The organism is Bacillus siamensis (genome assembly GCF_051628075.1).
In the GTDB taxonomy this organism is placed as follows: Bacteria; Bacillota; Bacilli; order Bacillales; family Bacillaceae; genus Bacillus; species Bacillus siamensis.
The window spans coordinates 1-115,343 of record NZ_CP155579.1 but is presented as its reverse complement, the minus strand read 5'-3'; the positions used below and the strand labels follow the sequence as shown (position 1 = coordinate 115,343).

The window sequence follows — 115,343 nt, the reverse complement described above, 5'->3', positions numbered from 1 at the left end:
GTATTGTCCTCCTGCATGTAGTAGTTGGCAAGCTTCGCCAAATCAAACCAGACAGAAATCGCATTCGCCGTATTAAAATCATCATCCATCGCTTCTTCAAATGCAGCGCGGTGCTCTTCGATTTTAGCGAGCCATTCATCATCATTGTCAGTCAGATTCGTGCTGCTAATCAAACGATGGTTTAAATTGCTGTAGGCCGTCTTCAGGCGGTTAAACGCGTTTTTTGTTTTCTCAAGCAGCTCTTCCGAATAGTTGATCGGGTGGCGGTAATGAACGGACAGCATGAAAAATCTCAAAAGCTGCGGGTCATACTGCTTAATGATATCGTGCACCAAAACAAAGTTGCCGAGCGATTTTGACATTTTTTCATTATCTATATTGATGTAACCGTTGTGAAGCCAGTATTTTGCGAATGTCTTGCCTGTTAATGCTTCAGATTGGGCGATTTCGTTCTCATGGTGCGGGAATGTCAGGTCCTGACCGCCGGCATGAATATCGATTTCGTCACCCAAATATTTTTTCACCATTGCCGAGCATTCAATGTGCCAGCCCGGGCGGCCTTTTCCCCAAGGGCTATCCCATGAAATTTCTCCGTCTTTGGCGGCTTTCCAAAGAGCAAAGTCCAGCGCATCCTCTTTCTTCTCACCGACACGGATACGGGCGCCCGATCTGAGTTCATCAATTGATTGCTGTGAAAGCTTGCCGTAGCCTTCGAAGGCTCTTGTTTTGAAATAGACGTCGCCTTCCGATTCATAAGCGTAGCCTTTTTTAATCAGCTCGCTGACAAATTCAATAATGGCGTCCATGTTCTCCATAACCCGAGGGTGAAGGTCCGCTTTCCGGCATCCGAGGGCGCCCACATCTTCAAAATAAGCTTTAATAAACCGCTCAGAAACGGTCGGAACGTCCTCGCCGAGCTCATTAGCCGCCTTAATCAATTTGTCATCAACATCTGTAAAATTCGATACGTATTGAACATCGTATCCCTTATACTCCAAATAGTTGCGTACGGTATCATACACAATCGCAGGACGGGCGTTTCCGATATGAATATAGTTGTATACAGTCGGTCCGCACACGTACATTTTTACTTTTCCTTCCTCAAGAGGAACGAATGTTTCCTTTTTCCGTGTCAATGTATTATAAAGTGTAATGGTCATTTTTGGTTGATCCTTTCTTTTTTATCTTCCAGTTCAGCCTGCAGCTCAAAAATCTGCTGCTCCAATGCTCTTAACCGGTCAGCAACCGGATCGGGCAAGTCTTGGTGATTGAGATCGCGTTTGATCTTTCTTCCGTTCTGAATGACGACTTTTCCAGGTATGCCGACAACGGTTGAAAAGTCGGGAACATCACGCAGCACAACGGAGCCGGCCCCTACTTTAGAGCCTTGCCCGACTGTTATAGAGCCGAGCACCTTCGCCCCCGTTGCAATTAAAGCATCATCTTTAATGGTCGGATGCCGCTTTCCCTTTTCTTTTCCCGTTCCCCCGAGAGTGACACCTTGGAATACCGTCACGTTATTGCCGATTTCACATGTTTCCCCTATGACGACTCCCATACCGTGATCAATGAAAAACCTTCTCCCGATGGTCGCGCCGGGATGGATTTCAATTCCGGTAAAGAAACGGGCTATCTGTGATATCAGGCGCGCAAGGAAGAAAAATCTCCGTTTATATAAAGCATGTGCAATCCGATGCGCCCATATAGCATGTAAACCAGAATAAGTTAAAACAACTTCAAAATAGCTTCTTGCTGCCGGATCTTGATCGAACACTGTATCTATGTCTTCTTTTAGCATTTTAAAAAACACATGCTTCCCCCCATTCTCTCCCCGCTCCAGTCTGTTTTTCCGCCTATAAAAAAAGCGCCTCTGCATGTAAACATGACAGAGACGCTTTTACCGCGCGGTTCCACTCTGTTTGAAAAACAAAACGCTGTTTTCCCAACTTTAAAGCCGGTAACGGCGGCGGCCGCCTTTAAATACTGATTTCCGCAGAAATGTTCTTCAAAGGTCTTAAGGGCGCACTTCTAAAACATAACGCATGAATCTCTCTCAGCCGATGAAGATTCTTTCTGTAATGGTCATTGTTTTATACTCTTCCCTGTCAACAATCGTATATTTAAATGCTTTTCAGGCGTTTTACGGCTGTTTCTCTGCCGATCAGCTCAATAGCCTGCGGAAGCTCCGGACCGTGCGTCTGGCCGGTAACCGCTACACGAATCGGCATGAACAGCTTTTTGCCTTTATGGCCTGTTTCTTTCTGAACGGCTTTAATTGAGGCTTTGATCTGCTCTGGCGTGAATTCTTCAAGCTCTTCAAGCTTCGCAGCAAATGCGCTGAGCACTTCAGGCACCTGTTCTTCTGCCAGAACGGCTTTTGCCTCTTGATTATACTCGATCTCATCCTTAAAGAACAAATCAGTGAGCTCGACAATTTCAGCACCGTAGCTCAATTGCTCATGGTAAAGAGAGATTAACTTACGCACCCATTCCTGCTCTTCAGCAGAAAGCTCAGTGCCGACTTTTCCTGCTTTTTGCAGGTGAGGCAGGGTCAGTTCAACAACTTGATCAAGATCCAGCGCTTTGACGTATTGGTTGTTGACCCATTTCAGTTTATGCATATCAAACAGAGCCGGTGACTTAGATAAACGATTCACATCAAAAATTTCAATAAATTGTTCTCTTGTGAAGAGCTCTTCTTCACCGACAGGAGACCAACCGAGAAGTCCGATAAAGTTAAACAGCGCTTCAGGCAGGTAACCCAGCTCATCATACTGCTCAATAAACTGAATAATTGATTCATCACGTTTACTTAATTTTTTGCGGCTTTCGTTCACGATAAGCGTCATATGTCCGAATTCAGGAATATCCCAGCCGAACGCCTGGAAGATCATGATTTGTTTCGGTGTATTTGAAATATGGTCCTCACCGCGGAGCACGTGCGTCATTTTCATTAGGTAATCGTCAATTGCGACAGCAAAGTTATACGTCGGTGTACCGTCTTTTTTAACGATGACGAAGTCGCCGATACCGTCTGATTCAAAAGAAATCTCGCCTTTTACGATATCGTTAAAAGTGATGATTTTTCCTTCCGGCACGCGGAAACGGATGCTCGGCTGTCTTCCTTCGGCTAAAAACTGCTCCTGCTCTTCCTGAGTCAGGTTTCTGTGTTTGCCTGAATAGCGCGGCATTTCCCCGCGGGCGATCTGCTCTTCACGTTCTTTCTCAAGTTCTTCTTCCGTACAGAAACATTTATAAGCAAGCCCTTTCTCAAGAAGCGCTTCATAATACTCTTTGTAAATGTCATTTCGTTCAGACTGGCGGTACGGGCCGTATTCTCCGCCGACATCCACACTTTCATCCCAGTCTATGCCGAGCCATTTCAGATAGTTAAGCTGGCTTTGCTCCCCGCCTTCGATATTTCGCTTTTTGTCCGTATCCTCAATCCGGATAATAAACTTTCCGCCTTGGCTGCGGGCAAATAAATAGTTAAAAAGCGCCGTTCTGGCGTTACCGATATGCAAATGTCCGGTCGGACTCGGTGCATAGCGGACGCGTACTTCATTTCCCATGTTCAAATACTTCCTTTCATCTCATCTGTAGCCTCTAGCCGAATATATGTATCTATTCTACCACCAAATAGACCGGGCATCAAAATAATGATCAGGCTTTTTGGATCAGAACGGTCGCCTGAGCGGCAATTCCTTCGGCTCTTCCGGTAAACCCGAGCTTTTCTGTCGTTGTCGCTTTTACATTTACTTGAGAGACGTCTGCCTCAAGGCCTTCCGCTATTCGTTTTCTCATCGCATCAATATGCGGCGCCATTTTCGGCTTTTGCGCAATAATCGTGCAGTCTATATTTCCGAGTACGTACCCTTTTTCTTTGACAATGTTCCAGACATGCTGAAGCAGCTTAAAAGAATCCGCATCCTTGAATTCCGGATCAGTATCCGGGAAATGCTTGCCGATATCTCCTTCACCCACCGCTCCGAGGCACGCATCTGCAACCGTGTGCAGCAATACATCCGCATCGGAATGCCCGAGCAGCCCTTTTTCATAAGGAATTTCAATTCCGCCGATGATGAGAGGACGGCCTTCCGTTAGTTGATGCACGTCAAATCCTTGTCCGATTCTAAACATTATGATTCCCACTTTCCGCTTTCATGATTGCTTCCGCTGATATCAGATCATCCGGCGTTGTCAGCTTAATATTGGTATAGCTGCCTTCAACGATACTCACCTGATAGCCATCAAGACGCTCGACGAGACTGGCGTCATCCGTACCTAAGAAGCCTTTGTTTTCCGCTTCCCTATGCGCCTTTTTCAATAAAGAAAGACGAAAAGCCTGCGGCGTTTGAACGGCCCACAAGCTTGAACGGTCAAAGGTCTCCGCAACCCGGGAGCCTTCCGCCCGTTTTATCGTGTCTTTCACAGGAACAGCCAGGACAGCCGCTCCCGTCTCTTCTGCTGTTTCAACGAGTTTATCGATATGCTGATGCGTGACAAACGGTCGCGCCCCGTCATGAACAAGGACGACGGACTCCTCATCAATCACTTTCAGTCCTTCGTATACACTATGCTGACGCTCCGCTCCGCCGGTGACAAGCTCAATTTCCGCTTTAACCGGAAACTGGGCAAGCAGCTGACGAAAATCTTCCCGTTCACTCTCGTTTATCACCAGGATTATTTTCTGACAAGGTGCGTGGCTTTCAAAAACCCGCAGTGTGTGTATAATAACAGGCGCACCCTTTAAGCCGATGAACAGCTTATTTTTCCCGGCCTTCATCCGTTTCCCTTGTCCGGCAGCCGGAATGACTACGACATACTCCATCATTAACTCCCTCTTAAAGAGCCTTCTCAAGCAGCTTAGGCTTGGCAAAAATCATTCGCCCCGCCGCTGTCTGCAGCACGCTGGTTACGAGCACATCAATATGTTTCCCTATATAATTGCGGCCTTCTTCCACAACGATCATTGTTCCGTCATCCAAGTAAGCCACACCTTGATTATGCTCTTTCCCGTCCTTAATCACCTGCACATTCATTTCTTCACCCGGGAGCACAACCGGCTTCACCGCGTTTGCAAGGTCATTAATATTCAGTACCGCAACCTTCTGAAGCTCACATACTTTATTTAAATTAAAATCATTCGTCACAACGACACCGGATGTCAGCTTCGCAAGTTTGACAAGCTTGCTGTCAACCTCTTGAATGTCTTCGAAGTCGCCTTCATAAATTTCAACCGTAATATCCAGTTCCTTTTGAATGCGATTCAAAATATCCAGTCCGCGGCGTCCTCTGTTGCGTTTTAAAACATCTGAAGAATCAGCAATATGCTGTAATTCCTCAAGCACAAATTGAGGAATGACAATGACGCCTTCTAAAAAGCCCGTCTGACAAATATCTGCAATTCTCCCATCAATAATAACACTTGTATCCAAGATTTTCAGCCTTTTCTCCTGCTCCTCTTGCTCCTCATCCGCACTTCCCTTTTTCTTCTGCATTCTTGCAGAAATGGAGAACAGACCGATCAGTTCATCCTTTTTCTTAAATCCGACCTGGAAGCCCAGATAACCGAGAAAGAAAGCCAAAAAGACCGGGATGATGGTGCTGAATATACGGTACGGAATATTGTCCAGCGGAATCACGTTTACAATGAGATATGCGATGATAAGTCCAAAAACCAATCCGAGACTTCCGAATAACAGATCCGGCACCGGAGCTCTCAGCAAAGAATCTTCAATCCATTTCACCCAATTAATCACATATTCTGTCGTCCATATACTGATGAGAAAAAAGATAATAGCACCAATTGCAGCAGACGTATATGCGTTTGTTATTAAAGGTATGTCCTGTATATTTGACAGTACAAACAATTCAGGTATTAAAAAGATACCGACAACGCCGCCCACAATAATGAAGAACGCCTGAACTATTCGTTTTAACATACCTCCACCTCCTTTTAAGTAACATTTTTCAGCAGGCTGTCAAAGCCTACAAATATCAGAATAAACAAAAACTAACAATAATATACCCGGATTCTGACAGGTTTAAGCGATACTTAAAGCTGTCTATCTATATAGTGTTTTTCTTGAAGACGTTTTAAACCTTTTTTGATTTTTTGGGCGCGCACCTCGCCGATGCCTTCTACATCATCCAGCTCTTCAACAGTGGCTTCCGTTATGCTTGGCAAAAATCCGAACGCCTCAACCACATTTTCAACAATCGGCATCGGCAGACGCGGAATTTTATTCAGCAGCCTGTACCCTCTCGGCAGCACATAATCATCAAGGTTGGTAGAAGCGGGATATCCAAGCAGCTTAAACAGAATGGAATCATCAAGCAGATCGTAGCTGGACATATCCTGAAGCTCTTTTAACAGCACGAACGGATCTTTGATTTTTTCTTTCACATAGTCTTTGATGAAAAGAGCCGCTTCTTCTTCCATATCCGTAATCAGTTCAATCACCTGCAGACGGATTAAGTGGCCTTCCGTTCCGAGTTCTTTAATATACATGTTGATTTCATTTTTTATACGGAGCACCATTTCATAGCGGTGCATAACGGACAGCACGTCACTGAATGTCACGAGCTCCTCAAACTCTAAAGCGTTTAAAGCCGTAATCGTTTTGTCTAAAATAGTTTTATACTTCTCAAGCGTTTGAATCGCCTGGTTTGCTTTTGTTAAAATAAATCCTATGTCCTTCAGTGTGTATTTCATGCTGTCCTGGTATAACGTAATGACATTTCTGCGTTCAGAAATGGCGATGACGAGACAGCCGGTCTGCTTCGCCACCCGTTCCGCCGTACGGTGCCTCATCCCCGTTTCTGAAGAAGAAATGGTCGCTTCCGGCATAAGCTGTGTATTCGCATAAAGAATTTTCTGGCCGGAATCGCTTAAAATAATGGCACCGTCCATTTTGGCCAGCTCGTATAGGTGAGCGGGCGCAAATGATGTATTAATATGAAAACCGCCATCCACGACTTGCTTTACCTTATCATTGTATCCGACAACAATCAGGCCGCCTGTATTTGCCCGAAGTACATTCTCTATCCCGGCTCTGAGCGGCGTGCCCGGTGCAACGAACTGCAGAATTGCAGACAGGTCAAGCTCTTGTTTCGCCCCTTTTTTCTCTTTTTCCATCTATTATGATCCTCCTAATGAAGTACGAAGCGCTTCTGCAACATTTGCTACTCCGACAACCTCAATCCCTTTTGGTATTGTCCATCCGCCTGCATTCGCCTCAGGTATGACCATACGCTTGAAGCCGAGTTTCGCCGCTTCTTTTACGCGCTGTTCGATTCTTGACACCCTGCGGACTTCTCCTGTCAGACCCACTTCACCGATAAAGCAATCTGCAGGATTCGGCGGTGTATCTCTGAAGCTTGAAGCAATACTGACGGCTACTGCCAAATCAATCGCCGGTTCATCCAGTTTGACCCCGCCGGCGACTTTTAAGTACGCATCTTGATTCTGAAGCAATAGCCCCACCCGCTTCTCAAGCACAGCCATGATTAACGACACCCTGTTGTGGTCAATCCCTGTGGCCATGCGGCGCGGGTTTCCAAAGCTGGTCGGTGATATGAGCGCCTGAATTTCAACCAGGATCGGTCTCGTTCCTTCCATTGACGCAACGATACTCGAACCCGAAGCCCCGGCAGAACGCTCCTCCAAGAAAATTTCCGAAGGGTTCAGCACTTCTGTAAGCCCCTCTTCCCGCATTTCAAAGATGCCCATTTCATTTGTTGAGCCGAAACGGTTTTTTACAGCCCGCAAAATACGGAATGTATGGTGCCGCTCTCCTTCAAAGTATAGAACGGTATCGACCATATGCTCAAGCAATCTTGGCCCAGCGATCGAGCCTTCTTTTGTGACGTGTCCGACGATAAAAATCGGAATGCCGTTTGTTTTCGCGATTTTCATCAATTCAGCCGTACACTCTCTTACTTGTGATACACTGCCGGGAGCTGAGGTAATGTCACTTTGGTAAACGGTCTGAATGGAGTCTACAACAACAAATGCGGGTTTCATCTCTTGTATAGCAGACGAAATATACTCCATATCGGTTTCAGATAAAACATGTAACAATTGGCTGTTGATTCCAAGCCTGTCGGCGCGCAGCTTCGTTTGCTTCACGGATTCTTCCCCGGAAATGTAAAGCACGCTGCCGGCCGTGTCTGCTAATTGTGCGGATACTTGAAGAAGGAGCGTTGATTTCCCGATGCCGGGGTCGCCGCCGATTAATACTAACGAGCCCTTCACAACGCCGCCGCCAAGCACTCTGTTAAATTCTTCGAGCTTGGTGTGAACACGGGGTTCTTCTGATGTTTCAATTGATGTAATGGGTGATGGTTTCTGGACGGTTTGAACGGAGTGGGAGAAAGCCGCCCGCCGATTCGCCGGCGCTTTTTTGACGGTTTCTTCCACCATTGTATTCCAAGCCCCGCAGCCCGGGCATTTCCCCATCCATTTTGCGGATTCATAACCGCATGAGTGGCAGATGAATTTTGTTTTTGATTTAGCCATATATGCTGTAAGACCTCTTCCTTATCGAATATTTCTCTATATAACAAAGTGAGGCATACACTTGCTTACGTATGCCTCATGTTTGTCACTATATTAGTTCGTTTTAGCAGTTGTTTTTACGACAAATTCGCCGTCTTCAACATCAAGAACGATGTGCTGGCCTTTATCAATATTGCCTCTGAGAAGCTCTTCTGATAACCGGTCCTCCACATGCTTTTGAATCGCTCTTCTTAACGGACGTGCGCCGTATTCCAAGTCGACGCCCTCGTCTGCTACTTTTGCTTTTGCAGCATCCGTCAGCTCTATAGAGAGATCTTGTTCTTTCAGACGTTTTGTTAACTGGTCAGACATAAGCGACACGATGTCTGTAAGATGTTTTTTCTCAAGGGAGTGGAAGACGATAATTTCGTCAATCCGGTTGATAAATTCAGGTCTGAAGGCACGCTTCAGCTCTCCCATGACTTTGTCTTTCATGTCTTTATGGTTTTGTGATTCATCCTGCACATTGAAGCCCACATATTTGTTGCGTTTCAGCTCGCTCGCTCCGACGTTTGACGTCATAATCAGAATCGTGTTGCGGAAATCAACAGTGCGTCCTTTTGAATCAGTCAAGCGTCCGTCTTCAAGCACTTGCAGGAGAATGTTAAACACATCAGGATGCGCTTTTTCAATTTCATCAAGCAGTACGACAGAGTAAGGTTTTCTTCTCACTTTTTCCGTCAGCTGGCCGCCTTCATCATAGCCGACATATCCCGGAGGAGAACCGACAAGACGTGAAGTCGAATGTTTCTCCATATATTCGGACATATCCACTCTGATCATCGCTTCTTCATCACCGAAAATAGATTCCGCCAGCGCTCTTGCCAGCTCTGTCTTCCCTACGCCTGTAGGGCCTAAGAAGATGAATGAACCGATCGGACGTTTCGGATCCTTCAAACCGGCTCTTGCACGTCTGACAGCCTTCGCAACGGCTACAACGGCTTCATCCTGGCCAATGACGCGGGAGTGCAGAATGCTTTCCATATTGAGAAGCTTATCTGTTTCCGTTTGCGCAATTTTAGATACAGGCACCCCGGTCCAGCTGGATACCACCATTGCGATATCCTCTACAGAAACTTCGGAGTTCTCCTGGCCTTGTTTTTCTTTCCACGTTTTTTTCGTATCTTCCACCTGTTCTCTCAAGCGCTGCTCCGTATCACGAAGAGAAGCCGCTTTTTCAAACTCCTGGCTTTGAACGGCAGCGTCTTTTTCCTTGCGAACTTCATCGAGTTTCTGCTCAAGCTCTTTTAAGTTCGGAGGCGTTGTGAAGGAACGGAGACGCACTTTTGAACCGGCTTCGTCAATTAAATCGATCGCTTTATCCGGAAGGAAGCGGTCAGAAATATAACGATCAGACAATTTAACCGCCGCTTCGATCGCTTCATCGGTAATGGATACGCGGTGATGCGCTTCATAGCGGTCACGGAGCCCTTTTAAGATCTGAATGCTTTCATCGACTGACGGCTCATCCACCTGAATCGGCTGGAAGCGGCGCTCCAGAGCTGCGTCTTTTTCGATATATTTGCGGTATTCATCAAGCGTTGTCGCACCGATGCACTGAAGCTCTCCGCGAGCGAGTGAAGGTTTTAAAATATTCGACGCGTCAATCGCACCTTCTGCTCCTCCAGCTCCGATCAGTGTGTGCAATTCGTCAATGAATAAAATGATATTGCCGGCCTGACGTATTTCATCCATTACTTTTTTCAAACGGTCTTCAAATTCTCCGCGGTATTTCGTGCCTGCTACAACCGTTCCCATGTCTAATGTCATTACGCGTTTATCACGTAAGATTTCCGGCACTTCATTGTTGATGATCTGCTGTGCGAGACCTTCAGCAATCGCAGTTTTACCTACACCCGGTTCTCCAATCAGAACGGGATTATTCTTTGTTCTGCGGCTTAATACTTCAATAACGCGCTGAATTTCTTTGCTTCGGCCGATAACCGGATCAAGGCTGTCTTCCCTCGCAATCGCGGTTAAATCACGCGCCAGACTGTCAAGCGTCGGCGTGTTTGCGCTGCTATTTGTCCCTGCTCCGGATGTCCCTGTTTCATTGCTTCCGAGAAGCTGCAGAACCTGCTGTCTCGCCTTATTGAGACTGACACCCAGATTATTCAGAACTCTCGCGGCGACTCCCTCACCTTCACGAATCAGCCCAAGAAGTATGTGCTCTGTTCCTACATAAGAATGACCCAGCTTTCTGGCTTCATCCATTGATAGTTCTATTACCTTTTTGGCTCGAGGCGTGTAATGAGGGACAGAGGTGGTGCTTTCCTGTCCTCGGCCAATCAAACTTTCCACTTCTTTCTGCATTTTATCTGAATTGAGGCCAAGCGCTTCTAAAGCTTTAAATGCTATCCCTTCACCTTCACGGACTAACCCCAATAATATATGTTCAGTTCCGATATTTGTATGGCCTAAGCGCAGTGCTTCTTCCTGTGCCAGTGCCAATACCTTTTGAGCCCGCTCTGTAAATCTTCCAAACATCATATCGAATCATCCTCCTGTCTATTTGCACTCATTTCTAAATGCAGCCTTTCCCTGATAAGAGCCGCTCTTCTCGCGTCTCTTTCGTTCGGCCGTAATGCGCCGCCCGAATATTGCTGGAGAAAACCGGGCTGTGTCAAAATCATCAGTTCATTAAGTATATTGCTTGATAGCCCTTTAATGATCCCCAGGTCTATCCCCAGCCGAACGTCAGAAAGGCATTTCGCCGTTTCCTTCGATTCAATCATTCGGCAGTTGGATAAAACTCCGTAAGATCTGAATACCCGGTCCTCTAATTCAATTTTCGAGGTTTGATAAAGCGCTTCTCGGGCTGAGCGTTCCTGCTCAATCAGCTGGGCAGCCACACTGTTCAAATCATCGACGATATCCTGTTCTGATTTTCCAAGTGTGATTTGATTTGAAATTTGAAAGATATTTCCTAATGCTTCGCTGCCTTCCCCGTAAATTCCTCTAACAACTAAACCTAATTGGTTAATTGCCGGTATAATTCGATTCATTTGCCTAGTTAGCACAAGACCCGGCAAATGCATCATGACCGAAGCCCTTAGTCCCGTCCCTACATTTGTAGGACAGCTTGTTAAGTATCCTCTCTTCTCTCCAAAAGCGTAATCCACTTTCTCCTCAATCCAGTCATCAACCTGGTTTGCCGCTTTTATGGCGTTGAGAAGCTGGAAGCCGGGGAAGAGACATTGAATTCTGATATGATCTTCTTCATTTAACATAATGCTGACTTCTTCATTTTCAGAAAGCAGACAGCCGCCAAACGGTGATTCCGTTAAATTCGGGCTGATCAGATGCTTTTCCATCAGCACCCGTTTTTCCAAAGGCTGAGCTTCACTCATTCTGATTAAATGAAATTGACCGATATCAGGCAGTTCTTTCCCTGAAAAATGATCTTCGAATTGCTGAATAATGGATGAGGCTTCTTCATTCGTATACCGGGCAGGAAACTTTATATTTTCAAAGTTTCTGGCCAACCGTATACGGCTGCTGAGTACAATGTCACTTTCAGGTCCCTTTTGCTTCATCCAATTGCTTAATGCGTCCTGAATAAAATGCTTGAGCGACATTACCCTTGTTCCTCCTCACTGTCTGTGCCTTTTAATTTCTGCTCTAACGACCGGATCTGATCCCTGACCTGCGCCGCCTTTTCAAACTCTTCCTGATGTATTAAAGATTCAAGTTCCTTTTTTAACATTTCCATTTGCCGTCTTACATGCAGGTTTCCGCCTATACGTTTCGGAATTTTCCCGGCATGCACCGTATTCCCGCTGTGGACTTTTCGCAAGATCGGCGTAATTTGGCTGTGAAATGTATCGTAACACTCCGCACAGCCGAACCGCCCTGTTTTTCTCAGCTGTTGAAACGTCATGCCGCATTTCTTACAGGCCGTGCCTTGCTCTGAATAGCCGAACATTTGAGAACCCGTGTTTTGAAATGAAGACTCCATATTCAGCAGCCCTGATAATAAATTATGAATCGAGAACCCTTGGTTTCCACTTATACCGTATGAATCACTATTTTCTTTTGCACATTGTTCGCAAATATGAACTTCTTGCTTTTCTCCATTAACAACTTTCGTAAAGTGAAAAGTGGCCGGTCTCTCATTGCACTCTTGACAAATCAATCTTTTCACCCGCTTACTTTAGTTTTAAAGATGTGAGCATCGCCTTCATCATTCTGGCTCTTAGTTCATCCCGTTCAGGCAAATCAATATATAGAACTGAACGATCCATTACACTCACCATCATTTTAGCTTCTCTTTCCGAAATAACCCCGTCCTCTAACAGTCTGAGAATAATGTCATCAGAGGCTGCCTGGGACAAGTGGGTATGAATCTGCGAAATAATATTATTGATGAGGACGACTTCGTTATTCATTTTAACTTTGATAATACGAATATAACCGCCGCCTCCCCGTTTACTTTCAACAATATATCCTCTTTCGCTTGTGAATCTGGTGTTGATGACATAATTTATTTGGGAAGGAACACACTGAAATTTATCAGCAATTTCACTGCGTTTGATCTCTAAAATTTCTTTGCCATTTTGATCTAATACTTGTTTTAAGTACTGTTCAATGATGTCAGAAATATTATGTCCCACTCAACCCCCTCCTTTATTGACTTTGACTATATTTGACTTTAATCTTACTATAAGGTGTTTCGCAAAATTTTTCAACTGTATCGCTCTATCTCTATTATTTCCACTTTGCACAAGCATAAAACCTGCTTTTACAAAAAGGTATATCGTTACTTTTCTCATATTATATAACGTATGCAGAAAAACACAAAAAAGACAGCTCATCATGAGCTGCCTTTACCGTATGATCGCTTGGCGGCATCCTACTCTCACAGGGGGAAACCCCCGACTACCATCGGCGCTGAAGAGCTTAACTTCCGTGTTCGGCATGGGAACGGGTGTGACCTCTTCGCTATCGCCACCAAACCATTGAGAGTGTTCTCTCAAAACTAGATAACAGTAAGCATACATTCAAAAATGGTTAAGTCCTCGATCGATTAGTATCTGTCAGCTCCATGTGTCGCCACACTTCCACCTCAGACCTATCAACCTGATCATCTTTCAGGGATCTTACTTCCTTGCGGAATGGGAAATCTCATCTTGAGGGGGGCTTCATGCTTAGATGCTTTCAGCACTTATCCCGTCCGCACATAGCTACCCAGCGATGCCCTTGGCAGAACAACTGGTACACCAGCGGTGCGTCCATCCCGGTCCTCTCGTACTAAGGACAGCTCCTCTCAAATTTCCTGCGCCCGCGACGGATAGGGACCGAACTGTCTCACGACGTTCTGAACCCAGCTCGCGTACCGCTTTAATGGGCGAACAGCCCAACCCTTGGGACCGACTACAGCCCCAGGATGCGATGAGCCGACATCGAGGTGCCAAACCTCCCCGTCGATGTGGACTCTTGGGGGAGATAAGCCTGTTATCCCCGGGGTAGCTTTTATCCGTTGAGCGATGGCCCTTCCATGCGGAACCACCGGATCACTAAGCCCGACTTTCGTCCCTGCTCGACTTGTAGGTCTCGCAGTCAAGCTCCCTTGTGCCTTTACACTCTGCGAATGATTTCCAACCATTCTGAGGGAACCTTTGGGCGCCTCCGTTACCTTTTAGGAGGCGACCGCCCCAGTCAAACTGCCCACCTGACACTGTCTCCCCGCCCGATAAGGGCGGCGGGTTAGAAGGTCAATACAGCCAGGGTAGTATCCCACCGATGCCTCCACCGAAGCTGGCGCTCCAGTTTCCAAGGCTCCTACCTATCCTGTACAAGCTGTACCAACATTCAATATCAGGCTGCAGTAAAGCTCCACGGGGTCTTTCCGTCCTGTCGCGGGTAACCTGCATCTTCACAGGTACTATAATTTCACCGAGTCTCTCGTTGAGACAGTGCCCAGATCGTTGCGCCTTTCGTGCGGGTCGGAACTTACCCGACAAGGAATTTCGCTACCTTAGGACCGTTATAGTTACGGCCGCCGTTTACTGGGGCTTCAATTCGCACCTTCGCTTACGCTAAGCGCTCCTCTTAACCTTCCAGCACCGGGCAGGCGTCAGCCCCTATACTTCGCCTTACGGCTTCGCAGAGACCTGTGTTTTTGCTAAACAGTCGCCTGGGCCTATTCACTGCGGCTCTCTCGGGCTTGCACCCTAACAGAGCACCCCTTCTCCCGAAGTTACGGGGTCATTTTGCCGAGTTCCTTAACGAGAGTTCTCTCGATCACCTTAGGATTCTCTCCTCGCCTACCTGTGTCGGTTTGCGGTACGGGCACCTCTCACCTCGCTAGAGGCTTTTCTTGGCAGTGTGGAATCAGGAACTTCGCTACTATAATTCGCTCGCCATCACAGCTCAGCCTTCACGGGAAACGGATTTGCCTATTTCCCAGCCTAACTGCTTGGACGCGGATATCCAATACCGCGCTTACCCTATCCTCCTGCGTCCCCCCATTGCTCAAATGGTGAGGAGGTGGTACAGGAATATCAACCTGTTATCCATCGCCTACGCCTTTCGGCCTCGGCTTAGGTCCCGACTAACCCTGAGCGGACGAGCCTTCCTCAGGAAACCTTAGGCATTCGGTGGACGGGATTCTCACCCGTCTTTCGCTACTCATACCGGCATTCTCACTTCTAAGCGCTCCACAAGTCCTTCCGGTCTTGCTTCACAGCCCTTAGAACGCTCTCCTACCACTGTTCGAAGAACAGTCCGCAGCTTCGGTGATACGTTTAGCCCCGGTACATTTTCGGCGCAGAGTCACTCGACCAGTGAGCTATTACGCACTCTTTAAATGGTGGCTGCTTCTAAGCCAACATCCTGGTTGTCTAAGCAACTCCACATCCTTTTCCACTTAACGTATACTTTGGGACCTTAGCTGGCGGTCTGGGCTGTTTCCCTTTCGACTACGGATCTTATCACTCGCAGTCTGACTCCCAAGGATAAGTCATCGGCATTCGGAGTTTGACTGAATTCGGTAACCCGGTAGGGGCCCCTAGTCCAATCAGTGCTCTACCTCCGAGACTCTTACCTTGAGGCTAGCCCTAAAGCTATTTCGGAGAGAACCAGCTATCTCCAGGTTCGATTGGCATTTCACCCCTACCCACACCTCATCCCCGCACTTTTCAACGTGCGTGGGTTCGGGCCTCCATTCAGTGTTACCTGAACTTCACCCTGGACATGGGTAGATCACCTGGTTTCGGGTCTACGACCACGTACTCATGCGCCCTATTCAGACTCGCTTTCGCTGCGGCTCCGCATCTTCTGCTTAACCTTGCACGGGATCGTAACTCGCCGGTTCATTCTACAAAAGGCACGCCATCACCCGTTAACGGGCTCTGACTACTTGTAGGCACACGGTTTCAGGATCTATTTCACTCCCCTTCCGGGGTGCTTTTCACCTTTCCCTCACGGTACTGGTTCACTATCGGTCACTAGGGAGTATTTAGCCTTGGGAGATGGTCCTCCCGGATTCCGACGGAATTTCACGTGTTCCGCCGTACTCAGGATCCACTCTGGAGAGAACGAAGTTTTGACTACAGGGCTGTTACCTCCTATGGCGGGCCTTTCCAGACCTCTTCATCTACCTCGTTCCTTTGTAACTCCGTACAGAGTGTCCTACAACCCCAAGAGGCAAGCCTCTTGGTTTGGGCTGGTCCCGTTTCGCTCGCCGCTACTCAGGGAATCGCATTTGCTTTCTCTTCCTCCGGGTACTTAGATGTTTCAGTTCCCCGGGTCTGCCTTCTCATATCCTATGTATTCAGATATGGATACCACTCCATTACGAGTGGTGGGTTTCCCCATTCGGAAATCTCCGGATCAAAGCTTGCTTACAGCTCCCCGAAGCATATCGGTGTTCGTCCCGTCCTTCATCGGCTCCTAGTGCCAAGGCATCCACCGTGCGCCCTTTCTAACTTAACCGTTAAAAAGAATCACTACGTGATATCTTGCATTACAATTGAATGTGAATTACTTCTGTTATCTAGTTTTCAAAGAACATTATCTCGAAGAATCGAATGATCCTTCAAAACTAAACAAGACAGGGAACGTTCTGTTTATAAGACCCAAGGTCTTATATTCCGTTAAAATCCTTAGAAAGGAGGTGATCCAGCCGCACCTTCCGATACGGCTACCTTGTTACGACTTCACCCCAATCATCTGTCCCACCTTCGGCGGCTGGCTCCATAAAGGTTACCTCACCGACTTCGGGTGTTACAAACTCTCGTGGTGTGACGGGCGGTGTGTACAAGGCCCGGGAACGTATTCACCGCGGCATGCTGATCCGCGATTACTAGCGATTCCAGCTTCACGCAGTCGAGTTGCAGACTGCGATCCGAACTGAGAACAGATTTGTGGGATTGGCTTAACCTCGCGGTTTCGCTGCCCTTTGTTCTGTCCATTGTAGCACGTGTGTAGCCCAGGTCATAAGGGGCATGATGATTTGACGTCATCCCCACCTTCCTCCGGTTTGTCACCGGCAGTCACCTTAGAGTGCCCAACTGAATGCTGGCAACTAAGATCAAGGGTTGCGCTCGTTGCGGGACTTAACCCAACATCTCACGACACGAGCTGACGACAACCATGCACCACCTGTCACTCTGCCCCCGAAGGGGACGTCCTATCTCTAGGATTGTCAGAGGATGTCAAGACCTGGTAAGGTTCTTCGCGTTGCTTCGAATTAAACCACATGCTCCACCGCTTGTGCGGGCCCCCGTCAATTCCTTTGAGTTTCAGTCTTGCGACCGTACTCCCCAGGCGGAGTGCTTAATGCGTTAGCTGCAGCACTAAGGGGCGGAAACCCCCTAACACTTAGCACTCATCGTTTACGGCGTGGACTACCAGGGTATCTAATCCTGTTCGCTCCCCACGCTTTCGCTCCTCAGCGTCAGTTACAGACCAGAGAGTCGCCTTCGCCACTGGTGTTCCTCCACATCTCTACGCATTTCACCGCTACACGTGGAATTCCACTCTCCTCTTCTGCACTCAAGTTCCCCAGTTTCCAATGACCCTCCCCGGTTGAGCCGGGGGCTTTCACATCAGACTTAAGAAACCGCCTGCGAGCCCTTTACGCCCAATAATTCCGGACAACGCTTGCCACCTACGTATTACCGCGGCTGCTGGCACGTAGTTAGCCGTGGCTTTCTGGTTAGGTACCGTCAAGGTGCCGCCCTATTTGAACGGCACTTGTTCTTCCCTAACAACAGAGCTTTACGATCCGAAAACCTTCATCACTCACGCGGCGTTGCTCCGTCAGACTTTCGTCCATTGCGGAAGATTCCCTACTGCTGCCTCCCGTAGGAGTCTGGGCCGTGTCTCAGTCCCAGTGTGGCCGATCACCCTCTCAGGTCGGCTACGCATCGTCGCCTTGGTGAGCCGTTACCTCACCAACTAGCTAATGCGCCGCGGGTCCATCTGTAAGTGGTAGCCGAAGCCACCTTTCATGTTTGAACCATGCGGTTCAAACAAGCATCCGGTATTAGCCCCGGTTTCCCGGAGTTATCCCAGTCTTACAGGCAGGTTACCCACGTGTTACTCACCCGTCCGCCGCTAACATCAGGGAGCAAGCTCCCATCTGTCCGCTCGACTTGCATGTATTAGGCACGCCGCCAGCGTTCGTCCTGAGCCAGGATCAAACTCTCCGATAAAGTAGTTTGACTGACTACGCACATCGCTGTGCGATTTATTTAAAACTTTGAATTAACAGGTACGTTTTGTCTTGTTTAGTTTTCAAAGATCATTTTGTTCACTTTCTCAAGCAACTTTTTAATTATATAATAAGTTTCTTTTAAAGTCAACACGTTTTTCAAAAAATAAATGGTGGAGCCTAGCGGGATCGAACCGCTGACCTCCTGCGTGCAAAGCAGGCGCTCTCCCAGCTGAGCTAAGGCCCCAAAGTGGTCGGGAAGACAGGATTCGAACCTGCGACCCCATGGTCCCAAACCATGTGCTCTACCAAGCTGAGCTACTTCCCGATTTTTTAAAAATATGGCGCGCCCGAGAGGAGTCGAACCCCTAACCTTTTGATCCGTAGTCAAACGCTCTATCCAATTGAGCTACGGGCGCATAATAATGAATGCCGAGGGCCGGACTTGAACCGGCACGGTAGTCACCTACCGCAGGATTTTAAGTCCTGTGTGTCTGCCAATTCCACCACCCCGGCGTGGATGGTATAGTTGGAGCGGAAGACGGGATTCGAACCCGCGACCCCCACCTTGGCAAGGTGGTGTTCTACCACTGAACTACTTCCGCATACAGGATAACTATCCTGTATAATGCGGGTGAAGGGACTTGAACCCCCACGTCATAAGACACTAGATCCTAAGTCTAGCGCGTCTGCCAATTCCGCCACACCCGCGTAACATGGTGAGCCATGAAGGACTCGAACCTTCGACCCTCTGATTAAAAGTCAGATGCTCTACCAACTGAGCTAATGGCTCTCTTTAAAGACTTGTGTTATTATCTTGTCCAAAAATGGTGCCGGCCAGAGGACTTGAACCCCCAACCTACTGATTACAAGTCAGTTGCTCTACCAATTGAGCTAGGCCGGCATATGGTGGAGGATGACGGGCTCGAACCGCCGACCCTCTGCTTGTAAGGCAGATGCTCTCCCAGCTGAGCTAATCCTCCGTATATTACACTTACGTGTAATGGCTTGGCGGCGTCCTACTCTCACAGGGGGAAACCCCCGACTACCATCGGCGCTGAAGAGCTTAACTTCCGTGTTCGGCATGGGAACGGGTGTGACCTCTTCGCTATCGCCACCAAACCATTGAGAGTGTTCTCTCAAAACTAGATAACAGTAAGCATACATTCAAAAATGGTTAAGTCCTCGATCGATTAGTATCTGTCAGCTCCATGTGTCGCCACACTTCCACCTCAGACCTATCAACCTGATCATCTTTCAGGGATCTTACTTCCTTGCGGAATGGGAAATCTCATCTTGAGGGGGGCTTCATGCTTAGATGCTTTCAGCACTTATCCCGTCCGCACATAGCTACCCAGCGATGCCCTTGGCAGAACAACTGGTACACCAGCGGTGCGTCCATCCCGGTCCTCTCGTACTAAGGACAGCTCCTCTCAAATTTCCTGCGCCCGCGACGGATAGGGACCGAACTGTCTCACGACGTTCTGAACCCAGCTCGCGTACCGCTTTAATGGGCGAACAGCCCAACCCTTGGGACCGACTACAGCCCCAGGATGCGATGAGCCGACATCGAGGTGCCAAACCTCCCCGTCGATGTGGACTCTTGGGGGAGATAAGCCTGTTATCCCCGGGGTAGCTTTTATCCGTTGAGCGATGGCCCTTCCATGCGGAACCACCGGATCACTAAGCCCGACTTTCGTCCCTGCTCGACTTGTAGGTCTCGCAGTCAAGCTCCCTTGTGCCTTTACACTCTGCGAATGATTTCCAACCATTCTGAGGGAACCTTTGGGCGCCTCCGTTACCTTTTAGGAGGCGACCGCCCCAGTCAAACTGCCCACCTGACACTGTCTCCCCGCCCGATAAGGGCGGCGGGTTAGAAGGTCAATACAGCCAGGGTAGTATCCCACCGATGCCTCCACCGAAGCTGGCGCTCCAGTTTCCAAGGCTCCTACCTATCCTGTACAAGCTGTACCAACATTCAATATCAGGCTGCAGTAAAGCTCCACGGGGTCTTTCCGTCCTGTCGCGGGTAACCTGCATCTTCACAGGTACTATAATTTCACCGAGTCTCTCGTTGAGACAGTGCCCAGATCGTTGCGCCTTTCGTGCGGGTCGGAACTTACCCGACAAGGAATTTCGCTACCTTAGGACCGTTATAGTTACGGCCGCCGTTTACTGGGGCTTCAATTCGCACCTTCGCTTACGCTAAGCGCTCCTCTTAACCTTCCAGCACCGGGCAGGCGTCAGCCCCTATACTTCGCCTTACGGCTTCGCAGAGACCTGTGTTTTTGCTAAACAGTCGCCTGGGCCTATTCACTGCGGCTCTCTCGGGCTTGCACCCTAACAGAGCACCCCTTCTCCCGAAGTTACGGGGTCATTTTGCCGAGTTCCTTAACGAGAGTTCTCTCGATCACCTTAGGATTCTCTCCTCGCCTACCTGTGTCGGTTTGCGGTACGGGCACCTCTCACCTCGCTAGAGGCTTTTCTTGGCAGTGTGGAATCAGGAACTTCGCTACTATAATTCGCTCGCCATCACAGCTCAGCCTTCACGGGAAACGGATTTGCCTATTTCCCAGCCTAACTGCTTGGACGCGGATATCCAATACCGCGCTTACCCTATCCTCCTGCGTCCCCCCATTGCTCAAATGGTGAGGAGGTGGTACAGGAATATCAACCTGTTATCCATCGCCTACGCCTTTCGGCCTCGGCTTAGGTCCCGACTAACCCTGAGCGGACGAGCCTTCCTCAGGAAACCTTAGGCATTCGGTGGACGGGATTCTCACCCGTCTTTCGCTACTCATACCGGCATTCTCACTTCTAAGCGCTCCACAAGTCCTTCCGGTCTTGCTTCACAGCCCTTAGAACGCTCTCCTACCACTGTTCGAAGAACAGTCCGCAGCTTCGGTGATACGTTTAGCCCCGGTACATTTTCGGCGCAGAGTCACTCGACCAGTGAGCTATTACGCACTCTTTAAATGGTGGCTGCTTCTAAGCCAACATCCTGGTTGTCTAAGCAACTCCACATCCTTTTCCACTTAACGTATACTTTGGGACCTTAGCTGGCGGTCTGGGCTGTTTCCCTTTCGACTACGGATCTTATCACTCGCAGTCTGACTCCCAAGGATAAGTCATCGGCATTCGGAGTTTGACTGAATTCGGTAACCCGGTAGGGGCCCCTAGTCCAATCAGTGCTCTACCTCCGAGACTCTTACCTTGAGGCTAGCCCTAAAGCTATTTCGGAGAGAACCAGCTATCTCCAGGTTCGATTGGCATTTCACCCCTACCCACACCTCATCCCCGCACTTTTCAACGTGCGTGGGTTCGGGCCTCCATTCAGTGTTACCTGAACTTCACCCTGGACATGGGTAGATCACCTGGTTTCGGGTCTACGACCACGTACTCATGCGCCCTATTCAGACTCGCTTTCGCTGCGGCTCCGCATCTTCTGCTTAACCTTGCACGGGATCGTAACTCGCCGGTTCATTCTACAAAAGGCACGCCATCACCCGTTAACGGGCTCTGACTACTTGTAGGCACACGGTTTCAGGATCTATTTCACTCCCCTTCCGGGGTGCTTTTCACCTTTCCCTCACGGTACTGGTTCACTATCGGTCACTAGGGAGTATTTAGCCTTGGGAGATGGTCCTCCCGGATTCCGACGGAATTTCACGTGTTCCGCCGTACTCAGGATCCACTCTGGAGAGAACGAAGTTTTGACTACAGGGCTGTTACCTCCTATGGCGGGCCTTTCCAGACCTCTTCATCTACCTCGTTCCTTTGTAACTCCGTACAGAGTGTCCTACAACCCCAAGAGGCAAGCCTCTTGGTTTGGGCTGATCCCGTTTCGCTCGCCGCTACTCAGGGAATCGCATTTGCTTTCTCTTCCTCCGGGTACTTAGATGTTTCAGTTCCCCGGGTCTGCCTTCTCATATCCTATGTATTCAGATATGGATACCACTCCATTACGAGTGGTGGGTTTCCCCATTCGGAAATCTCCGGATCAAAGCTTGCTTACAGCTCCCCGAAGCATATCGGTGTTCGTCCCGTCCTTCATCGGCTCCTAGTGCCAAGGCATCCACCGTGCGCCCTTTCTAACTTAACCGTTAAAAAGAATCACTACGTGATATCTTGCATTACAATTGAATGTGAATTACTTCTGTTATCTAGTTTTCAAAGAACATTATCTCGAAGAATCGAATGATCCTTCAAAACTAAACAAGACAGGGAACGTTCTGTTTATAAGACCCAAGGTCTTATATTCCGTTAAAATCCTTAGAAAGGAGGTGATCCAGCCGCACCTTCCGATACGGCTACCTTGTTACGACTTCACCCCAATCATCTGTCCCACCTTCGGCGGCTGGCTCCATAAAGGTTACCTCACCGACTTCGGGTGTTACAAACTCTCGTGGTGTGACGGGCGGTGTGTACAAGGCCCGGGAACGTATTCACCGCGGCATGCTGATCCGCGATTACTAGCGATTCCAGCTTCACGCAGTCGAGTTGCAGACTGCGATCCGAACTGAGAACAGATTTGTGGGATTGGCTTAACCTCGCGGTTTCGCTACCCTTTGTTCTGTCCATTGTAGCACGTGTGTAGCCCAGGTCATAAGGGGCATGATGATTTGACGTCATCCCCACCTTCCTCCGGTTTGTCACCGGCAGTCACCTTAGAGTGCCCAACTGAATGCTGGCAACTAAGATCAAGGGTTGCGCTCGTTGCGGGACTTAACCCAACATCTCACGACACGAGCTGACGACAACCATGCACCACCTGTCACTCTGCCCCCGAAGGGGACGTCCTATCTCTAGGATTGTCAGAGGATGTCAAGACCTGGTAAGGTTCTTCGCGTTGCTTCGAATTAAACCACATGCTCCACCGCTTGTGCGGGCCCCCGTCAATTCCTTTGAGTTTCAGTCTTGCGACCGTACTCCCCAGGCGGAGTGCTTAATGCGTTAGCTGCAGCACTAAGGGGCGGAAACCCCCTAACACTTAGCACTCATCGTTTACGGCGTGGACTACCAGGGTATCTAATCCTGTTCGCTCCCCACGCTTTCGCTCCTCAGCGTCAGTTACAGACCAGAGAGTCGCCTTCGCCACTGGTGTTCCTCCACATCTCTACGCATTTCACCGCTACACGTGGAATTCCACTCTCCTCTTCTGCACTCAAGTTCCCCAGTTTCCAATGACCCTCCCCGGTTGAGCCGGGGGCTTTCACATCAGACTTAAGAAACCGCCTGCGAGCCCTTTACGCCCAATAATTCCGGACAACGCTTGCCACCTACGTATTACCGCGGCTGCTGGCACGTAGTTAGCCGTGGCTTTCTGGTTAGGTACCGTCAAGGTGCCGCCCTATTTGAACGGCACTTGTTCTTCCCTAACAACAGAGCTTTACGATCCGAAAACCTTCATCACTCACGCGGCGTTGCTCCGTCAGACTTTCGTCCATTGCGGAAGATTCCCTACTGCTGCCTCCCGTAGGAGTCTGGGCCGTGTCTCAGTCCCAGTGTGGCCGATCACCCTCTCAGGTCGGCTACGCATCGTCGCCTTGGTGAGCCGTTACCTCACCAACTAGCTAATGCGCCGCGGGTCCATCTGTAAGTGGTAGCCGAAGCCACCTTTTATGTTTGAACCATGCGGTTCAAACAACTATCCGGTATTAGCCCCGGTTTCCCGGAGTTATCCCAGTCTTACAGGCAGGTTACCCACGTGTTACTCACCCGTCCGCCGCTAACATCAGGGAGCAAGCTCCCATCTGTCCGCTCGACTTGCATGTATTAGGCACGCCGCCAGCGTTCGTCCTGAGCCAGGATCAAACTCTCCGATAAATGGATCACAGACTAAGTTCACTGCACCCTGCAGTAGCGTCTGTGTGATCTGCATCGTGCAGACCTTAGTTTGACTGACTACGCACATCGCTGTGCGATTTATTTAAAACTTTGAATTAACAGGTACGTTTTGTCTTGTTTAGTTTTCAAAGATCATTTTGTCTTTCGTTCAAGCGACTTTATTATTATATCTTATCAATCTCTTGAAGTCAATAACTTTTTAAATTTCTTTTTTTCGTCAGCGCCTTGTTTAGCGGCAACGAATAATAATATACCACCTCACAAATAATAGTGCAATAGTTTTTTAAAAGAAAATCAAAAAAGCTTTATGGACGGCTTGTTTCTAAAAAAGCGCCGTACTGCGATATGCAGAAACGGCGCCTTCCCTTCTATTAGCGATGTCTCATTTGAGGGAATAATAAAACGTCTCTGATAGACGGAGCATTTGTTAACAGCATGACAAGGCGGTCGATGCCGATACCTAATCCTCCGGTCGGCGGCATGCCGTACTCAAGAGCTTCAACGAAGTCTTCATCCATCATATGCGCTTCATCGTTTCCTTCTTCTCTTTCTTTTAATTGTGCTTCAAAGCGTTCTCTTTGGTCGATAGGGTCATTCAGCTCCGTAAATGCGTTAGCGTGCTCACGGCCGACGATAAACAGCTCAAAACGGTCTGTAAAGCGCGGATCCTCAGGATTTTTCTTAGCAAGAGGCGAAATCTCTACAGGGTGGCCGTAAATAAATGTAGGCTGAATGAGTGTTTCTTCAATTTTTTGTTCGAAGAATTCATTAATGATATGGCCCACCGTCATTGAGTTTGTGATCTCGATACCATGTTCTTTTGCATGGCCGCGCGCTTCTTCAACAGTCATCTCATTCCAGAAATCTACGCCTGTAGCTTCTTTGACCGCATCTACCATATGGAGTCGTTTCCATTCAGGTTTCAGATCAATCTGCTCTTCACCGTACTGGATCGTAGTGCTTCCCAGCACTTCCTGCGCAATATGTGCAACGAGGTTTTCCGTCAGGCTCATAATGTCCTTATAATCGGCGTACGCTTCATACAGTTCGATCATCGTGAATTCAGGGTTGTGGCGTGTAGAAACACCTTCATTACGGAACACGCGTCCGATTTCGTAGACTTTTTCCAGCCCGCCGACAATCAGGCGTTTCAGATGAAGCTCAATTGCAATACGCATATAAAGAGGCATATCCAGCGCGTTATGATGCGTGATGAACGGGCGCGCAGACGCTCCTCCCGGTATGCTGTGCATTGTAGGTGTTTCGACTTCTAAGTATCCATGGTCATCTAAGTATCTTCTCATCGCTTGGATGATTTTGCTGCGTGTGATAAATGTTTGTTTGCTGTCAGGGTTTACGATCAGGTCAAGATAGCGCTGACGGTAACGCTGTTCAACATCTTTTAATCCATGATATTTATCAGGAAGAGGACGCAGTGCTTTTGTCAGCAATTCAAAAGATGTCGCTTTGACAGACAGCTCACCTACGTTTGTTTTGAAAACTTTCCCGGTGATGCCGATAACGTCTCCGAGGTCTGAGGATTTAAAGATTTCATATTGTTCTTCGCCGACACTGTCTTTTCTTACGTAAATTTGAATTTGACCCTCTAAGTCCTGCAGGTGGGCAAAGCCGGCTTTTCCTTTTCCGCGCTTTGTCATCATACGGCCTGCAATGGTAACTTCAATCGCTTTTTCTTCCAGTTCTTCTTTAGAAAGCTCTTGGTAGGCGTCAATGATCTGCTGAGATTGATGTGTTCTCTCGAAGCGTTCGCCGAAAGGATCAATGCCGTTTTCTCTCAGCTGGTTCATTTTATCGCGTCTGACTTGCAGCTGGTCGTTCAATTCCTCATGATTTTGCTCTTCTTGACTCATTGTTATCACTCCATTACAGATATTGTTTCATGAAAAAAGCAGAAAAACTGCCAGCACAAAACTAGCAGTGAGCAGCAAATAGAGGTGAGTATTATCCTACTTTTGCGTTTTGAAGCTCTTTCGTCTCAACTTCAACCGTAAATGCATCTAAAAGCTGTACAAACTCTTCTCTTGTCTCACATTGATTGATTTCATTGCGAACATTCGCATTGCCTTTTACGCCTTTCAAATACCATGCAGCGTGCTTTCTCATTTCTCTTACCGCTACCTTTTCACCTTTTAAGTCAATGAGGCGGTCAAGGTGCAGTTTGCATACTGACATTTTTTCACGGACTTTTGGTTCGTCTTTTAACTCACCGGTTTCAAGGTACTGAACCGTACGGTAAATCATCCACGGGTTGCCGAGTGCGGCACGGCCGATCATGACTCCGTCAACACCGGTTTCCTCGAGCATGCGTTTCGCGTCCTGAGGCGTTTTGACATCGCCGTTTCCGATGACAGGAATAGAGACGGATTGCTTTACTTCTTTAATGATATCCCAGTTCGCAGTGCCTTCATACATTTGCACTCTTGTGCGTCCGTGCATCGCAACAGCTTTTCCGCCGGCGCGTTCAACAGCCTGGGCGTTTTTCACGGCATAAATGTGATCTTCATCCCAGCCCATTCTCATCTTCACCGTTACGGGCTTATCAACAGCATCTACTACTGCGGATACCATTTCATAAATTTTATTCGGATCGAGAAGCCATTTTGCTCCCGCGTCGCATTTTGTAATCTTCGGCACAGGGCATCCCATGTTAATATCAATAATATCAGCCGTCGTATTTTGATCGACAAACTTAGCCGCTTCTACAAGGGTTTCTTTCTTCCCTCCGAAAATCTGCAGGCTGAGAGGTTTTTCTCTCTCCTCGATGTAGAGCATTCCCATTGTTTTCGCGTTGTTGTACAGAATGGCTTTGTCACTGACCATTTCTGCACATACGAGTCCCGCTCCGAATTCTTTAACGGTAAGACGGAATGCGGCATTACAGACTCCGGCCATCGGAGCAAGAACCACTCTGTTTTTTAATTCAATATCACCGATTTTAAACACTATTCGTCCTCCTTTCCTGCATTTTCAGGCGGAGCCAATTCCTCCGCGCTTATATTTAAAGCATCAGCAGCGTCACGAATGATCGAAGCTGACGGCAAACGGTTTCCGCGTTCAATCTCGCCGAGAATGGAAACTGAAATACCTATCGCTTTTGCAAACCCTTCTTGAGTATACCCCTTCAGCTTTCTGAATGCACGAATTCGTCTACCCCAGATTTCTGCTTCCATACGCTTACACCTTCTTGGTTTGTTTCATCGCTGATCGTGATATGATCCGCCTGCGGACAAATTTCTTTTAACGGCGCAAGGACAAATAAGCGCTCGTACATTCTCGGATGCGGAACAATCAGCCGCTCTGTTTCAATATTTTCACGATTATACAGCAAAATGTCAAGGTCTGCCGTTCGCGGCCCCCAGCGGATTTCTCTCGTTCTGCCTAATTCAGCTTCAATGCTCTGCGTCACGTCAAGAAGTTCGAAAGGAGTTAATGACGTCTTCACTTCAACGGCCATATTGAGAAACTGATCTTGATCTTCATAACCCACGGGATCTGTTTCATATATGGAGGATACCTTTGACACCGTCACGCCATCATGCCGGCTGAGCATGGCCACTGCCCGCCGCAAGTAACGTTCACGGTCGCCCATGTTGGAGCCGAGACCGATATATGCCGTGTTGTTCATGATTTCGTTCTCGTCATTTCTATGGCTACTGATTTGTAATGGCCGGGAATGGGGGGATCAGGCTTAACCACCTTTACCGTACATTGCTGCACCGGCTCAAACTTCTTAAGAACGGTGTCCGCGATCCGCTCCGCAAGCGTCTCGACCAAATTGACGGGCTCGCCCTCAACGATGCCGCGGCAGACGCTGTACAGCTCCGCATAGTTAATAGTGTAAGAAAGGTCATCCGTTTGTCCCGCTTTGCTCAAGTCCAGTTCGGCAGTCAGGTCTACTTTGAAACGCTGGCCGAGTTTGTTTTCTTCTTCGAACACACCGTGATATCCGTAAAACTCCATACCTTCTACATATACTTTATCCATAATGCGCGCCTCCCTTGTTCAACATAGCATCCATCATCTTAGTCATTCTTGCGATCCCTTTGACATCATGCACCCTCACAATGTCGCAGCCTTTCTGGACGCCAAGGCATACTGTCGCCCCCGTCCCCTCGGCACGTTCCTCAGGAGGGAGGTCAAGCACATGGCCGATGAATCTTTTTCTTGATGTCGCCAGTAGCAGCGGATAACCTAACCCGCTGAACACTTCCAGCTTGTTCATGACAGCCAGATTGTCCTCATAGTTTTTCGCAAAGCCGATCCCCGGATCCAGAATCATATTTTCATCTGAAACACCGGCATCCGCGGCAATTTTTACGCTTTCCATTAAATCTGCAAGCATATCAGGAATAAGATCGTTATAATTTCTTTCTTTGCGATTATGCATTAAGATAATCGGAACTCCGTGTTTAGCTGCTACCGGCGCCATGTCAGGGTCGCCTTTCGCCCCCCAGATATCATTGATGATAGAGGCACCCGCTTTCACCGCTTCGTCAGCCACGGACGCTTTGTACGTATCAATTGAAATCGGAACGTCCAGTTCGCTTGTGATCCGTTCTATGGCGGGGATTACACGCGACAGTTCTTCATCAGCCGACACGAGTGATGCGCCGGGCCTTGTCGATTCGCCGCCGATATCTATGATATGCGCCCCTTCTTCAGCCATCTTCGCCGCATGCAGAAGCGCTCTTTCCGTACTGTCGTATTTTCCGCCGTCAGAGAAGGAGTCTGGCGTTACATTTAAAATTCCCATAACGAGTGTCTTCTCTTTATAGGACAAAGCGCCTTTTTTTGTATGAATCAGTTTAGGCTGTTCAATCGTTTGCTGCGCCATTTTGTTCCTCCTCCTTTACATTCATTTTGTTTATTTCCTGCTGATACTGCTTACGGAGCAATTGCACCGTTTTTCCGTTCACTCCGGGCAGCGGCACTTCCTCTATTTTAGAAAACGGGATAATTTCAAGCACGGAGTTTGTCATCCACGCTTCATCCGCTTCAAGCATTGATTGAAAACAGAACCGGCCTTCGGCAACCTCTGTCCCCTGCCGTTTCAATTCATCAATGACAAACTGCCTCGTTACCCCGTCGAGAATGCCTGTATCCAAGGATGGCGTAAAGACCTTGTCTCCTTTTCGCCAAAACACATTGGAGACAATGCCTTCCGCGACATCTCCTTCTCGGGTGAGAAAAATCCCTTCAAGAATCGGATCATTGCCGATTTCTTGTTTAGCATACATATTGTTTAAATAGTGATGGGATTTTAACCGAAAAGATCCTTCAGGCGTATTTCTCCGGACAGAGAGAAGTTTGCCTTCTTTTTCAAGAGGCAAAGCTTCCGGATTAAGCCGGCTGACGAAACAAAGGACGGTCGGCTTTTCATAAGTCTGGGCGGTAAATCCTTTATCACTGACGCCTGCCGAGACGTTAAGCCGGACACGCGCGCTGCCATCCTTGATGTCATTGAGGCGCAACAGGCTTGCAAGCATATCAAGCAGCTCCTGTTTATTCACCTCATACGCAATCTGCAAATCCCGAAGCGCCCTGTTGAGCCTGGCGACATGCGCATCCGGTAAAAACGGCCGGCCGTTGTAAAGCCTGAACGTCTCAAACGCGCCGATCCCGTACAGATAACCATGGTCAAAAGGAGAAAGCGCCGCTTCTTTCTCCTCTATATATTGACCATTCAAATATATAATCACACCGTCACTTCCTTCTTGCGGTGTGTCTCAATAAAGTTTCTGAGCATCTCTTTGCCGAAGGAGGTCATGATGGATTCCGGATGGAACTGAACACCTTCAACAGGCAGCTCATTATGGCGGATTGCCATAATTTCTCCTTCTTTGGTTTGAGCGGATACCGTAAAGCAGTCCGGCAATGTGTCCGCTTTAACAATAAGCGAGTGGTACCGGGTTGCGGCCAGCGGATTTTGCAGGCCTTTAAAAATCGTCTGTCCGTCATGCATAATGTCTGACGTTTTGCCATGCATGAGCCGCTCCGCTCTGACGACGTCTCCGCCGAACACTTGTGCGATCGACTGATGTCCGAGACATACGCCGAAAATAGGAATGCTGCCGGCAAAATGTTTGATGGCCTCGAGGCTGATCCCCGCTTCATCCGGACTGCACGGCCCAGGTGAAATCATCAAGAAATCCGGCGCCAGCTCTTCTATCTCTTCAATCGTAATCTCATCATTCCGTCTGACGATCAGTTCCTCCCCCAGCTCACCCAAATACTGAACCAAGTTGTACGTAAATGAATCATAATTGTCAATCATTAAAATCATCTCTGCTCACCTCATCTAATTTTTTGTCTCTTCTTCGCTCAGCTCTAACGCCTTTTTCATGGCAAAAGCTTTTTTGAACGATTCCTTGTATTCGTGCTTCGGAACCGAGTCAATGACCACTCCTGCTCCGGACTGCATAAAAGCATGTCCGCCGGCTGCATAGATCGTCCGGATCACAATGTTAAATTGCAAATCTCCGTTGAATCCGAACCAGCCTATAGATCCAGTATAAAGCCCCCGCCTTGTCGGCTCAAGCTCTTCTATAATTTCCATCGTTCTCACTTTGGGTGCTCCGGTGATGGTGCCACCCGGGAAAACCGCATGAATAATGTCTGTCGCGTCATATCCGTCCTGCAGCTCCCCCTGTACATTTGACACGATATGCATGACGTGCGAATATTTTTCGATCGCCATAAACTCGTTAACCCGCACGGAGCCGTAGCGCGATACGCGGCCGAGATCATTGCGCTCCAGATCAACAAGCATGACGTGTTCCGCACGTTCTTTCTCGTTGTGAATTAATTCATCAGCCAGCGCCTTGTCTTCTGCATCGTCTTTTCCTCTTGAACGCGTACCCGCGATCGGTCTTGTTTCAAGCTTCTTCCCCTTTTTTGTAACCAATAGCTCCGGCGACCCGCATATCACTTGAAAACCCGGTGTCTCAAGATAAGCCATGTAAGGCGACGGGTTGACGTTTCTCAAATGTTTATACACCTCATACGGGTGAACGGATAAGGATTGGGATTGCCTGATGGACAGATTAACCTGAAACACATCGCCGCTCGCGATATATTGCTTAATTTGTTCTACGGCCTGTGAAAATCCTTCTTCAGTGAACGGAGCAACATACGATCCGTCTCCTTCCCGGTTCAGCGGAGAAAAAGGCTCGTCCCCCGTTTGACGGGAGCGCCACATATCCTCTAAACCGGACAGCTTTTCTTCCGCAAGCCCGGCTTCTTCCGCTTCGGTATGGGTAATGAGCCATAACGCCTCAGCCTCATGGTCGTAAACGGCCACATCATCAAAAATGAGAAAGTATATATCAGGTGTTTCCAAATCATCTAAAGACAGCATTTTAAAATTCTCAATGTATCGGGCGTAGTCGTAACTGATAAATCCAATCGCGCCGCCTTGAAAATCCGGGAACTCATCGTTTGTTTCCGTCCCAAGCGTCTCAAACCAATCATGAAAGGCCCGCAGCGGGTCACCCTCTTTAAACAGCGTTTCCCCTTCATGCTTGATCGTTGTGATTCCGTCTTTCCCTCTGACGGACGCAATCGGATCTAGACCGGCTATACTGAATCTTCCCCCTCTCGCGCTTTCGAGCAGAACATGCCGTTTTCTCGATTTCGAAAGGTTCTCATATTGCTGTAAAAATGCTTGCTTCGTAAAAGGTATCTTTCTTCCTGCCGGTCTGCGTTGTGCCATCTTATCAATCCTCTGCTTCGTTTTCTGTAGTTTTATTTTAAAGCAATCATACTGGTGAAAAAAGTGAATTTCTCTTCCAACCATAAAATTCGAAACGTTTTTTGGATTTTCGATGCTTCAGGCACAAAAAAACTCCCGGATACAGCCGGGAGCCGTGTGTATGTCTCTATTCAAACTGATAAAGCGGTGTGCTTAAGTAACGTTCCCCATTACTAGGGATGATCGCAAGCACTTTCTTGCCTTTCCCCAGTTTTTTCGCGATTTCCAGCGCCGCGTAAATGGCCGCTCCGGAAGAAATACCGCCGAGAATCCCTTCTTCTTTTGCCGTTTTACGGGCATATTCAAATGCATCCTCATTTTTGACGGGAATGATCTGATCATAGATGTCTGTATTCAATGTTTCAGGGACAAAACCCGCTCCGATACCCTGGATTTTATGCGGACCCGGTTTTCCGCCAGAAAGAACTGGAGAATCCGCCGGCTCTACCGCATAGATTTTGATGGATGGGTATGCTTCTTTCAGCACTTCACCCGCTCCCGTGATGGTTCCGCCCGTACCGATACCGGCCACGAATGCGTCGAGCTGGTCGTCTCCAAACTGTTCTACAATTTCTTTCCCAGTCGTTTGGCGGTGAATTTCCGGGTTTGCCGCATTGTTGAATTGCTGAGGCACAAAATAACCGTGTTCCTCTGCAAGCTCTTCCGCCTTTTTAATGGCGCCCTTCATTCCTTCTGCGCCGGGAGTCAGCACAAGCTCTGCCCCGTAAGCGCGCAGCAGATTGCGTCGCTCCATGCTCATCGTATCAGGCATAACGAGAATGGCTCTGAGGCCTTTTGCCGCTGCCACCATCGCAAGACCGATTCCTGTATTTCCGCTTGTCGGTTCAATGATTGTGTCGCCGGCTTTTAATTTGCCTTCTTTTTCAGCCGCTTCAATCATCGCTGCTCCGATACGGTCTTTTACGCTGCTGCCCGGATTCATGTATTCAAGCTTCAGATATACATCTGCGCTGTTTTCATCCGTCAGGCGATTCAATTTCACAATAGGAGTATTTCCGATTAGTTCAGTAATAGAATTTGCAATACGCACCATGTTGGACACCTCAATTTCCGACTAAATTTATTGGTATTATAAATATAAGTTATCAATTTCAAAATTTTTTGTCAATCATTTAGTTCTTTTTTCCCCGTAGAACCAAGAGACTCCCGCCTCTTTCCACAGCGTTTTGACTGTCGCCTTATCACCTAATTGATCCATCGCGATCTGGCGTCTGATTTGGCTCTTCACTTCATTATATGAGAAAGTTCTCGCTTTAAGCTTTTCTTTCAGCTGAATGACGGCGTATCCTGAAGAAACTTTAATCGGTTCAGCGGACCATTCATTTTCTTTGAGATTTTTGGCTTCTGTGATATATGCCTGCGGGATATTCTCCTGGTTTTCTGTCACAAATCCGAGGTCTCCGCCATACTGAGACGTGTATCTGTCAGTGGAACGCTCTGCGGCGACGGCTTCAAAGCTGGAACCGCCTTTCAAATCAGCAAGCACCCTGTCCGCTTCTTCTTTGCTTTTGACGACGATGTGCCGGATTCTGTAGGAATCATCGAATTGATACAGTTCTTTATTTTTATTATAAAATGATTGCATTTCCTTATCCGATATATCGATGTCCTTCGTCAGAAGTTCCTCAAGAAGAATGTTGTAGCGGATCTGGTCTTTCCATTCTTTTTCCGTAATATGATCGTCTTCATAAAATGAATTATTCACCGCTTTGATTAAAAGAAATTCACGTTCCAATTCGCTGTTTGAAACTGTGAGTTTATTCTTTTTCGCAAGCTCTTCCACTACTTGTGTATTAATCATATCTTCCAAGGTTGATTTTCCGTACTGGTCTTCCATCTTTTTCATCCAGTCCTGCCGCGTGATATGTTTATCACCGATTGTCGCGATGGATTCTTCAGATGACCCTGCAGCTTGGGATTTTGTTAACATATACGCGACTGCCACGCTGCATACTAACAGCGCCGCTACAATAATCGTCAAAAGTGTTCTCGGTTTCAAAATCTACCCCATCCCTTTTTTAAAATAGAACAACCCGCTAAAGAGCTAGCGGGTTGTTTCGTCACGAAGCTCTTCCAGTTCTTCTTTTGTAAATAAATATTTCTCATTACAAAAATGGCAAACCGCTTCGGCTTTTCCGTCTTCTTCTATCATATCTTGTATTTCTTTTTTGCCTAGTCCTAAAATGGCTGCTTCGAAACGATCTTTAGAACAAGAACAGTGAAATTTGACCGGCATATTCTCAAGTACGTCCGGTTTCTGGCCCAGTACTTCTTCTAAAATTTCTTCCGGTGTCAGGCCTTTTTGAATCAATTTTGAAATCGGTTCGATTTGAGATAATCGCTTTTCAATTGTTGAAATGGTTTCCTCATCAGTTCCCGGAAGAAGCTGAATAATGAACCCGCCGGAAGCGAGAATCGTGTTATCAGGGTTCACAAGCACTCCTACACCGACGGATGAAGGGACTTGTTCAGAAGAAACAAGGTAGTATGTGAAGTCGTCACCGAGTTCACCTGAGACAATTTCTACTTGTCCCGTAAAATAATCACGCAAGCCTAAATCTTTTACGACACTAAGTGTTCCATCCGTTCCTACCGCCCGTCTCACATCCAGTTTCCCCTGTTCATTGAGGTCAAAGTGAACGTGCGGATTTGTTACGTATGCTCTGACTTCGCCCTTTGCATTCGCATCTGCGATGATGGCACCGATCGGCCCGCCGCCTTCTATTTTGACGGTCAGCTTATCTTCACCCTTCATCATCGCTCCGAGCATCAGAGACGCCGTCATCGTCCGGCCGATTGCGGCTGATGCCGTCGGCCATGTGTCATGCCTTCTTTGCGCTTCATTTACCATATCAGTCGTTCTTGCTGCATAAGCCCGAACTTTACCGTCATATGCAATTGCTTTAATTAAATAATCCATCGTTTACCTCCTATACGTGACCCACGCGATTTCGCTCATAAATAATTTCCAGCCCTTTTAAAGTAAGAAACGGGTCAACAACATCAATACAGTCTGATTCATTTGCGATTAATGAGGCAAGACCGCCTGTCGCAATGACTTTAGGCTCTTGTTTCGCCTGCCATTTCATCCGCTTGACAATGCCTTCAACTTGTCCGACATAGCCGAAAAGGATGCCGGACTGCATGGCGCTTACCGTGTTTTTGCCGATGATATTGTCCGGTCGGGCGATTTCAATTCTCGGAAGCTTGGCCGCGCGCGAGTACAGCGCTTCTGTTGAAATCGTAATGCCGGGAGCTATCGCGCCGCCCATATATTGTTTGTTTTCATCAATGTAGCAATACGTCGTCGCCGTTCCGAAGTCAACGACAATTAAGGGGCCGCCATACTGATGAATCGCCGCAACGGCATTGACAATCCTGTCTGCTCCCACTTCTTTCGGATTGTCATATTTTATATTTAAACCGGTTTTCATCCCCGGGCCGACAACCTGCGGCTCGATGTGAAAGTATTTTGTGCACATTCTTTCTAAAGAGAACATAATCGGCGGCACCACGGATGAGATGATAATTCCTTCGATCTGTTCAAACATGAGTCCGGAATGTTCAAATAAGGAGCGGAGCAGCATGCCGAATTCGTCTTCTGTTTTGTGTCTGCTCGTTTCTACACGCCAATGATATTCTAATTCACCATCATGATATACACCAATCACGGTGTTGGTGTTCCCCACATCTATAACCAGTAACAACCTCTATCACCACTTTTGAATAGTTTCTAATCATAACTTTTTCAACATTCTACAATACCATACACGATCTGCGGCTCTTTTGTAAACAAAACGGAACCAGTAAAAAAACCGCCGGTATATGCCGGCGGTTTTCATATCGGAAAGCGAACTATTCTTTCGGTTCGTCTTTCTTTTCGTCTTCTGTTTTAGACAGAATGTTTACTTTCACATCGTCCTTTTGAAGATGGTCATCTGAGAAATTGCGCTCTGGGAGTTTTCCATGATCCACGAGATGCTTGATTTGTTCCGCATCTAATGTTTCCACATCTAGCAATGTCTGAGCAATCAATTCAAGCTTATCGCGATTTTCAGTCAGGATGGTTTTCGCACGCTCATAACATTCTTTAATGATGCGCTGAATTTCCTGATCGATTTCGTAAGCGATCTGATCACTGTAGTTTTGCTCGTTGTTGAAATCCCGGCCCAGGAATACTTGACCGCCTTGAGATTGACCGAACTGGAGCGGTCCGAGTTTTTCTGACATACCGAACTCCGTCACCATTCTTCTGGCAATGTTCGTTGCCCGCTGGAAGTCATTGTGAGCCCCGGTGCTGACTTCGCCGAAAATAATTTCCTCGGCAACGCGTCCGCCCAGAAGACCGACAATTTTGTCGAGAAGCTCAGGTTTTGTCTGGAAGTAACGGTCTTCTCTCGGAAGCATGACCGCGTATCCGCCTGCCTGCCCCCTCGGAACGATCGTTACTTTATGAACCATATCGGCTTCATCCAGCACAAGTCCGATAACGGTGTGACCGCCTTCGTGGTACGCCACGATATTGCGTTCTTTTTTCGAAATGACGCGGCTCTTCTTCGCAGGACCCGCAATAACACGGTCCGTTGCTTCATCAATGTCGCGCATATCAATTTTCTTCTTGTTTTGACGGGCAGCAACGAGTGCCGCTTCGTTAAGAAGGTTTTCTAAATCTGCGCCTGAGAAACCAGGTGTTCTTGAAGCGATTGCTTTTAAGTTCACCGTCTCATCAAGCGGTTTGTTTCTCGCATGGACCTGCAATACGGCTTCACGACCGATGACATCCGGACGGTCTACCGTAATCTGACGGTCAAAACGTCCCGGACGGAGCAATGCAGGGTCAAGAATGTCCGCACGGTTTGTCGCAGCGATAATAATGATTCCTTCATTCGCACTGAAACCGTCCATCTCAACAAGCAGCTGGTTCAGCGTCTGTTCGCGTTCATCATGCCCGCCGCCAAGACCGGCGCCGCGCTGACGTCCTACCGCGTCGATCTCATCAATGAAGATCAGGCAAGGCGCATTCTTTTTCGCATTTTCGAATAAATCACGCACACGGGAAGCACCGACACCGACAAACATTTCAACGAAGTCAGATCCGCTGATGCTGAAGAAAGGAACGCCGGCTTCACCGGCTGAGGCTCTCGCAAGCAATGTCTTACCGGTTCCCGGAGGTCCGACCAGCAGCACGCCTTTAGGAATTCTGGCGCCAAGCTCGGCGAATTTGCGGGGATCTTTCAGAAACTCAACAACCTCAACAAGCTCCTGCTTCTCCTCATCCGCGCCGGCTACATCTTTAAACTTCACGCGTTTCTTTTCTTCCGTATACAGCTTCGCTTTGCTCTTTCCGAAATTCATGACACGGCTTCCGCCGCCCTGAGCCTGGTTGAGCAGGAAGAAAAACAGAATAAAGATGATGACAAACGGAATGATCGTCGTTAAGAACGTCACCCACCCGCTTGTTTCCTGTGCGGGATCAACTTTTACGTCCGTCTTTTTAATTGCGTCAAATATCTGGTCTGCTCCTTTTCCTTCAGGAACATGTGTTAAAAAGTACTGGTCTTTGTCGTATTTTTTCAGCTGTCCTTTTACCTCATAAACACCTCTGACAGGCTGAACCGATACGCTATCAACTTTCCCTTCATCGAGATTCTTGATAAACGTACTGTACGACATATTTTCTGTTTTCGGGTTTGAAGTCTGGAAGTAACTCACAACCCCGATTACTACTAATAAAATAAGTAAATAAAAAATGGTATTACGGAAGACCCGATTCATTCCTTACCTCCTCCCACAGTAAGCACAACTATGTTCAATAGTACCATAGAAAATCATTCCAATACAACCGATAACCATCTCGGAAGCAGGCAGCCGATCAGCTTTCATAAATCGCCGGTTTCAACACTCCGATGTAAGGCAGATTGCGATAGCGTTCGGCATAATCAAGTCCGTAACCCACAACAAACGCGTCAGGAACTTCAAAGCCTACGAAGTCTGCTTTAATGTCCGCTTTTCTTCCGCTTGGTTTATCCAACAGGGTAACAATCTTAATTGATTTCGCTTTACGATATCGGAAGAGTTCTACGAGATAGCTCAAGGTTAACCCACTGTCGATAATATCTTCAATGATTAAGATGTCCCGGCCTTCTACAGATGTATCCAAATCTTTGATGATTTTGACTTCTCCGGAAGAAACCGTGGAATTTCCGTAGCTTGATACATCCATGAAGTCCATTTCCAAATATGTATCAATATGCTTTATAAGATCAGCCATAAAAGGGAGCGCTCCCTTTAACACACCGATTGCCAACGGAAACGTGTCGCTGTACTCGCTTGTTAATTGTTCTCCAAGCTGTTTTACTTTCTGCTGGATCTCATCTTCTGAAATCAGCACTTTTTCGATATCTTGTTTCATGTTAATGCTTGCCCCCTACACTTTTCATGCTGTCTATATTGTAATACAATGCGGTCACTGTTTGAAATCACAAGATTGTCAAAGATGGATTTTTTCAAGCCAGGCAGCCAGATAATTTCACCGCTTGCATCCGTTACAATCGGCCATTCGTCCCGATCACGCAGAGGCAGTTTATGATCAATAAATATATCTTTTACCTTTTTCGAGCCATTCATCCCTTTAAGTTTGATCCGGTCGCCGATTTTTCTCGTCCGGATTGTTAAAGGAAATTGCACCTTATTTCTGCTTGTTATAAAAACAGCATTCCCATTTTTGATATGAGGGTCGGCCTGATCGGCCACCTCTATCATAAAGCCGTTGGGCAGAACAGCAATCTCGCCTTCCGCTCCTTGCAGCTGCAGCTCAAAGGGAATCTTTTCACACTGCCATTGTTCAAATGTAAACAAACATGTCTGATATGATTTGACCACCTTCAGCCCTTTTGGAAAATCAAGCACTCCTGAAGCGCTTCCGTTTTCTGCCCATTCAAGAAACTGCTGGATATGGCGGGCGGAAAACGACGATGGAACGTTTTCATAAAGATAGTTTAATATTAGTTGAACTCCTCTTCTTTGTAAAGGTATCGGAAGGGCAAGCAATTGAGAGGAATTGACTTCAACTGATGTGTCAGACTTGCTTGTAATAACCTTATTCATTCGTTCTTTCGTTAATGACTGCAAGTATTGTTCGTCTTCTGTCAGTGCTTCACTCACTTTTTGAAACATTTTATGAACGTCAGGTGATTCTTGTTTTAAAAAAGGAAGCACGGCCTTTCTGAATCTGTTTCTTGTATAATCGTCTTTTGTGTTGCTCTCATCCGTTCTGTAGGACAGCCCTTCTTGACGGCAGTATTCAAGAATTTCATCTTTTGCCGTATAGAGGAAAGGTCTGATCAGCAGGCCGGATGCAAATTCGCGGACAGGCTGCATTCCCGCAAGCCCCGCCCCGAGCGTACCTTTCGCAAGCCTCATGAGCATTGTCTCAACTTGGTCGTCGCCATGATGAGCCAGCGCTAAAAACTTTGCTTGGTGTTTTGCCATCAGCTCTTTAAAAAACTGATATCTGCAATCACGCGCGGCAGCCTGCTTGTTCAGCTTATTCTTCCTTGCATATGCGGAAACATCAATCTGTACCGCTTCGCAAAGGATGTGTTCCGCCTCGCAATATGACTGCACAAACTTCATATCTTCTTCAGATTCAGATCCCCTGAACTGATGGTCGACATGCGCCGCAATGATAACGGAGGAATGCCCGAAGTGCTTATTCAGCATGCTGAGAAGCGCCATTGAATCAGGGCCCCCGGAGACTCCGGCAATAATCGTTTCTCCCTCCGCCTGAAGATGATATGTTTTGAAAAAATCTTCCACGCTTTTCACAATGTCCCCCTCACAATGAGCAGGTTTTTTAAAGATATACATATCCTATCACTTTCATTCCCTCCAAGCAAAGAAGAAGCATGAACATCGGCATCCGGCCGGCATTAGATGAGAAAAAAGACGATGTAAGCGAAATAAAGGGCGAGAACGCTGATTAGAATAAGTGTTGTTTCAAACAAACCATTGTGTTTTGCGGGCTTTTGTTTTGGTTTATACCGTGTCTGAGGAACAGTGCCCTGCCGCGGTTTTGCCTGCTGCGGCTTAGGCCTGGCGGCGGTTTTCCTTTTGCCGCCCGTGCTCTGCCCCGCCGTCAGGATGTCATGTTTCATCGCTTCAGCAGACGGATATTGCCCGTTTAAAGCAGAAAACAGAACCTTCTTATACTTATTCAAAAACGGGTGGCCTTCAATAATAGAACGAAGCTGTTCTTTCGGCTGTCCTGTCTTTTTGCACTCTTTCTTCTGAACACAGTGGATCATGATCATGGCAGCAGCAAACAGGTCATAGGATGGCTCCGCTTTTCTTGTTCCATACCCCCAATAGCCCCTGTCGTAAAACTCCGTATACTCTTTAATCGCGCGCCCCTGTTTTGTCGTTCCCCCTACATCAATGCAGCGAATGGCAGCCGGAGGTCCGGTTACAATGAGATTTTCCGGCTTGAGGTCGCCAAAGACCCATCCTTGCTGATGAAGGACAGACAGACTGGAAAGAAGCTGCACCATCAGCACCGGAATCCACTCCGCTCCCTTACTGCTGATATATTGCGGAAGAAGCGGCCCTTCTATGTACTCCATTACGTAAAAAGAGACATTTTTATTCAGCTGCGGTATAAAGGCATCATCCACATCAAAAAAAGAAGGCCCCATCGTTTGCGACCGGGCCTTTGAAAAGGATTTTAAGACATTCACTTCAGAGGTAACAGACATGCTGTCGCTGCTTATTTTCAAAGCGACATGTCCGCCTGATGCTTCTGCCAGATATACAATACCATTAGCCCCTTTGCCAAGCTGTTTGAGCAATCTGTAGGATTTGCCGTTCCACTTGCCCTGGATTTCCGTTCCCGGTGCCAGACTACATGCCAAACTCGTTAAAGCGTCGTTCATCATCTGCCAACATGCTCCTTCTTGAGCGGATTCTTTCAAACTGCTGCGCCGCTTCCCGGATAGCGGGACCCGTAGGGGTGATACCGCCGGTTGACAGCTTCGCAAAGAGAGCGGAAAGCGATTCAAGCTTCGGCGTCCAATTCAGCACAAGCTCAACTTCCTGGCTTTTCCCGGGAAATATACACATGGCAAATTCATTGTGACCGGCTCGGGAATTTAAACTGATGGAAAGATCAATCAGCGCTTCTTTCACCGTCGGCAGTTTCGGCGCCATACTCGCACTCGTATCAACCAGCACAAGCACTTGCAGATGAACCGTTTCGCCGAGTTCATCAACCACTTCCATCACTTCGCCGCGTTTTTCCGGAGAAAGTTCTTCCATTTCAACGTTTCTCCCTAAAATTTGTTTAAGCTCTTGATTGACGACACCTTGAAGTGTCTGGGTCATTGCTTTTTTTGTCACCATTTGAACCGTTTGAGACAATTGAGACGCATACACAACTTGATGGACGCCGCCTCCGGCCATGGCGATGCCTTCAACTTCCTTCATTGCCTCTTGGTCAATCGCGTTTTCTTCCATAATTCCTATAACATTCACCGTAATCCCCTGCTCCTTGGCGAAAGCCGCCATTGCAATCGGGTCTTCACCATGATTGGAGCAGCCATCTGTAATCAGCAGAACTTGATTTAAATGTCCCTTATTCACATTCATTCCTCCCGGTGATACGATTAGTCCCATCTTCGCCAGAAGGAATGTGATTTATACGAAAGGATTAAGAAATCTCCTTATTATTTTGGAAAACCGCCGGCACCGGTATGGATGCCCATTTCGGCGTATTGTGGTCAATCCGGACGACAACGACCGTCATATCGTCTTCGATTTGGCCGGCACGCGTTCTGATGACCTCTTCCATTAATATATCAGCGATTTCCTGCGGGTCTTCGGTTTTCAGCCCTTTCATTTTCCGTTTCATCCACAGGTCGTGGTTTTCTACGTGCTTCGGCCCTTCAAAAATACCGTCACTCATCATGACGAGCAGATCTCCCGCTTTCAGCTGTTCACTTACGACCTCCACATCAAATTCATTGATGATGCCGATCGGCAGATTGCTGGCCTGCACTTTCATGACTTGATCTCCCCGCTTGATAAAACTCGGCGTTGAACCGACCTTCAAGAATTTACAGCTTGCATCCTGAAGATCAATGATAGAAAGATCGAGAGTTGAGTAGATTTCATCTGTCGTCCGTAAAGACAGAATACTGTTGATCGTTTTGATCGCGATTTTTTCATCAATCCCCGATTCGAGAATTTTTTCGAGAAGTTTAATCGTTTCATTGCTCTCATAATGGGCCCTCGCCCCATTGCCCATGCCGTCGCTGATCGCGGCCGCATACTTTCTCGCCCCCAGTTCCATCATGCTGTAGCTGTCGCCGGAGACAAGTCCCCCTCCTTTTGCCGCGTGAGCCGCGCCTGTCGATACCCGGTAAGACTTGGTCGAACCGAACGCAACATGGCTGTAGCCATTCGGATGAGCCGAGTGCTGTTCGCTTTTGACAAGTATCTGCTCCTCAAGAATGTCAGACAGCATCGGAGCGATAATTTTCTCACTCTCGCCGTGCCCGCCGCTGAACGGGATTGTCATTTCAATATCAATATTGCCCTGCTCCAAGCTGTATATCTCGACATGCTGAATCTCGATTCCGAAATGCTGAAGCGCCTCTATCATTTGTTCTTCCTGAATAAAATGCTGCTCCCTTTCCCGTTTTATTTCCCGAGAAAAGTCCGCCATGACCTCAGAAACCCCCAACAGCTGCTCGGCAACAAGCCTTCTGCTGTCCTGAACTTTTCTCTTCAGGGTCAGATGGGCGTGATGATGGGCAAGTTCGTCTTCAATCAGCTCTTCCACCTGTCTGGATTTGGAACAGTGCTGCTGAAACTCCTTTTTTAATCTGCGGTTTGAGGCATACTGTTTTTCCTCTGTTTCATGCATAACTTGTTTCATTAAATCATATGTTTTATCAAAGTTTTGAACCCAGCATTTGCTTTTCTTATAACAGGATTGGCAGGAATGCTCGGTGATTTTGCTTAAAAAGAGATCCACTTCCCCTTCTTCAGTCTGCTCATCGGAAGACGTCTGATGAAAAGTAGCAAAGCTCTCCGACAAGGCATGAAACACATTGGAGAACTGATCTACTTTCTGGGCAGTGACATCTCTGATTTTTCTCGCGTACTGCTGCTGTTCCTGGCTGTGCTCAGCAGTGCCCGGTATGTATCGCGCCACCTTTTTCGTAATCGACTGGGGCGTAATTAAAAACAAGGCAACGGCGATTAAAGATTCGTAAAGGGTAGTCATTAACCCGGCAGACCCTTCTCCATATAATGAAATCAGCAGTGAGCCGATCACCAATCCGACTGCGGCGCCGGCTTTCTTGCCTTCCTTCAGCAGTCCGCCAAGAAGCCCGGAAAACGCAAGCAGACTCATTTGATAGAGATTGCCGATATTCGCAAGCCCGAGAATCAGCCCGGTCACAACACCGACAGTACAGCCGATGCTTGCTCCGCCGACAAAGGAAAAACTCAGAACCACATAACGGGCCAGTATATGCTCGGCCTGCATTCCCTGAAACGAAACGCCTGCAAGACCGGTTAAAACGGATGCGATCAAGATCATAAAACAGATGATTTCTTCTATTTTTAATGATTGTTTCACTTTTTTGATCGTGAAGATCGGCAGACTTTGCAAAAAGATCAGCGTCAAAATAAAGGCCAAGCCCGCCTCGACAACAGCCATCACATAGTCATAAGTGGTAAAAGCGCCGCTATCAAAATATACAAAACCGATTCTCGCGGCAGCCATAGAGAAAAACACCACGATCGGCAGCATCTTCACCCGGTCCTGCATGATATATGTACCGATTTTTGAAAATAGAGTAAAGACGGCCAAAGCTGTGAGAATCAGCAAAGAGTGTTTCGGCGAAATGGTTAACGCGCCTGCAAGTAATGACAGACAAGCATAGAAGGCTTTATCTCTTCTGATCAAAAGCATCGCCCCGAAAAACGGCAGCGCAAACGGAAGAACCTCAGATAATATAAAAGCCCGCCCAAGCAGAAAGCCGATCACGACATAAATGAAACCCTTATAGAAAAAAAGTGAATGCGCCTGATGAACCGCAAGCTTTGCAGCCTTTTCAAAAAACGATTGCAGTTTTTCCAGAGCTTGTCCCGCCATCGGCCCGTTCACTCTTCTTTCCGCTTTTTCCATTGCTCTCATCCCCCACCTGTTTTATTCGTTGCTTGTCATTATAAATGAAAGCACAGATAGGATTTTGTCAAAAGAAGGTAACGATTCCAAAGAACTCTTCGACGCTTTCTCCCTTGTTCCCCTTTCCTTTCTTATTTCCTCCGACATTTCTCAAAAAGTTGTCTAAATATGAAAAAATCGGCTTCTGCAACAGAAGCCGATTCGCTTGATGACCCGTACGGGATTCGAACCCGTGTTACCGCCGTGAAAGGGCGGTGTCTTAACCGCTTGACCAACGGGCCAAATATATATGGTAGCGGCGGAGGGGATCGAACCCCCGACCTCACGGGTATGAACCGTACGCTCTAGCCAGCTGAGCTACACCGCCATATAAGGTGCTTATAAGCACAAGTTATATAATACAAAGGTTTCTTCATTCCGTCAACAGAAAGTTTGAAGTTTTAATTTTCTGACTACAGGGATATATACAAAAAAAAGCACCCGCGGGATAGACGGATGCTCCAATGTATTTATAGAAAGCAGCAAGTTATCCTCTTCTTGCTCCGCGCCCTCCACGTTTTGATTCCGTGTTTCGTTTTAAAGATGATAAGCGGTCTTCGCTATCTTTAAGAAACTTGTTCATTTTCTGTTCAAAAGATTCTTTCGGACGGAAATCATTTCTAGGTCTGGCTTGCGGACGGTCTTTAGCTTTTTTAATTGATAAACCAATTTTCCCGTCTTTTTCAACGTTGATGACTTTCACTTCAACTTGATCGCCGACTTTTAAATGCTCGTTAATGTCTTTCACATAATTATCGGCTACCTCACTGATATGAACGAGACCGGTTGAGCCTCCAGGCAATTCAACAAATGCTCCGAAATTTGTAATACCTGTTATTTTCCCTTGCAACTTGCTGCCAACTTCAATCGACATAAAAAAAGTGCTCCTCCTTAGGCTTATAAAAAGATCGTTTGTTTAATTATACCTAAATAAAAATTTAAGTGTCAACAAGGCTACTTGCTCTTCTTTTCTACATTGAAGAGAATCTCACCATTTCCTGACATAAACAAGTCTCTTCTGGCAAGCTCTGTGACGTAATCCTCATCCTTTAATTTGGAAATTTCATCTTTTAAATCAGCCTGTTTCGCGTCCAATTCTTTCACTTGTTTTTCCAGCTGAGCTTTCTTTTCTTCGTTTGCGCTAAGGGAAGAGGTCTGTGACCACAGAGAACCCGCTAAGACAATAGCCGTCAACAACACAAGGGCGCCGAATACGATCAACCGTCTGAAAAGCCCTTTCCGCCTTCTTTTCATAAGCTGGGATTGCCGCTCAACCTGCTCTTTATAGTCGTTTTGAATTTCAGTTATTGTACGTTCTCTAGATAGATTCAAACCAGACGGTCCTCCTTTCATCTTTTCAAAATACGTATCATGGTCGATCTGATTGTTATGATTAGTTTCTTGCTCTTTTGTAAAAATCCTGCACTTTTTTGAAAATATCGTTTGAAAGTAAGACGCCACTTTTCAGGAAGAAGTTTCAATAATTGTTTCAACAGGAAGAACAGCGGATGCAGCAAAAACGTTACGATCTTAAAAAGACACTTCACAAAAAAGGCGCTCACCCGATAGGAGTATAAAGAAATAAACGTGATCAGCCCGATGAGCAGCTTAAAAAGCAGAACCACCGGGCGGAACAGCACATGCTGAATGAGCTTTTTTGCAAATTGATAAAGAGATACCCCAAGATGGATGGCGAATTTCAGTATTTTTATATACATTCGTTTAAACAGGCTTTGGTACGTCGCAATTCCCAGTAAGACAGCCAAGAAAATGTATATCCTGAGTTCACCTTCATTCACGTTGAGCAGTACATAGAAAAACAGCAGACCTTGTACAATCCAAAAAAGAAGGTCATGAATGAATAACAGCCATCTGGCCGTTTTGGCGCGGCTGACAAACAGCCTGTATGTATCAAGCGACGCTCCGAGCCAGGCGCCCATACCGGTCATTGCCAGCATCGTATAAAATTGAGTCGTCAGCGTCATTTAAACAACTTGCTAAAAAACCCTTTAGCTTTATCCCCTTGCTGCTCGTCTAAATATACAAGGTCAAACACCCTGCCCTTTATAGATACAATCCCTTTTTCCACATCAAGGTTTTTCATCTGCAGATTCTCGCCTCTGACGGAAAGCATTCCCATAACCGTTTCCAGCAAAAACTCTTCGTTGTCAAAACTTTCTACATGCTTGACGCCCGAAATGTCTAAATGCTTTCTCCCTTTCATCGTCACATCATGCTGTTCCGGAACAGAAGAAGAACCTTTTTGCTCATAATATGAATTCATCTATTCAGCCCCCATATCCTCGATACTTTTAGCATTATTACTGCATTGTATGAGGCGGGAGCTTTGTTTAGAACAAGCCTATTCGCCGAGTTTTTCTTCTTTGACGAGTGTATACATGCCCGCGGCTTCTTCTTTTTTGGTTGTTTCTTTCAATTCGTTTACCTTTACAGTGACAAGCTTTTGGCCGAAGCGGACCGTCAGTTCATCGCCGGCTTTTACGTCTGAGCTGGCTTTCGCCTGATTCCCGTTAACGGTGATTCTCCCCTGGTCTGCGACCTCTTTCGCCAAAGTGCGGCGCTTAATTAATCTGGATACTTTTAAAAACTTATCAAGTCTCATATTTAGAATCTCCTCTCCATTTCTTTTGCTTCATCCCACAATTTGTCCATTTCCTCAAGTGACATTGCGGTCAATTCAAGTCCCTTTGCCGCCGCTTCTTTTTCAATATAAGCAAAACGTCTGCGGAATTTATCATTTGTCATGGCGAGCGCTTCCTCAGGCTCAATTTTATAGTATCGGCCGATATTGACCAATGCAAATAAAACATCGCCGAATTCAGCTTTTAAGCTGATTTCATCTGTTGATTCGGCGGAAGCCTCCGCAGAAAATTCCTTCAGCTCTTCATTTACTTTATCCCATATATCCTGAACGTCATCCCAGTCAAAGCCGGTTTTTGCGGCTTTTTTCTGAAGCTTGGCCGCTTTTGCAAGAGAAGGCAGTGTTTTCGGTACGGCATCCAGCAATGAAGAGGATGTTGTTTGCTTTTCCGCCTTTTTGATTTCTTCCCAGTTGGCGACAACATCATGTTCATCCTGAACCTTAACATCCTTAAACACGTGCGGGTGCCGTCTGACCATCTTCGCGCTGATGTCTCTGATGACATCATCAATTGAGAAATACCCTTCGTCTTCTCCGATCTGGGCGTGAAGCATAACCTGAAGCATAACATCCCCGAGCTCTTCTATCATGTGATCCGTGTCCTCTTCGTCAATGGCCTCAAGCAATTCGTAGCATTCCTCAATCATATATTTCTTTAATGACTGGTGTGTCTGCTTTTGATCCCACGGACAGCCGTTCGGCCCGCGAAGCTCACGAATAATTCTTCGGAATGCGGAAAATTCCTGGTAAAGGAGTTCTTCTTTTTTAATCGGCGGAACATATACACTTGTTAAGTTATTTATCTCTACATTGCGGTCAAGTTCAAACAAAGGCACTTTGGTGATCTTTTCTCCCTTGCTTCCGGCTGCCGTTACGATGACCACTTCATAATCGTCAGGCAATTTCTCCATAAGCGTCAGCTTCACCTCAGAGGCTGTCATTTGGTCATAAACCTGGCAAATGATCAGGTGATGGCGGAGCTCAAGCTCATCCGGCGTCATGGTTTGCGCATCTGTAAATTGAAATCCTTCAATCGGATCAATTCGCAATGCATTAAAGGTGGCATCCAGAAAGCTTTGTCCTCCGGCGGTATGAACCGTCACCTGCTGTTCTTCCCGGCGTTCAAATAACAGCTGAACGGTTTTTTCAGCGACAAACGGATGGCCGGGTACAGCGTAGACGACATCCTCTTGCTTCGCTTTTTCAAACAGAATGTCCGTGATCTCTTCATAGACCGCTTCAAACTGATCGTGCTTTTCATAAATATCATCAAAATACCGGATATCCGCTGCAGCCTCTTGCTCTAATTCCGGAATCAAAGGGTGGTCTTTCGTTCTTATATATAGATGCTTCGCCTGAGTCAGCAGCTTATGTACGCCCACTGTCAACTGATCCATGTCACCGGCGCCGAGGCCGACGACCGTAATGTTACCTGCCATGTTTTTCTCTCCTCTTTTTCAATTTGCTTAAAGCATTGCCGAAAGGAAGGCTGCTCAGCTCTTCGTCCGTAAATATCTTCATTCTCATCATACAATAAATAAACAAAAGCCCCCCGATGACTGACGCAGACAGACTCTCACATACTGCTCCGGTTCTGCTGACGGGAACGAATAACTGCCAAAGCTTCATATACACGAGCAGAAAAGAAGCCATCAGCAGAGTGCACCAGCACAAACGGGCAATTATGCCGCCGATATTCGTCAGCCAGCCCTTCGACCAAATTCTCTGCAGATTCAGGCACGCGGCTGCGGCAAATGCCAAGACGGTCGCCAGCGCCGCTCCTGTAATACCCCAGCGCGGAACCAGCCAAACATTCAGCACCCATTTCAACGCCCCTCCCGCCAAGACGGACACAGCAGGGAAGACGGTATGGCCCGCGCCTTGCAGGATCGCGGCTGCCGTAAGCGCAATCGAAGCAAAAAAGATAGATAAGCTGAATATTTGTAAGGTCTGCGTCCCCTCACTGTTTTGGAAAAGCATGATGTTCACCGGTTCTAAAATGCAAAAAAGTCCGGCCGATGCGCCGATCCCTACCGCAAGGCAGAGCTTAACGGCAGAGGTCGCTTTCTCTTTTATAATAAACGGCTTGTTCCCATGCACCGCTTTTGAAATGGAGGGAACAAGAGATGCGGCGATACTGACGGCAAACACGGTTCCCAGCTGAAGAAGCGGCTGTCCGCGGTCATATATGCCTTTCAGCTGTTTCGCAGCATGGCTCTTTGTCCCATCTGACAGCAGTGAATATAAGTTTAAGGCGTCTACGAGCTGAATCAAAAGCATAAGTACACTGCTGATACAGATGGTGACTGAATAAAGCAGCAGCTTTTTTACAATGATACCTGTTTCGATATGTCCGATGTCCGGCTTCTTGTCTTTCCGCTTGTACCAGAATAAGGCCAATATGCAAAGAGCCGCCAAGCTTCCGGCGATTGATCCCGAGGCCGCCCCTGCACCTGCTGCATATAATGAACGGCCGCTTTTCAAAAGCCAGAAAGATAAACCGAGAAGCACCGCCACTCGAAGAAGCTGTTCGGTGATCTGGGATAAGGCGGACGGCATCATATCATGCACGCCTTGGAAATACCCCCGGAAAACTGCCGTAAACGGAAACAGGATAAAAGCGAACGCCCCTACCCGTATCAGCAGTTCAAGGCGGGCGTCACCCATAAAACCGGCCAACGGCGCCGCGCCGGCATACATGAGCACAAACAGTATAAGTCCGGCCGCCGTGACATAAAGGGCGGAAATTTTCATTATTTTTTGTTTATGATCGCTATAATCGTTCATTAATTTTGAGATGATCACCGGAAATCCGGATGTTGAGAGCATGACCGCGATGCCTAAAAACGGATACACCTGCTGATAAATGTAAAATCCGACGTCACCGACAATATTCTGAAAAGGAACTCTGTACACGGCGCTTAATATCTTTGTCACGATGCCCGCAACAACAAGCACAAAAGCACCTTTCCATGCCGATTGCCGTTTGGCGCCAACTGAATCGTTCATCCAAAAGCTCCTTCCAGCCGCTAGAAAATTACGTCTATAAAACGAGCTTATTATATCACAATCCTAACGGCCGAACCGATAGTGAACACATATGAAAAAGAACAGCACTTGTTTAAGAGCTGTTCTTTCCCCGTTTCTTATTTCAATAATGGTAATAAGACCTACTGTTCCATTTGTCTCGCCAAAAAGCTGGCTGCCGTTTCTACCGCTTTGTGTTCTACCTCTCCAAGTGCCTGTTCTTTAGAAAAAATGACCACGGCACCGATAGGATCGCCATTCGCCACGATAGGAGCGATTGTATAGGAGCTCATGTCTTCATCAATGTCATTAACAAGCTGTGCGGATTTTACGTCATTTTCCAGCAGCGAGCTGCGCTGGTCCATCGTTTTTTCGAGCAAATCGCTGATGGATTTGTTCAGAAATTCTTTTTTGGAGCTGCCCGAAACGGCAATATACACGTCACGGTCGCAAATCAAAACGGAATGGCCGAGACTGTCATACAATGCATCCGCATATTCTTTCGCAAAATCGCCAAGCTCACTGATAGGAGAATATTTTTTCAATATAACTTCTCCGTCGCGGTCAACGAATATTTCAAGCGGGTCTCCTTCCCTGATTCGCAGTGTTCTCCGAATTTCCTTAGGGATGACGACCCGTCCTAGATCATCAATACGACGTACAATACCTGTAGCTTTCATCTCTCTGGTGCCTCTCTTTCATGTGATGATATTTAAGGGAAAGTACTACTTTATGTAGCTTCCGCCACTCGCTTGAAATTAGTATCCGTCACATCAAATGTAATATACACCAGAGAGTAACAATTTTTATGAGGACGCGATTGTCTCTTTCTTCACATCTTGAAGGCCTTTCAGCATGCCGAGTACGGTCTCCAGCCACTCTTCGGTTTTGCGGCCTTTCGTCTGCACTGAGATTTTCAGTTTTTTCCCTTCCATTCCCAGTCCGATCTGCCGGCCGTATTTATTGCCGAGTTCAAACAATTTCTGGCCGTCAATCTGGGCGCTGGCCTCTTCCGAAATAGTGAATCTGACCGCGTCCTTATCCTGCTTGATGAGTTCGACGCGTTCATATTTGCCGTACACCTTCATCTCAGCAACTGTAAACAGCCATTCAACCTCTTTAGGATAACTGCCGAACCTGTCGATGATTTCATCTTGAAGCTCATTTTTCTCCTCAATTGTAGCGATTGATCTGAAGCGTTTATACATGTCGATTTTTTGCTTGCCGTCTTGTATATAGTTTTCAGGAATATAAGCGTCCAGCTCGATATCGATTTCTGTCTCAAACTGTTCGCTTTTCGGCGTATCGCCTTTACGCTCTTCAATGGCTTCTTTGAGCATTTGCGAATACAGATCAAAACCGACTGAGTCGATGAAACCGTGCTGCTGGGCGCCGAGAAGGTTCCCCGCTCCCCTGATCGTCAAGTCACGCATGGCAATTTTAAACCCTGATCCCAGCTCGGTAAATTCTTTAATCGCCTGCAGCCGTTTTTCCGCCACCTCAGTAAGCACTTTGTCTCTGCGGTACGTAAAATACGCGTAAGCGACACGGTTGGAGCGGCCGACCCGTCCTCGCAGCTGATACAGCTGAGACAGCCCCATTTTGTCTCCGTCAAACACAATCAAGGTATTGACGTTCGGTATATCTACGCCTGTCTCAATAATGGTCGTGCTGACGAGGACATCTGATTCCCCTTCCAGAAAATTAAGCATGACGCTTTCCAATTCATTTTCGGTCATTTTTCCGTGGGCGTATGCCACTTTCGCATCGGGAACAAGCATGGAAATTTCGTCAGCCTTCCGCTCGATATCATCCACGCGGTTGTACAAGAAATATACCTGTCCTCCGCGCGCCAGTTCTCTTTCGATGGCTTCTCGTACAAGCGCGCCGTTGTATTCCACGACATATGTCTGGACAGGGAAACGGTTTTCCGGCGGCGTTTCAATAACAGATAAGTCCCGCACACCGAGCATGGACATATGAAGCGTACGCGGAATCGGCGTCGCCGTCAGAGTCAGCACATCGACATTGGCTTTGATCTGTTTGATTTTTTCCTTATGCGTAACGCCGAAGCGCTGCTCCTCGTCGATGATGAGCAAGCCGAGATCTTTATAGACGACATCTTTAGATAAGAGCCTGTGGGTTCCGATCACGATATCTACTGTTCCGTTTTTCAGACCTTTGAGCGTTTCATTAGATTCTTTTCTCGTTCTGAATCGGCTGAGAAGACCGATGTTAATCGGATAGTCTTGGAAACGCTCCGTAATGGTTTCATAATGCTGCTGTGCGAGTATGGTCGTCGGTACAAGGAGCGCGACCTGTTTTCCGTCGGCGATCGCTTTAAAGGCCGCACGGATGGCCACCTCCGTCTTCCCGTAACCGACATCACCGCAAAGCAAACGGTCCATCGGGCGTTCTCTTTCCATGTCCTTTTTAATTTCCTGAATGGATCGGAGCTGATCATCTGTTTCCTGATAAGGGAAAGAAGACTCGAACTGACGCTGCATTTCATGATCCGGCGAGAACGCATAGCCTTTGCTTGCTTCGCGTTCCGCATAAAGCTTAATCAGATCATCGGCAATATCCTGAACGGAGTTTTCAACTTTTTTCTTCACCCGTTTCCATTCGCTGCCGCCCAGCTTATAAAGCTTCGGTTCCTTTCCTTCAGAGCCGACGTACTTCTGCACCTGGTCGATTTGTTCTACCGGGACGTACAGCTTATCACTGCCCTGGTAATGAATGTTGAGGTAATCTTTATGAATGCCTTTGATTTCAAGTGTTTCGATCCCCAAATACTTACCGATCCCGTGGTTGACGTGGACGACATAGTCACCGACTTGAAGCTCAGAGTAGCTTTTGATCCGTTCGGCATTTGTCAGCTTCTGCTTTCTCGGCTTCTTCTTGATTCGGTTTTTGAACAGCTCTTCCTCCGTAATGACGGCCAGCTTCATCAGCGGCAGTTCAAAACCGGATTGCAGCTCGCCTTCCATGACATAGACCTGTCCTTGTACAAGCGCTTTGGAGCTGTCCGTTTTGGCGGCTTCAATTTCGTAATCAGCCAGCACGGACGCCAATCTGTCGGTTCTGTCCTTATTTGCGCCTAAAAAGACGACGGTGAAGTTTGATTTCTTAAAGCGCTCCATTTCACCGGCGAGCACATTCATCTGCCCGTGAAAACTCTGCATCTGCCGGCTTGTCACATTCACGATATTTTGAGGGCTTGTATGCTGAACATGACGCAAAAATAATGAAAAGTAAATGGCAGGACGCCGCTTCACGGCCATAATCTCCTGAAAGCTGAAGGATAAATTGATGTCATGCAGAATTTTTCCTTCTTCCAGCAGACTTGTCATGAATTCGGCTTCTTCTTTTTGGAGCTGATCCTCCATTTCATGAATCCGGCTGACCTCGTCTAACAATAACAAGGTGTCTGACGGTGTATAATCTAGCAAACTAGCAGGCTTTTCGTAAAAGTACGAGAGATACTTCACAAGTTCCTGATCAGTCTGTCCCGTTGATAACCGTTCTTTATCATGTGAGATATTGATATGAAGCATTTCCTTTTGTTTGTCCTGCTTCAGCTTCTTCAGACTGTCGGCAAGCCCTTTATCGAGCCTTTCCATCGCGCGGGCTTTTTCTTCCGCCCGGATGATCAGTTCCTTCGCCGGTCCGATGGCCACCGTTTTTAGCGTCTCAATTGATCTCTGGTCATCAGAGTTGAAGCTTCTGATGGAGTCGACCTCCGTATCAAACAGCTCAATCCGCACCGGATGTTCTGACGTCAGCGGATAAATGTCGATTATTCCGCCGCGAATACTGAATTCACCGGGTGCAGAAACCATATCGGAACGCTCATACCCCACCTCTACAAGGCGTGCAGACAGCTGATCCTGTTCTATATCGTCTCCGAGTGATATGGTGATTTGGCTGCTTTTCCACAGTTCTTTCGGCGGAAGCATTCTTCTCAGTGCTGCAACGGGCGCCACTACGACAGGCGCTTCTCCGTTTGTTAATCTATTAATGACATCAAGCCGCTGAGCGCGCAGTTCAGGACTCGCCACCGCAATTTCTGAAGAAATCAATTCATTTACGGGGTATAAAAAAACAGATTGATCCCCGAGAAGCGCCGTCAGATCTTCCGTCACTTTTTGGGCCTGATATAAATTATGAGTGATAAAGAAAATCGGCTTTTTCGTTTCCTGTGCAAGGGCGGAGGTAAAAACAGAACGCGCGGAACCTGACAGACCCGCAAGCAGCTGTTCCTTCAGCCCCTCATGTAAACCGTTAACAATGGATTTAAAATCATCGCTTTCTTTAATAAAGGTTTGAATATTGTCCATATGGGCCCCTCCTCTCTATTTTCTGCAAGAACAGAAAAACGCTTTGGTCTAGAATCTACACCAAAGCTCATTATTGAATAAATGTGTTGTGTTCATGGTAGTGCGGATTGCGCTCCAGCGCCTCTTGGCAGTCTTCACAAATTGTAAGAACATGGACATCTCCATTGTCTTTATATGAAATCATATCGTTTCTTTCCTCATTTGTTAAGTGCTGAAATCCAAGTGACTGTGTCGGCACCGACGAATACTCCAGGCTCCCTACCTTAAAACCGCAGTGGCGGCAGAAATAATGCAAAGCCATACATTGGACCTCCTGATGTGAAAAAATCATTTTTCCCTAGTATGGTCTCCCATTATTTATCTTATACATTTGCATTAAATTCGTTCATGACTTCTAAAAATGGTTTCGTTAAGGAAGCTTCGCAGGCTTTTACGGTTTTTGAGACGGCATCATTGATATGCGGCGCTTCATCTTTCGTAAAAGCGCCCAGCACATAATCAACGACTTTCATTCCGTTGACGGGACGGCCGATTCCGATTCTGACCCGGTCAAATTCAGGGGTTCCGAGGTGCTGAATAAGCGATTTAATTCCGTTGTGTCCGCCTGCGCTCCCCTTCGTCCGGAGCCTGATTTTGCCCGTCGGAAGATCCAGGTCATCGTATATGACTTTCAAATCTTCATGACCGGCATCATAATAATCCAATAGCGGCCGCAAACATTCCCCTGATAAATTCATATATGTAAGCGGTTTAACAAGTAGAACTTTTTTTCCGGAAACAAAACCGATTCCGTAAAGTCCGTTGAATTTCGTTTTATTCAATTCAATATTCCATTCTTTAGAAAGCTCGTCAATGGCCATAAAGCCGACATTATGTCTCGTGTTCTCGTAGGTTTTTCCCGGGTTACCCAGACCGGCAATCACAAGCATCGTAAATCCTCCCTCAACATCGCTGTAATTCTTCTCATTCTAGCACAAAAGACGTAACCTCGGGCGGGTTACGTCTTAAAGCGCTTATTGATTTTCTCCTTCGGGCTCTTCCTCAGGAGACGGTTCTGCATCTTCTTCGAATGCTTCCTGCTTAGGAGGAAGGATGGAAGCCACGACTTCTTCCGGGTCGTTTGTAAATGTATAATTGCCGTCAGCAGTCAGATCTGCGATGGTCAGTGCATCATTCATTTCAAGCCCGGAAATATCAACATTGATTGTCTGAGGGATGTCCTTCGGCTTAGCCTTGATCGAAAGCTCATGCAGCGGCTGCTGGATGATGCCTCCGTCTTTGACTCCTTTCGCCTCTCCCGTCAGCTGAATCGGCACTTCCGCCTCCAGCTCCTCACTCATATTCACGACTTGAAAATCGGCGTGCGTCAATTCGTTTTTAAGCGGGTCTGTCTGAAGATCAGTCACCATAACCGATTGCTGATTTCCGTTGACATCAATTGTGATAATCGTGTTTTTTCCTTCGTCCCGCAATGTTTTAAGCAATTCGACACTGTCTAAAGAGACAGCCGTGTTCGTTATTTCTTTACCGTATATAATCCCTGGAACATGTCCTGAATGACGGATTTTCCGAAGCGTCGAACGTTTAAAATCTGTTCTTTCATTTGCTTTTAAAGTTGCCATATTCAGCACCATCCTAATTATCGTTTTATCGTCCTATTAGAACAATACCCACAATAACTGGGATTTAAACCTTAAAGTTTCGGTTTAGCTGAATAAATAGCTGACAGATTGTTTCTCGTGAACACGGATAATCGCTTCAGCCAGAAGCGGTCCGACAGAAAGCTGCTTAAAGCGTTCGATTTTTTTCTCTTCAGGAAGCTTAATGCTGTTCGTTACGACAAGCTCCTTGATTTTAGAGTTGTTGATCCGCTCAACCGCAGGGCCTGACAATACAGGGTGCGTACAGCATGCATACACTTCCGCGGCTCCGTTTTCAACCAGCGCGTTTGCGGCAAGTGTGATTGTGCCGGCGGTATCAATAATATCATCAATCAGAATCGCGGTTTTTCCTTCCACGTTACCGACGATGTTCATCACTTCCACCTCATTCGGTCTAGGACGGCGTTTGTCGATAATCGCGATCGGCGCTTTCAGACGGTCCGCAAGTTTGCGGGCGCGCGTCACACCGCCGTGGTCAGGAGAAACAATGACGATATCTTTCAAGTCTTTACCTTCAAAGTAATGGCCTAAAATCGGAACACCCATTAAGTGGTCAATCGGAATATCAAAGAAACCTTGAATTTGCGGCGCGTGTAAATCAAGCGCGATCACGCGTGTCGCACCCGCTGTTTCAAGCAGGTTTGCAAAAAGTTTTGCCGTGATCGGTTCACGTGATCTTGCTTTTCTGTCCTGGCGCGCATAACCGTAGTACGGAATCACAATGTTGATTGTTTTCGCGGAAGCGCGCTTTAAAGCGTCCACCATAATCAGCAATTCCATGATGTGCTCGTTGACCGGCGCACTTGTAGACTGAATGATATAGCAATCACAGCCGCGAATACTTTCTTCTATGTTGATCTGGACCTCTCCGTCACTGAATCTTGTAACAGAGCACTTTCCTAATTGAACTCCTACATTATCCGCGATTTCTTTTGCAAGTTCTGGATTTGAATTCAAAGAAAAAATCTTTAAATTCTTATCTCCGTATTCGTTAGACATGGTAAACCTCCGATTTTAGGATTATTTTTTATGAATATTTTTCACATAATCTTCTTTATTTACTTGTCTTGCTCTGGCAATGGCAAGCGCTTCGCCCGGCACATCTTCAGTTACGGTTGAGCCCGCAGCGACGTACGCGCCTTCTCCCACTGTGACAGGAGCGACCAGATTGGAGTTGCAGCCAATAAACGCGCCGTCTTCAATTTTGGTTAAATGTTTTTTCTTCCCATCATAATTGACCGTGATGGAGCCGCACCCGAGATTGACGTCCGTGCCCACTTCGGCATCACCGATATAGCTTAAATGAGATGCTTTGCTGCGGTCGCCGAATTGTGTTTTCTTGATTTCCACAAAGTTTCCGATCTTCACTTCATTGCCGATTGCGGAATCAGGTCTGATGTGAGCAAAAGGACCGATATTTACATCATTCCCAACTTTGCTCCGGTTGACAACGGATTGTTTAATCACAGTGCGGCTGCCGATCGAGCTGTCCTCTATCTCAGTGTGAGGGCCGATGACGCATTCATCGCCGATTTCAGCTTGTCCCTTTAACACAGTTCCGGGATAAATAACTGTATCTTGTCCGATACGTGCGTCAGGTGAGATGTACGTATTCATCGGATCGATTAAAGTGACTCCGTTTTGCATATGACGTTTGTTAATACGCTCTTTCATATACATTTCAGCCTGAGAAAGAGCGACTCTATCATTCACTCCGAGCGTCTCTTGGAAGTTACCAGTCTGGTAAGCGGCAACAGTTTCGCCTTCGTCTTTGAGGATTTCGATTACATCCGGCAGGTAATACTCGCCTTGGGCATTTTCATTCGAAACCTGTTCGATGACACGAAAAAGAGCCTCGTTATCAAAACAGTACGTTCCCGTGTTGATTTCTTTCACAAGACGTTCTTGCTCCGAAGCATCCTTATGCTCCACGATTTTTTGAACGGCGCCGTCTTCTCCCCGGATGATTCTTCCGTATCCGGCGGGATCATCGGCAACGGCCGTTAACACCGTGGCTTTTGCGCCTTTGTTTGTATGTTCATTCAGCATGGCTTCCATCGTCTCCGCCGTCAGAAGCGGTGTATCGCCGCAAATAACGATCGTGACACCTTTCTCTCCGTGAAGAAATGGTTTTGCCTGCTTGACTGCATGAGCCGTACCGAGCTGTTCTGCTTGGAGAGCGTAATCGCTTTTCTGTCCGAGCTGCTTTTTCACATCTTCGGCGCCGTGTCCTACGATGGTGACAAGCTTCGCTAAAGATAATTTCAGAGCCTCGTCTGCGACGTGCTCTACCATAGGCTTTCCGCATACCGGATGAAGGACCTTATAAAGCTTAGATTTCATTCTCGTTCCTTTTCCGGCAGCTAAAATCACTGCAAACCGCTTATCCATTTAATGGCCTCCAATATCCCTTTTATCCATAGAAAAATATATCCTAAATAGCTGTTGATTTCAAGAAGACATCAAAAAGTGCAAGAATTTTCTATGTAATCGCTTTATTACTGAAAAATCAGATTTAAAAAAGGACTGCCGGAAAAGGCCTTGTGTCAGCCTTTATCAGCAGTCCTTACATTTTGTTATGTTTAAGAAGCCCCAGCTTCTTCATATTCTAATGCTTCAGAGTCACCCAAACGATGATACTCATTTAAAACAGCATCCTGGATCTTGCCCCGCGTGCTGGAATTAATAGGATGAGCAATATCGCGGAATTCTCCATCAGGGGTGCGTTTACTCGGCATCGCAACGAAAAGACCATTGTTTCCATCAATCACACGAATATCATGTACGACAAATTCGTGATCCAGCGTGATGGATGCAATCGCTCTCATGCGACCATCGGTATTCACGCGGCGTAATCTTACGTCAGTAACTTCCACAGTAGTTCACCACCTTTTCCCTATATAAAAGCATTAGTCTAACAATTCCACGATTCTTTTTAAATTCCTGCACATTTCAAAAAGTTTTTTTGAAAATATAGGATATACATACACAATTAGGTGATAAACCGTATTTGGGAATCATATACTGCATAAAAAAAGTGATTCCGGAGACCGGAACCACTTTTCTGAGATTTAAGATTTCACCAGCGCAATGACTTCAATTTCCACGAGAGCGTCTTTCGGCAGTCTCGCCACTTCCACACAAGACCTTGCCGGCTTATGTACATCAAAGTATTGTCCGTACACTTCATTCACTTCCGCAAACTGCTCCATATCAGCAATAAACACCGTTGCTTTTACAACCGTCTCGAGAGAAGCGCCCGCTTCTTTCAGCACAGCCTTTAAATTGCTGAACACCTGATGCGTTTGTTCTGTGATATCACCGTTTACCATTTCTCCTTCAGCAGTAAGAGGAATCTGGCCTGAGCTGTAAAACATGTTGTTTACGATGATTCCTTGTGAATATGGCCCGATTGCTGCCGGCGCGTGTTTTGTATGGATTGCTTTTGTCATTTTTCTGTCTCCCCATTCTTTAAATGCTGTTCTTTAAAAAATCGCAGAAAATTGCCGTTTTGAATCTCAATCGTTTTGTCTTTCATATTGATGGTTGAAAGTGTGAGCAGCGACATGTATTCATCGACAAGCCGTTCATTCACTCCCTCAGCTTCAACCAAGACGCCTATTCCCGCGACGTTCGCATTAAACTCATCAAGCAGGCTGATCATGCCGTTTATGGTGCCGCCCGCTTTCATAAAGTCGTCAATAATCAAAACGTTCGACCCCGTGGCCAAACTTCTTTTCGCAAGTGACATCGTTTGAATGCGGTTAGACGACCCAGATACATAATTGATGCTCACCGTGGAGCCTTCCGTCACTTTATTGTCTTTTCGTACGATGACAACCGGAACGTTCAGATAACTGGCCGCTGCGTAAGCGAGAGGGATTCCCTTTGTCGCAACGGTCATCACCACATCAATCTCCCGCTCCGCAAAAACGGAAGCAAAAAGCCTGCCTACATGAGAGAGGACAGATGGTTTGCCTAAGATATCCGTTAAATATACATAACCGCCCGGAAGGATACGCTCAGGATTTACTAAAGACTGTCCCAGCTCCTGTATAAACGCTTCTGCTTCAGCCTGTTTCACTTTCGGAATGTATTTGACGCCTCCGGCAGCTCCCGGCACTGTAAGCAGCGTCCCAATGCCTTGCTGTTCGAAGGTCTGTTTAATAATCGTTAAATCTTCACTGATTGATGACTTTGCTGATTGATACCGTTCTGAGAAAAACGTTAACGGTATTAATTCATGCGGATGGGTTAACAAATAATTTGTTAAGTCCACCAATCTGCCGCTGCGACGAAACTTCATGAACTTACCCCCAAAATCCGAATAATTTAAAAACAATATAACTTAACATACGGATTTAATCAAGAGCATTCTGTTCGCCGATCATCCGCACCGCGTACACCTGATCACAGAAGCCTCTTAACCCGTTATAAATCCGCTGCACCTTTGATTCGTATTGAACCAAACCGAATACAGTCGGTCCGCTTCCGCTCATTAACACCGCATCGGCACCGAAGCGTTTCATTTGATTTTTAATCATCGCCACCTCGGGATGAAGGTTGAGCGTAACCGATTCCAATACGTTTCCTAGTTGGCTGCATACCTTTTGGAAACTTTTTTCTTCAATTGCGTCAATCATCGCCTGTACATCCGGATGCCGAACCTGCTGCAAATTCAGCCGGCGGTACACTTCAGCGGTCGATACCCCGATCGTCGGTTTGGCGAGCACGACCCAGCAATGAGGCGGCGCACTGATATGCCTGATCTTCTCACCGCGTCCGGTTGCCAAGGCAGTGCCTCCGTATACACAGAAGGACACGTCTGAACCGATTTCAGCGCCAAGCTCCGCGAGCTCTTCGACAGAAAGCTTTAAATCCCAAAGCCTGTTCAGCCCTCTTAGCGTGGCAGCCGCATCGCTGCTTCCGCCGGCAAGCCCTGCCGCTACAGGGATCACCTTTGTAATCATAATGGAAACGCCTTTTTTGACTTGAAACCGTTCTTTGAGCAGTTTGGCTGCCTGATAAGCCAGATTTCTTTGATCATCCGGAACAAAGCGATTATGCGACGCCACTCTGATAACGTTTTCGGGCAGTTCTGTCAGTTCAATCCGATCTGCCAAATCAATTGTCGTCATGATCATCTCCACTTCATGATAACCATCCGGGCGTTTACTCCTCACATCGAGGGACAGATTGATTTTGGCCGGCGCTTTTTCTAAAATACGCATAGCTTTCACCTACTTCTCCATCTAAACATAAGTATGAACATTGTATCACATTTGGAGACCCGGAGGTACTTATCCGAAATTGACGCCGATTTTGACGGCCGATAGAAAAAACCGGGGAACGGATTGTCCCCCGGGCCACTGCATTATCGGTTATTTTGGTTCTGAGCCGCCATCTGCTGTTCGGCAATCTCAATCGCACGCTTCACCATATTCCCGGCATCGCGCGCCCGAATGCCGCCCCAGCCCTCGTTTTTCACCGTATCGTAAAAACCAAGGTCCTTTGCCAGCTCATACTTGAACTCATCTGACATAACTCCACGACGTCTGCCCAAACGAAACAACCCCTTTTATAGAATTGATCACCATTCGTGCACGCCACGATAAAACATGTGACACCTATAGCTTCCGTTTAATCAGCTGAAACTTTCGAGGGAATAATTAGAAGAGCTTTAGAAGGCAAAACAAAAAGCAGTAAACAAAAGGTTCACTGCTCATTAAAATGCTACTGAGCTTGCCGCATCATCATTGAATGTCAATTCAACAGTCTCAGTCAGAATATCAGCATAACTGTATGAAACTCTTTCAAACGAATTCTCGTCTTGATCTAGTTGTATCACAAAAACAGAAGGGTACGTCTCAGCTAAAATGCCCGAGCGCTCAATCGTTTTTCGGCGGCCGCCGTTTGCTTTTAACGTAAGCCGTTTACCTAAATTCCCATCAAGCGATCTTTTTATATCGGACAACGTCTTCGCCATTGCATCCACCTCACTACATTTATTGTACAACAAGAGCCCAATTTTGTCAAACAAAATTTAAATTATATCAACGTTAATAAGTCATTGTCAACAAAATTATTTTGACAAAATTCTATTGATTTCTGCATTATTTTTCACAAGTTCCGGTAATTTATGTATCAATATGTAAAATAATTAACCCGCATAGCGAATTTTATGCGGGTTTTTCACTCATCCATTTGATTTATACGGCATACCGACACGCAGCACACCCTTCGTTTCAATTCCTCCCAGCCCTTTCTCTCTCGTCAGCGTATTTCTTAGGACATCCCACACATTAATCCGCTCCATAAACGGAGTGAAGCTGATTTTCGCGACAATATATACCGGGTCAAGCGCATGAATGTTGACGCGTGACGGTGAACTTGCAAAATTCGCGCCCGCTTTGATTAAAGACTCGAAATGGGATTGGCAGGCACCCGCGAATATGACAAGCTGGTCCAAGTGGGGGACTTTTCGCCTCGCTCTTTGAACCGTTTCGACAAAGTGTTTAGAATGCCTGTAGGCGCTTAAATCGTTCATGTCTCCCTTATGCTTGGAGTATGCATCATGGCCGGTGATGACTAAAATATCCGGCCGGTATTTGTCGAGCAGCTCCTCAATGGATGCCGGCATTTTTTTCTCATGGCAATGAATCCCGTACACCGGCACACCGATTTTTTCGTAAAAGTTCAGGCACTTTTTCAAATAAGCCTCATCGCCGTCCAGATGCAATACCTTGCCGGGCATATGAAAGTAGTGCTCCTGATGCTGATATTGATTCGTCGCATAATATTCCTGTTTTTCCCGAAGCAGCTTATAATCCTGGCGGAGCAGCTCGAGAGATTCATTCATCCTGCTTTCATCTTTCTGCTTTCTCACGGCCTGTTCGTCTTTTCTGACAGGCACCAAATCAGAAAAATCAGCATCCGCAATCAATCTGACTTCGTCACCATGCAGGATGGCAATTGAATTTCCTTTGCTTGTTTGCTCTATGCCGATAATGCGAAATAAAACATCCATTTGATAGGATTTCCTGGCTACCATATCTCCTATTTGAAATTGCACGTTACCCACTCCACAAATAGACTAAGCCTCATCATGAAAGAAGCCTTATCAAATGCACCTCTTTCCGCTGCGGCGCTTGATGTTTCAAGCTTTTCTTGCAGTTGAATGAATAAGGTTCTTCTCTAGCCTATGTAGCGGCAGTCCAAGTGGTGACGCAAAACAAAAAGCCCTTCTTAGAAAAGGGCTTTATACAATCCGTTGGACAGGAGCGCGAATTCTTCTATAGACAGGGATTCACCGCGCCGCTTTCCGTCAATATTCGTTTCTTGGAGAATTTCTTCAATTTGAGCTTTTTTCTCTTTTCCGCCCGGAAGATTGTTCACAAGGTTGTTCAGCAAGGTTTTCCGCCGCTGAGCGAAGCTTGCTTTAATCAGCTGGAAGAAAAACGGTTCATTATCGACGTCAACCGCCGGGCCGTCTCGAAGCAAGAGACGGATGACCGCGGAATCGACATTAGGCTGAGGCACAAACACCGTTTTCGGTACGGTCATGACCGTTTTGGCCTCCGTGTAGAACTGAACTGCGATGGAAAGTGATCCATACTCCTTAGAAGAAGGATCAGCCGCCATCCGCTCAGCGACCTCTTTTTGCAGCATGACGACAATTCCTTTTAAGGGAAGATGCTCTTCCAAAAGCTTCATGATGATCGGTGTCGTTACATAATACGGAAGATTCGCTGTCACCATAATTTCATCACAATCCTGAAACTGCTCTTCAATGACGGATTTGACGTCTGCTTTCAGCACATCCTGATGAATGATCGTTACATTGTCATACGGAGACAGCGTATCATTGAGAATGGGCAGGAGGCGCTGATCAATTTCAAACGCGACGACCTTTTTCGCCCGTTTGGCAAGCTGCTCTGTCAGCGCGCCGATTCCGGGTCCGATTTCAATGACTCCGGTCCGATCCGTTATTTCCGCATGGTCCACAATTCTGTCCAATATGTTTGTATCAATTAAGAAATTCTGTCCCAGACTCTTTTTAAAAGAGAAACCGTATTTTTTCAGAATTTCTTTCGTTCTGATAGGTGTCGCGATATCTTTATTGTTCATCCTGTTCCTCCTGCATCATAGCATCGAGCGCATCAATAAAATCACTTCTTTTGATTTGAAACATCTGCAGCCGTTTTTGAAGCTGTTTGCCGTTTGTATAGCCGATCTTCAGCAGGTCGCCCAATCGTTCGCGGCGTCTTTTGGCAGCCGGCCCGCCGATCAGACCGGCTTGTATTAAATCTTCAGCTGAAATTTCACTCGGCTTTGCCTCCATCTCTTCATGCACATTTTCCAGACATGCTCTGATGCTTTCAATGGATGCGTGCTCAACGCCGATGCCGCGCTTGTTTTTCCGTTTGGCAAGATGTTTGGGCAGAAATGCGTGTTTACAGCCGGGTACTGCTTCAGAAATGGTTTTCCGGATCTTTTCCCCCGGGAAATCCGGGTCCGTCAGCACGATGACACCTCTCGTTTCCTGCGCCAGCCGAATCTGCCTGATGACTTCGTCTCCGATTGCCGAACCGTTCGTCTCAATTGTATCCGCATCAACGGCAAGTTTTACGCGCGCAGTGTCATCGCGTCCCTCGACTACAATAATTTCTTTAATTTTCATTACTTCCTCCAAAAAAACTTTTTATATCCAAAACGAAACCTTTGTTTACATGTCACGTCTAATATACTGAAAATACACTTTACCTATTATAACGAAAAAAACAGAGGGCGCAAAACCCTCTGAATGAATCGGAATTAATTTAAAATTTTTATTTTGACCTGTTTCTTTCCCCAGCGGTACGCCGAAGATTTTTCAGGGAAAAAGACATCAATCCGTCTTCCTTTAATGGCTGAGCCCGTATCTGCGGCCACAGCATCCCCGTATCCGTCTACGTGGACTCTTGTGCCGAGCGGAATGACGCTTGGGTCTACCGCAATGACCTTGGCATTCGGATTGCTTGTCAGGTTAACGCCTGTAGCCGTATGGCCGGAACAGCCGCTGCAGCTTGCGGTATATGCTGTGGAAGACACGGTAATCACTTTACCGGAAGATCCGGCTTCGCCCGAAGATGCCTTCACCGGTGCACTGAGCTGCTCAATCTTGGGACTGTGCCGCTTTGTGCCGACCGCAATGATCTGATCTTTGCTTTTTTCAGATGTTTCTTCTTTGACAAGCTTTCTTGATACTTCTTTTCCATTTTCTTTGACAACATGAAAATGTTTTTTAAGCTTGCCTTCTTTTCCTTTTTGAACGATCTTTTCTTTCCCGTTGTCGAGAGACGCATCCTCTTTTTCTTTCACTCGATACGCTGTTTTTTCCTCAACTACATCGGTGACTTTTTCGATACGAGTGATTTGTATGCCGGCCTGATCTTTTGTGAGCTTTTCGTGTAATGCCGGTTTTACTTTATCTTCGTCTTTCATGTCCATCTTATGCTGCGTTAAAAAGTCAGCGACCGTAGTCGAAGTCGTCCATATTTTCTTTTTCTTTCCCGCATCATTTACAGTGACCTGAAAAGCCGGGTCGACCGTGACTTTCATGCCGTTTGTCACTTTCGTATCTGCTGCTGGATCTATTTTATCGTGCTGATTCACAGGTGTATGCTGTTCGTTCAGAAATGCGCCGACTGTTTTTGCCGTTGACCATAAAGTCTTTTCTTCTCCGCCTCTTGTCACACGGATCTGCTTTGCAGCATCATACACGACATTCATGTTCTCAGCCAATGCTGTCTGCTTAGACGGGGTAATCCGGTCTTCATTTCTTGTCTCTATATGTAAATCTTCCAGAAGTTCCCCAACCGTTTTTGCATGAGTGCGTATTTGCTTTTTCTTGCCGTTGATAGAAACAGAGACTGATTGTTTTGAGAGCTCATGTGCCCCGTATGCAGTCCCGGTTCCGCCCAGCAGAATAATAGCTGCAATAAGAATAACCTTGCTTTTACCAAGCTTTACGGAAAACAGTTTTTTCATTTTTTGTGTGATGAAAAACGCCTCCTTCTCCTCGGAGAGATTATATAGAGTATCTAAAATGCTGTCAACCCTCCCATCTCGAAGATGAAAAACCTTCAGCGTATCCCTCATTATGCAAAAACAAAGCAAAAAAAGAAAGAGAGACATATCGACAACCTATCTTATGAGAAGAAGGAAGCTTGTAGAACCGTTTTACATATCCACTGAATCGGACAAGCCTTTACACGTTACGACAGCGCATTTTGTCAGTTCATGCGGAAAAGTCTTTTTGCGTTTTCGGTTGTTATCGAAGCAATTTCTTCATACGTCAGTCCTTTTAATTCCGCGAGCTGTTCAGCAACATATTTCACGTAGCTTGGCTCATTTCGTTTGCCGCGGAAAGGATGTGGTGTCAGGAAAGGACAGTCCGTTTCGATCAGCAAACGGTCATTCGGAATTTCCTTTGCCACTTCTTTTGGTTTCTTCGCATTTTTGAAGGTAACCGGCCCTCCGAATGAAATATAGAAATTCATATCCATACACTGCCGCGCAACCTCCGCGCTGCCCGTAAAGCAGTGCATAATACCGCCGACTTCTTCCGCTCCCTCTTCTTTCAAAATCGTGACAACATCCTCAGTCGCATCACGGTTGTGAATGATAATTGGAAGGTTCACTTCTTTGGCGAGCGCGATTTGTTTCCGGAATACCTCTTTTTGGATATCCTTCGGTGATTTGTCCCAGTGATAATCAAGGCCCATTTCTCCGATTGCCACGACTTTTTCATGAGCGGACAGTTCCTTAATCCATGATAAATCTTCCTCTGTCATGTCAATCGCGTCTACCGGATGCCAGCCGATCGCAGCGTATATAAAGTCATATTCCTCAATCAGCTCCATCGCCCGCGTGATTGTAGGTTTGTCGAATCCGACAACGACGATTCGTTCAACTTTTTCAGCCTTTGCACGCGCAATGACTTCTTCTAAGTCTGTGTCAAATTGCTCGGCGTTTAAGTGCGCATGTGTATCAAAAAGCATCATAAAAACTCCTTTCTTGTTGAAAAACAAAAGGTGTTCGACGAAATGTTACACGTGAAACACCTTTTGCATCTATTATTTAATTCTAGTGCCTTTCGGTAATGACTGGTCGACAGCTACAACCTTAAGGACGCCGTCAGATTCTCCTGCCAGTATCATCCCTTGGGAAAGCTCGCCTCTCAGTTTTACCGGTTTTAGATTCGTTACACAAATGATCTTCATTCCCACAAGCTGATCCGGCGTGTAATGCTTTGCGATACCTGATACAACTTGGCGCTGTTCAAAGCCCAGATCAATTTGCAGCTTCAGCAGACGGTCCGCTTTTTTCACCGGTTCTGCGGACAAGACTTCTGCGACGCGAAGTTCTGTATCCATAAATTGATCAAACGTAATTTCCGGAAGACGCTCTGCTTCTTGCGGCTCTTCTGTTTTTTCTTCTTTCACAGGAGCAGTCCCTTGCATTTTTTGCTTGATGTAAGCTACTTCCTCTTCAGCTTCAAGACGAGGGAAAAGCGGCTCCCCTTTTTTCACTTTCGCGTTCTTTAATTGACCGAATGTCTGAATGCTGTCCCAAGCTTTAAGAGACTGATCCTCAATTCCGAGCTGAGCAAACATTTTTTCAGGCGTCTGCGTTAAGAAAGGCTGAAGCAGTACGGCCGAAATACGCAGTGATTCAGCTAAATGATACATGACAGAACGTAATTCTTTTTCTTTTTTCGGATCTTTTGCCAGCACCCACGGAGCAGTTTCATCAATATATTTGTTCGTACGGCTGATTAATTGCCATAACGTTGATAAAGCCACTGAGAACTCCATGTTTTCCATTGCCTTTTCATATGCTTTAACCGTTTCACCGGCTACAGAAGAAAGCTCTTGATCAAAATCAGTCACATTTCCTTCATATGAACCGATCTCACCGTCAAAATATTTTTGGATCATAGCAACTGTACGATTCAGAAGGTTTCCTAAGTCGTTTGCCAAGTCATAATTAATCCGTTCTACAAAACCTTCCGGCGTAAAGACACCGTCTGAACCAAACGGCACTTCGCGAAGCAGGTAATAGCGAAGCTCATCCAAGCCGTAGCGTTCAATCAGTGTTACCGGATCAACGACATTTCCTTTTGATTTCGACATTTTTCCGTCTTTCATCAATAACCAGCCATGCGCGAATACTTGCTTAGGGAGCGGGAGATCAAGCGCCATCAGCATAATCGGCCAGTAAATGGTATGAAAACGGACAATTTCTTTACCGACAAGGTGGACGTCAGCAGGCCAGTACTTTTTGTAAAGCTCATCATTTTCCGTATCGTAACCGAGCGCCGTAATGTAGTTGAACAATGCGTCAATCCATACATACACGACATGCTTCGGGTTTCCCGGCACTTTTACGCCCCAGTCAAACGTCGTTCTGGAAACGGCCAAATCTTCAAGCCCCGGTTTAATGAAATTGTTAATCATTTCATTTTTGCGTGATTCAGGCTGGATGAAGGAAGGATTGTCCTCATAAAACTTCAGCAGGCGGTCTGCATATTTGCTCATGCGGAAGAAGTATGACTCCTCTTTGATTAATTCGACTGGATGGCCGCTGTCCGGGCTTTTTCCGCCGACAACCTCACCCTTTTCATTTCGTTCCACATCCACCAGCTGTGTTTCAGTATAGAATGTTTCATCAGGGATGCTGTACCAGCCCTCATACTCATCCAGATAGATATCACCATTATCAAGAAGCTTTTGGAACACTTTCTCAATAATTTCTTTATGCCGGCTTTCCGTCGTCCGGATGAAATCATCGTGAGAAATGTCGAGCTGCTTCCATAGTTTTTGGATCTCAGCCACAGCACGATCCACATAAGCCTGAGGTGTGATATTCTCTTCCTCCGCTTTCTGCTGGATTTTTTGTCCGTGTTCATCTGTTCCTGTCAGGTAGCGTACGTCAAATCCCTTTAATCTTTTGTAACGCGCCATCGCATCGCCGGCCACGGTAGTATAAGCATGGCCGATATGTAATTTTCCGCTCGGATAATATATCGGGGTCGTAATATAAAAAGTATTATTGTCTTGCGGCATGTTGCAACCTCCCATTCAGAATGTCGAAAAGCTCACGCCCAAAGGACGAGAGCGGTTTTATTTGATATACAATATTGATATTTGTCCTCTATCTATGATACCATCTTAGCCTTTAAGATCAAGGATATATACGTACTGCACATAAAAGAGTAAATAAAATTAAAAATTTTTATTGAAATTAAAAAAAGTCTTAACATGTCGAAATTTGTCGTATATAATCTACTAATATAAAACATCTTGGTTCGAAAGTCTTGATTTAAAAGGATTTTCAGTAGGATAATAGGTTCGAAAAAGCAGTCAAAAAGCCTGTTATTTCAGGATTTCCAAGGCTTTACTTACTATAAGAACTAATTCTTACAATCAATAGTAAACAAAAAGATTGACGATTATTGGAAACCTTGTTATGCTAGGAATGTAAGGAATTTTGTCGAATAATGACGAAGAAAAATATAAACTACAAAATAATTATCTCTCGGGAGGAGACTGTTAATGAAATCTACTGGTATCGTACGTAAAGTTGATGAACTTGGACGCGTAGTTATCCCTATCGAACTTCGCCGTACACTGGGCATCGCAGAAAAAGACGCTCTTGAAATTTATGTTGATGATGAAAAAATCATCCTTAAAAAATATAAACCAAACATGACTTGCCAAGTTACTGGTGAAGTTTCTGATGATAACCTTAAACTTGCCGGCGGCAAATTGGTACTCAGCAAAGAAGGCGCTGAGCAAATCATCTCTGAAATTCAAAATCAGCTTCAAAACCAAAAATAAGTTATTTCATACAAAAACCGTTCTTGTTACGATACAAGAACGGTTTTTTTTATGATTGAATGTGATAAGCGTCATAAATCTCGCGTTTCGGAACGTTCCGATCTACCGCTGTTTGTTTTATGGCCTGTTTGGAAGATGCTCCTTCGTTTATGTAATGCTCCACATGCTCTTTCTCAGAAAGCTCCGTCCACCAAGGCTTGTCATCTTCATCCGGTTCAGCGGCTTGATTGCCTTCGACAACGAGACAGAACTCACCGCGGATTTGGTCTTCATTTGCCCATTCCATCACCTCGGCGACCGTTCCTCTGATAAATTCCTCGTACTTTTTCGTTAATTCTCTCGTGACGGCGATGTTTCGATTTCCCAAAACGTCATGCATGGCGGTTAACGTTTCTTTTAATCGGTGCGGCGCTTCGTAAAAAATCAACGTTTCCTGGCGTTTTTTCAGGATTTCGAGTTCTTTCTTCTTTTCTTTTTTCTGTCTGTTTAAGAATCCGTAGAAGAAAAACGGCTGCGGGGTGATGCCTGATGCAGTCAGCGCGGTTAACGCCGCATTTGCACCGGGAAGCGGAACGACATAACCGCCGATTTGGGTAAAATCTCTTACAATCTCAGCCCCCGGATCGGAAATTGTCGGCATACCGGCGTCACTGACCAAAGCAACATTCTTTCCATTTTTCAGCCATTCAATAATTTTGTGGCCGCTGCTTTCTTTGTTGTGTTCATGATAGCTGGTGAGAGATGTTTCTATGTCATAGACGTGGCACAGCTTTTTCGTCTGTCTCGTATCTTCGGCAGCTATAACATCGACCGATTTCAGCGTCTCCACTGCACGAAAGGTCATGTCCTCCAAGTTGCCGATCGGTGTAGGAACAAGATAAAGGATTCCCATTTCAGATTTTCCGTTAAAACTCATCTGGCGACTTAACATATACAGCCTCCTTGCTGCTTCGTTTTTCTTCTATATATTGTTCTTTTTTCTTTCGGGTCAGCTGCTTAAAACGGTATTCCGCCTGCATGGCTTCCCGTTTTGTGTCAAATGATTCCGCATGGCATAACGAAACCGGCCTCCGCGCCCTTGTGTACTTCGCGCCCTTTCCCTCATTGTGAGTTTTCAGCCGTTTTTGCAGATCATTTGTATAACCGGCATACAGACTGTTGTCATTACACAGCAGCACATAAAAGAAATGACTATTTGTCTCCATATAAAATCGTGCGGATCTCTTTCGTATATTCATTTTGTTCATCATATACAAACAGCGGAGGAAGAATTTTGAGATCAGGTCGGCCGCCTTTAATTCCTTCAACCAAAATAGTGTTCGCTTCTTTTCCTTGTTTCGGATAAATAAACTGAACCCGCTTCGGTTCTATTCGGTACGCTTTCATTAATTCAAAGATTTCCAAAAGCCTTCCCGGCCGATGAACGAGAGCCGCTTTCCCGCCTTGTTTCAGCAGTTTGCTGCTGACGGAAATCACATCTTCAAGCGTGCAAAGAATTTCGTGCCTTGCGATTCTGAGATGTTCGTTCAGGTTTTGCTCAGCCTCTTTCGGTGTTTTAAAATAAGGCGGATTGCAGGTGACAACATCATATTTATTATGTCCGAGTCTTTCCGGCATATTTTTCAGATCATCATGAATGAGGCTGATCTGATCGCCCAGCCCGTTGTATTCCACGCTTCGGAGCGCCATATCATACAAACGCTCCTGAATTTCAACCCCGGTGATATCCGCCTTTGACCTTGTACTGAGCAGAAGCGGCACAATTCCATTCCCCGTACATAAATCAACGATGTTTCCCTTTTGAATCGGAACATATGCAAACTTTGACAGCAGCACGGCATCTAATGAAAAAGCGAAAACCGTCGGGCTCTGTACAATTTTCATGTCCTCTGCTAATAAGTAATCCAATCTTTCATCATCACGTAATGAAACCATAATCTTATTCCTTTCGGCACTCTTTGAAAAAGGCTTCCGACATCAGCGGAAGCCTTTTCCTTATTTTTTATTTAAGAAGGACAGACAAAAAAGGCAATCTCCCTTGCGGACGCTCCCATAATGGACGTTGCAAATATGAAAGCCTTCTTGATACAGCCGGGCCAGATTATCGTAGCCTTCTCCTATATCACTTTGCTCTGCCTTCTGTGTTTTTGTTTCTTTCTGATCGGCTTTGAATTGCTCAATTTGCTCTGTCGTGTCATCAAGCCGCTTACGCAAATGCTTGTTTTCAAGCTGCAGATGGTGATTCTCTTCAATCATTTCGCCAATATGCTGCTTTAAGTCACCCAGCTGACGGTACAGCGAACCGATTTGTTCCTCCAGGTTTATGACAGTATCAAATAACTCTTTTTTATCCAAGGTTCCACACCTCGTTAATCTGTGGTTTGTGCGGATACGACGCCCTCTTCCAAGAGCTCTTCCCAAGTATATTCTATCACTTTTTCACGATTCTTCAGTTCCACCTGAAGCACCCGTTCCAGAATATTAAGACCGACAACCTTTGCGGGGCCGTTTGCCGTCGTAATCATTTCGCCTAAATCCGGCAGCTGTTCTTTTGCCGTCTCATACTCATCATTTTCATACTTCAAACAGCACATCAAACGGCCGCACAGACCGGAAATTTTCGTCGGATTCAACGATAAATTTTGATCCTTTGCCATTTTGATGGATACCGGTTCAAAATCACCGAGGAACGTGGAGCAGCAAAGCATTCTCCCGCACGGGCCGATACCGCCGAGCATTTTCGCCTCGTCCCTCACACCGATTTGGCGCAACTCGATTCTTGTTTTAAAGATAGAAGCCAAGTCTTTGACCAATTCCCTGAAATCAACCCGTCCGTCAGCCGTGAAGTAAAAAATGACTTTATTGCGGTCAAACGTAAACTCAACATCAACGAGTTTCATATCTAAGCCGTGGTCAGCCACTTTTTTCTGACAGACTTCAAAGGCGGACAGGGCCTCTTGTTTGTTTTCTTCTACGATGAGAAGATCGCGTTCATCAGCAACGCGAATAACCTTTCGAAGCGGAAGCACAACATCGTGCTCGTCCACTTGTTTATTTGCGATGACAACCTGCCCGTATTCGACACCTCTTACAGTTTCAACAATGACGCAGCTGTCCTGTTCTATATCAAATCCGTTCGGATCAAAATAATAAATTTTCCCCGCTTTTTTAAAGCGGACGCCTATTACGTTGTACAAGCTTATCCCTCCTGCAACGTTAACACCAAGTGCTCCATTAATCCCTGTGTATTCACATTGGAATGAAGCCGTTTTTTTGCTTCTAAAACAGCGAGAATTTGGTTCGTAACGCTTTGTTGTGTAAATTGCAGCGCATGCTGTTTTATTGATTGGAATAAGTCTTGATAAATCAGTTTATCTTCATTTCCAATTTGGATGGATAATACATCACGGTATATCAATAAGAGCATATCAAGACCCATTTCTTGATGGGTTTTTTCTTTGAAAAAGGGCACCCACTGATCCTGAATGAAGAAAAAGGCATGTCCTTTCCGCTGATGTAAGACTTCATACAATTTTATCACTTTCGCTCTGGACTCTGCAAACTCATCATTTCGACTTAATTCGACTGCTTCCGCAATATTATTTGTCATATTTGCTAAGAGTCTGGCCATGTGAGGGCTTACTTCCTGTTCAGCCAGCCTTTCTTCTATTGCTTTCGGCTGAAGCGGCTGAAACGGAAGAACCTGGCATCTCGAAACGATGGTATCCAATATTCTGTGGAGCTGCTCAGTAATCAGAATAGCGATAGTGTCTTGACTCGGCTCCTCTAAAAATTTCAGCAGACTGTTTGCCGCATTTGTCGTCATTTGATCCGCATGGGATATAATGTACAGCTTTTTATGCGATTCCAGTCCTGTTTTAGAAAACTCCTCCTGAAGCGATTGGATCTGAGCTTTTTTAATGGATAATCCGTCGGGCTGAACCACATGCAGGTCGGGGTGGTTTCCGGAATCAATACGCTTACAGTTCCGGCACTCCCCGCAAGGCTCAGTCCCGTCTTCAAGGCAAAAAAAGCTTTTTGCGAGAAGCAGTGCGGCATCCAATTTGCCAGTACCTTTTTTGCCTTCAAACAGATATGCGTGAGAAAGCCTTTTCTTTTCAATGCTATTATGCAAAAGACGCATCACTCTGGGCTGCTGCCCGGTCATTTCCTTCCATGATATTGCCATTGTATCACTCTCTATGTGTAAAGGTTAATCAATAAACCTTTTATTTCTCCGATTCGATCCAGCAAATCAATTGCCGGTTTTTCCTGATCTAACATCTCTTCCGTCAGCTGGAGCAGCTTTTCATCTATTTCTTTCACAAGCCCCAGGGTCCGGCTGCTGCCGTACATGTCAAAGCTTTTCGTCGTTTCATGCGATAATCCGCTGTCAACGGCCTCTTTCACAAAACGTTTTACCAATCCTTTGAATTTCGCTAAGTCTTTGAAGTTCCTCGACTTCGTCAGTCTTTTCCCGAACGTTTCTATATCCGTTAAGAACCTGCTCAGCTGGTCAAATTTCAGCTTGCTGCTTTGGCTGTCCATTGAACTTTTAAACGTCCCGGAAAGCTCTGCCGCTTTATAAGCAGGCTGCTGCTTCTTCTCAATAAATGTGCGTAAGTCAGAATTTATTTTCACGTCGTCAAATCCTTAAAATTGATGAAATTCATCGACCGGAAGGACAAAGACCGTCGCTCCGCCGACTTCCACTTCGACAGGATAAGGAACATAAGAATCCGCATTCCCGCCCATCGGGGATACCGGGGCAATCATCTGATCACGTTTACAGCCATTTTCTTTAATGAGGCTGAGCGCTTTATCGACACGGATATCCTCCACCCCGATCATAAACGTCGTATTGCCTGATTTAAGAAATCCGCCTGTTGTCGCAAGCTTCGTCACCCTGAAGTTGTGGTCGGTTAATACTTTCAAAAGTCTGTTGCTGTCTTGATCCTGCACCACTGCCACTATTAATTTCATTCTATAGGCCCCCTTTAGGTTGGAAAGAACATGGTCGTTACATTCATTATATCAACTTATGAGAAACAGGTCACAACTGAATTTTTTTCAATGTTTCATTTATCACCTGAAGCGCGTCCTGAATGACGAGTTCCTTCTTTTTCGATGCGTCGATTGTATGAAATCTTTCCGGGAAACGCTGCATCACCTTTTGATATCCTTCCCGAACTTTCGTGTGAAAGTGCAGGGCCTCAAGATCAAGACGATTCTTTTCTCTTGAATCATTCGACGTAATTCGTTTCAGCCCTTCTTCCGGATCGATAGAAAAATAGATGGTGACATCAGGCATCGTATCGCCGATTGCAAACTGGTTAATAGAAAGCACTTCATCAATGCCGAGCCCTCTCGCATAGCCTTGATAAGCCAGCGAACTGTCGATAAAACGATCGCACAGCACAATGCGTCCTTTTTCCAATGCAGGCTGCACCTTCTCGGCTAAATGCTGTCTTCTCGCAGCGGCGTAGAGCAGCGCCTCCGTTTTTGCATCCATCAGTGTATTGTTTTTATTTAAGATCACTTCTCTGATCTGTTCCGCAATGTCGATGCCGCCCGGTTCTCTTGTCGCTGTCACCGGAAGCCCCTTTGCCGACAGAATCTCTTTCACTTCCTGAAGCACAGTCGTTTTCCCTGCGCCTTCAGGACCTTCAAATGTAATAAATAAACCGCTCATGATTTCTCCTCTTCTGTATAAACAAGTAGTTGTTCCCCGTTTAACAAGCCTTGAATATGCGCGTCCATGCCGATTAAACGGGAAAGCTTTTGTACGATCTCTTCTGTTATCCGTTCTCCGTCCATGATCAGCGGAATTCCCGGGGGATAAGGAATAATGTTCCCCGCATGCAACCGCCCGGCCGCCTTATTTATATCCGTAAGCTCTTTTGTAAACTTCCGCATCTCATTTTGCGGATATTCAAGTGTCGAAATGGATGGAAAGGTCCAATTCACGGTATCCGGCAATTTATCAGGCGGTGTATTCTCCAGTTTCTGCTGTATGTTTCTTACGGTTTCCTGTTCTATCATCCGCCGGCCGCCTATCGACAGGACGAGCAATACTTGGTACTCATCCGCCAGCTCGGCAACAATGCCTTCGCTCTCCAACATACTTTGTAATGAATAGCCGGAATGTCCGAGCTTTGACCGAAGAATGAATTTTAACGGGTCCGCCCTGAGCCCATATCCGGAAGGTTCGATCATTTCAATAGAAGAAATTGACGCGAACGTTCGTTTGATTTGTTCAATATGCGCCATATGACCGGGGAGTGTCCCTTTTTCAGCGATATCCTGAACATAAGCGCGCGCCGTATCTAAAGAGGCCATTATCGGATATGACGGGCTGCTGCTTTGCAAACTGCTTAAATAATAGGTTAATCGATCTCTGTCAATCCGGGTGCTGTTTAAATGAAAGTAAGATCCCATCGTCATAGCCGGAAGCGTTTTGTGAGCCGATTGAACAACGGCATCCGCTCCCATATCCAATGATGATGGCGGAAACGGTTCACCTAACACAAAGTGAGCGCCATGAGCCTCATCCACTAGTACAGGAACGCCGTATGAATGGGCTTTGTTAACTGCCGCGGTCAAATCGGCAGCATGCCCGTAGTAAGTCGGGTTAGTCAGAACAAGGCCTTTCGCATTCGGATATGACGCTAACGCTTTTTCAATGACCGGAAGGGATACATGGGCCGGCACATGCATGTTTTTATCAATTTCCGGCGCTAAATACACCGGCTTGGCTCCGGCCATTGCCACCGCATGGAAAACAGACTTGTGACAATTACGCTGGATCAGAATCGGTTCGCCCGGTTCACAAACAGCTAAAATCATCGCCAGATTGCCGGCGGTCGTGCCATTGACGAGAAAGAAGCTTTGCTGAGAACCGTAAAGTCTGCTCAGCAAATCCTGTGCTTCCTTGATGACTCCCGTCGGGTGATGTAAGTCATCAAGCCCTGTGATCTCAGTCATATCAATAGATAAAAGAGATTGATATACAGATCTGGCTTCATCAAAAAAGACATCTCCATTGTGATGTCCCGGAACATGAAAAGAATACGTATTTCGGTGCGCATGCTTCAGCAGCGCTGTATATAAAGGTGTGTCCATATTTTAAACAAATCCTTTGCCTGTCTTTCTTATTATATCGTGCCTGCGGGCCAACTTAAAGCTAAGACTTTTGCCATCTAGCCGTTATCCCGGCCGGACTTCATATCAAGCAGTTTCTTTTTCAAATCGCCTTCCATGATCATGAGCTCCTCCTCGGCCCGCCTGCGCTTCATCCTGCCTTCTTCTTGAATAGACATGATTTCTTCCAGTGTGGTGACTAAGCTTTCCTGCACCTTTTTTAGGGTGTCTGCCTCAACAAGCCCGCGCTCATTGGCTTTGGCTGTCTCGACTGTACTTGTTTTCAGAAGCTCAGCATTTTTCAGGAGCAATTGATTCGTCGTATCCGCCGCCTTCTGTTGCGCATCTGCTGCACTCCGCTGCTTCATTAGTGTCAGGGCGATGGCGACTTGATTCTTCCATAAAGGAATAGCCGTAACAATGGAGGACTGAATTTTCTCTGCCAGTGCCTGATTCGTGTTTTGAATCAGACGAATTTGCGGCGCACTCTGAAGCGTAATCTGCCTGCTCAGCAGCAGATCATGCACTCTCTTATCCAGACGGTCGGCAAACTGGCGAAGGTCATTCACTTCCTGAGCGGCCATTTGATTGTGTTCCCCTAATTCAGCTTTTCTTACCGCTTCGGGAATCAGCTTTGTTTTCAGCTCATCTAACTTTAATTCACCCGCCGCTATATACATATTTAAGTCAGAAAAGTATCGTTTATTTTGGGCGTACAGCTGATCTAACCATTTATTATCACTCAACAGCCCATTTTTAGAAAGTTCGAGCCTTCTGCTGATACGGTCAATCTGTACACTGGTCTTTTGATATTTCGAAAGCACTTCCTGTACAGAGCCGGATACCCTTTTGAACAAACGGGCAAAAAATCCTTTGTTCTTCATCTGCAGATCATCAGGATTTACCTGGTCAAGCTTTCTCATCAAATCAGACAGTATCTGTCCCATCTCTCCTGCATCTTTTCTTTGCACATGCTCTATCATCGTATGGGAAAATTCAAGAATATTCGCCTGCGCCTGTGAACCAAACAGAACAATGCTTTGCATGTTTCCAGGGTCCAGTTTTTCAGCGAGCTGAAGTGCCGCTTCTCTTTTTTCTTCTGGCAGGGTATCTGCAAGCTTTAGATTAACCTGATCATTTTGAACGCCCATGATATCATCGGAACGGTCTTCGGCCATTTCCTTCCCCCTTTCTTACTTTCTCAGTGACTGCTTTGCCATATCTAATTCAAAATGCAGATCGTCGATGTCTTCCTTCATCAGTTCATGAAGATCTTCTTCCAGCCGCCTGGCAAGCTCCGCGAGAGTCATCCTTGTCTGACTCAAGGACATTGATAACTCTTTATTTTTTCGCGGCTGTGATGAGAGCAGAGCATACTTTTCGGTCAGCTCCACAACAGAATCAAGCGTTTGATAATAGAAACGCTCCGCCTGATAAAAACGCTTCGGCTCCTGCTTTGTAAGCAGATATATCCGCCGCGTTATCCGCAGTATTTCTGCATTCTGCTTCAGCATTTGTATACTTTTAGAGCGAAAAAGCGCCCTGCGTAATCGAACGATTTTATTTCTTGCTTCCTCAAGATTTTCCTTGATATAAGTATATTCTTTTCTTGTCAGCCGGTGTTTTTTTAAAAAGAGGCGCTTCGCATTCCAAAGTCCGGCTATACTGACGGCAGTTCCGCCTGCTGCTCCGTATAAAAGCGAATACAGAAAAGGCTGATGCCCTATCGTAAAAGCGGCTGTCCCCGCTAATACAAAAACTGCACTGCCGCAAAGCATCCATTTCATATATTGAATAAACGGTTTCATATTTGGATCGACTCCTATTTATTCACTTTTATCAGTATTATCTATTACATTCCATTTCTAAACAAGTTCCTCTTCTTATCGTATCAGTTCTTTTATAAAAAGTGAAAAAACTCCCTTATTTTTAAGCAAAAAAAAGACCCTTTTCAGGGTTAAGAATATAATGTCGGTGTATGAAGACTTTTCAGTTTACGAACGAAAAATTCATAATTCGGATCAGAGGTTGGAGTTGAAACTACTTTCTTCTCACACTCTAAACATATAAATTTCGTATAAATATGAATACCCCTGCTTTTTTTAGTTTCACACACAATACATGTTTCTTCATGGCTGGACGTTTCATTCATTTATGCCCACCTCCGTATGAATAGCCTTCCCTGAAGCCATTGATTGTATACACAATTTGGACCTTTTTGAAGTTTGCAATTAGTATATGGGCAATGGCGTATTTCGGTGTTTGTATTGTTTTGTTCAAAAACAAAAAAAGGCAGCTCATGATGAGCTGCCTTTACCGTATGATTGCTTGGCGGCGTCCTACTCTCACAGGGGGAAACCCCCGACTACCATCGGCGCTGAAGAGCTTAACTTCCGTGTTCGGCATGGGAACGGGTGTGACCTCTTCGCTATCGCCACCAAACCATTGAGAGTGTTCTCTCAAAACTAGATAACAGTAAGCATACATTCAAAAATGGTTAAGTCCTCGATCGATTAGTATCTGTCAGCTCCATGTGTCGCCACACTTCCACCTCAGACCTATCAACCTGATCATCTTTCAGGGATCTTACTTCCTTGCGGAATGGGAAATCTCATCTTGAGGGGGGCTTCATGCTTAGATGCTTTCAGCACTTATCCCGTCCGCACATAGCTACCCAGCGATGCCCTTGGCAGAACAACTGGTACACCAGCGGTGCGTCCATCCCGGTCCTCTCGTACTAAGGACAGCTCCTCTCAAATTTCCTGCGCCCGCGACGGATAGGGACCGAACTGTCTCACGACGTTCTGAACCCAGCTCGCGTACCGCTTTAATGGGCGAACAGCCCAACCCTTGGGACCGACTACAGCCCCAGGATGCGATGAGCCGACATCGAGGTGCCAAACCTCCCCGTCGATGTGGACTCTTGGGGGAGATAAGCCTGTTATCCCCGGGGTAGCTTTTATCCGTTGAGCGATGGCCCTTCCATGCGGAACCACCGGATCACTAAGCCCGACTTTCGTCCCTGCTCGACTTGTAGGTCTCGCAGTCAAGCTCCCTTGTGCCTTTACACTCTGCGAATGATTTCCAACCATTCTGAGGGAACCTTTGGGCGCCTCCGTTACCTTTTAGGAGGCGACCGCCCCAGTCAAACTGCCCACCTGACACTGTCTCCCCGCCCGATAAGGGCGGCGGGTTAGAAGGTCAATACAGCCAGGGTAGTATCCCACCGATGCCTCCACCGAAGCTGGCGCTCCAGTTTCCAAGGCTCCTACCTATCCTGTACAAGCTGTACCAACATTCAATATCAGGCTGCAGTAAAGCTCCACGGGGTCTTTCCGTCCTGTCGCGGGTAACCTGCATCTTCACAGGTACTATAATTTCACCGAGTCTCTCGTTGAGACAGTGCCCAGATCGTTGCGCCTTTCGTGCGGGTCGGAACTTACCCGACAAGGAATTTCGCTACCTTAGGACCGTTATAGTTACGGCCGCCGTTTACTGGGGCTTCAATTCGCACCTTCGCTTACGCTAAGCGCTCCTCTTAACCTTCCAGCACCGGGCAGGCGTCAGCCCCTATACTTCGCCTTACGGCTTCGCAGAGACCTGTGTTTTTGCTAAACAGTCGCCTGGGCCTATTCACTGCGGCTCTCTCGGGCTTGCACCCTAACAGAGCACCCCTTCTCCCGAAGTTACGGGGTCATTTTGCCGAGTTCCTTAACGAGAGTTCTCTCGATCACCTTAGGATTCTCTCCTCGCCTACCTGTGTCGGTTTGCGGTACGGGCACCTCTCACCTCGCTAGAGGCTTTTCTTGGCAGTGTGGAATCAGGAACTTCGCTACTATAATTCGCTCGCCATCACAGCTCAGCCTTCACGGGAAACGGATTTGCCTATTTCCCAGCCTAACTGCTTGGACGCGGATATCCAATACCGCGCTTACCCTATCCTCCTGCGTCCCCCCATTGCTCAAATGGTGAGGAGGTGGTACAGGAATATCAACCTGTTATCCATCGCCTACGCCTTTCGGCCTCGGCTTAGGTCCCGACTAACCCTGAGCGGACGAGCCTTCCTCAGGAAACCTTAGGCATTCGGTGGACGGGATTCTCACCCGTCTTTCGCTACTCATACCGGCATTCTCACTTCTAAGCGCTCCACAAGTCCTTCCGGTCTTGCTTCACAGCCCTTAGAACGCTCTCCTACCACTGTTCGAAGAACAGTCCGCAGCTTCGGTGATACGTTTAGCCCCGGTACATTTTCGGCGCAGAGTCACTCGACCAGTGAGCTATTACGCACTCTTTAAATGGTGGCTGCTTCTAAGCCAACATCCTGGTTGTCTAAGCAACTCCACATCCTTTTCCACTTAACGTATACTTTGGGACCTTAGCTGGCGGTCTGGGCTGTTTCCCTTTCGACTACGGATCTTATCACTCGCAGTCTGACTCCCAAGGATAAGTCATCGGCATTCGGAGTTTGACTGAATTCGGTAACCCGGTAGGGGCCCCTAGTCCAATCAGTGCTCTACCTCCGAGACTCTTACCTTGAGGCTAGCCCTAAAGCTATTTCGGAGAGAACCAGCTATCTCCAGGTTCGATTGGCATTTCACCCCTACCCACACCTCATCCCCGCACTTTTCAACGTGCGTGGGTTCGGGCCTCCATTCAGTGTTACCTGAACTTCACCCTGGACATGGGTAGATCACCTGGTTTCGGGTCTACGACCACGTACTCATGCGCCCTATTCAGACTCGCTTTCGCTGCGGCTCCGCATCTTCTGCTTAACCTTGCACGGGATCGTAACTCGCCGGTTCATTCTACAAAAGGCACGCCATCACCCGTTAACGGGCTCTGACTACTTGTAGGCACACGGTTTCAGGATCTATTTCACTCCCCTTCCGGGGTGCTTTTCACCTTTCCCTCACGGTACTGGTTCACTATCGGTCACTAGGGAGTATTTAGCCTTGGGAGATGGTCCTCCCGGATTCCGACGGAATTTCACGTGTTCCGCCGTACTCAGGATCCACTCTGGAGAGAACGAAGTTTTGACTACAGGGCTGTTACCTCCTATGGCGGGCCTTTCCAGACCTCTTCATCTACCTCGTTCCTTTGTAACTCCGTACAGAGTGTCCTACAACCCCAAGAGGCAAGCCTCTTGGTTTGGGCTGATCCCGTTTCGCTCGCCGCTACTCAGGGAATCGCATTTGCTTTCTCTTCCTCCGGGTACTTAGATGTTTCAGTTCCCCGGGTCTGCCTTCTCATATCCTATGTATTCAGATATGGATACCACTCCATTACGAGTGGTGGGTTTCCCCATTCGGAAATCTCCGGATCAAAGCTTGCTTACAGCTCCCCGAAGCATATCGGTGTTCGTCCCGTCCTTCATCGGCTCCTAGTGCCAAGGCATCCACCGTGCGCCCTTTCTAACTTAACCGTTAAAAAGAATCACTACGTGATATCTTGCATTACAATTGAATGTGAATTACTTCTGTTATCTAGTTTTCAAAGAACACGTTGGTGGAGCCTAGCGGGATCGAACCGCTGACCTCCTGCGTGCAAAGCAGGCGCTCTCCCAGCTGAGCTAAGGCCCCGTGTATTGGGTAAAGATGGTGGGCCTGAGTGGACTCGAACCACCGACCTCACGCTTATCAGGCGTGCGCTCTAACCAGCTGAGCTACAGGCCCATCTACCATATGAAAGAATCAAAGTTCCTTCAAAACTAAACAAGACAGGGAACGTTCTGTTTATAAGACCCAAGGTCTTATATTCCGTTAAAATCCTTAGAAAGGAGGTGATCCAGCCGCACCTTCCGATACGGCTACCTTGTTACGACTTCACCCCAATCATCTGTCCCACCTTCGGCGGCTGGCTCCATAAAGGTTACCTCACCGACTTCGGGTGTTACAAACTCTCGTGGTGTGACGGGCGGTGTGTACAAGGCCCGGGAACGTATTCACCGCGGCATGCTGATCCGCGATTACTAGCGATTCCAGCTTCACGCAGTCGAGTTGCAGACTGCGATCCGAACTGAGAACAGATTTGTGGGATTGGCTTAACCTCGCGGTTTCGCTACCCTTTGTTCTGTCCATTGTAGCACGTGTGTAGCCCAGGTCATAAGGGGCATGATGATTTGACGTCATCCCCACCTTCCTCCGGTTTGTCACCGGCAGTCACCTTAGAGTGCCCAACTGAATGCTGGCAACTAAGATCAAGGGTTGCGCTCGTTGCGGGACTTAACCCAACATCTCACGACACGAGCTGACGACAACCATGCACCACCTGTCACTCTGCCCCCGAAGGGGACGTCCTATCTCTAGGATTGTCAGAGGATGTCAAGACCTGGTAAGGTTCTTCGCGTTGCTTCGAATTAAACCACATGCTCCACCGCTTGTGCGGGCCCCCGTCAATTCCTTTGAGTTTCAGTCTTGCGACCGTACTCCCCAGGCGGAGTGCTTAATGCGTTAGCTGCAGCACTAAGGGGCGGAAACCCCCTAACACTTAGCACTCATCGTTTACGGCGTGGACTACCAGGGTATCTAATCCTGTTCGCTCCCCACGCTTTCGCTCCTCAGCGTCAGTTACAGACCAGAGAGTCGCCTTCGCCACTGGTGTTCCTCCACATCTCTACGCATTTCACCGCTACACGTGGAATTCCACTCTCCTCTTCTGCACTCAAGTTCCCCAGTTTCCAATGACCCTCCCCGGTTGAGCCGGGGGCTTTCACATCAGACTTAAGAAACCGCCTGCGAGCCCTTTACGCCCAATAATTCCGGACAACGCTTGCCACCTACGTATTACCGCGGCTGCTGGCACGTAGTTAGCCGTGGCTTTCTGGTTAGGTACCGTCAAGGTGCCGCCCTATTTGAACGGCACTTGTTCTTCCCTAACAACAGAGCTTTACGATCCGAAAACCTTCATCACTCACGCGGCGTTGCTCCGTCAGACTTTCGTCCATTGCGGAAGATTCCCTACTGCTGCCTCCCGTAGGAGTCTGGGCCGTGTCTCAGTCCCAGTGTGGCCGATCACCCTCTCAGGTCGGCTACGCATCGTCGCCTTGGTGAGCCGTTACCTCACCAACTAGCTAATGCGCCGCGGGTCCATCTGTAAGTGGTAGCCGAAGCCACCTTTTATGTTTGAACCATGCGGTTCAAACAACCATCCGGTATTAGCCCCGGTTTCCCGGAGTTATCCCAGTCTTACAGGCAGGTTACCCACGTGTTACTCACCCGTCCGCCGCTAACATCAGGGAGCAAGCTCCCATCTGTCCGCTCGACTTGCATGTATTAGGCACGCCGCCAGCGTTCGTCCTGAGCCAGGATCAAACTCTCCGATAAATGGATCACAGACTAAGTTCACTGCATCCTGCAGTAACGTCTGTGTGATCTGCATCGTGCAGACCTTAGTTTGACTGACTACGCACATCGCTGTGCGATTTATTTAAAACTTTGAATTAACAGGTACGTTTTGTCTTGTTTAGTTTTCAAAGAACTTTTTTCACTTCTCTCGAAGCGACTTAATTATTATAACACATCATTGTCATTGTCGTCAATAACTTTTTTGAATTTCTTTTTCGAAAATCCGTTTTGTCATCAGCGACGTATATTAGAATACCACCCTTGATTCATCATGTCAACAATAAACGACAAATTAAATGATGAAGCGTTTAATGACGATTAAAGCCGCGATGCCAGGTATTCCTAAAATCCCGCTGATACCGGTTGTGATCAGATTAACAGGTATATGAATGCCGAGACTCCCGCCGAATAAATTCACACCTGCCAGAAGAATCGCTCCGGCAATAAACTTAACGGCAGTCACACCAATCCATCTTAACGGCTTTGAAGATACTCCCCATAATAAAAGCAAAGCAACCAGACCGACAATCAAACCGATAATAAAAAAAGGCTCCATGAATCTTCCCCCTCGCTTGTTTAGTACAAGCTTATGAGAAGACCCCGGAGAATAGACCTCTTACTTCCATCTGCTCATTTTTAAATTCCGCTGCTTTGCTTCTTTCAAATAAAAAAAGTATTTAGATTCAGCGACTTTCAGCTCAAACAGCACCTCAGCTGAGGGCTCAAGACTTTTATCGACCAGACTCTTCTGTCTGTTCCATTCTTCTTTTTGTTTAAAGAGCTGTTCAATCAGTTTGTCGTCAAACTCTTTTCTTAATGTATTTCTGCGAAGAAAACCCATACCTCGCCATTTCCTCCCTTACAATTCACGTCTTCCTTCAAGAGCTTTTGAAAGAGTGACCTCATCAGCATATTCCAAATCACCGCCGACGGGCAGACCGTGGGCAATACGGGAGAGCTTGATGCCTGAGGGCTTTAACAGCCTCGATATATACATCGCTGTTGCTTCCCCTTCAATATTAGGGTTGGTTGCGAGTATAACTTCTGACACTTGATCATCCTGAAGACGCTTCAGCAGTTCCGGAATCTTAATATCCTCCGGGCCGATGCCGTCCATCGGAGAAATTGCGCCGTGAAGAACATGATACTGGCCGTTATATTCCTTCATCTTCTCCATTGCAATAACATCCTTAGGGTCCTGCACCACACAAATGACAGATCTATCTCTTCTTGTATCCTCGCATATATAACAAGGGTCCTGATCTGTAATATGTCCGCAGATCGAGCAATATGTCAGATTCCGCTTCGCATTGACGAGCGCCTTAGCAAAATCCAATACTGTGTCTTCTTTCATACCTAGAACAAAAAAAGCCAGACGAACCGCTGTTTTCGGTCCGATCCCTGGCAATTTCATAAAGCTGTCAATCAGCTTTGATATTGGTTCAGGATACTGCATGTTTATTTATCCCCCTAGAATAAACCCGGTATGTTCATTCCTTTTGTAAATTGTCCCATTGTCTCATTCGTCATGTCATCGACTTTCTTGAGGGCGTCGTTTGTCGCAGCAAGAATCAGGTCCTGAAGCATTTCGATATCTTCCGGATCAACGACTTCTTCTTTAATCGCAACGTCTACAACTTCTTTTTGGCCGTTGACTTTTACAGTCACCATTCCGCCGCCCGCTGTGCCCTCAAGCACTTTTTCAGCAAGCTCCTCCTGAGCCTTTGCCATATCTTTTTGCATTTTTTGCATTTGTTTCATCATTTTTTGCATGTTTCCCATTCCGCCACGCATATTCAATCACTCTCTTTCATCTTATTAGTCTTTTATTTCGATTAAATCCGCTCCGACAAGTTTTTTCGCCTCTGCAATCAGCGGATCTTCTTCAGCCGGTTCGTTTGATCCTTCACTTTCCTGCTGATGATCATTTAAAAATTCTTCTCTTATTTTACCCCATTGTGCTTCCGGAACGCCAATCAAATCCATTCTTTTCCCGAGCATTGATTCGAGAATCTGTTCAAGATTCGTACGGACTCCGTTATTGTCTTCAGCAACCATTTTACAATGGATTTCGTATTTAAATTTAAGCACAAACGCCTTCTGGGCAGCGGCCACCGGTTCACTGTCATTCAAAAGAGCCGCATGAGACACTTTATTCTGCTGTTTCAGATGTGCCAGCAGCTTGCCCCAGCTGCTTTTAAGCTGTTCTAGGTCGGGCCTTGTGGCTTCCTTCAATATTTCATGAATTCTTCCGGCCGGGGCTTTGTAATGGCTTTTTCCGCCTTTTTGAGGACGCGGGGCTTCTTTCGGAGCGCTTTCCGCCTGAACTTTCACCCCGGAAGTCTTCAGCCTTTCTACTTCCTGCTCAAGCTGCTGGATCTTATTCATCAGCATGCCGACCTCTGGGATATCTGCGGCGGCTTGCTGTGCCGTCTGGCATATTTTCACGACAGCCACTTCAAAAAAGATTCTCGGGTGGTTCGTCCACTTCATTTCCTGATGGCTTTTATTCAGGATGTCAATCATCTCATATAAAGCGGGAGCCGGTATTTCACCGCTCAGATTCCGGAACGTTTCATCGACCTTCACCTTCTCCAGGACTCCTTCTAAACCTGGAGCAGCCTGATACAAGAGCATATCTCTGAAATAAAAGATCATATCTTCAATCAGTTTGGCCGCATCTTTCCCCTGCTGGAGCAATTCATTCAGTGTTTCCAACGCCTCGGAAACCTGTTTGCGGTGAAGAGCAGATGCCAGTTTTCCGATATAGTGCTGGGAAACGGCCCCGGTAATAAGCAATGCATCATCCACCGACAGCTCCTCGCCGCTGAATGATACGGCTTGATCGAGCAGGCTCAGCGCGTCCCTCATTCCACCGTCTGCGGCGCTCGCTATGATATCAAGGGCGCCTTCTTCCACCTTCAGCTGCTCTGCATCGACGATTGTCTTCATTCGTCCGACAATTGCTTTGGATGTAATCCGTTTGAAGTCAAAACGCTGACATCTGGAGATAATGGTTAAAGGAATCTTATGAGGCTCAGTCGTAGCTAATATGAAAATGCAATGTGCCGGCGGTTCTTCCAGCGTTTTCAAAAGCGCATTGAATGCGCCGATAGAGAGCATATGCACCTCATCTATAATATATACCTTGTAGGTGACGGCCGACGGGGCAAATTTTACTTTGTCGCGGATGTCGCGGATTTCGTCTACACCGTTATTCGACGCCGCATCTATTTCAATCACATCTGATATAGAGCCGTTTGTGATCCCCTTGCACGCCGCGCATTCATTGCACGGTTCTTCTACAGGGGCATGCTCACAGTTGACTGCTTTCGCAAATATTTTAGCTGCACTGGTTTTCCCCGTTCCCCGTGGTCCAGAAAACAGATAGGCATGAGAAAATTTCTTTTGCAAAAGGGCATTTTGCAGCGTTTTCGTAATGTGTTCCTGTCCGACCACATCTTCAAACTGCTGAGGCCTAAATACTCGATATAAAGCTTGGTAACCCACAGGATGCGCCCTCCTCTGTTATTCATCATGTTTATTATACATGAACGGGCTTTTAACGCCAAAACCCGTTTTTCATACACGAAAAAACTCACCTGTCATAAACAGGTGAGTCTGAAATTTGATGATTGATTTACCGTGCACCTTCTGTCGATTCGCTACCCTAAGCGTTACTTAAGCAGTTAGCTCAGCCCAGGCAACCCTGCGGCACATGAGAGGTTTCACTTAATGCTGCTTCCTTCCGGACCTGACATGGTTCATGAATTCCCATTGCGCAGGACCCAGACGTCAACGCCACTTACTTAAGGCAGGCCTTACAGTAAACGAACCTCGAGAAGGGATTCGGCCCCGCTAGAGCGGATTGCGGGTACAGGGCACCGCTACCTCCCCGCTTAGCACGGCAAAATAAATATCAAATTTTTATATGCGCACCATTTATGATGCACACATAAGTATATCTGCTTCAGGCAGAAAATGCAACCGTACTACTCAGACAACTTTTTCCTCATGTCTTTCTTTTGCCGGCGAAGCTTTCTGAAAAAAGCGCTGAGCATTTCTCCGCACTCTTCTTCAAGCACGCCGCTCACCACTTCCGCTTGGTGGTTGAACCGTTCTTCCTGCAGAAGGTTCATCAGCGTTCCTGTACAGCCTCCCTTGGGGTCAAATGCGCCGAACACGACCTTATCGACTCTGGAAAGCACGACAGCTCCTGCGCACATCGGGCACGGCTCTAAAGTGACATAAAGAACGGCGTCTTCAAGTCTCCATGTTCCCAGCTTGCGGCATGCTTCGTCTATCGCCAGCATTTCCGCGTGGGCCAGCGACCGCTGTTCGGTCTCCCGCAGATTATGCGCCCGTGCCACGATCTCATCATGCAGAACAAGGACGGCTCCGATCGGCACTTCGCCTTTCGCTTCTGCTTTTTCCGCTTCTTTTATGGCTTCTCTCATATAATATTCATCATTCATCGGTTCAAGCTCTCTTCTTAAGTTTTTTCATGTCTCATAAAGGTTAAAATAGGAATACCCCAGCAGAAAGGAGTTGCCGGCATTGTCTGAACCCAACAACACAGCCCTTCTCATTGTCGATATGATTAACAATTTTCAATTTGATATGGGCGAACGTCTTGCTGAAAAAACCAAACAAATCGTCCCCCGTATTTTATCATTAAAGAAGCATGCAAAACAAAACAACTGGCCGATTATTTATATTAATGACCATTACGGGCTTTGGAAGGCGGATATAGATGCCATCAGGGAGGAATGCAGCAATGACAGAAGCGCTTCCATAATAGAAGATATCTCGCCTCACCCGGATGATTATTTTCTCATTAAACCGAAGCATTCCGCTTTTTATGAAACGGCGCTTCATACTCTTCTGACCGAGCTGCAAGTGAACCGATTAATGATTACGGGGATTGCCGGAAATATTTGTGTGCTGTTCACAGCTAACGACGCTTATATGAGAGAATACAGCATTACCATCCCGAAAGACTGCACCGCTTCCAATAGCGACGAAGACAATGATTTCGCCTTGACGATGATGGAGAATGTTCTCTTCGCAGAAATAACCACGGAAAAACAAATTATCAACGAAAAATAAACATGATCGGCCTCCTTTTTTCATACATTTGATAGCGGATATGAAAGGAGGCGTTTTTCATTCAGATCTATGTAGTGAAACGGGGCGACACGCTTTCCGCTATTGCGGCGCGCTACCGGACATCCGCAAATGTCATTGCGGAAGCAAATAAACTGCCTAATCCCAATACACTGGTTGTCGGACAAACTCTTGTCATCCCGATTGAGGGTCAATATTACGAAGTGAAACAAGGCGATACTCTTGCGGCAATCGCCGGCCGTTTTCATATATCGGCCGCGGAGCTTGCGAGGGTGAACGGAATTCAGCTCAGCACTCCATTGCAAAGCGGGACCCGCCTTTACATTCCGCAGCAGACAAATAAGCCCGATATCGAATCAAATGCCTATATAGAACCGCGGGGAACGAGCGTAAGCGCTAATCTGCAGCAGGCGGCAAGGGAGGCCTCACCTTATTTAACATACCTCGGCGCATTCAGTTTTCAAGTGCAGCGGAACGGGACTTTAAAGGAACCGCCTCTCACCAATTTAAGAAGCATCAGTGACAGGCACAACACGGCACTGATGATGATCATCACCAACCTCGAAAATGACGCATTCAGTGATGATCTTGGGCGGCTCATTTTGAATGATAATACCGTGAAAACAAAACTCTTTCAGGAAATCGTCTCCACGGCTAAACAGCACGGCTTTCGCGATATTCATTTTGATTTCGAATATTTACGTCCTCAGGACAGAGAAGCCTACAATCGTTTTTTACGTGAAGCGAGGACGATTTTTCACCGTCAAGGCTGGAAGATTTCAACGGCGCTTGCTCCGAAAACGAGCGCGACCCAGGCCGGCAAATGGTATGAAGCACATGACTATAGGGCACATGGAGAAATCGTCGATTTTGTCGTCATCATGACATATGAGTGGGGGTACAGCGGGGGCCCGGCTCAGGCCGTATCACCAATCGGCCCTGTAAGGAATGTCATTGAGTATGCGCTGACAGAAATGCCTGCTTCAAAAATCGTCATGGGCCAGAATATGTACGGCTATGATTGGACACTGCCTTTCAAACAGGGAACGACAGCGAAAGCGGTCAGTCCTCAGCAGGCAATCGCTCTGGCAGCACGCTATAAAGTTGACATTCAATATGACGAAACCGCCCAGGCTCCATTCTTTCGATACACGGATGAAAATCAAAGACGGCATGAAGTATGGTTTGAAGACGCACGATCCATTCAAGCGAAATTCAATTTAATTAAAGAACTTCATTTAAGAGGAATCAGCTATTGGAAACTCGGCCTCTCCTTCCCGCAAAACTGGCTTTTGCTCGGAGATCAATTTCATATTGTGAAAGAGACGTTTCGTTAATTGGAAGCGTCTTTTTTCATGGGCTTTTCTGAGAGTGTGATACAATATAAAGGCCGGCAGATGACGGATGTTTGCAGAATTAAGGAGGATTTTCAATGAACAGAGCCCCTTTTATCGCGGTAGAAGGTCCTATCGGGGCGGGAAAAACGACACTCGCTTCTATGCTTTCTGAAGAGCTCGGTTTTCCTATGATTAACGAGATTGTGGAAGACAACCCTTATCTTGATAAGTTCTATGATAATATCGAGGAGTGGAGTTTCCAGCTTGAAATGTTTTTTCTCTGTCACAGGTATAAACAGCTTGAAGATACAGATCGTGATTACTTAAAACAAGGACAGCCCGTTTTGTCCGATTATCATATTTATAAAAACGTTATTTTCGCAGAGCGCACATTGCACGGACAAAAGCTTGAGAAATATAAGCAGATTTATCATCTGCTCACTCACGACTTGCCGAAACCGAATGTTATTGTATACATAAAGGCAAGCCTGCCGACATTGCTTCAACGCATCGAAAAACGCGGGCGCCCGTTTGAGAAAAACATCGAGCATCAATATCTGGAACGTCTCATTGCAGATTATGACACAGCCATCAGACAGCTTCAGGAAGAAGATCCGGATATATCTGTACTGACCATTGACGGTGATACCGAAGACTTTGTTTTGAATAAGACAGACTATGAAAGAATTGCCCGTCAGGTAAAGGAGCTTATTAAATGAAAGACATTCATATTCCAAACAACGCCATTATAACAGTAGCGGGAACGGTAGGAGTCGGAAAATCGACTTTAACCAAGGCTTTAGCAAAACGGCTCGGATTTAATACTTCGCTTGAAGAAGTGGATGAAAACCCTTATTTAGAGAAGTTTTATCATGATTTTGAGCGCTGGAGCTTTCACTTGCAAATTTATTTTCTGGCTGAGCGGTTCAAGGAGCAGAAAAACATCTTTGAATCAGGCGGCGGATTCGTGCAGGACCGTTCGATTTATGAAGATACAGGCATATTCGCAAAAATGCATGCCGATAAAGGAACCATGTCGCTGACAGATTACAAAACATACACAAGCCTTTTTGAAGCGATGGTCATGACGCCATACTTCCCGCACCCCGATGTTTTGATCTATTTAGAAGGTGATCTTGAAAACATTATAGAACGGATTGAAAAGCGCGGCCGCGATATGGAGCTGCAGACAAACCGCTCCTATTGGGAAGAGATGTATAAACGGTACGAAGACTGGATCAGCGGTTTTAACGCCTGCCCTGTGCTGAAAGTGCGCATTGAAGATTATGACCTTGAAGCTGATGAACAGTCACTGGAACCTTTGATCGAAAAAATCAGCCGCGTGATCAACGAAAACAGAAATAAGTAAAAATAAGAAAGCGATTTTCCCGAACAGAGAAAATCGCTTTTTTTGCATATAAAAAATCCGCTGCATCAGATGCAGCGGACAAAACAATCTCCAATATATGCTCGAGTTTCATTAGGTTTAAAATCAATATGGCGGAGGAAGAGGGATTCGAACCCCCGCGGGCTTTGACACCCCTGTCGGTTTTCAAGACCGATCCCTTCAGCCAGACTTGGGTATTCCTCCGTATCGACATTTAATAATATACCACATGACTTATTTTTCAGTCAAGCGCTTTTTTCATATTTTTTATTTCTTTTCTTAAACAGCTTGTCCGTCAGCTTTACTATCATACAAAAGACTCGTATCCAAAATCAACCACTTTCTGTTATACGGGCAGGAAAACACAGTGAAAACCAAGAATACATTCAAATAGATAACCTGTTCACAAAGGTGGGGAGCGCAATGAAAGTTATCATCGCACCGGATTCTTTTAAAGAGAGCATGACAGCAAAAGAAGCTGCCGACAGCATCGAAAAAGGATTCAAATCAGTCTTTCCTGACGCGGAATATATCAAGATACCCGCGGCGGACGGCGGAGAAGGAACTGTTCAAGCTTTAACGGATGCCACCGGCGGGAGAATTATTAATAAAACAGTGACCGGTCCGCTGGGAACCCCGGTAAACGCCGCATACGGACTTCTGGGAAACGGACGCACGGCAGTCATTGAAATGGCAGAAGCATCGGGGCTTCATCTCATTCCCCGTCATCTCAGGGATCCGTTGAACACTACAACAAGAGGAACAGGTGAACTGATAGCAGATGCAGTTTCCCGCGGGGTGAGTGAAATCATCATCGGTCTTGGCGGGAGCGCAACCAATGACGGCGGGACCGGGATGGCGAGCGCGCTCGGTGTGCGTTTCTTAAATGAGGAAGGTCAGGAGATACCTGACGGCGGAGGCTCACTGCACACCCTGGCCTCTATCGATGTAAGCGGCCTCTCTCCTGATCTGAAACCTATCCGTATCCGTGCCGCATGCGATGTCGAAAACCCTCTGACCGGGGAAAACGGCGCCTCATATGTCTTCGGCCCGCAAAAAGGGGCATCAGAGAAGACAAAAGTTATATTGGATCGCAATTTGCGCCATTTCGCTGATGTATTGAGACGGCAGCACGATATTGAAGCAGATACCGTAAAAGGCGCGGGTGCCGCAGGAGGTTTAGGCGCAGGGCTGATCGCCTTCTTACAAGCCGACCTTCAACGCGGGATTGACGTTGTATTAGATACACTGTCCTTTTCAGATCAGATAAAAGGCGCTGACCTTATCATCACCGGAGAGGGGCAGATTGACGGACAAACAATATTCGGCAAAACCCCCGCAGGAATTGCAGCACGTGCAGCCGCTCAAAAAATTCCCGTTATCGCATTAGCGGGTTCCTTGGGAAAAGACTTTGAACATGTATATAACGGAGGAATAACAGCTGTATTTTCTATCGTGCCGGGCGCTGTAAGTCTTGAAGACGCCTTAGCATCAGGACGTTTTAACCTTGAAAGCACAGCCCGGAATGTCGCCGCTTTATACCAAACAGCAAAAAAGGCGCGCCTCTAGGGCGCACCTTTTTATGGTTTGATGACTTCTTTATTTCCCATATAAGGACGAAGCACTTTCGGAATGACGACACTTCCGTCTTCTTGCTGGTAGTTTTCCAAGATGGCAGCTACTGTTCTGCCGACTGCCAGACCGGAACCGTTTAATGTATGCACATGCTCCGGCTTGCCTTTCGCTTCGCGTCTGAATCGAATGTTTGCGCGTCTCGCCTGGAAGGCCTCAAAGTTGCTGCAAGAAGAAATTTCACGATATGTGTCTTGGCTTGGAATCCATACTTCAATATCGTACTTTTTCGCAGCTGTAAAGCCGAGATCTCCGGTACACATGCTCATGACACGATACGGCAGTTCGAGCAGCTGAAGCACCCGTTCAGCTTGATTTGTCAATTTTTCAAGCTCCTCATAAGAATCTTCCGGCTTCACGAATTTCACAAGCTCAACCTTGTTGAATTGATGCTGGCGGATCAAACCGCGTGTATCACGGCCGGCAGATCCCGCTTCTGAACGGAAGCAGGCGCTGAATGCGGCATAATTAATCGGGAGGTCCTCGCCGGATAAGATTTCATCGCGGTGCATATTTGTGATCGGCACTTCCGCTGTCGGAATTAAGAAATAATCCTCTTCCCTGATTTTAAAAGCATCCTCTTCAAATTTAGGAAGCTGTCCCGTCCCTGTCATGCTCGTACGGTTTACCATATAAGGAGGAATGACTTCAGTGTAATCATACTCATCAACGTGAAGATCCAGCATAAAGTTGTAGAGCGCGCGTTCGAGACGGGCCCCTAGTCCTTTATAAAACACAAACCGGCTTCCCGTTACTTTTGAAGCGCGTTCGAAATCAAGGATGTTCAAGCGGTCAGCGATATCCCAATGCGGTTTCGGCTCATATGCAAATGCCGGCGCCTCTCCCCACTTGCGGATTTCAATGTTATCATCTTCCGTTTCCCCTACAGGCACTGAATCGTGCGGGATGTTCGGAATAGACAGAAGGATGGTTTCGAGCGTGGTTTCCACCGTGCGAAGCTCTTCATCAAGCTTCTTAATTTCTTCGCCTGCTTCACGCATCTCTTTAATAATATGATCAGCGTCTTTTTTCTCCCGTTTCAAAACGGCGACCTGCTGAGATACTTCGTTGCGTTTCCCCTTCAGTTCTTCTACTTTGCCGATAAGTTCTCTTCTTTTTTCATCAAGCTCTTCAAACTTGTCAAAGTCAGATAAGTCTTCGCCTTTAGGAATGAGCTTCGCTTTTACTTCTTGAAAATTGGCTCTCAGGACCTTCGTATCAATCATACTTAACAACTCCTATCTATTTTATCGAAAATAAAAAAGAGCCCTCATCCCCTAAAAGGGACGAGAGCTCTCGCGTTGCCACCCTGATTGAAAACAAGCTTACACTTGCTTCCCGCTTTAACACATAACGGTTTTCCCGTAAATGCCTACTTGTTTTCAGCATTTCGCTCAAGGACGGATTCGGACAGCATCTTCCACCGATTCGCACCACCCATCGGCTCTCTTTGAAAGAGGGGCTTCCTACTGCTTCCTGTCAACGCTTTTCGATCTTTATTTGTGTTTATAATGTACTATAAGTATCAGCGGTTTTCAACTGTTTTATACAGCTGTTTCCCGCTTATACTTTTCCGCCATCTTCACAAACAGCTCTGTCACCCGGTGGTCATCCGTCAGTTCAGGATGGAACGAGCAGCCGAGCAAATGCCCCTGCTTTGCAGCCACGATGCGTCCGTTATGCTCACAAAGCACTTCAACATCTTCTCCGGCTTCTAAAATGTGCGGCGCACGAATAAATACACCCCTAAACGGCTCATCAAGGCCTTTAATCGTCAGGTCAGCTTCAAAGCTGTCGACCTGACGGCCAAAGGAATTACGCTCAACAACCACGTCTAACAGCCCTAAATGAGCATGATCGGTTCCCGCAATCTCTTTGGCTAAAATAATCAGACCGGCGCATGTGCCGAACATCGGCTTGCCTTGAGCGGCAAACTCGCGAAGCGGCTCCATAAAATGATACGTATCCATTAAACGCCGCATCGTCGTGCTTTCTCCGCCCGGCAGGATTAAGCCGTCGATGTCATTCAGCTGTTCAGGACGCTTAATGACAACACCTTTTGAACCACATGCTTCAATTGAACGAATATGTTCTCTTACTGCTCCTTGAAGTCCAAGTACACCAATTGTTAACATGCTTCCAGCTCTCCTATGGTTTTACCAGCCGCGTTCTTGCATACGCTGTTCCGGCAATAGATTTGAGATTTCGATTCCTTTCATCGCTGTGCCCAATTCTTTAGAAAGCTCAGCGATCAGTTTGTAATCTGTGTAGTGAGTCGTTGCTTCCACAATTGCTTTGGCGAATTTAGCAGGGTTGTCTGATTTAAAAATACCTGAACCGACAAATACGCCGTCAGCGCCCAGCTGCATCATCAATGCCGCATCAGCAGGCGTCGCCACTCCGCCGGCAGCAAAGTTGACAACAGGCAATTTGCCGTCACGTTTGATTTGAAGAAGCAGCTCATAAGGAGCACCGAGGTTTTTCGCTTCAGTCATCAGCTCATCATCGCTCATCGCCGCAACTTTGCGCACTTGCGCGTTTACTTTTCTCATATGACGGACAGCTTCCACAATGTTTCCTGTTCCCGGTTCGCCTTTTGTACGAAGCATGGAGGCTCCTTCAGCGATACGGCGCGTTGCTTCGCCAAGATCACGGCATCCGCATACGAACGGAACAGTATATTCATTTTTATTTAAATGAAATTCTTCGTCAGCAGGAGTCAGAACTTCACTCTCATCAATATAATCTACTCCCATTGCTTCAAGGACACGCGCTTCAACGATATGTCCGATACGCGCTTTTGCCATTACGGGAATGGATACAGCATTCATTACTTCTTCAACGATCGTCGGGTCAGCCATTCGGGCTACACCGCCGGCAGCACGAATATCAGCCGGAACTCGTTCTAACGCCATTACGGCAACAGCTCCCGCCTCTTCAGCAATCTTCGCTTGTTCAGCATTTACAACGTCCATGATGACGCCGCCTTTTTGCATTTCCGCCATTCCGCGTTTTACACGGTCAGTACCTGTTTGAGCCATTATTTGGTCCCCCTAGTCAATGTATAGTTAGATAATTTCTATCTCTTATTGTATCCCAGAAATACAATATTTCATATGGATATTCTTATTTTACAGTGTGACGGAAGAGATAGATATCATTTTTTTACTAACAATTTGGTTTTTTCAGTATATTAAGCAAAAGAGCCCTAACTTTCATCAGAGCTCTTTCTTATTTCTTAAAACCAGCCTGTTACCGTATCAACGGCGCTGTTCCAGATTCCGGAGAAGAAACCGCCGATGCCGCGCATCATCTGAACAAACCAGTTTGCTTTATCTACATCATTTTTCGTTACAAGATTCACGCTGAACTCTTTGGATTTGAGGAAGCCGTAGTCTTTGTCACTGCCTTTGTATGTAACTTTCAGCGTTCCGACTTTCGTCCCTTTTTTCACAGGAGCCGTGATTTCTTTTTTATCTAAGGTCACTTCGGCTTTATAGTTCTTTTCATCCCCGCTTTTCACAGGAATAGAAAGCGCCTTATCAGTCACAATATCGACTTGCTTATCTTTCCCTTTGTCAACGTCAATCGTTTTGTGCCCTTTTACTTGAGAGCCTTCAGGGTAAAGATCTTTCATTGAGAAATTGCTGTTAAATGCGTAATCGAGCATTTTTTTCGTTTCATCAAATCGTCCGGTATGCAGGTTCCCTTTTGCGTTTAACACAACGGTGATGACCCGCATTCCGTTCCGCTGTGCGGTGCTTGTAAAACAAGATCCCGCAGAATCAGTAGAACCCGTTTTTAACCCGTCAACGCCGGGATATTCAGAAACAAGGCCTTTTAACATGAAGTTCCAGTTCGGCATGTCCATTTCATCATCAGTGCCGGCTCTGAATTTCGTCTTAGCAATGCTTGTTGTTTTCAGAACTTCCGGATAATCAGTGATCAGGCGGTCTGCAAGAAGCGCCATGTCTTTTGCAGAAACTTCGCTCTCTTCTTTAACGCCTTCTCCTTGCGGCTGTTTGCCGTGAAGGTCTTCATTCACAAGCCCGGTGGCATTTTTAAAATCATAGTTTGTCATGCCTAGTTCTTTGGCTTTCGCATTCATTTCAGCGACAAATTTCGTTTCAGTTCCGGCAAGAATTTCAGCAACAGCGATCGCGGCTCCGTTAGCAGAGTAAATCGCCATGGCCTGGTACAGTTCTTTGACTGTGTATTTGCCGTCTTTCCGAAGAGGGACGTTTGATAAACTGTTGTCTTGAGAAATTTCATAGACGTAATCATCAGGAGTATACGTTTGATCCCATTTCACTTTTCCTTCTTTAATGGCTTCCAGAAGCAGGTATTCAGTCATCATTTTTGTCATGCTGGCAATCGGCAGTCTTTTGTCTGCATTTTTACTGTATAAGATTTTCCCCGATGAAGCCTCAATCATTATCGCAGCTGAAGCATTAACATCAACCGGGTCATTGCCGGCTGCCTCCGCTTTAGACATTGGAACAAAGCAAGTTGCGGCCAGTGCCAGTACCACTAATGACACTAACAGCTGTTTCCATTTCGTGATGTTCAATCTTACGACCTCCGTCATTCATTTTAAATCTATAATTAAGCCGTTAAGGACATATTCAAATTCAAAACACAACAGTATAAATTTTATCACACTCGATATAAAAAAAATAGACAGAGTCAGTGACCCTGTCAAATGTTTTTTATTTGTAACAATTATGAGATTGTATAGTTTGGTGATTCTTTCGTAATTTGAACATCATGCGGGTGGCTTTCGCGAAGACCTGCCCCTGTCATACGGATGAATTGAGCTTCTTCTCTTAAAGCGCGTAAATCTTTTGAACCGCAATATCCCATACCTGAACGAAGACCGCCGACAAGCTGATACACTGTTTCTTCTACAGGACCTTTGTACGGAGTCCGTCCTTCGATACCTTCAGGGACGAATTTCTTATTTTCTTCTTGGAAATATCGATCTTTACTGCCTTTTTCCATGGCAGCGACAGAACCCATACCGCGATACACTTTAAATCTTCTGCCTTGATAGATTTCGGTCTCTCCCGGGCTTTCTGAAGTACCGGCAAGCAGACTTCCAAGCATTACGGCATGTCCGCCGGATGCCAATGCTTTCGTAATATCACCGGAGAATTTAATACCGCCGTCCGCGATAATTGTCGCGCCATGTTTTCTCGCTTCAGTGGCACAATCATAAATGGCTGTGATTTGCGGTACACCTACACCTGCAACGACGCGTGTCGTACAGATGGAACCAGGTCCGATTCCCACTTTTACAATGTTTGCTCCGGCTTCAATCAAAGCCTTTGTCGCTTCAGCCGTTGCCACATTTCCTGCGATAATGTTCAGTTCAGGATATGTTTCACGGATTTTCGCAACCGTGTTCAGTACGCCTCGGGAATGTCCGTGAGCCGTATCAACCACGATAACGTCGACATTCGCTTCAACAAGCTTGCTGACGCGTGTCATTGTATCGCCTGTCACGCCTACCGCAGCGCCGACAATAAGGCGTCCGTGTTCATCTTTAGATGAATTAGGGAATTCGATAACCTTTTCAATATCTTTGATCGTGATAAGACCTTTTAATTTGTTTTGATCATCCACTAATGGAAGTTTTTCAATTTTATGTTTCTGTAAGATTTTTTCTGCTTCGTCTAATGTGGTGCCTACAGGAGCCGTAACCAGCTCTTCTTTTGTCATCACGTCACTGATTTTCATTGAATAATCAGAGATAAAGCGAAGATCACGGTTTGTAATGATTCCGACAAGCTTTTGATCGTCTTTATTATCTACGATCGGAACACCGGAAATTCTGTATTTCCCCATCAAATGCTCCGCATCGAATACTTGATGATCAGGTGTTAAAAAGAAGGGATTTGTAATAACGCCCCGTTCAGAACGTTTGACTTTGTCAACATGTTCAGCCTGCTGTTCGATGGACATGTTTTTATGGATAATGCCCAAGCCGCCCTGTCTGGCCATCGCAATCGCCATAGCTGATTCTGTTACTGTATCCATTCCCGCACTGATGACAGGAATATTAAGCTTTAACGTTTTTGTCAGTTCAACAGATAAATCCACATCACGCGGAAGTACGTCTGATTGAGCCGGTACGAGCAGTACATCATCGAACGTTAAGCCTTCTTTTGAAAATTTACTTTCCCACATTAGTAAATCCCCCTCTTTTCGGCAAAATATTATATGTAGAGTATCAACTAGAAAACGGCATGTCAAGGAAGCGAAGAAGAGTTGAAATATTTAGATAAAGGAAAGGGTTTAAAAATACATATGAGAGACCTTGAGTGGAAAGAGTTATCATTATTTTATTCCGTGGAATCCTCCCAGAAATTCCTAAATAAAGTTTATACAGAAAGAGGAATGGAAGAACCAAAACGATATGCGTTTAAAAACAGTGAACGCTTCATATTTTTTATCAAACACGCCGAGTCCTTTTATAAACAGGCATCTCTGTCCCCTTTAGAAATTAAGCCTATTCTGTTGTTTTACGGGATGTCACAATTGCTGAAAGCCTGTCTTCTGACTACAGATCCAAGCTATCCGAGTCACGCCTCAGTACTCGCACATGGCGTTACTGCCCGGAAACGCAAAAAGCAAAATTACAGTTTTAGGGATGATGAGGTGAAGGTCCAGCGCAATGGCTTATGTATACATGTAATGAATCACTTATTCGGAATAGCGGGTCTTGAGGAAGAACGGTATACAATGAAAAAACTGCTGACAGCCATACCCGAATTGCACAGTGTATTTCATTTTCAAGAGAAAAAGAATTGGCTGACCAAAGTAGAGCTGAAAAATGACCTTGTTTCAGTTCCTGAACATACGGTGATTCAGTACAATATGTCTGACTCCCGCTTTGCAGAATATATCAGTCATCATTTGAATTGGTCTTTTGTCAGGAAAATCCATAACCATTTGGTTTTTGAGGCTGATCCGCTAGATACTGAACCTTGGTCTTCGCCAAACTTAGCGTTTCACTTAGAGAAAAATCAATATTATCTTCCCTCTCAGCGTGATCAGTTCCTGCATCTTCCTGAAATGATAATTCATTATTTGGTCCTGTATAATATTGGGATGATTGCGAGATATGAAACGGAATGGTGGTATGAACTGCTGACACAGCATGTCAGCGATGATTATGTATTGATCCGGAGGTTCTTAGAGGTCACAGAACGCAAATTTCCTTATTATATTTCTAATTTCCTTAAGCAATACTTATAAACAAAAAAGGCAGCTCATCATGAGCTGCCTTTACCGTATGATTGCTTGGCGGCGTCCTACTCTCACAGGGGGAAACCCCCGACTACCATCGGCGCTGAAGAGCTTAACTTCCGTGTTCGGCATGGGAACGGGTGTGACCTCTTCGCTATCGCCACCAAACCATTGAGAGTGTTCTCTCAAAACTAGATAACAGTAAGCATACATTCAAAAATGGTTAAGTCCTCGATCGATTAGTATCTGTCAGCTCCATGTGTCGCCACACTTCCACCTCAGACCTATCAACCTGATCATCTTTCAGGGATCTTACTTCCTTGCGGAATGGGAAATCTCATCTTGAGGGGGGCTTCATGCTTAGATGCTTTCAGCACTTATCCCGTCCGCACATAGCTACCCAGCGATGCCCTTGGCAGAACAACTGGTACACCAGCGGTGCGTCCATCCCGGTCCTCTCGTACTAAGGACAGCTCCTCTCAAATTTCCTGCGCCCGCGACGGATAGGGACCGAACTGTCTCACGACGTTCTGAACCCAGCTCGCGTACCGCTTTAATGGGCGAACAGCCCAACCCTTGGGACCGACTACAGCCCCAGGATGCGATGAGCCGACATCGAGGTGCCAAACCTCCCCGTCGATGTGGACTCTTGGGGGAGATAAGCCTGTTATCCCCGGGGTAGCTTTTATCCGTTGAGCGATGGCCCTTCCATGCGGAACCACCGGATCACTAAGCCCGACTTTCGTCCCTGCTCGACTTGTAGGTCTCGCAGTCAAGCTCCCTTGTGCCTTTACACTCTGCGAATGATTTCCAACCATTCTGAGGGAACCTTTGGGCGCCTCCGTTACCTTTTAGGAGGCGACCGCCCCAGTCAAACTGCCCACCTGACACTGTCTCCCCGCCCGATAAGGGCGGCGGGTTAGAAGGTCAATACAGCCAGGGTAGTATCCCACCGATGCCTCCACCGAAGCTGGCGCTCCGGTTTCCAAGGCTCCTACCTATCCTGTACAAGCTGTACCAACATTCAATATCAGGCTGCAGTAAAGCTCCACGGGGTCTTTCCGTCCTGTCGCGGGTAACCTGCATCTTCACAGGTACTATAATTTCACCGAGTCTCTCGTTGAGACAGTGCCCAGATCGTTGCGCCTTTCGTGCGGGTCGGAACTTACCCGACAAGGAATTTCGCTACCTTAGGACCGTTATAGTTACGGCCGCCGTTTACTGGGGCTTCAATTCGCACCTTCGCTTACGCTAAGCGCTCCTCTTAACCTTCCAGCACCGGGCAGGCGTCAGCCCCTATACTTCGCCTTACGGCTTCGCAGAGACCTGTGTTTTTGCTAAACAGTCGCCTGGGCCTATTCACTGCGGCTCTCTCGGGCTTGCACCCTAACAGAGCACCCCTTCTCCCGAAGTTACGGGGTCATTTTGCCGAGTTCCTTAACGAGAGTTCTCTCGATCACCTTAGGATTCTCTCCTCGCCTACCTGTGTCGGTTTGCGGTACGGGCACCTCTCACCTCGCTAGAGGCTTTTCTTGGCAGTGTGGAATCAGGAACTTCGCTACTATAATTCGCTCGCCATCACAGCTCAGCCTTCACGGGAAACGGATTTGCCTATTTCCCAGCCTAACTGCTTGGACGCGGATATCCAATACCGCGCTTACCCTATCCTCCTGCGTCCCCCCATTGCTCAAATGGTGAGGAGGTGGTACAGGAATATCAACCTGTTATCCATCGCCTACGCCTTTCGGCCTCGGCTTAGGTCCCGACTAACCCTGAGCGGACGAGCCTTCCTCAGGAAACCTTAGGCATTCGGTGGACGGGATTCTCACCCGTCTTTCGCTACTCATACCGGCATTCTCACTTCTAAGCGCTCCACAAGTCCTTCCGGTCTTGCTTCACAGCCCTTAGAACGCTCTCCTACCACTGTTCGAAGAACAGTCCGCAGCTTCGGTGATACGTTTAGCCCCGGTACATTTTCGGCGCAGAGTCACTCGACCAGTGAGCTATTACGCACTCTTTAAATGGTGGCTGCTTCTAAGCCAACATCCTGGTTGTCTAAGCAACTCCACATCCTTTTCCACTTAACGTATACTTTGGGACCTTAGCTGGCGGTCTGGGCTGTTTCCCTTTCGACTACGGATCTTATCACTCGCAGTCTGACTCCCAAGGATAAGTCATCGGCATTCGGAGTTTGACTGAATTCGGTAACCCGGTAGGGGCCCCTAGTCCAATCAGTGCTCTACCTCCGAGACTCTTACCTTGAGGCTAGCCCTAAAGCTATTTCGGAGAGAACCAGCTATCTCCAGGTTCGATTGGCATTTCACCCCTACCCACACCTCATCCCCGCACTTTTCAACGTGCGTGGGTTCGGGCCTCCATTCAGTGTTACCTGAACTTCACCCTGGACATGGGTAGATCACCTGGTTTCGGGTCTACGACCACGTACTCATGCGCCCTATTCAGACTCGCTTTCGCTGCGGCTCCGCATCTTCTGCTTAACCTTGCACGGGATCGTAACTCGCCGGTTCATTCTACAAAAGGCACGCCATCACCCGTTAACGGGCTCTGACTACTTGTAGGCACACGGTTTCAGGATCTATTTCACTCCCCTTCCGGGGTGCTTTTCACCTTTCCCTCACGGTACTGGTTCACTATCGGTCACTAGGGAGTATTTAGCCTTGGGAGATGGTCCTCCCGGATTCCGACGGAATTTCACGTGTTCCGCCGTACTCAGGATCCACTCTGGAGAGAACGAAGTTTTGACTACAGGGCTGTTACCTCCTATGGCGGGCCTTTCCAGACCTCTTCATCTACCTCGTTCCTTTGTAACTCCGTACAGAGTGTCCTACAACCCCAAGAGGCAAGCCTCTTGGTTTGGGCTGATCCCGTTTCGCTCGCCGCTACTCAGGGAATCGCATTTGCTTTCTCTTCCTCCGGGTACTTAGATGTTTCAGTTCCCCGGGTCTGCCTTCTCATATCCTATGTATTCAGATATGGATACCACTCCATTACGAGTGGTGGGTTTCCCCATTCGGAAATCTCCGGATCAAAGCTTGCTTACAGCTCCCCGAAGCATATCGGTGTTCGTCCCGTCCTTCATCGGCTCCTAGTGCCAAGGCATCCACCGTGCGCCCTTTCTAACTTAACCGTTAAAAAGAATCACTACGTGATATCTTGCATTACAATTGAATGTGAATTACTTCTGTTATCTAGTTTTCAAAGAACACGTTGGTGGAGCCTAGCGGGATCGAACCGCTGACCTCCTGCGTGCAAAGCAGGCGCTCTCCCAGCTGAGCTAAGGCCCCGTGTATTGGGTAAAGATGGTGGGCCTGAGTGGACTCGAACCACCGACCTCACGCTTATCAGGCGTGCGCTCTAACCAGCTGAGCTACAGGCCCATCTACCATATGAAAGAATCAAAGTTCCTTCAAAACTAAACAAGACAGGGAACGTTCTGTTTATAAGACCCAAGGTCTTATATTCCGTTAAAATCCTTAGAAAGGAGGTGATCCAGCCGCACCTTCCGATACGGCTACCTTGTTACGACTTCACCCCAATCATCTGTCCCACCTTCGGCGGCTGGCTCCATAAAGGTTACCTCACCGACTTCGGGTGTTACAAACTCTCGTGGTGTGACGGGCGGTGTGTACAAGGCCCGGGAACGTATTCACCGCGGCATGCTGATCCGCGATTACTAGCGATTCCAGCTTCACGCAGTCGAGTTGCAGACTGCGATCCGAACTGAGAACAGATTTGTGGGATTGGCTTAACCTCGCGGTTTCGCAGCCCTTTGTTCTGTCCATTGTAGCACGTGTGTAGCCCAGGTCATAAGGGGCATGATGATTTGACGTCATCCCCACCTTCCTCCGGTTTGTCACCGGCAGTCACCTTAGAGTGCCCAACTGAATGCTGGCAACTAAGATCAAGGGTTGCGCTCGTTGCGGGACTTAACCCAACATCTCACGACACGAGCTGACGACAACCATGCACCACCTGTCACTCTGCCCCCGAAGGGGACGTCCTATCTCTAGGATTGTCAGAGGATGTCAAGACCTGGTAAGGTTCTTCGCGTTGCTTCGAATTAAACCACATGCTCCACCGCTTGTGCGGGCCCCCGTCAATTCCTTTGAGTTTCAGTCTTGCGACCGTACTCCCCAGGCGGAGTGCTTAATGCGTTAGCTGCAGCACTAAGGGGCGGAAACCCCCTAACACTTAGCACTCATCGTTTACGGCGTGGACTACCAGGGTATCTAATCCTGTTCGCTCCCCACGCTTTCGCTCCTCAGCGTCAGTTACAGACCAGAGAGTCGCCTTCGCCACTGGTGTTCCTCCACATCTCTACGCATTTCACCGCTACACGTGGAATTCCACTCTCCTCTTCTGCACTCAAGTTCCCCAGTTTCCAATGACCCTCCCCGGTTGAGCCGGGGGCTTTCACATCAGACTTAAGAAACCGCCTGCGAGCCCTTTACGCCCAATAATTCCGGACAACGCTTGCCACCTACGTATTACCGCGGCTGCTGGCACGTAGTTAGCCGTGGCTTTCTGGTTAGGTACCGTCAAGGTGCCGCCCTATTTGAACGGCACTTGTTCTTCCCTAACAACAGAGCTTTACGATCCGAAAACCTTCATCACTCACGCGGCGTTGCTCCGTCAGACTTTCGTCCATTGCGGAAGATTCCCTACTGCTGCCTCCCGTAGGAGTCTGGGCCGTGTCTCAGTCCCAGTGTGGCCGATCACCCTCTCAGGTCGGCTACGCATCGTCGCCTTGGTGAGCCGTTACCTCACCAACTAGCTAATGCGCCGCGGGTCCATCTGTAAGTGGTAGCCGAAGCCACCTTTTATGTCTGAACCATGCGGTTCAAACAACCATCCGGTATTAGCCCCGGTTTCCCGGAGTTATCCCAGTCTTACAGGCAGGTTACCCACGTGTTACTCACCCGTCCGCCGCTAACATCAGGGAGCAAGCTCCCATCTGTCCGCTCGACTTGCATGTATTAGGCACGCCGCCAGCGTTCGTCCTGAGCCAGGATCAAACTCTCCGATAAATGGATCACAGACTAAGTTCACTGCATCCTGCAGTAACGTCTGTGTGATCTGCATCGTGCAGACCTTAGTTTGACTGACTACGCACATCGCTGTGCGATTTATTTAAAACTTTGAATTAACAGGTACGTTTTGTCTTGTTTAGTTTTCAAAGAACTTTTTTCACTTCTCTCGAAGCGACCTCTTAATCATAACATTTTCAGTTTGATAGGTCAATACTTTTTTAAAAAACTTTTTCAGCAGACTGTCTTTGTGTTGAAAAGACAACAAAAAGAATTATATCAGCATCATCGTTGTGTGTCAAAGCTTTTTTCGTTTCTTTATATAGAAAAAGCGCAGCCTGTTACAGCTGCGCTTTTTCATCTATTCTTCTTCCGTTTCTTCCGGCTCTTCTTCATTCTTTTCCACTAGCGCCACAGTGGCCACGTGCTCTTCATCGGACATGCGGATCAGACGGACGCCTTGTGTTACGCGTCCCGTAGTGGAGATATCGTTAATATCCATTCTGATTAACACGCCGCTTGCCGTAATAATCATTAGGTCTTCTTCGCCTCTTGTGGCTTTTACTGTTACTAGCGGACCGTTGCTGTCAGTGATTTTACATGTTTTAAGGCCTTTTCCGCCCCGGCTTTGGACTCTGTATTCTGAGGCCGGCGTACGTTTGCCATAGCCGTTTTCCGTCACTATGAGGACATGGGAGTCTTCTTCAAGAATCTCCATGCCTACCACGACATCATCATCTGTCAGCGTAATGCCTTTAACACCTGCAGCGGTGCGTCCCATTTGTCTTACATCTTCTTCAGGGAAACGGATCAGCAAGCCATTCTTCGTTCCGATGATGATTTGTTTCTTGCCGTCAGTCAGACGAACGGCCATCAGTTCATCGTCTTCCCGAAGACCTAAAGCGATCAGCCCGTTATTCCGTATATTCGCAAACTGGGACAGTGCCGTACGTTTCGACACCCCTTGTTTGGTCGTGAAGAAGAGGTAAAGCTCCTCATCAAATGTGCTGACCGGAATAATGGCATTAATCCATTCGCCTTTTTCAACCTCCAGGAGGTTAATAATCGGAATGCCTTTTGCGGTACGGCCGTATTCAGGGATTTCATATCCTTTTGAACGATATACCTTCCCTTTATTAGAGAAGAACAGAATCGTATCGTGCGTCGATGTAGAAATTAAGTGTTCCACAAAGTCATCTTCATTCGTTCCCATTCCCTGCACGCCTTTTCCGCCCCGTTTTTGACTGCGGTATGTGGACGCTGGGAGGCGTTTAACATAGCCGTTATGAGTCAGCGTGATGACGATGTTTTCTCTCTCGATGAGATCTTCATCTTCAATTGTTTCAAGACCGGACGTCACGATTTCAGTGCGTCTCTCATCATTGAACCGCTCTTTGATTTCGTTGAGTTCTTCACGGATGATCTCGAGCACTCTTTCTTCATTGGCTAAAATATCTTTCAGCTCGGCGATAAGCGCAACAAGTGATTGATATTCCTCTTCGATCTTTTCGCGCTCCAGACCGGTTAATCGCTGAAGACGCATGTCCAGAATGGCTTGCGCCTGTTTTTCAGTCAGTGAAAATTGTTCGATTAAACCCGTTCTCGCAATTTCAGCCGTCTGAGAACTACGGATAAGAGAAATCACCGCGTCTAAATGATCGAGAGCGATTCTTAACCCTTCCAGAATGTGAGCTCTCGCCTCCGCTTTGCGAAGTTCGTAAGCCGTTCTGCGTCGGATCACGACCTTTTGGTGATCAAGATAGTGCTCCAGACATTCTTTCAGGTTTAATACCTTCGGCTGTCCATCGACGAGCGCCAGCAGGTTGATTCCGAAAGACGTCTGCAGGGCCGTTTGTTTGTACAGGTTATTCAGAATGACGTGAGCATTGGCGTCACGGCGGATCTCGATGACGACTCTCATTCCGTTACGGTCGGATTCGTCACGCAGATCGGTGATTCCTTCGATTTTTTTGTCCCGGACGAGATCTGCGATTTTTTCAATTAATCTCGCTTTGTTGACCTGATAAGGGAGTTCCGTGACAATAATTCTTTCTTTCCCCGAGGATGTCTCTTCGATTTCAGCCTTAGCCCGGATCGTGATTGATCCCCGTCCGGATTCATATGCCTTGCGGATGCCGCTCCGGCCTAAAATCTGACCGGCCGTCGGAAAATCAGGGCCCGGAATATATTCCATCAGCTCTTGGATTGTGATCTCAGGATTCTCACTTACGGCAAGCACGCCTTCTATGACTTCTCCAAGCTGATGCGGGGGAATGTTTGTCGCCATTCCGACCGCAATACCGGCAGCTCCGTTTACGAGCAGATTCGGAAATCTCGAAGGCATGACGACAGGTTCTCTTTCTGCGCCGTCATAGTTATCTTGATAATCAATCGTATCTTTCGTAATGTCCCGGAGGATTTCCATTGCGATTTTTGACATTCTCGCTTCTGTGTAACGCATCGCAGCCGCTGAGTCGCCGTCTACCGAACCGAAGTTGCCGTGTCCGTCAACAAGCATGTAGCGGTAGTTAAAATCCTGCGCCATTCTGACCATTGATTCGTAAACCGCTGAATCACCGTGCGGGTGGTACTTACCGATAACTTCGCCGACGATACGGGCAGATTTTTTATATGGTTTGTCACTGGTCATGCCTAAATCATTCATTGCGTACAAAATCCGTCTGTGAACCGGCTTCAGACCGTCACGCACATCCGGAAGCGCCCGGGATACGATAACGCTCATTGCATAGTCCAGGAAGGATGTCCGCATTTCCTGACTGATATTGACTTCACGTACTTGTGGTGTGTTTTGTTCACTCATTAAAAAAACCTCCCTGAAGTATCACATGAAATAATGTGGGAGTAGATTGTCCATTATGATCTTCAATACGATTTCACTATTCTCCATTATATCAATAAACTTGTGTTTATACACATTAAATTAGCAGAATATACGGGTTTTGCGGGTTTTCAGAGGCCGCTTGAAGCCGCTTTGAGAAAAAAGCCTTATTTCTTAACGAAAATAAGGCTTTCATGGTTAAATATCAAGGTTTTTCACGTATCTGGCGTTTGCTTCTATGAAGTTTCTGCGCGGTTCTACTTTGTCGCCCATCAGCATTTCGAACGTCTCATCAGCATCCATCGCATCTTCAAGATTGACTTGCAGAAGCGTTCTGGTCGCCGGATCCATAGTCGTTTCCCAAAGCTGAGTCGCGTTCATTTCTCCGAGACCTTTATAACGCTGAAGGCCGGGCTTAGGCGATTGCGGAAGCTCTTTTAAAAGCTCATCAAGCTGCTTATCGTTATAAGCGTATTCCACCCGTTTTCCCTGCTGCACTTTATAAAGCGGCGGCTGAGCAATGTAGACATAGCCGTTTTCAATAATTTCCCTCATGTATCTGTAGAAGAATGTTAATAAAAGCGTTCTGATGTGGGCGCCGTCGACATCGGCATCCGTCATGATGACCACTTTATGATAACGCGCTTTTTCAAGATTAAAATCTTCTCCGATACCCGTGCCGAGAGCCGTAATCATTGATCTGACCTCATTATTTGAGAGAATCTTATCAAGTCTGGCTTTCTCAACGTTCAGAATCTTACCGCGCAGCGGCAGAATGGCTTGGAAATGGCGGTCCCGTCCCTGTTTCGCTGATCCGCCCGCAGAGTCACCCTCTACGATATAGAGCTCGGAAATGCTCGGATCTTTAGAAGAACAGTCGGCCAGTTTGCCCGGCAGATTGGAAATCTCAAGCGCGCTTTTGCGGCGGGTCAATTCCCGCGCTTTTTTCGCCGCCATCCGCGCTCTTGCGGCCATTAAACCTTTTTCAACGATTTTACGGGCTGAATCCGGATTTTCAAGAAGAAATGTTTCCAGCGCAGAAGAAAACAGCGTATCAGTGATCGTTCTCGCTTCAGAGTTGCCGAGCTTCGTTTTCGTCTGCCCTTCGAATTGCGGATCAGGGTGCTTAATTGAAATAATGGCAGTCAGCCCTTCTCTCACATCATCCCCGCTTAAATTCGGATCATTTTCTTTGAAAATCCCTTTTCTTCTTGCATAGTCGTTTATGACACGGGTCAGACCGGTTTTAAATCCGGCCTCGTGCGTGCCGCCTTCGTATGTGTTGATATTATTCGCGAAAGAATAAATATTGCTTGTATAGCTGTCGTTGTATTGCAATGCAACTTCAACCGTAATGCCGTCTCTCTCGCCTTCGATATAAATCGGCTCTTCGTGAACGACTTCTTTGGAACGGTTTAAGTACTCAACGTAGCTCTTGATTCCGCCTTCGTAGTGGTACTCGTTTTTCCGTTCTTGTCCTTCACGTTTGTCTTCAATCGTGATGTTTACGCCTTTTGTCAGGAAGGCCAATTCCCGGACACGGTTTGAAAGCAGATCATAGTCATATACAGTTGTTTCTTTGAAAATTTCCGGATCGGGAACGAAGTGCGTAATCGTCCCGGTCTTGTCAGTGTCACCGATCACTTCAAGATCAGCCGCCGGCACACCGCGTTCATACGCCTGATAATGGATTTTCCCGTCACGATGAACCGTAACGTCAAGAGTGGTCGACAAGGCGTTTACGACGGACGCCCCTACACCGTGAAGACCGCCGGATACTTTATATCCGCTTCCGTCAAATTTACCGCCGGCGTGAAGAACGGTCATGATGACTTCAACCGCAGGGCGGCCCATCTTCTCTTGGATACCGACCGGAATTCCGCGCCCGTTGTCTGTAACGGTAATGCTGTTATCTTTCTCAATCACAATGTTAATATCTGTACAATAACCGGCCAGAGCTTCGTCAATACTGTTGTCGACGATCTCCCATACCAAATGGTGAAGGCCTTTGCTGTTAGTTGATCCGATGTACATCCCCGGTCTCTTTCGAACAGCTTCCAAACCTTCTAATACCTGTATCTGATTCTCATCATAACTATTTTGCTGCTGTTCCATAGCCATGCACATTCACCTACACTTTTCTTAAACGATATATTCATTGTAAAGATCCGCTAAGAATCTATTTCTAACATAAATTGCGCACGTTTCTTCAGTGTGCCGGAAGATAAGGGAGAGTAATATATATTCTCAGTCGTGACTACGATAGACTTTGGCGTGCCGTTTACGGACGGCACTACTTTTTCTTTCTGTCTGTCCAGAAATTCTTCAACAATCGGCGATACATTGACCTTGCAGTCAAAAATGCCGACGATATCGCGTGTTGAAACGACAAAGTCGTCACCTAAATGAATATACAATCGCTCACCTCATTTCTTCACTTCACTAACGCACCGTTTTCCACACGGAACATTCCTGCTTGATGTAAGGTTTCGTGGTCAATGCCGTCCACGCTCGTCGTGGTGACAAATGTCTGCACACGGCCTTGGATTGTATGAAGCAAATGGGACTGGCGGTAATCATCCAGCTCGCTTAGTACATCATCCAAAAGTAAAATGGGATATTCTCCAATTTCTTCATGAATCAAATCTATTTCAGCCAGCTTCAAAGACAAAGCCGTCGTACGCTGCTGTCCCTGCGAACCGTAAGTCTGCACATCGCGTCCGTTCACATAAAAAAGGACATCATCCCGATGCGGTCCGAATAAGGTGACGCCCCGTTCTATTTCTTTTTCTTTTAATTTCGAAAAAGACTCCTGGTAGCTGTTACCTATTTTCGACAAATCTTTAGGATCTGATACATCAAGCGCCGTGTGATACTTAAGCGTCAGTTCCTCAAGCCCCCGGGAAATGCCCGAATGGATCGGCTGCGCCCATTTTTCAAGCTGCGCTGTAAACTGCAGACGTTTGGCGACAACTTTTGCGGCTGCCTCAATCAGCTGATCAGTGAGAACGTCAAGCATAGTCCGGTCAGTCTGTTTCCGGCTTTGCAGCTGTTTCAGAAAATGATTCCGCTGGGAAAGGATTTTTTGATAAAGAGATAAATCATACAGATAAACGGCAGAAACCTGCCCGATCTCCATATCAAGAAATCTCCTCCTGACCTGCGGGCTGCCTTTGACGAGATTTAAGTCCTCCGGAGCGAACATAATGGTGTTCAGCGCTCCGACATACTGACTGAGTTTTTGCTGTTCTATGTGATTGACCTTGCCCTTTTTACCTTTTTTGGAGATGACTAGCTGCATTGGGATGTCCCCGTTGCGCTTCATCACTCTTCCTTCTATTTTAGCATAGTCTTCGTCCCACCGTATAAGTTCTTTATCATTTGAGGTGCGATGTGATTTTGCCATCGAAAGGACATAGATGGCTTCCATCAGATTGGTTTTGCCTTGGGCATTCTCTCCGATGATCACATTCACCTTGTTTTCGAATTGAAGCTCAGCGCGCTCATAATTACGGTAGGATGTTAATTCTAAATTTTGGATATACAACCGCTGTCACCCGCTTTAATTGACGACTTGAAATGAACCAAATCCTTCAATCGCGACCACGTCTCCAACATAAAGCTTTCTGCCGCGGCGATTGTCAGGTTCATTGTTGACTGTCACCTCATGCTCGCTCAGAAACCATTTCGCCATACCGCCGGACTGAATCACATCGGCTAATTTTAAAAACTGGCCAAGCGTAATCATTTCTGTGTCAATCGAAATCGGATTTGCCATAATATCGACCTCTTTCAAATATCACTAATATCTAATTGTACTAAAAAATCCTGAAATAAGGAAAGGGAAAACTTGAGGGAGCGGCTGATGAATAGAAAAGCTGCCGAACTAAGCCGGCAGCACATTCTGTTTGATTAATACGTTCGGACCGGAAGGATGAGCTGAACGATGGTTTCATCATTCGGCGTACGGATAAGAAACGGTCTCATCGCTCCCGTAAAGCTGATACGGATGTCCGCTCCTTCAAGTACTTTCAGTGCGTCCATCATATATTTTGGACTGAATGAAATATTTAATTCCTCACCGTCAATCCGGTCAGCGAGCACAGCTTCGACAACTTTCCCGATTTCAGGAGAATTTGATGAAATTTCAAGCGAGTCCGCCGGTTTGGCAGAAAGCTTTACAACGTTGTTGCGGCCTTCTCTCGCCAATAAAGAAGCACGGTCAATCGCCTGTAAAAATTCCTTTGTGTTCACAACGATTTCCGTTTTGCTTTCCTGCGGAATTAAGCTTGTCGTGTCCGGATAGTTTCCGTCAAGCAGCCTCGAGAAGAACAATACGTTTTTCGCTTTAAACAGAACTTGGGTTTCTGTAATGACGATATCGACCAGCTCTTGATTGTCATCAAGAATTTTGCTCAGCTCGGTTAAACTTTTTCCGGGGATGACGACGTTGTAAGAGCTGTCTTCCGGAATATCAAGCTTTGCCTTTCTTAAAGCGAGCCGATGGCTATCCGTGGCAGTGCATAATAATTCACCGTTTTCCACTTTCCAGTTTACACCTGTCAAGATAGGGCGTGTTTCTGAGGCGGACACAGCGAACACGGTTTGACGGATTAAGTTTTTCAAAAGATCCGTCGGAATCTGAATGGCATGGTGCTCTTCGATTTGCGGAAGATGCGGATATTCATCTGCATCAAGACCGTTCAAATTAAATTCCGCTTTTCCGGAACGGATAATTGTTAAATATTGATTTTGAACTTCGATTTCAACCGCCGCCATCGGCAGTTTTTTAACGATTTCGCTGAAGAAACGCGCTTGCAGCACGATACTTCCCGGCTGATCAATCGTCACGATTTCTTTGTCATCTTCTTCTTTCGGAATGAATGACTCGATTGAAATATCAGAATCGCTTCCCGTAAAAGATACTCCTTCATCTGAGGCTACGATCTTAATACCGGTGAGAATAGGAATTGTAGTTCTGGATGAAACGGCTTTTAGAACATCTTGTACACTTTCAACTAAACGATCTTTTTGAATCGTAAATTTCATGTTTATCCTCCTAACGGATAATATAATTAATATATTTTAAAAATAGCAGTAGTAATAGTAGGGCCTGTGGATTTGTGGATAAGTTGTGAAAAAGACAGGAAACACAGCCTATCCACATGTGGACAGACTGTGCATGACTGGCGAGAAGTTATTCACACTTTCCCCGGTTCATCCGAGGGCTCTATTATTTAAGCTGTTCTTTTATTTCTTTTACCTGCTGCTGAAGCTGCTCGTCATCAATCAGCAGTTTTGAAATCTTTTCATGAGCATGAATGACGGTTGTATGGTCTCTCCCGCCAAATTCTTCCCCGATTTTAGGCAAAGAAGAGTCCGTCATTTCTCTGGAAAGATACATGGCAATCTGCCTTGGGAACGCAACGGATTTCGTACGCTTTTTCGCTTTGAAATCTTCAAGCTTAATGTTGAACTGCTGTCCGACAATCCGCTGAATCTCTTTTATCGTGATGACCTTAGGCTTTGCGGAAGGAATAATATCTTTCAATGCTTCTGCAGCCAGGTCCGCATTAATGTCTTTATTGATTAAAGATGAATAGGCAACAACCCGGATTAATGCCCCTTCCAGTTCACGGATGTTGCTGTCAATCTGATTCGCGATGTAGAGCATGACCTCGTTCGGAATATCAAGGCCTTCCGCCTTCGCTTTCTTTCTCAGGATGGCAATCCGCGTTTCCAGATCAGGCGGCGTGATATCCGTAATCAATCCCCATTCGAACCGAGAACGCAGACGGTCTTCAAGGGTCGGAATCTCTTTCGGCGGTCTGTCGCTGGAAATCACGATTTGTTTGCTTTCTTCATGAAGCGTGTTGAATGTATGGAAAAACTCTTCCTGTGTTTGTTCTTTTCCGGCTAAAAATTGAATATCATCTATCAAAAGTACATCAACATTCCGGTAGCGGTTGCGAAAATCAACGGCTTTATTGTCGCGGATTGAGTTGATGAATTCATTTGTGAATTTTTCAGAAGACAGGTACACCACTTTGGCTGAAGGATTATGATCAATGACATAATGGCCGATTGCGTGCATTAAGTGGGTTTTTCCTAAACCGACTCCCCCGTAAATAAATAAAGGGTTGTACGCTTTAGCGGGTGCTTCCGCTACAGCCAGTGATGCTGCATGGGCGAATCGGTTTCCCGATCCGATGACGAATGTGTCGAATGTATATTTCGGGTTGAGCATGCTTTGGGGAAAATCAGACGGTTCCTCTTTTGCCGCTTTTTTCACTTGCGGTTTCGGCAAAAAGTCTTCTGCATCCTGATTTTGAGGAATGACAAATTTGACGCTCAATTCTTCCCCGGTCAATTCATATATGGTATCTGCAATGAGATGTAAGTACCTGGACTCCAGCCAGTCTCTGGCAAATTCATTGGGAGCGGTGATGGTTAAGGTATCTCCTTGCAGCGAATGGGCTTTCGTCGACTTCATCCAAGTTTCGAAGCTCGGTTTGCTTAACTTTTTCTCTATCTGAGCTAAAGCTTGATTCCAAAGATCTAATATATTCTCCAT

The 115,343-nt window shown here is 46.7% G+C and carries 95 protein-coding genes, 16 tRNA genes, 12 rRNA genes, 1 other RNA gene and 2 other annotated features (1 of these 126 running past the window's edge); of the genes, 7 read left to right on the top strand and 117 right to left on the bottom strand.

Going from position 1 to position 115,343, the window contains the following annotated elements:
• The 74 genes from cysS to metG all read right to left on the bottom strand — a co-directional run.
• Positions 1-1,160, bottom strand: the 5' portion of a protein-coding gene (cysS, locus tag ABDB98_RS00620; RefSeq protein WP_016935910.1) for a cysteine--tRNA ligase. It extends 241 nt beyond the left edge of the window; the window shows 1,160 of its 1,401 coding nt (coding positions 1-1,160); it begins with the start codon at positions 1,158-1,160; the stop codon falls past the left edge of the window.
• The gene (gene cysE / locus ABDB98_RS00615) at positions 1,157-1,810 is read right to left on the bottom strand and encodes a serine O-acetyltransferase (protein WP_007410393.1); all 654 of its coding nucleotides are present in this window, start codon (positions 1,808-1,810) and stop codon (positions 1,157-1,159) included. The genes cysS and cysE overlap by 4 nt, the downstream gene beginning before the upstream one ends.
• 74 nt (positions 1,811-1,884) lie before the next feature.
• Positions 1,885-2,118 (bottom strand) — a binding site (T-box leader).
• Between the two features lie 2 nt (positions 2,119-2,120).
• On the bottom strand, positions 2,121-3,572 hold the full coding sequence (gene gltX, locus ABDB98_RS00610; protein ID WP_438421078.1) for a glutamate--tRNA ligase: 1,452 nt from the start codon (positions 3,570-3,572) through the stop codon (positions 2,121-2,123).
• 91 nt (positions 3,573-3,663) lie between these two features.
• Positions 3,664-4,140, bottom strand: a complete 477-nt coding sequence (ispF, locus tag ABDB98_RS00605; RefSeq protein WP_016935912.1) for a 2-C-methyl-D-erythritol 2,4-cyclodiphosphate synthase — start codon at positions 4,138-4,140, stop codon at positions 3,664-3,666.
• A complete protein-coding gene (ispD, locus tag ABDB98_RS00600; RefSeq protein WP_438421077.1) occupies positions 4,133-4,831 on the bottom strand; it encodes a 2-C-methyl-D-erythritol 4-phosphate cytidylyltransferase in 699 nt (232 codons plus the stop codon). Before ispD ends, ispF begins: the two co-directional genes overlap by 8 nt.
• Positions 4,832-4,844: 13 nt before the next feature.
• On the bottom strand, positions 4,845-5,945 hold the full coding sequence (locus tag ABDB98_RS00595) for a PIN/TRAM domain-containing protein (protein ID WP_016935914.1): 1,101 nt from the start codon (positions 5,943-5,945) through the stop codon (positions 4,845-4,847).
• Between the two features lie 113 nt (positions 5,946-6,058).
• Positions 6,059-7,141 (bottom strand): DNA integrity scanning diadenylate cyclase DisA, encoded by a 1,083-nt coding sequence (gene disA, locus ABDB98_RS00590; RefSeq protein ID WP_003156401.1) that lies wholly within the window; start codon positions 7,139-7,141, stop codon positions 6,059-6,061.
• A 3-nt stretch (positions 7,142-7,144) separates the two neighbouring features.
• Positions 7,145-8,524, bottom strand: coding sequence for a DNA repair protein RadA (gene radA / locus ABDB98_RS00585; RefSeq protein ID WP_438421076.1), 1,380 nt, complete (start codon positions 8,522-8,524; stop codon positions 7,145-7,147).
• A 93-nt stretch (positions 8,525-8,617) separates the two neighbouring features.
• Positions 8,618-11,053: an ATP-dependent protease ATP-binding subunit ClpC gene (gene clpC, locus ABDB98_RS00580; protein ID WP_047477921.1), complete on the bottom strand. Its 2,436-nt coding sequence runs from the start codon at positions 11,051-11,053 to the stop codon at positions 8,618-8,620.
• The gene (locus tag ABDB98_RS00575; protein ID WP_003156398.1) at positions 11,050-12,141 is read right to left on the bottom strand and encodes a protein arginine kinase; all 1,092 of its coding nucleotides are present in this window, start codon (positions 12,139-12,141) and stop codon (positions 11,050-11,052) included. Before ABDB98_RS00575 ends, clpC begins: the two co-directional genes overlap by 4 nt.
• Positions 12,141-12,698, bottom strand: coding sequence for a UvrB/UvrC motif-containing protein (locus tag ABDB98_RS00570; RefSeq protein WP_016935918.1), 558 nt, complete (start codon positions 12,696-12,698; stop codon positions 12,141-12,143). Before ABDB98_RS00570 ends, ABDB98_RS00575 begins: the two co-directional genes overlap by 1 nt.
• A 13-nt stretch (positions 12,699-12,711) precedes the next feature.
• Complete coding sequence (gene ctsR / locus ABDB98_RS00565) at positions 12,712-13,176, bottom strand: transcriptional regulator CtsR (protein ID WP_016935919.1); 465 nt, start codon at positions 13,174-13,176, stop codon at positions 12,712-12,714.
• 226 nt (positions 13,177-13,402) lie between these two features.
• A 5S ribosomal RNA gene (gene rrf / locus ABDB98_RS00560) occupies positions 13,403-13,518 on the bottom strand.
• A 51-nt stretch (positions 13,519-13,569) separates the two neighbouring features.
• Positions 13,570-16,498, bottom strand: a 23S ribosomal RNA gene (locus ABDB98_RS00555).
• Between the two features lie 174 nt (positions 16,499-16,672).
• Positions 16,673-18,222, bottom strand: a 16S ribosomal RNA gene (locus tag ABDB98_RS00550).
• Positions 18,223-18,392: 170 nt separating this feature from the next.
• Positions 18,393-18,468: transfer RNA gene (locus ABDB98_RS00545), tRNA-Ala, on the bottom strand.
• Between the two features lie 4 nt (positions 18,469-18,472).
• A tRNA-Pro gene (locus ABDB98_RS00540) sits at positions 18,473-18,549 on the bottom strand.
• A 14-nt stretch (positions 18,550-18,563) separates the two neighbouring features.
• Positions 18,564-18,640 (bottom strand) — tRNA-Arg (locus ABDB98_RS00535).
• Positions 18,641-18,651: 11 nt separating this feature from the next.
• Positions 18,652-18,737 (bottom strand) — tRNA-Leu (locus tag ABDB98_RS00530).
• Between the two features lie 14 nt (positions 18,738-18,751).
• Positions 18,752-18,826 (bottom strand) — tRNA-Gly (locus tag ABDB98_RS00525).
• 24 nt (positions 18,827-18,850) lie between these two features.
• A tRNA-Leu gene (locus ABDB98_RS00520) sits at positions 18,851-18,932 on the bottom strand.
• A 6-nt stretch (positions 18,933-18,938) separates the two neighbouring features.
• Positions 18,939-19,014, bottom strand: a tRNA-Lys gene (locus tag ABDB98_RS00515).
• A 35-nt stretch (positions 19,015-19,049) separates the two neighbouring features.
• A tRNA-Thr gene (locus ABDB98_RS00510) sits at positions 19,050-19,125 on the bottom strand.
• Positions 19,126-19,128: 3 nt separating this feature from the next.
• A tRNA-Val gene (locus ABDB98_RS00505) sits at positions 19,129-19,204 on the bottom strand.
• A gap of 23 nt (positions 19,205-19,227) precedes the next feature.
• Positions 19,228-19,343 (bottom strand): 5S ribosomal RNA (rrf, locus tag ABDB98_RS00500).
• Positions 19,344-19,394: 51 nt separating this feature from the next.
• Positions 19,395-22,323: ribosomal RNA gene (locus ABDB98_RS00495) — 23S ribosomal RNA — on the bottom strand.
• Between the two features lie 174 nt (positions 22,324-22,497).
• A 16S ribosomal RNA gene (locus ABDB98_RS00490) occupies positions 22,498-24,047 on the bottom strand.
• Together the 16S, 23S and 5S rRNA genes with 9 tRNA genes alongside form the textbook arrangement of a ribosomal RNA operon.
• A 392-nt stretch (positions 24,048-24,439) precedes the next feature.
• Positions 24,440-25,939 (bottom strand): lysine--tRNA ligase, encoded by a 1,500-nt coding sequence (lysS, locus tag ABDB98_RS00485; RefSeq protein WP_016936549.1) that lies wholly within the window; start codon positions 25,937-25,939, stop codon positions 24,440-24,442.
• Between the two features lie 91 nt (positions 25,940-26,030).
• Complete coding sequence (dusB, locus tag ABDB98_RS00480; protein WP_438421075.1) at positions 26,031-27,032, bottom strand: tRNA dihydrouridine synthase DusB; 1,002 nt, start codon at positions 27,030-27,032, stop codon at positions 26,031-26,033.
• A complete protein-coding gene (locus ABDB98_RS00475) occupies positions 27,032-27,259 on the bottom strand; it encodes a helix-turn-helix domain-containing protein (protein WP_016936547.1) in 228 nt (75 codons plus the stop codon). The genes dusB and ABDB98_RS00475 overlap by 1 nt, the downstream gene beginning before the upstream one ends.
• Positions 27,211-27,714: a 2-amino-4-hydroxy-6-hydroxymethyldihydropteridine diphosphokinase gene (gene folK / locus ABDB98_RS00470; protein ID WP_438421074.1), complete on the bottom strand. Its 504-nt coding sequence runs from the start codon at positions 27,712-27,714 to the stop codon at positions 27,211-27,213. The genes ABDB98_RS00475 and folK overlap by 49 nt, the downstream gene beginning before the upstream one ends.
• Positions 27,711-28,073 carry a dihydroneopterin aldolase gene (gene folB, locus ABDB98_RS00465; protein ID WP_060963756.1) on the bottom strand — a complete coding sequence of 121 codons (363 nt, stop codon included), beginning with the start codon at positions 28,071-28,073 and terminating at the stop codon, positions 27,711-27,713. Before folB ends, folK begins: the two co-directional genes overlap by 4 nt.
• Positions 28,066-28,923 carry a dihydropteroate synthase gene (folP, locus tag ABDB98_RS00460; protein ID WP_438421073.1) on the bottom strand — a complete coding sequence of 286 codons (858 nt, stop codon included), beginning with the start codon at positions 28,921-28,923 and terminating at the stop codon, positions 28,066-28,068. Before folP ends, folB begins: the two co-directional genes overlap by 8 nt.
• Entirely contained in the window at positions 28,904-29,788 is an 885-nt protein-coding gene (gene pabC / locus ABDB98_RS00455; protein WP_438421072.1) for an aminodeoxychorismate lyase, read from the bottom strand. The genes folP and pabC overlap by 20 nt, the downstream gene beginning before the upstream one ends.
• Positions 29,785-30,372: an aminodeoxychorismate/anthranilate synthase component II gene (gene pabA / locus ABDB98_RS00450; protein ID WP_438421071.1), complete on the bottom strand. Its 588-nt coding sequence runs from the start codon at positions 30,370-30,372 to the stop codon at positions 29,785-29,787. Before pabA ends, pabC begins: the two co-directional genes overlap by 4 nt.
• 15 nt (positions 30,373-30,387) lie before the next feature.
• A complete protein-coding gene (pabB, locus tag ABDB98_RS00445) occupies positions 30,388-31,800 on the bottom strand; it encodes an aminodeoxychorismate synthase, component I (protein WP_060963760.1) in 1,413 nt (470 codons plus the stop codon).
• A gap of 166 nt (positions 31,801-31,966) precedes the next feature.
• Positions 31,967-32,893, bottom strand: coding sequence for a cysteine synthase A (gene cysK, locus ABDB98_RS00440; RefSeq protein WP_004264603.1), 927 nt, complete (start codon positions 32,891-32,893; stop codon positions 31,967-31,969).
• Positions 32,894-32,968: 75 nt separating this feature from the next.
• Entirely contained in the window at positions 32,969-33,859 is an 891-nt protein-coding gene (locus tag ABDB98_RS00435) for a peptidyl-prolyl cis-trans isomerase (protein ID WP_438421070.1), read from the bottom strand.
• Positions 33,860-33,904: 45 nt separating this feature from the next.
• Positions 33,905-34,780, bottom strand: coding sequence for an Hsp33 family molecular chaperone HslO (hslO, locus tag ABDB98_RS00430; protein ID WP_060963762.1), 876 nt, complete (start codon positions 34,778-34,780; stop codon positions 33,905-33,907).
• 10 nt (positions 34,781-34,790) lie between these two features.
• On the bottom strand, positions 34,791-35,567 hold the full coding sequence (locus ABDB98_RS00425) for a type III pantothenate kinase (protein ID WP_016936538.1): 777 nt from the start codon (positions 35,565-35,567) through the stop codon (positions 34,791-34,793).
• Positions 35,568-35,715: 148 nt separating this feature from the next.
• Positions 35,716-37,635, bottom strand: a complete 1,920-nt coding sequence (ftsH, locus tag ABDB98_RS00420) for an ATP-dependent zinc metalloprotease FtsH (protein WP_004264608.1) — start codon at positions 37,633-37,635, stop codon at positions 35,716-35,718.
• Between the two features lie 97 nt (positions 37,636-37,732).
• Positions 37,733-38,272, bottom strand: coding sequence for a hypoxanthine phosphoribosyltransferase (gene hpt, locus ABDB98_RS00415; protein WP_004264611.1), 540 nt, complete (start codon positions 38,270-38,272; stop codon positions 37,733-37,735).
• Positions 38,269-39,687: a tRNA lysidine(34) synthetase TilS gene (tilS, locus tag ABDB98_RS00410; protein WP_438421069.1), complete on the bottom strand. Its 1,419-nt coding sequence runs from the start codon at positions 39,685-39,687 to the stop codon at positions 38,269-38,271. The genes hpt and tilS overlap by 4 nt, the downstream gene beginning before the upstream one ends.
• 104 nt (positions 39,688-39,791) lie before the next feature.
• On the bottom strand, positions 39,792-40,793 hold the full coding sequence (locus ABDB98_RS00405; protein WP_438421068.1) for a protein kinase domain-containing protein: 1,002 nt from the start codon (positions 40,791-40,793) through the stop codon (positions 39,792-39,794).
• Complete coding sequence (locus ABDB98_RS00400) at positions 40,759-41,496, bottom strand: hypothetical protein (RefSeq protein ID WP_438421067.1); 738 nt, start codon at positions 41,494-41,496, stop codon at positions 40,759-40,761. Before ABDB98_RS00400 ends, ABDB98_RS00405 begins: the two co-directional genes overlap by 35 nt.
• A 67-nt stretch (positions 41,497-41,563) precedes the next feature.
• Positions 41,564-44,053 (bottom strand): stage II sporulation protein E, encoded by a 2,490-nt coding sequence (gene spoIIE, locus ABDB98_RS00395; RefSeq protein WP_438421066.1) that lies wholly within the window; start codon positions 44,051-44,053, stop codon positions 41,564-41,566.
• Between the two features lie 209 nt (positions 44,054-44,262).
• Positions 44,263-44,334: transfer RNA gene (locus ABDB98_RS00390), tRNA-Glu, on the bottom strand.
• Between the two features lie 9 nt (positions 44,335-44,343).
• A tRNA-Met gene (locus ABDB98_RS00385) sits at positions 44,344-44,420 on the bottom strand.
• Between the two features lie 159 nt (positions 44,421-44,579).
• Positions 44,580-44,966, bottom strand: coding sequence for a S1 domain-containing RNA-binding protein (locus ABDB98_RS00380; protein ID WP_004264630.1), 387 nt, complete (start codon positions 44,964-44,966; stop codon positions 44,580-44,582).
• Between the two features lie 80 nt (positions 44,967-45,046).
• On the bottom strand, positions 45,047-45,424 hold the full coding sequence (divIC, locus tag ABDB98_RS00375) for a cell division protein DivIC (protein WP_016936533.1): 378 nt from the start codon (positions 45,422-45,424) through the stop codon (positions 45,047-45,049).
• Between the two features lie 17 nt (positions 45,425-45,441).
• Positions 45,442-46,077 carry a spore cortex biosynthesis protein YabQ gene (gene yabQ / locus ABDB98_RS00370; protein ID WP_060963766.1) on the bottom strand — a complete coding sequence of 212 codons (636 nt, stop codon included), beginning with the start codon at positions 46,075-46,077 and terminating at the stop codon, positions 45,442-45,444.
• The gene (yabP, locus tag ABDB98_RS00365) at positions 46,074-46,376 is read right to left on the bottom strand and encodes a sporulation protein YabP (RefSeq protein WP_004264638.1); all 303 of its coding nucleotides are present in this window, start codon (positions 46,374-46,376) and stop codon (positions 46,074-46,076) included. Before yabP ends, yabQ begins: the two co-directional genes overlap by 4 nt.
• Before the next feature lie 78 nt (positions 46,377-46,454).
• Positions 46,455-46,715 carry an RNA-binding S4 domain-containing protein gene (locus tag ABDB98_RS00360; RefSeq protein WP_438421065.1) on the bottom strand — a complete coding sequence of 87 codons (261 nt, stop codon included), beginning with the start codon at positions 46,713-46,715 and terminating at the stop codon, positions 46,455-46,457.
• A gap of 2 nt (positions 46,716-46,717) precedes the next feature.
• Entirely contained in the window at positions 46,718-48,193 is a 1,476-nt protein-coding gene (mazG, locus tag ABDB98_RS00355; RefSeq protein ID WP_438421064.1) for a nucleoside triphosphate pyrophosphohydrolase, read from the bottom strand.
• Positions 48,183-49,763 carry a putative polysaccharide biosynthesis protein gene (locus ABDB98_RS00350; RefSeq protein WP_438421063.1) on the bottom strand — a complete coding sequence of 527 codons (1,581 nt, stop codon included), beginning with the start codon at positions 49,761-49,763 and terminating at the stop codon, positions 48,183-48,185. Before ABDB98_RS00350 ends, mazG begins: the two co-directional genes overlap by 11 nt.
• A gap of 161 nt (positions 49,764-49,924) precedes the next feature.
• Entirely contained in the window at positions 49,925-50,461 is a 537-nt protein-coding gene (spoVT, locus tag ABDB98_RS00345; RefSeq protein WP_438421062.1) for a stage V sporulation protein T, read from the bottom strand.
• Between the two features lie 126 nt (positions 50,462-50,587).
• Positions 50,588-54,121, bottom strand: coding sequence for a transcription-repair coupling factor (gene mfd / locus ABDB98_RS00340; protein WP_438421060.1), 3,534 nt, complete (start codon positions 54,119-54,121; stop codon positions 50,588-50,590).
• 70 nt (positions 54,122-54,191) lie between these two features.
• The gene (locus tag ABDB98_RS00335) at positions 54,192-54,422 is read right to left on the bottom strand and encodes an anti-sigma-F factor Fin family protein (protein ID WP_016936527.1); all 231 of its coding nucleotides are present in this window, start codon (positions 54,420-54,422) and stop codon (positions 54,192-54,194) included.
• A gap of 61 nt (positions 54,423-54,483) precedes the next feature.
• Complete coding sequence (gene pth / locus ABDB98_RS00330; RefSeq protein WP_438421059.1) at positions 54,484-55,050, bottom strand: aminoacyl-tRNA hydrolase; 567 nt, start codon at positions 55,048-55,050, stop codon at positions 54,484-54,486.
• A gap of 84 nt (positions 55,051-55,134) precedes the next feature.
• Positions 55,135-55,743, bottom strand: a complete 609-nt coding sequence (locus ABDB98_RS00325; protein ID WP_060963770.1) for a 50S ribosomal protein L25/general stress protein Ctc — start codon at positions 55,741-55,743, stop codon at positions 55,135-55,137.
• A gap of 84 nt (positions 55,744-55,827) precedes the next feature.
• Entirely contained in the window at positions 55,828-56,781 is a 954-nt protein-coding gene (locus tag ABDB98_RS00320) for a ribose-phosphate diphosphokinase (protein ID WP_013350761.1), read from the bottom strand.
• Between the two features lie 21 nt (positions 56,782-56,802).
• Entirely contained in the window at positions 56,803-58,173 is a 1,371-nt protein-coding gene (glmU, locus tag ABDB98_RS00315; protein ID WP_438421058.1) for a bifunctional UDP-N-acetylglucosamine diphosphorylase/glucosamine-1-phosphate N-acetyltransferase GlmU, read from the bottom strand.
• A gap of 191 nt (positions 58,174-58,364) precedes the next feature.
• Entirely contained in the window at positions 58,365-58,658 is a 294-nt protein-coding gene (gene spoVG / locus ABDB98_RS00310; RefSeq protein ID WP_004264660.1) for a septation regulator SpoVG, read from the bottom strand.
• A gap of 195 nt (positions 58,659-58,853) precedes the next feature.
• Positions 58,854-59,234, bottom strand: coding sequence for a 2-iminobutanoate/2-iminopropanoate deaminase (gene ridA, locus ABDB98_RS00305; protein ID WP_004264663.1), 381 nt, complete (start codon positions 59,232-59,234; stop codon positions 58,854-58,856).
• Positions 59,231-60,088 (bottom strand): pur operon repressor, encoded by an 858-nt coding sequence (purR, locus tag ABDB98_RS00300; RefSeq protein WP_004264666.1) that lies wholly within the window; start codon positions 60,086-60,088, stop codon positions 59,231-59,233. The genes ridA and purR overlap by 4 nt, the downstream gene beginning before the upstream one ends.
• Positions 60,089-60,143: 55 nt before the next feature.
• Positions 60,144-61,013 (bottom strand): 4-(cytidine 5'-diphospho)-2-C-methyl-D-erythritol kinase, encoded by an 870-nt coding sequence (ispE, locus tag ABDB98_RS00295; protein ID WP_016936523.1) that lies wholly within the window; start codon positions 61,011-61,013, stop codon positions 60,144-60,146.
• Between the two features lie 143 nt (positions 61,014-61,156).
• A complete protein-coding gene (locus ABDB98_RS00290; RefSeq protein WP_011996172.1) occupies positions 61,157-61,345 on the bottom strand; it encodes a small, acid-soluble spore protein, alpha/beta type in 189 nt (62 codons plus the stop codon).
• A 162-nt stretch (positions 61,346-61,507) separates the two neighbouring features.
• The gene (veg, locus tag ABDB98_RS00285) at positions 61,508-61,768 is read right to left on the bottom strand and encodes a biofilm formation stimulator Veg (RefSeq protein ID WP_003218330.1); all 261 of its coding nucleotides are present in this window, start codon (positions 61,766-61,768) and stop codon (positions 61,508-61,510) included.
• A 210-nt stretch (positions 61,769-61,978) separates the two neighbouring features.
• Complete coding sequence (gene yabG / locus ABDB98_RS00280) at positions 61,979-62,854, bottom strand: sporulation peptidase YabG (protein ID WP_438421057.1); 876 nt, start codon at positions 62,852-62,854, stop codon at positions 61,979-61,981.
• Positions 62,855-63,027: 173 nt separating this feature from the next.
• Positions 63,028-63,909 (bottom strand): 16S rRNA (adenine(1518)-N(6)/adenine(1519)-N(6))-dimethyltransferase RsmA, encoded by an 882-nt coding sequence (rsmA, locus tag ABDB98_RS00275; RefSeq protein ID WP_016936521.1) that lies wholly within the window; start codon positions 63,907-63,909, stop codon positions 63,028-63,030.
• Positions 63,899-64,462 carry a ribonuclease M5 gene (rnmV, locus tag ABDB98_RS00270; protein ID WP_438421056.1) on the bottom strand — a complete coding sequence of 188 codons (564 nt, stop codon included), beginning with the start codon at positions 64,460-64,462 and terminating at the stop codon, positions 63,899-63,901. The genes rsmA and rnmV overlap by 11 nt, the downstream gene beginning before the upstream one ends.
• Positions 64,463-64,596: 134 nt before the next feature.
• On the bottom strand, positions 64,597-65,922 hold the full coding sequence (locus tag ABDB98_RS00265; protein ID WP_438421055.1) for a ubiquitin-like domain-containing protein: 1,326 nt from the start codon (positions 65,920-65,922) through the stop codon (positions 64,597-64,599).
• A gap of 134 nt (positions 65,923-66,056) precedes the next feature.
• Positions 66,057-66,824 carry a TatD family hydrolase gene (locus ABDB98_RS00260; RefSeq protein ID WP_016936519.1) on the bottom strand — a complete coding sequence of 256 codons (768 nt, stop codon included), beginning with the start codon at positions 66,822-66,824 and terminating at the stop codon, positions 66,057-66,059.
• Positions 66,825-66,899: 75 nt separating this feature from the next.
• Positions 66,900-68,891, bottom strand: a complete 1,992-nt coding sequence (gene metG, locus ABDB98_RS00255; protein ID WP_438421054.1) for a methionine--tRNA ligase — start codon at positions 68,889-68,891, stop codon at positions 66,900-66,902.
• 483 nt (positions 68,892-69,374) lie between these two features.
• Between metG and abrB the strand changes: the two genes are divergently transcribed.
• On the top strand, positions 69,375-69,665 hold the full coding sequence (abrB, locus tag ABDB98_RS00250) for a transition state genes transcriptional regulator AbrB (protein WP_169510469.1): 291 nt from the start codon (positions 69,375-69,377) through the stop codon (positions 69,663-69,665).
• Positions 69,666-69,714: 49 nt separating this feature from the next.
• On the opposite strand, the gene rsmI is transcribed toward abrB, so the two are convergent.
• The 25 genes from rsmI to tadA all read right to left on the bottom strand — a co-directional run bounded on the left by rsmI (position 69,715) and on the right by tadA (position 88,623).
• Positions 69,715-70,596 carry a 16S rRNA (cytidine(1402)-2'-O)-methyltransferase gene (gene rsmI / locus ABDB98_RS00245; RefSeq protein WP_060963778.1) on the bottom strand — a complete coding sequence of 294 codons (882 nt, stop codon included), beginning with the start codon at positions 70,594-70,596 and terminating at the stop codon, positions 69,715-69,717.
• Positions 70,571-70,870, bottom strand: a complete 300-nt coding sequence (locus ABDB98_RS00240; protein WP_047478056.1) for a GIY-YIG nuclease family protein — start codon at positions 70,868-70,870, stop codon at positions 70,571-70,573. Before ABDB98_RS00240 ends, rsmI begins: the two co-directional genes overlap by 26 nt.
• Positions 70,857-71,600, bottom strand: coding sequence for a tRNA1(Val) (adenine(37)-N6)-methyltransferase (locus ABDB98_RS00235; protein ID WP_438421053.1), 744 nt, complete (start codon positions 71,598-71,600; stop codon positions 70,857-70,859). The genes ABDB98_RS00240 and ABDB98_RS00235 overlap by 14 nt, the downstream gene beginning before the upstream one ends.
• A 60-nt stretch (positions 71,601-71,660) precedes the next feature.
• The gene (gene yabA / locus ABDB98_RS00230) at positions 71,661-72,020 is read right to left on the bottom strand and encodes a replication initiation-control protein YabA (RefSeq protein ID WP_016936514.1); all 360 of its coding nucleotides are present in this window, start codon (positions 72,018-72,020) and stop codon (positions 71,661-71,663) included.
• A gap of 14 nt (positions 72,021-72,034) precedes the next feature.
• Positions 72,035-72,862, bottom strand: coding sequence for a competence/sporulation regulator complex protein RicT (gene ricT / locus ABDB98_RS00225; protein WP_004264723.1), 828 nt, complete (start codon positions 72,860-72,862; stop codon positions 72,035-72,037).
• A 2-nt stretch (positions 72,863-72,864) separates the two neighbouring features.
• Positions 72,865-73,854, bottom strand: a complete 990-nt coding sequence (gene holB, locus ABDB98_RS00220) for a DNA polymerase III subunit delta' (protein ID WP_060963779.1) — start codon at positions 73,852-73,854, stop codon at positions 72,865-72,867.
• Positions 73,855-73,865: 11 nt separating this feature from the next.
• Positions 73,866-74,306 (bottom strand): YaaR family protein, encoded by a 441-nt coding sequence (locus tag ABDB98_RS00215; RefSeq protein WP_047478049.1) that lies wholly within the window; start codon positions 74,304-74,306, stop codon positions 73,866-73,868.
• Between the two features lie 12 nt (positions 74,307-74,318).
• Positions 74,319-74,648: a cyclic di-AMP receptor DarA gene (gene darA, locus ABDB98_RS00210; protein WP_004264734.1), complete on the bottom strand. Its 330-nt coding sequence runs from the start codon at positions 74,646-74,648 to the stop codon at positions 74,319-74,321.
• Positions 74,649-74,718: 70 nt separating this feature from the next.
• Positions 74,719-75,357 (bottom strand): dTMP kinase, encoded by a 639-nt coding sequence (gene tmk / locus ABDB98_RS00205; RefSeq protein ID WP_438421052.1) that lies wholly within the window; start codon positions 75,355-75,357, stop codon positions 74,719-74,721.
• Complete coding sequence (locus ABDB98_RS00200) at positions 75,354-76,787, bottom strand: aminotransferase class I/II-fold pyridoxal phosphate-dependent enzyme (protein ID WP_438421051.1); 1,434 nt, start codon at positions 76,785-76,787, stop codon at positions 75,354-75,356. The genes tmk and ABDB98_RS00200 overlap by 4 nt, the downstream gene beginning before the upstream one ends.
• Positions 76,788-76,864: 77 nt before the next feature.
• Positions 76,865-77,983, bottom strand: coding sequence for a toxic anion resistance protein (locus ABDB98_RS00195; RefSeq protein WP_438421050.1), 1,119 nt, complete (start codon positions 77,981-77,983; stop codon positions 76,865-76,867).
• A gap of 15 nt (positions 77,984-77,998) precedes the next feature.
• Positions 77,999-78,613, bottom strand: coding sequence for a 5-bromo-4-chloroindolyl phosphate hydrolysis family protein (locus ABDB98_RS00190; protein WP_438421049.1), 615 nt, complete (start codon positions 78,611-78,613; stop codon positions 77,999-78,001).
• 149 nt (positions 78,614-78,762) lie between these two features.
• Complete coding sequence (locus ABDB98_RS00185) at positions 78,763-78,957, bottom strand: sigma factor G inhibitor Gin (RefSeq protein WP_007409914.1); 195 nt, start codon at positions 78,955-78,957, stop codon at positions 78,763-78,765.
• Between the two features lie 174 nt (positions 78,958-79,131).
• A 5S ribosomal RNA gene (gene rrf / locus ABDB98_RS00180) occupies positions 79,132-79,247 on the bottom strand.
• Positions 79,248-79,298: 51 nt separating this feature from the next.
• Positions 79,299-82,227, bottom strand: a 23S ribosomal RNA gene (locus ABDB98_RS00175).
• 81 nt (positions 82,228-82,308) lie between these two features.
• Positions 82,309-82,384, bottom strand: a tRNA-Ala gene (locus ABDB98_RS00170).
• 16 nt (positions 82,385-82,400) lie between these two features.
• Positions 82,401-82,477, bottom strand: a tRNA-Ile gene (locus tag ABDB98_RS00165).
• Between the two features lie 100 nt (positions 82,478-82,577).
• A 16S ribosomal RNA gene (locus ABDB98_RS00160) occupies positions 82,578-84,127 on the bottom strand.
• 313 nt (positions 84,128-84,440) lie between these two features.
• A complete protein-coding gene (locus ABDB98_RS00155) occupies positions 84,441-84,704 on the bottom strand; it encodes a pro-sigmaK processing inhibitor BofA family protein (RefSeq protein WP_016937294.1) in 264 nt (87 codons plus the stop codon).
• 60 nt (positions 84,705-84,764) lie between these two features.
• Positions 84,765-84,989, bottom strand: coding sequence for a YaaL family protein (locus tag ABDB98_RS00150; protein WP_016937295.1), 225 nt, complete (start codon positions 84,987-84,989; stop codon positions 84,765-84,767).
• A gap of 18 nt (positions 84,990-85,007) precedes the next feature.
• The gene (gene recR, locus ABDB98_RS00145; protein ID WP_438421048.1) at positions 85,008-85,604 is read right to left on the bottom strand and encodes a recombination protein RecR; all 597 of its coding nucleotides are present in this window, start codon (positions 85,602-85,604) and stop codon (positions 85,008-85,010) included.
• 14 nt (positions 85,605-85,618) lie between these two features.
• On the bottom strand, positions 85,619-85,942 hold the full coding sequence (locus ABDB98_RS00140; protein ID WP_029326155.1) for a YbaB/EbfC family nucleoid-associated protein: 324 nt from the start codon (positions 85,940-85,942) through the stop codon (positions 85,619-85,621).
• Positions 85,943-85,966: 24 nt separating this feature from the next.
• Positions 85,967-87,658, bottom strand: a complete 1,692-nt coding sequence (gene dnaX / locus ABDB98_RS00135) for a DNA polymerase III subunit gamma/tau (RefSeq protein WP_016937297.1) — start codon at positions 87,656-87,658, stop codon at positions 85,967-85,969.
• A gap of 133 nt (positions 87,659-87,791) precedes the next feature.
• Positions 87,792-88,056: signal recognition particle sRNA large type (gene ffs, locus ABDB98_RS00130), an RNA gene on the bottom strand.
• 84 nt (positions 88,057-88,140) lie between these two features.
• On the bottom strand, positions 88,141-88,623 hold the full coding sequence (tadA, locus tag ABDB98_RS00125; RefSeq protein ID WP_045926873.1) for a tRNA adenosine(34) deaminase TadA: 483 nt from the start codon (positions 88,621-88,623) through the stop codon (positions 88,141-88,143).
• An 82-nt stretch (positions 88,624-88,705) separates the two neighbouring features.
• Here tadA and ABDB98_RS00120 point away from each other — a divergent pair, with 82 nt between their 5' ends.
• From ABDB98_RS00120 to dck, 4 genes are all read left to right on the top strand, one after another.
• A complete protein-coding gene (locus ABDB98_RS00120) occupies positions 88,706-89,257 on the top strand; it encodes an isochorismatase family cysteine hydrolase (protein ID WP_326352301.1) in 552 nt (183 codons plus the stop codon).
• 65 nt (positions 89,258-89,322) lie between these two features.
• Positions 89,323-90,612 (top strand): glycoside hydrolase family 18 protein, encoded by a 1,290-nt coding sequence (locus ABDB98_RS00115; RefSeq protein WP_173363132.1) that lies wholly within the window; start codon positions 89,323-89,325, stop codon positions 90,610-90,612.
• Positions 90,613-90,707: 95 nt separating this feature from the next.
• Positions 90,708-91,331, top strand: a complete 624-nt coding sequence (locus ABDB98_RS00110) for a deoxynucleoside kinase (protein WP_013350734.1) — start codon at positions 90,708-90,710, stop codon at positions 91,329-91,331.
• Positions 91,328-91,981 (top strand): deoxyadenosine/deoxycytidine kinase, encoded by a 654-nt coding sequence (dck, locus tag ABDB98_RS00105; protein WP_016937302.1) that lies wholly within the window; start codon positions 91,328-91,330, stop codon positions 91,979-91,981. Before ABDB98_RS00110 ends, dck begins: the two co-directional genes overlap by 4 nt.
• 129 nt (positions 91,982-92,110) lie before the next feature.
• On the opposite strand, the gene ABDB98_RS00100 is transcribed toward dck, so the two are convergent.
• Positions 92,111-92,203, bottom strand: a tRNA-Ser gene (locus ABDB98_RS00100).
• Between the two features lie 219 nt (positions 92,204-92,422).
• On the opposite strand from ABDB98_RS00100, the gene ABDB98_RS00095 reads away from it, so the two are divergent.
• Entirely contained in the window at positions 92,423-93,568 is a 1,146-nt protein-coding gene (locus tag ABDB98_RS00095) for a glycerate kinase family protein (RefSeq protein ID WP_438421045.1), read from the top strand.
• 11 nt (positions 93,569-93,579) lie between these two features.
• Here ABDB98_RS00095 and serS read toward each other — a convergent pair whose 3' ends face one another.
• The 5 genes from serS to guaB all read right to left on the bottom strand — a co-directional run bounded on the left by serS (position 93,580) and on the right by guaB (position 99,820).
• Positions 93,580-94,857, bottom strand: a complete 1,278-nt coding sequence (gene serS, locus ABDB98_RS00090; protein WP_438421044.1) for a serine--tRNA ligase — start codon at positions 94,855-94,857, stop codon at positions 93,580-93,582.
• A gap of 53 nt (positions 94,858-94,910) precedes the next feature.
• Positions 94,911-95,123, bottom strand: a binding site (T-box leader).
• 52 nt (positions 95,124-95,175) lie between these two features.
• Entirely contained in the window at positions 95,176-95,766 is a 591-nt protein-coding gene (pdxT, locus tag ABDB98_RS00085; protein ID WP_438421043.1) for a pyridoxal 5'-phosphate synthase glutaminase subunit PdxT, read from the bottom strand.
• 21 nt (positions 95,767-95,787) lie between these two features.
• Positions 95,788-96,672 carry a pyridoxal 5'-phosphate synthase lyase subunit PdxS gene (gene pdxS / locus ABDB98_RS00080; protein ID WP_016937306.1) on the bottom strand — a complete coding sequence of 295 codons (885 nt, stop codon included), beginning with the start codon at positions 96,670-96,672 and terminating at the stop codon, positions 95,788-95,790.
• A gap of 197 nt (positions 96,673-96,869) precedes the next feature.
• Positions 96,870-98,201 (bottom strand): D-alanyl-D-alanine carboxypeptidase, encoded by a 1,332-nt coding sequence (gene dacA / locus ABDB98_RS00075; RefSeq protein ID WP_016937307.1) that lies wholly within the window; start codon positions 98,199-98,201, stop codon positions 96,870-96,872.
• A 152-nt stretch (positions 98,202-98,353) separates the two neighbouring features.
• Positions 98,354-99,820, bottom strand: coding sequence for an IMP dehydrogenase (gene guaB / locus ABDB98_RS00070; protein ID WP_003150717.1), 1,467 nt, complete (start codon positions 99,818-99,820; stop codon positions 98,354-98,356).
• A 120-nt stretch (positions 99,821-99,940) separates the two neighbouring features.
• Here guaB and ABDB98_RS00065 point away from each other — a divergent pair, with 120 nt between their 5' ends.
• Positions 99,941-100,891 (top strand): YaaC family protein, encoded by a 951-nt coding sequence (locus ABDB98_RS00065; RefSeq protein ID WP_159354689.1) that lies wholly within the window; start codon positions 99,941-99,943, stop codon positions 100,889-100,891.
• A gap of 43 nt (positions 100,892-100,934) precedes the next feature.
• On the opposite strand, the gene rrf (ABDB98_RS00060) is transcribed toward ABDB98_RS00065, so the two are convergent.
• From rrf (ABDB98_RS00060) to dnaA, 12 genes are all read right to left on the bottom strand, one after another.
• Positions 100,935-101,050: ribosomal RNA gene (gene rrf / locus ABDB98_RS00060) — 5S ribosomal RNA — on the bottom strand.
• Positions 101,051-101,101: 51 nt separating this feature from the next.
• Positions 101,102-104,030, bottom strand: a 23S ribosomal RNA gene (locus ABDB98_RS00055).
• An 81-nt stretch (positions 104,031-104,111) separates the two neighbouring features.
• Positions 104,112-104,187: transfer RNA gene (locus ABDB98_RS00050), tRNA-Ala, on the bottom strand.
• Positions 104,188-104,203: 16 nt separating this feature from the next.
• Positions 104,204-104,280 (bottom strand) — tRNA-Ile (locus ABDB98_RS00045).
• 100 nt (positions 104,281-104,380) lie between these two features.
• Positions 104,381-105,930: ribosomal RNA gene (locus ABDB98_RS00040) — 16S ribosomal RNA — on the bottom strand.
• 361 nt (positions 105,931-106,291) lie between these two features.
• The gene (gene gyrA / locus ABDB98_RS00035; RefSeq protein WP_438421041.1) at positions 106,292-108,751 is read right to left on the bottom strand and encodes a DNA gyrase subunit A; all 2,460 of its coding nucleotides are present in this window, start codon (positions 108,749-108,751) and stop codon (positions 106,292-106,294) included.
• 216 nt (positions 108,752-108,967) lie between these two features.
• Positions 108,968-110,884, bottom strand: a complete 1,917-nt coding sequence (gyrB, locus tag ABDB98_RS00030) for a DNA topoisomerase (ATP-hydrolyzing) subunit B (RefSeq protein WP_438422180.1) — start codon at positions 110,882-110,884, stop codon at positions 108,968-108,970.
• A 56-nt stretch (positions 110,885-110,940) separates the two neighbouring features.
• Positions 110,941-111,186 (bottom strand): extracellular matrix regulator RemB, encoded by a 246-nt coding sequence (remB, locus tag ABDB98_RS00025; RefSeq protein WP_004392908.1) that lies wholly within the window; start codon positions 111,184-111,186, stop codon positions 110,941-110,943.
• 17 nt (positions 111,187-111,203) lie between these two features.
• Positions 111,204-112,316: a DNA replication/repair protein RecF gene (gene recF / locus ABDB98_RS00020; RefSeq protein ID WP_013350724.1), complete on the bottom strand. Its 1,113-nt coding sequence runs from the start codon at positions 112,314-112,316 to the stop codon at positions 111,204-111,206.
• A 15-nt stretch (positions 112,317-112,331) separates the two neighbouring features.
• Positions 112,332-112,547 (bottom strand): ribosome maturation protein RlbA, encoded by a 216-nt coding sequence (gene rlbA / locus ABDB98_RS00015; protein WP_004392910.1) that lies wholly within the window; start codon positions 112,545-112,547, stop codon positions 112,332-112,334.
• Between the two features lie 134 nt (positions 112,548-112,681).
• The gene (dnaN, locus tag ABDB98_RS00010) at positions 112,682-113,818 is read right to left on the bottom strand and encodes a DNA polymerase III subunit beta (protein ID WP_414831217.1); all 1,137 of its coding nucleotides are present in this window, start codon (positions 113,816-113,818) and stop codon (positions 112,682-112,684) included.
• 184 nt (positions 113,819-114,002) lie between these two features.
• The gene (dnaA, locus tag ABDB98_RS00005) at positions 114,003-115,343 is read right to left on the bottom strand and encodes a chromosomal replication initiator protein DnaA (protein ID WP_016937312.1); all 1,341 of its coding nucleotides are present in this window, start codon (positions 115,341-115,343) and stop codon (positions 114,003-114,005) included.

Bases quoted from the DNA above. Each gene is read 5' to 3' on its own strand.
- ABDB98_RS00235 (WP_438421053.1), bottom strand. From the start codon at position 71,600: ATGGTTTCATTACGTGATGATGAAAGATTGGATTACTTATTAGCAGAG.
- ABDB98_RS00185 (WP_007409914.1), bottom strand. From the start codon at position 78,957: ATGAATGAAACGTCCAGCCATGAAGAAACATGTATTGTGTGTGAAACT.
- pabA (WP_438421071.1), bottom strand. From the start codon at position 30,372: ATGATTTTAATGATTGACAATTATGATTCATTTACGTACAACTTGGTT.
- veg (WP_003218330.1), bottom strand. From the start codon at position 61,768: ATGGCGAAGACGTTGTCCGATATAAAAAGATCGCTTGATGGGAATTTA.
- ispD (WP_438421077.1), bottom strand. From the start codon at position 4,831: ATGGAGTATGTCGTAGTCATTCCGGCTGCCGGACAAGGGAAACGGATG.
- rlbA (WP_004392910.1), bottom strand. From the start codon at position 112,547: ATGGCAAATCCGATTTCGATTGACACAGAAATGATTACGCTTGGCCAG.
- ispF (WP_016935912.1), bottom strand. From the start codon at position 4,140: ATGTTTAGAATCGGACAAGGATTTGACGTGCATCAACTAACGGAAGGC.
- hpt (WP_004264611.1), bottom strand. From the start codon at position 38,272: ATGAAACAAGATATCGAAAAAGTGCTGATTTCAGAAGATGAGATCCAG.
- ABDB98_RS00095 (WP_438421045.1), top strand. From the start codon at position 92,423: ATGAAAGTTATCATCGCACCGGATTCTTTTAAAGAGAGCATGACAGCA.
- ABDB98_RS00265 (WP_438421055.1), bottom strand. From the start codon at position 65,922: ATGAGGGATACGCTGAAGGTTTTTCATCTTCGAGATGGGAGGGTTGAC.
- spoVT (WP_438421062.1), bottom strand. From the start codon at position 50,461: ATGAAAGCTACAGGTATTGTACGTCGTATTGATGATCTAGGACGGGTC.
- dnaA (WP_016937312.1), bottom strand. From the start codon at position 115,343: ATGGAGAATATATTAGATCTTTGGAATCAAGCTTTAGCTCAGATAGAG.
- ABDB98_RS00190 (WP_438421049.1), bottom strand. From the start codon at position 78,613: ATGAAACCGTTTATTCAATATATGAAATGGATGCTTTGCGGCAGTGCA.
- rsmA (WP_016936521.1), bottom strand. From the start codon at position 63,909: ATGAACAATAAAGATATCGCGACACCTATCAGAACGAAAGAAATTCTG.
- ABDB98_RS00065 (WP_159354689.1), top strand. From the start codon at position 99,941: ATGAGAGACCTTGAGTGGAAAGAGTTATCATTATTTTATTCCGTGGAA.
- serS (WP_438421044.1), bottom strand. From the start codon at position 94,857: ATGATTGATACGAAGGTCCTGAGAGCCAATTTTCAAGAAGTAAAAGCG.
- ridA (WP_004264663.1), bottom strand. From the start codon at position 59,234: ATGACAAAAGCAATCCATACAAAACACGCGCCGGCAGCAATCGGGCCA.
- hslO (WP_060963762.1), bottom strand. From the start codon at position 34,780: ATGGATTATTTAATTAAAGCAATTGCATATGACGGTAAAGTTCGGGCT.
- tadA (WP_045926873.1), bottom strand. From the start codon at position 88,623: ATGAATGATGAATATTATATGAGAGAAGCCATAAAAGAAGCGGAAAAA.
- clpC (WP_047477921.1), bottom strand. From the start codon at position 11,053: ATGATGTTTGGAAGATTTACAGAGCGGGCTCAAAAGGTATTGGCACTG.
- pth (WP_438421059.1), bottom strand. From the start codon at position 55,050: ATGCTTGTGATTGCCGGTCTGGGTAACCCGGGAAAAACCTACGAGAAC.
- ABDB98_RS00140 (WP_029326155.1), bottom strand. From the start codon at position 85,942: ATGCGTGGCGGAATGGGAAACATGCAAAAAATGATGAAACAAATGCAA.
- radA (WP_438421076.1), bottom strand. From the start codon at position 8,524: ATGGCTAAATCAAAAACAAAATTCATCTGCCACTCATGCGGTTATGAA.
- yabP (WP_004264638.1), bottom strand. From the start codon at position 46,376: ATGAATTCATATTATGAGCAAAAAGGTTCTTCTTCTGTTCCGGAACAG.
- ABDB98_RS00260 (WP_016936519.1), bottom strand. From the start codon at position 66,824: ATGCTTTTTGATACACATGCGCACTTAAACGCCGAGCAATTTGACACA.
- ABDB98_RS00110 (WP_013350734.1), top strand. From the start codon at position 90,708: ATGAACAGAGCCCCTTTTATCGCGGTAGAAGGTCCTATCGGGGCGGGA.
- ABDB98_RS00195 (WP_438421050.1), bottom strand. From the start codon at position 77,983: ATGGCCGAAGACCGTTCCGATGATATCATGGGCGTTCAAAATGATCAG.
- ABDB98_RS00595 (WP_016935914.1), bottom strand. From the start codon at position 5,945: ATGTTAAAACGAATAGTTCAGGCGTTCTTCATTATTGTGGGCGGCGTT.
- spoIIE (WP_438421066.1), bottom strand. From the start codon at position 44,053: ATGGAAAAAGCGGAAAGAAGAGTGAACGGGCCGATGGCGGGACAAGCT.
- mazG (WP_438421064.1), bottom strand. From the start codon at position 48,193: ATGGCAGGTAACATTACGGTCGTCGGCCTCGGCGCCGGTGACATGGAT.
- mfd (WP_438421060.1), bottom strand. From the start codon at position 54,121: ATGGACAATATTCAAACCTTTATTAAAGAAAGCGATGATTTTAAATCC.
- ABDB98_RS00335 (WP_016936527.1), bottom strand. From the start codon at position 54,422: ATGGCTTTGCATTATTTCTGCCGCCACTGCGGTTTTAAGGTAGGGAGC.
- ABDB98_RS00380 (WP_004264630.1), bottom strand. From the start codon at position 44,966: ATGTCGATTGAAGTTGGCAGCAAGTTGCAAGGGAAAATAACAGGTATT.
- folB (WP_060963756.1), bottom strand. From the start codon at position 28,073: ATGGATAAAGTATATGTAGAAGGTATGGAGTTTTACGGATATCACGGT.
- gyrA (WP_438421041.1), bottom strand. From the start codon at position 108,751: ATGAGTGAACAAAACACACCACAAGTACGTGAAGTCAATATCAGTCAG.
- ABDB98_RS00200 (WP_438421051.1), bottom strand. From the start codon at position 76,787: ATGGACACACCTTTATATACAGCGCTGCTGAAGCATGCGCACCGAAAT.
- purR (WP_004264666.1), bottom strand. From the start codon at position 60,088: ATGAAGTTTCGTCGCAGCGGCAGATTGGTGGACTTAACAAATTATTTG.
- lysS (WP_016936549.1), bottom strand. From the start codon at position 25,939: ATGAGTCAAGAAGAGCAAAATCATGAGGAATTGAACGACCAGCTGCAA.
- holB (WP_060963779.1), bottom strand. From the start codon at position 73,854: ATGGCAATATCATGGAAGGAAATGACCGGGCAGCAGCCCAGAGTGATG.
- pabB (WP_060963760.1), bottom strand. From the start codon at position 31,800: ATGGCACAACGCAGACCGGCAGGAAGAAAGATACCTTTTACGAAGCAA.
- guaB (WP_003150717.1), bottom strand. From the start codon at position 99,820: ATGTGGGAAAGTAAATTTTCAAAAGAAGGCTTAACGTTCGATGATGTA.
- yabQ (WP_060963766.1), bottom strand. From the start codon at position 46,077: ATGACGCTGACGACTCAATTTTATACGATGCTGGCAATGACCGGTATG.
- rnmV (WP_438421056.1), bottom strand. From the start codon at position 64,462: ATGAAAATTAAAGAAATTATTGTAGTCGAGGGACGCGATGACACTGCG.
- ABDB98_RS00325 (WP_060963770.1), bottom strand. From the start codon at position 55,743: ATGGCAACTTTAAAAGCAAATGAAAGAACAGATTTTAAACGTTCGACG.
- ftsH (WP_004264608.1), bottom strand. From the start codon at position 37,635: ATGAATCGGGTCTTCCGTAATACCATTTTTTATTTACTTATTTTATTA.
- ABDB98_RS00155 (WP_016937294.1), bottom strand. From the start codon at position 84,704: ATGGAGCCTTTTTTTATTATCGGTTTGATTGTCGGTCTGGTTGCTTTG.
- ABDB98_RS00240 (WP_047478056.1), bottom strand. From the start codon at position 70,870: ATGGAGACAAATAGTCATTTCTTTTATGTGCTGCTGTGTAATGACAAC.
- ABDB98_RS00360 (WP_438421065.1), bottom strand. From the start codon at position 46,715: ATGAGACTTGATAAGTTTTTAAAAGTATCCAGATTAATTAAGCGCCGC.
- ABDB98_RS00575 (WP_003156398.1), bottom strand. From the start codon at position 12,141: ATGTCGCTCAAGCATTTTATTCAGGACGCATTAAGCAATTGGATGAAG.
- disA (WP_003156401.1), bottom strand. From the start codon at position 7,141: ATGGAAAAAGAGAAAAAAGGGGCGAAACAAGAGCTTGACCTGTCTGCA.
- tmk (WP_438421052.1), bottom strand. From the start codon at position 75,357: ATGAGCGGTTTATTTATTACATTTGAAGGTCCTGAAGGCGCAGGGAAA.
- metG (WP_438421054.1), bottom strand. From the start codon at position 68,891: ATGCCGCAAGACAATAATACTTTTTATATTACGACCCCGATATATTAT.
- glmU (WP_438421058.1), bottom strand. From the start codon at position 58,173: ATGGATAAGCGGTTTGCAGTGATTTTAGCTGCCGGAAAAGGAACGAGA.
- folP (WP_438421073.1), bottom strand. From the start codon at position 28,923: ATGGCGCAGCAAACGATTGAACAGCCTAAACTGATTCATACAAAAAAA.
- recR (WP_438421048.1), bottom strand. From the start codon at position 85,604: ATGCAGTATCCTGAACCAATATCAAAGCTGATTGACAGCTTTATGAAA.
- folK (WP_438421074.1), bottom strand. From the start codon at position 27,714: ATGAACAACACGGCATATATCGGTCTCGGCTCCAACATGGGCGACCGT.
- ABDB98_RS00405 (WP_438421068.1), bottom strand. From the start codon at position 40,793: ATGATGAACGACGCTTTAACGAGTTTGGCATGTAGTCTGGCACCGGGA.
- gltX (WP_438421078.1), bottom strand. From the start codon at position 3,572: ATGGGAAATGAAGTACGCGTCCGCTATGCACCGAGTCCGACCGGACAT.
- pdxT (WP_438421043.1), bottom strand. From the start codon at position 95,766: ATGTTAACAATTGGTGTACTTGGACTTCAAGGAGCAGTAAGAGAACAT.
- ABDB98_RS00150 (WP_016937295.1), bottom strand. From the start codon at position 84,989: ATGGGTTTTCTTCGCAGAAATACATTAAGAAAAGAGTTTGACGACAAA.
- cysK (WP_004264603.1), bottom strand. From the start codon at position 32,893: ATGGTGCGTATTGCAAATTCTATTACTGAACTAATCGGAAATACTCCT.
- dnaN (WP_414831217.1), bottom strand. From the start codon at position 113,818: ATGAAATTTACGATTCAAAAAGATCGTTTAGTTGAAAGTGTACAAGAT.
- pdxS (WP_016937306.1), bottom strand. From the start codon at position 96,672: ATGGCTCAAACAGGTACTGACCGTGTAAAACGCGGAATGGCGGAAATG.
- gyrB (WP_438422180.1), bottom strand. From the start codon at position 110,884: ATGGAACAGCAGCAAAATAGTTATGATGAGAATCAGATACAGGTATTA.
- ABDB98_RS00350 (WP_438421063.1), bottom strand. From the start codon at position 49,763: ATGAACGATTCAGTTGGCGCCAAACGGCAATCGGCATGGAAAGGTGCT.
- ABDB98_RS00320 (WP_013350761.1), bottom strand. From the start codon at position 56,781: ATGTCTAACGAATACGGAGATAAGAATTTAAAGATTTTTTCTTTGAAT.
- ABDB98_RS00475 (WP_016936547.1), bottom strand. From the start codon at position 27,259: ATGGAAGCAGAAATCTGGGGTAGACGAATTCGTGCATTCAGAAAGCTG.
- rsmI (WP_060963778.1), bottom strand. From the start codon at position 70,596: ATGTTAAGTCGCCAGATGAGTTTTAACGGAAAATCTGAAATGGGAATC.
- darA (WP_004264734.1), bottom strand. From the start codon at position 74,648: ATGAAATTAATAGTGGCAGTGGTGCAGGATCAAGACAGCAACAGACTT.
- ispE (WP_016936523.1), bottom strand. From the start codon at position 61,013: ATGCGTATTTTAGAAAAAGCGCCGGCCAAAATCAATCTGTCCCTCGAT.
- dck (WP_016937302.1), top strand. From the start codon at position 91,328: ATGAAAGACATTCATATTCCAAACAACGCCATTATAACAGTAGCGGGA.